Source organism: Enterobacter cloacae complex sp. SHL020 (genome assembly GCF_049236945.1).
Classification (GTDB): Bacteria; Pseudomonadota; Gammaproteobacteria; order Enterobacterales; family Enterobacteriaceae; genus Enterobacter; species Enterobacter dykesii.
The window spans coordinates 114,191-229,533 of record NZ_JBMKJF010000001.1 but is presented as its reverse complement, the minus strand read 5'-3'; the positions used below and the strand labels follow the sequence as shown (position 1 = coordinate 229,533).

The following is a 115,343-nucleotide window of genomic DNA, read 5'->3' as shown; positions in this document are numbered from 1 at the left end:
CGCAACGTAGACGTCCGGCGTCTGCCCCAGTATTGCCGAATAGGCCAGGGACAGCGGCAAAATCCCCTCGCCGATCCCGCCGCCGATAATGGGCACAATGATGAAGAAGAAGGTGTGGTAAGGCGTATAACCAAACAGTGAGCCCACAATGAGGCCGCTCAGCACGGCCATGCATGTTCCGGCCACCAGCGGAACAAACATGCGCATCATCCCCTGGATCAGCAGCACCCGGTTCATCCCCAGAATGCTGCCGACTACCAGGCAGGCGATGACGAAATAGAGCAGATTCGCCTCTTTCATCAGCAGATGGACGGTATCAAGGGTATGTTTCCCGAATACGCCAAAATAGACCAGCACGGAAGGCACCATCAGGCACAGGATCGCCGGGCCGCCGATATCTTTCAGCACCGGGATTTGACGCCCTACTTTGGCAAACGCGAAGCCGAGGGTCATAATGACCGCGAGACCACCAATCATATTTTTTGGCAGCAGCCCTGCCCAGGCGGACGTCGCCACAATCGCGGCAATCCCGACGAACAGCATCAACGGGACCGTGCCCACCTCGGTATTGTTGAGCCCAAAGGCAAAACGCGAGGTCGACAGTTCAGAAGTCGGTACAGGATTATCTTTCATATAATCACCTGAATTTGTGTTCGGATAAACAGAGAAAGGAATAACTGAAACTATTCCTGATACGAATAAATGTTCTTAAATATAAATAAAGACTTAGATGGCCTTTTCTAAAAACAGGCTCACGATGAAATTATCACGGGCCTGCCGGGAGAAATGTGAACAATTCGGCTCTTTGCCTTTAAATAACTTAATTCAGCATTAAGTAACTAAAGTTATTTTTAACAGCTAATGTCGCTTTCTTGCGTCATATCAATATTTGACGAAAGTATTAGTTATCCAACTAATGCAATCTTTTTGAAATTAATAAAACCAGAGAGAGTGTGACCCTTGTCACTCCTGCCCTGCTTTCTAAGCGCTAGATTAGCGCTGCAATAAAACACATAAAATACCCTACAGGAAATACTATGCCTTCATTACTATTACAGTCACTGTTTCCGCTCGTCTTTATAATGTTACTTGGATGGCTAAGTGGAAAGCTGGGATATTCCCGACGTGAAGATGCAAACGTTATGGCAACCGTGGTGATTCGTTTCGCCCTTCCTTTCCATCTTTTTATCGGTGCATTGCATACCGATCCCAATAAAATTAAGAACCTGACCTTTATGGCCGTTTTAGTTGTCGGTTTAATGGGGTCGTATTTACTGACGCTATTTATTTCACGCTACGTTTTTCGCCACGATATCAAAACCAGCGCCATTCAGTCTCTGGTTTGCGCCTTTCCCGATATGGCTTACTTTGGCGCACCGGTCCTGGCGGTATTGATTGGGCCGGAAGGATTTATCGGCGTGCTGATTGGCAATATTATTACCAGCGTTATCATGATCCCCCTGACTATCGTCCTGATTCGTATGGGTGATAAAAACGGTCAAGATGGTCTGGAGGCGCTGCACCCGGGCGCGATGATCGTGCAAAACCTCATCAAAGCGGCACGCAATCCTATCGTCTGGATCCCGGTCTCCGGCGTATTGCTCAGCCTGGCCGGCGTGCAAATCCCTGCCATTCTCAGCATGCCTATTGAGATGGTTGGCAAGGTTTCAGGCGGACTGTCCCTGTTTGCCCTCGGCCTGCTGTTTTACGGTGAACGTCCAAAACTGAACGTGCAGACGTTTACCAATATCAGTATTAAAAACCTTATTCAGCCGGCAATGATGGCCGCCGCGGGGATCGCCTTTGGCCTGAGCCACACCTTACTGCAGCAGGTCGTCATTATTGGCGCAACACCTTCCGCGATTGCCGCGGGGATGTTTGCGTTGCGCAGCGATACCTATATTGATACCGCATCCTCTTCCATATTAATTGGTACTGCCGTCGGGGTCGTGACCGAAGGCATTATGATCTATTTCATCTCTTAATCTTTTTTATTTAAAAAATTCAGGAGTTAACCATGTCCCGGAAAGAAGTTCTGTACACCCCCTATAACGGGGCCGTATTGCTGGAAAATCCGCTGCTAAATAAAGGGCTCGCATTTATTAAAGAGGAGCGTGACAATTTTAATCTGCATGGGTTATTGCCGCACAACGTTGAAACCATTGAGGAACAAACCGAGCGTGCCTGGGTGCAGTTCTGTCATTTTAAAAGCGATATTTCGCGTCACGTTTACCTGCGAAATATCCAGGACACCAATGAAACTCTTTTTTATAACCTCTTGCGTTCTCATCTCAAAGAGACGTTACCGATTATCTATACCCCGACGGTCGGTGAAGCCTGCGAGCATTTCTCCACGATTTATCGACGCGCGCGCGGCCTGTTTATTTCATGGCCGAATCGCCATCGTATTGATGAGATGCTGCAAAGCTTTTCGCGCAACGACGTTCGCGTGATTGTGGTGACGGACGGGGAACGTATTTTAGGGCTTGGCGATCAGGGTATCGGCGGAATGGGTATCCCAATTGGCAAGCTGTCGCTCTATACCGCCTGCGGCGGGATCCATCCGGCCTCTACCCTCCCGATTATGCTGGATGTTGGCACCAATAATCAGCAACACCTCGACGACCCGATGTACATGGGCTGGCGCCACCCGCGCATCAGCGACGACCAGTACGCTGAATTTATGGATATGTTTGTCAGCACCGTTAAAGCGCGCTGGCCCAATGTGCTCCTGCAATTTGAGGACTTCGCGCAGAAAAATGCCACCAGGCTGCTCCAGCGCTACCGCGACCAGCTGTGCTGCTTCAATGATGATATCCAGGGTACGGCCGCCGTGACCGCCGGTACGCTGATGGCGGCGGCCCATGCGGCAGGCACGCGCATTCGCGACCAGCGCGTGGTCTTCCTGGGCAGCGGCTCTGCCGGATGCGGGATAGCTGAAAAAATAGTGGCGCTGATGGTGGATGACGGCCTGACCGAGCCGGAAGCGCGCAGCCGGATCTTTATGGTCGATCGCTTCGGCCTGCTGACTGACGACATGACGAACCTGCTCGATTTCCAGAAAAACCTGCTTACCGCGCGCGACGCCGTTTGCAGCTGGCAGGTTGACGCGAAGAACATTTCCCTGCTGGACGTTGTGAAGAACGCGCATCCCACGGTGATGATCGGCGTTTCGGGCCAGCCGGGGCTGTTCAGCGAAGAGATTGTCAAAGAGATGCATCGCCACTGCCCGCGCCCCATCATCATGCCGCTCTCGAACCCGACCTCGCGGGCGGAAGCCCAGCCGCAGGATCTTATCGCCTGGACCCAGGGTGCCGCACTGGTGGCTACCGGCAGCCCGTTCGCCCCGGTATTCTGGGAGAATGAACACTACGAGATCGCCCAGTGTAACAACGCCTATATCTTCCCGGGTCTGGGGCTGGGCGTACTGGCCTGCAACGCGCGCCGGGTGACGGAAGAGATGCTGATGGCAGCAAGCCGCAGCCTGGCCGCGCAATCTCCGCTGGTCACCACGGAAAAAGGCGGATTGCTGCCGCCGGTAGATCAGATTGAAACGGTCTCACGCCAGATTGCCGTCGCCGTCGCCCGGGCCGCGATTGAACAGGGCGTGGCTCCGACGATAGATGATGAGACGCTGATGGCGCGTATTGAGAAGACCTGGTGGCAGGCGGACTATGCGCCGTACCGCAGGTCTGCGCTGTAAGCCTCGATCCTGCCCTCACTGCACGGTGAGGGCAGGATTACCGCCTTAGTGCTGGACGCCTGACCGGTCGGAAAGATCGGCGGCGGACAGGATATCAGCCCGTGGTGCCACGCTCTTGCGGCGAGCATACCGGTCAGGCTGACCTTCAGGTCGCGTTTTGAAGCGACGGTGCAGCCACATATATTGTTCAGGCGCCATGCGTACGGCCTGCTCAATTGCCTTGTTCATCTGCGTCGCCACGGCTTCTTTATCGCCGCCCTGCAACGCCTCACTGATATCTTCCAGAATGATCAGCTCGTAACCGGTGCCATCCGCCCTGCGCCGCGGCACAAAGGGAATGACGGCAGGCTTAGCGCTTTTGACCAGCATGTAGCTTCCAGCGGTCGTGGCGGCATTCGGAACTGCAAAGAACGGCACAAAGACGCTATTGGTTTTGCCGTAGTCATGATCCGGGGCATACCACAAAATCTCATTCTGCTTCAGCGAGCGGATCATGCCCTTTAAATCATGACGATCGAGCATGGTTTTATTGGAGCGCAGGCGTCCGCGCGTCTGAAGCCAGTCCAGCAGCGCGTTATTATTCGGACGATACACCCCAATGCCGGGATTAAGCATGCCAAAGATCCGCGCGCCCAGCTCAAGGGTGAGAAAATGCATGCCAACGAGCACCACGCCATTACCCTTTGCCCGCGCCTTTTCCATGTGCTCATACCCCTGCACGGTAAAGCATTTCTTCATCCGCCACGCGGGCCAGAACCATGCCATCCCGGTTTCGATTACTCCCATTCCTACCGATTCAAAATTACGCTGCAGCAGTGACTCGCGTTCATCCTTTTTCATCTCCGGAAAACAGAGCTCCAGGTTTCGGCGGGCAATCTCAACGCGACGAGGAAGCAGGCGCATCGCCAGCCGACCAAGGCCATGACCGATTCTGAACAGCAGCGGATAAGGGAGCAGCATGATGAGCCACAGTGCGGCAATGCCGACCCAGCTTAGCCAGTAACGGGGATGAAGAAAGGCGAGTGAAAAGCGGGGTAATTTTGTCATGGGAAAATTATCCTTTAACGTGTCTGTCCTTAATTGATTCTGTTGAAGATCTTTCCTAAGGATTAATAATGTGTCAGTCAGAAACGTAAAGTGTAACGGATAAGATAAAACGCATTTTTATCGATTTTTGCGAAAAAGCGGGAAGACGAGACGGGAAAACCGGGGAGGAGAGTTCCCCCCGGCAAGTGCGCTTACATTGAATAGCCGGGCTTTTTAATTAACTCGTCCAGCTTCGGGCCTATTTCCGTATCCCAGACCTGCGCTTTCCAGTCCTCCTGGTTCACCTGATTCAACGCAACGGAGACAGAGCTGTCTTTGCTGTTGAAATGGCGAATAATGACCTCAGCAATATCCTCGGCCAGTGCGGCTTTTTGTTCGTCGTTCAAATCGCGGGGAAAACATTTGATATCTACGTGTGGCATATGCAGGCTTCCAGTTGTGAGTCAGGGCTCCACGTTATCAGATAATATCGTTGGCCTTTAACACCTTGTGCAGTTCCGGCAGCTGGCATACGGTGTCCGCAATAGCCGTAAACCTCGGCGTATTGGTCGCAAACCAGTCATGGCGTGGCCCCCAGGTTCGCGCCACCGCGATATACACATCCAGCAGCGTCAGCCGTTTTCCCAACGCAAACGGGGCGGCCTTGAGCTGAGTTTCGAACCACAAATAGAGGGACTTCCGGTATTCGATGCAGTTTTTCTGCAGCTGTTCAGGCGCATCCGGCGCCCAGCGTTCGGGATAGTCTGCATACGTAAACGTGGGATAGACGTTAGCCACAAACCAGATCAGCAAGCGCTGAAACTGCTGGCGTTCGGCCTGCCCCACGGGCGGCGCGAGATCGGGGCATCTGTCGAGCACCATCAGGGCAATCGCCGCCGTTTCGGTCATAATGGCGCCATTTTCCAGCTCCAGCGTGGGCACCTGACACAGCGGGTTGAGCTTTTGCAGCAGCTCGCGCTGCGGACCGGGCTGGTCAAACCCGTCCACGTCGATAAATTGATAGGGGATATCGGCCAGGGTTAGCATCACTTCACCGATCGCCGAGCCCCAGCCGGGTACGCCATAGAGTTTAATCATGTTGCCTCCTCAGGGATGAAAACCCTAAGTGTATACCCGTCATACTTCAAGTTGCAGGTGCGTTGGCTGCACTCACTCACCCCAGTCACGTACTAGTGTACGCTCCCGGGAATTCGTTCCCTTGCCGCCTTCCTGCAACTCGAATTATTTTGGGTATAGAGCACCATTAGTAGGTTATCCCAGGCGGGTTGACCTCCGACTGCGCCACCGATTCGCCCTGCTCCCCCCAGCGCGCCAGCACCTTCTGGTAATCACCCCGCTTAATCGCGCCGTCCAGCGCGGCCTGCAGCGCGTACACCAGCTCATTGCCTTTTTTGGTGGTGGTCGCAACATAGGCTTTTTTCGGCCCTAAACCGACCACGCGGGTTTTGCCCGAGAGCGCAGCCTTATAGGCCGATACCGACTGCGGACCAAAGAACACGTCCGCCCTGCCGGACTGAATATAGAGATTGCCCGAGGCATCATCGTGGAGATAGACCGGCAGCGCAGGCGCCCTTCCCGCCTTTTTGTTCTCTTCGTTCCAGCCCAGCAGAATGCGCTCCTGATTCGTACCGGAGCCGACAATCACCTTTTTCCCGGCCAGATCTTCCGCGCTTTTGATTGACTGAATGTCGCTGGAGGATTTCACCGAAAACGCCAGCGAATCGACGCGGTAGGTCGCAAAATCAAACTTCTCTTTACGCTGTTCGGTCACCGCAATGTTCACCAGCGCCACGTCATAGCGCCCGGAGGCGATCCCCAGCGGCCAGTCCTCCCATGCCGTCGGCACCAGCTTCAGCTTTAATCCCAGGCTGCCCGCCAGCAGGCGGGCGATATCCGGGTCGCTGCCGATGCGCGTGCGGTTATCGCTGGCGAGCAGCGCCAGCGGCGGAGAATTTAGCGCCGAAACGGCGACCGTCAGCGTACCCGGCTCAACGAATTTGTAATTGGCGGGGATCTTCGCCACGGCCAGCCGATCCACCGTCACCGGCAGCGGCTGCTCGTTGGCTTTCAAATCAATGCTGGCGTGGCTCACCGTCGTGACGACCAGCCCCGCCAGAAGTCCATATTTCATTGGCACTCCTTACAAGACTTTGGAGAGAAACTGGCGCGTTCGCGCATGTGACGGACGGTTTAATACCTCGTCACTGCTTCCCTGCTCGACAATTTTCCCGTCGACCATAAACACCACCTGATCCGCCACTTCCCGGGCAAAGCCGATCTCGTGGGTCACCACCACCAGCGTGGTGCCGGACCGCGCCAGCTTTTTGATCACGTCCAGCACTTCGCCCACCAGCTCCGGATCCAGCGCCGAGGTGGGCTCATCAAACAGCATCACGCGGGGACGCAGCGCCAGCGCGCGGGCAATGGCAATGCGCTGCTGCTGACCGCCGGAGAGATGGCGCGACCAGGCATCGGCTTTATCCCGCAGCCCGACCACGTCCAGCAGGCTGTACGCCCTTTCCACCGCCTCTTTTTTGCTGAGCTTTTTATGCGCGATGGGCGCCTCAATCAGGTTTTCCAGCACCGTGAGGTGCGGAAAGAGATTGAAGTTCTGGAACACGTAGCCCACGTTGACGCGCTGCTTGAGGATCTCCTTCTCCTTCAGTTCATACAGCCTGTCGCCCTGACGGCGATAGCCAATGTAGTCCCCGTCGATCTGAATAAAACCTTCATCGACGCGCTCCAGGTGGTTAATGGTGCGCAGCAGCGTCGATTTGCCGGAGCCGGACGGCCCGAGGATCACCGTCACAGACCCGGGCGGGATCTCAAGCGAAACGTTGTCGAGCGCTTTATGACGACCGAAATACTTGCTGACGCCGGTAATCGAAATGTGTCCTTCAGGAGAGGCTTGCATGGACGGGCTCCTGTGCTGGCGTGGTGGTGACAGAACGGGTGCGACGGGCGGCACGGTTCTGATTAACGGCAGAGCGGCGTTCGCTGCGGGCAAGCGCGCGTTCAACACCGTACTGGATAGCGGAGAGGACGGTGGTGATCGCCAGGTACCAGGCGGCACCGACCATCAGCAGCGGGATCACCTCCTGCGTGCGGTTGTAGATCATCTGGATGGTATAGAACAGTTCCGGCATCGCCAGGACGTACACCATCGCCGTGCCCTTGGCGAGGCTGATGATTTCATTGAACCCCGACGGCAGGATGGTGCGCAGCGCCTGAGGCAAAATGATGCGCACCGTGCGTCTCCAGGCCGGCAGGCCGAGCGCGGCGGCGGCCTCATACTGCCCGTGATCGACCCCGAGGAATCCGCCGCGAACGATCTCGGCGGTATAGGCGCTCTGCACCAGGGTGAGCCCCACCACGGCGGTAGAAAACTGACCCAGCACGTTGATGGTTTCAAAGCTGCCCCAGGTGATGCCGGTGAACGGCACGCCGAGCGACAGCGTGTCGTAGAGATAGGAAAAGTTGTAGAGAATGATCAGCACCACGATCAGCGGCAGCGACCGAAACAGCCAGATATAGGCCCACGCCAGGCTGCTCAGCAGCCAGGAGGAAGAGAGTCTCGCCAGCGCCAGCATGCCGCCAAGCACCACGCTCAGCGCGGTGCCGATCAGCGTCAGCAGCAGGGTCTGCCCGACACCTTCGAGGATCACCGGGTCAAAGAACCAGCGGGCAAACACCGCCCACTCCCAGCGCGGGTTAAAGGCCACGGACTGAATCACGACCGCCAGGACAAACAGCGCCACCGCGGCGCCGACGGCCCGCAGCGGATAACGCGCCGGGACCACCTTAATGGTTTCAACGTTGCTCATCGTCGTTCCTCATGCGGTTTTACTGAACGCTTCGCGTACCAGCGTTTTGGTGAAGCGCAGCCGACCGTCAAACGGCGGCTGGCTGTACTCTTCCGGATCGCGGTTCAGATCGAACTGCGCCTGATAGCCCTGGCTGAGATAGAGCCGCACCGCTTCCGGCTGGCGAAAGCCGGTTGTCAGGTAGATTTGGCTGTACCCTGCCAGCACCGCCCTGCGCTCAAGCTCCTGCACCACGCGCCCGGCAAGCCCCTGCTGACGCAGGTTTTTGTCCGTCCAGATGCGTTTGATTTCCGCGGTGCGTTCGTCGAAAGGTTTGTACGCGCCGGTGGCGATAATCTTCCCGTCGCGCTCCAGGACGATAAACAGCCCCTGCGGCGCTAAATACCACTCGGTGAGCTCAACCTCCGCGTCTTTGGAGAAGTAGTCCCCGTAGCGGGCGGCATATTCACCGAACAGCCCCTCGATAATGGGCTGAAGCTCGGCGTCTTCCGGTGAAACATCACGAAATCGTTCGCTCATCACGCCTCCTTAATCGCCCAGGCCAGCCGGGTTCACTTCTGACTGAGGAATACGCTCAACGCCTTCCCCCCAGCGGTTCAACACTTTGTCGTAGTCGCCGTTTTTGATGACGCCGTTCAGCGCGGTTTGCACCGGCTCAACCAGCCCGCTGCCTTTCTTCAGCGTGACCGCGATGTGCGCCGCCTTCGGCCAGCCGCCGTCGACGCTCCCCACCAGTTTGGTTTTCCCGTTCAGCGCCGCTTTCCAGGCGCCAATCACGTTCGGACCAAAGTAGGCATCCGCGCGCCCGGACTGCAGCGCCAGCGTTTGCGCCGCATCGTCTTTGGTGTAGATCGGGGTAAAGGGCTTCAGCCCCTTCTTGAGGTTTTCGGCATTCCAGGCCAGCAGGATGGCCTCCTGGTTGGTGCCGGAGCCGACGATAATCCGCAGCCCGGCGATGTCTTCCGCCTTCTGCAGCGACTTGATCGGGCTGGTGGATTTCACGTAGAACCCGAGGGAATCTTTGCGGTAGGTGGCAAAGTCAAACTTCTCTTTACGCTCTTTGGTGACGGTGATGTTGCTGATAGCGGCATCATATTTCCCGGAAGCCACGCCCAGCGGCCAGTCTTCCCATGAGGTTGGCACCACGTTCAGCTCCAGCCCGAGGCTGTCTGCGACCAGACGGGCGACGTCAACCTCGCTTCCCAGCAGCGTTTTGTTGTCATCGGAAAACACCGTCAGCGGCGGTTGATTGAGGCCCGCCACCGCCACGGTAAATTTGCCCGGCACGGCGAAGCGATAGTCTTTCGGCAGCTGTGCCACCGCATCATTGTTTTTAGCGGTATTAACCGGCGTTTTATTGGCCTCGATGCTCACGCCGGTGCCGTTAATATTCACATTCTCTGCCCAGACGGCAGGGGTAAAGGCCAGCGCGAGCGCCAGAATAAGCGTTGTCTTCTGCATAGCGGAGTTCTCTTTTATTGTTGTGTGAACTGGTTTTTAGGTTCGTCTAAACCCAGGCTTTCGCGCAGCGTGGTGCCAGGGTAGTCGGTACGGAACAGGCCGCGCGCCTGTAAAACAGGCACCACCTGGTCAACAAAGTGCGGGAAGGTGTCCGGCGTACCGCCCTGAATGATGAAGCCGTCTGCGGCATAGCCTTCAAACCAGGCCTGCAGGCCGTCGGCCACCTCTTCCGGCGTACCGGAAAAGCGCGGGCGCGGCGAAGCGGCTTCCAGCGCCACCTGACGCAGGGTTAAGCTGCGCTCGCGGGCGTTACGCTTGATTTCATCGGTGGTGCTACGGAAGCTGTTTTTGCCTAAGTCGCCGATATCCGGGAACGGCTCGTCGAGCGGGTACTGGCTGAAATCGTGATGCTCGAAATAGCGTCCGAGGTAGTTGAGGGCATCGTTAATCGACACCAGCGCCGCCGTGGTTTGATACTGGTTCTCCACGTCATCGGCGTCTTTACCCACAATCACGCTGACGCCCTGGAAGATATGTAAATCAGACGCGCGGCGTCCGTTACTTTCCAGCTGCTGCTTCACGTCCCGGTAAAAGGCTTTTGCCTCATCAAGGGTTTCGTGATGGGTAAAAATGGCGTCGGCATGTTTCGCCGCCAGCTTTTTCCCGTCGTCCGACGCGCCCGCCTGAAAGACGATCGGCCGCCCCTGTGGCGTTCGCCCAATATTCAGCGGCCCGGCGACCTGGAAGAAATCACCGTGGTGGTCCAGGGCATGCAATTTGGCCGGGTCAAAAAACTGACCGCTCTCTTTGTTGCGGATAAACGCGTCGCCTTCCCAGGAATCCCACAGCCCTTTCACCACGTCGAGATACTCATCCGCAATCCGGTAGCGCAGCGCGTGCTCGGGGTGCTTTTCGCGGGAAAAGTTCTTCGCTGACCCTTCCAGCGGGGACGTCACCACGTTCCAACCCGCGCGTCCGTTGCTCAGGTGGTCGAGGCTGGCGAACTGCCGCGCCGTGGTAAAGGGCTCGCTGTAGGAGGTGGATAAGGTTCCCACCAGCCCCAGGCGCGAGGTGATGCTGGCGAGAGCGGATAACATCGTCAGCGGTTCAAAGCGATTTAAAAAATGCGGGATCGATTTCTCGTTGATATAGAGACCGTCGGCAACGAATAAAAAATCGAGTTTGCCCTCCTCCGCCTTTAACGCCGTCGCTTTGACGAAATCAAAATTGATGCTGGCATCGGCGACGGCCTCAGGGTGACGCCAGGCGGACATATTTCCGGATGCACCATGCAAAATGGTCCCCAGCCGCAGTTGACGATGTGCAGACATATTCACCTCTTAAGAATTAAACGTGTTGCAGGGCTTTTTCCGCAAGCTGTGCAAAATAGCGGGCAGCGGGCTCAATTAAGGCTTCATCCGGATTGAATGCCGGATGGTGTAAACCGTACGGGCTGTTGCTGCCGATGCTGACAAACGCCCCCGGGATCTGCTGCAGATAGACCGCGAAATCTTCCCCGCCCATATGCAGCTCGGCGTGCCGGGTTTCGTAGCCTGCTTCTCTGGCGACCGAGGTGGCGAAATCGGCCCAGCGTTCGTCGTTCACCAGCGCGGTGGGCCCGGCATACCAGGTGATGTCAATCTGCGCGCTAAAGGCGCTGGCAAACCCGGCGGCGATTTCGCCCACGCGGGCCTTCACATTCTGCTGCACTTCCGTGCGGTGGGTGCGCAGCGTGCCTTCCAGCTCGACGCTTTCCGGCAGCACGTTCCAGGTGTTACCGCCTGCAATGCGCGTCACGCTCAGCACCACCGAGTCCAGCGTGTTGACGTTGCGGCTGGCGACGCTTTGCAGCGCCGTTACCAGCTGGCTCGCCAGCACGATGGCGTCGTTGCCTTCGTGCGGACGTGCGGCGTGCGCGCCCTTACCGGTAATGCGGATCACGAAGCGATCGACGTTGGCATAAAACGGCCCGCCGCGGGTAGCGAACTCACCGACCGGCAGGCCGGGCTCGTTATGCATGCCGAAGATGGCGCTGACGTCACGCAGGGCACCGGCCCGCACCATGCTCTTCGCACCGCCAAAGTTCTCTTCGGCAGGCTGAAACAGGATCCGCACCCGGCCGTTAAGCGACGCTTCCCGCTCTTTCAGCTTTAACGCGGCGCCGAGGATCACGCTGGTGTGGATATCGTGTCCGCAGGCATGCATTACGCCTGCACGCTGGGAGCTAAACGGCACGCCGCTGCGCTCTTCAATCGGCAGGGCATCAATATCTGCGCGCAGCGCAATCAGTTTGTTGCCCGAGCCGATTTCCGCCACCAGCCCGGTCGACAGGTCGTAAGGCTGCGGAATAATCCCGGCATTCGTCAGCCACTGGCGCAGGCGCGTCGTGGTCTCCACTTCCTGGCCGGAGAGCTCTGGGTTCTGGTGCAGCTCGCGACGCCAGGCAATCAGCTGTTCGCCAAAGCTCATACGGTGACCTCCTTGTTAAGACGCGCCTCGGCAAGCAGGCGCAGCGACGCGACGCGCGTTGCCCCCTCCGCTACCGGCGTGTCGATGATAAATTCGTCAATACCCCACTTTTCATGCAGGGCGTTAAGCTGTTCGAGCACCGACTCAGCCGTACCCGCCAGCAGCGACTGCGCCCGACGTGCAATGCGCACCGGCTCGCTGCCCGCCTGGCGCGCAAAGGCGTAGGCCTGCTCTTCGCTGGCCACGGTGACACGCTGGCCGTTTGCCAGCTCAACGCCCCACACTTCGACCTTCTGCGCCAGGGCTTCCGCCTCTGCCTGCGTCGGCGCGACAATCGCCTGTACCGCCACAATCACGTCCCGCGTGCTGTTCTTACGCCAGGTCGAGACCACCTCGCGCAGCAGCTCAGGGTCACCGTTCAGATGCGCGGCAAACACAAAGTGCCAGCCGAGCCCGGCGGCCAGCAGCGCGCTATCGATACTCGCGCCCAGCAGGAAACCCTCTGCAGGCAGCAGCGGCAGCGGCGTGGCGCGAACGGCCTCATCATTAGACTGATGCTCAGGACGGATCCAGCGATCGAGCTGGGCCAGCTGTTCGGCGAAGCTGCCCTTTTCCAGTTGATTCAGACCCTGCTGAAGCGCGCGGGTTGAGAGCGGCAGCCCGCCGGGGGCTTTTCCGACGCCGAGATCCACGCGGCCGGGCGCCAGCGCGGCCAGCACGTTAAAATTCTCGGCGACTTTATAAGGGCTGTAGTGCTGGAGCATCACGCCGCCGGATCCGACGCGGATGCGCGTTGTCTGCCCGAGGATCCAGGCAATCAGCAGCTCCGGCGAGGGGCTGGCAAGATGGGGAGTGTTGTGGTGTTCGGCAATCCAGAAGCGGTGATAGCCCAGATTTTCTGCCTGCTGCGCCAGCGCCAGCGTACGCGCCAGTGCATCGGCAGCCGTTTCGTTTTCAGCGATGGGGCTTTTATCCAGAATGCTGATTCGCCATGACATGTTGCGTTCTCGTTTGACTTAACATGTCGACATTATTAAAGGCGCATTTCACCGCTGAGAAACAATTAATTTACATTTAGTTTGCCGGAAATCAGATATATAAAACCATGCTAAGAATAAGACTTTAAGTCGGCAATCAGCGTTTTCACCTGCCCGCGCCGGGTAATACGGACGAAGCGAATATGCCCATACTGCGGGTTTTGCAGATCGGCTTCATAACGCGTGCGGTTGTTACGCCAGGTTTTCATCGTCCAGATGAGGATGGACTCTCTGCTGAAAAACGCGCGCCGGAAACTCTCTTTGTTCCCCGTTCCGGGCCAGAGCTCGCGCTTATGCCAGGCCCGTTTGATTGCCCTGGTGACGGCCTGCCAGAGGGTGCGGGCAAAGCCATAATCGACCCACACCACAACGTCGACATTGCGCCATTTCACCGGCCGCGTGCGGTTATAGTTACCGTCGAGCACCCAGTCTGGCGAAGCCTGTAGCGCCTGCTCCAGCTTTGACTGAAACTCATCGTCCGGCGTCCCCTGCCAGTCAGGTCGCCAGTAGAGTCTGTCCATCTCGATATAGGGAATAGCCAGTTCGGTCGCAATCTGCTTCGCCAGCGTGCTTTTTCCGCTCCCGCTGGTTCCGATGACGTTAATTTTCACCTCAGCCTCACTGTGTTAACGAAAACTGACCAAATCATAGCGTTTTCATTCTGTTAACGAAACGCTATTTCAGCATGGTAATTTTTCCTGAGAGACGATCTCTCTCTTTCAGTTTTGGTTATGTCGTTTATTTGCAGCAACTCAAAAAAACGCCCCTGAAAATATTTTCATTTTTATTACATTCGAGAACATTAACATATTAAAAATAATGGAGAATGGGTATTTCAGGTAGCCATAATTTCAGAGAGAATATGCAGCAGGCCGTTACATAAAAATAATCAAACTCATCTTGCCGGAGCATTTTCCGGGCATTTTTTATTCTTGCACAACATCATGGAGTTACTCATGAGGCGTAACACTCCCGTTACACAAAACGAGTATTTACTTAACGATGGTTCGACGTTAATGTCGACCACCGATACCAAAAGCCATATTACCTATGCTAATTCCGCTTTTATTGAAGCCAGCGGATATAAAGAAGAACATCTTCTGGGTGAGCCGCATAACCTCATCCGCCATCCCGACATGCCTGCCGAAGCGTTTGGCGACATGTGGTATACCCTGCAGCAGGGTGAGACCTGGACGGGGCTGGTGAAGAACCGTCGTCATAATGGCGACCACTACTGGGTGCGGGCAAACGTTACGCCGGTCTGGCAGGGTGGATCCCTGACGGGCTATATTTCCGTACGAAATATACCCGCACGGGAAGAGATTGCGGCCAGTGAAAAACTGTATGCAAAAGTGCGTAATAACGAATTAAAACATTACCGCTTTTATAAAGGGTTACTGGTTCGGCGCGGTTTATTTTCGTTTATGTCGCTCTTTAAATGTCTCAGCACCAGTAAACGCATCCATCTGGGTATTGCGACGACGGCGTTACTCTCCTGCCTCACGGTGTATTTATTCCCTGATAAACTTATGCAGTCGGGAAGTCTGGCGCTGCTGTTTATTGCCCTGACCTATTATCTTCATGCGCAGATCGCCCGTCCGGTAAAATCTATTGTGCAACAGATGCAGCGCGTGGTTTCAGGACGTAAAACGGACTATTACCATTTTGACAGGATCGACGACATCGGGCTGATGATGCGCCTGGTGAATCAATCAGGCTTGAACCTGAATTCGCTGGTTGACGATGTCGGGGCGCAAATCAGCGGGATTGGCACCATCAGCCAGCAGGTCGCGAAAGAAGGTGCGGCGCTGCAAACGCGTTCAGAAGAGACCGCAGACTTTCTGCAGCAAACCGCGTCAGCGGTGGAAGAGATCGCCAGCGCGGTGGAGCAGACGGCAGAAACGGCTAAAGAAGCCACGGAGATGGCGGATCGCACCCGCGACAGCGCCCACCGCGGTGAAGCGATGATGAAAGAGACCATCGGTATGATGCAATCCGTGTCGCAGGATAACAGCCAGATCGTCGATATTATCAGCGTTATCGATCGTATCGCCTTCCAGACCAACATTCTTGCGCTGAATGCGGCCGTGGAAGCAGCGCGCGCAGGTGAAGCCGGGCGCGGTTTTGCCGTGGTGGCGGCTGAGGTGCGCAATCTTGCGCAGCACTCCGCGACGGCGGCGAAAGAGATCAAAGCGCTGATTGAGAAAAACGTCGCCAGCGTCAACGCAGGCGTAGAGAAGGTAGAACAGACCGAAACGCAGCTGACGGTCATGATCGACAACGTGCTGCGGGTCTCCTCCCTGATTAAGGAGATCGGCCACGCCACGCAGGAGCAAACCCAGGCGCTGACGCTCATCAACGCATCCATCTCCCGTATCGGCGCAATGACCCACAACAATACGGGGATGGTGGATAACGTCACTCACGCCGCGAATCACCTGACGCAGCGCACCACGCGCCTGCAGCAGGCGATTGCCGTTTTTGGCGGTTAGCCGCGGAGTTTTGAAGCCTGGGGCCATTTTTATGCTCTGCCACCGTTAAAATCTTTACCACCTGGTAATAATTAAGAGATTCTGATGATTAAATAATCAAGCTACCGACCGTTTTGTCTAAAAACTCATCACGATTCAGCGTGTTGTGATCGCCGTCTGCTCTGACCACACGATTTCCTTCGACGTGCATCACTTTCGGCACGGTTATATTTTGCGTCGCTTATGAATTGCAGGTAGGATGCCTCGCCATGTTTCGCCTTATCCATACGCAGAATGACTGGGAAGGCGACATGTGTTTGCGCAGAAGCAATCGTTTGTATTGTGCTCTGCCAGGCAGGACTATCACGATAATGGTTCAGACAGGCAAACAGGTAACTCAATGAAAACAAGCAATAAAAGCGCAGCCGATCATCATGCTGCTAAACGTCGCTGGTTGAACTCCCACGAAGAGGGCTACCACAAAGCGATGGGCAACCGTCAGGTTCAAATGATCGCCATCGGCGGCGCTATCGGAACGGGGCTGTTTTTAGGTGCGGGTGCGCGTCTGCAAATGGCTGGCCCGGCTCTCGCCCTGGTCTATCTGGTGTGCGGGATCTTCTCTTTCTTCATTCTACGCGCGCTGGGCGAACTGGTACTGCATCGCCCTTCCAGCGGAAGCTTCGTCTCTTACGCCCGTGAATTCCTCGGCGAAAAAGCGGCCTACGTTGCAGGCTGGATGTACTTCGTCAACTGGGCGATGACCGGTATTGTCGATATCACCGCCGTTGCGCTGTATATGCACTACTGGGGCGCGTTCGGCGATGTGCCGCAGTGGGTCTTTGCGCTTGGCGCGCTGGCGATTGTCGGTACCATGAACATGATCGGCGTGAAGTGGTTCGCGGAGATGGAGTTCTGGTTTGCGCTGGTAAAAGTGCTGGCCATCGTGATTTTCCTGGTCGTGGGTACCGTCTTCCTTGGCAGCGGCAAGCCGCTGGACGGCAATGCCACCGGCTTCCATCTGATAACCGATAACGGCGGATTCTTCCCGCACGGTCTGCTGCCTGCGCTGGTCCTGGTTCAGGGCGTCGTGTTCGCCTTCGCCTCCATCGAACTGGTGGGCACCGCAGCAGGTGAATGTAAAGATCCGCAGACCATGGTGCCAAAAGCCATTAACAGCGTGATCTGGCGTATCGGTCTGTTCTACGTCGGTTCCGTGGTGCTGCTGGTTCTGCTGCTGCCGTGGACTGCCTATCAGGCAGGTCAGAGTCCGTTTGTGACCTTCTTCTCTAAGCTCGGCGTGCCTTACGTTGGCAGCATCATGAACATCGTGGTCCTGACCGCGGCGCTCTCCAGCCTGAACTCCGGTCTTTACTCTACCGGTCGTATCCTGCGCTCCATGTCGATGGGCGGTTCTGCGCCGAAGTTCATGTCGAAGATGAGCAAGCAGCAGGTTCCCTATGCGGGGATTCTGGCAACGCTGGTGGTTTACGTTTTTGGCGTGTTCCTGAACTATCTGGTGCCGTCCCGCGTATTTGAGATCGTTCTGAACGTCGCTGCACTGGGGATTATCGCCTCCTGGGCCTTTATTGTGGTCTGCCAGATGCGTCTGCGCAAAGCGATCAAAGAAGGCAAAGCGGCTGATGTGAGCTTCAAGATGCCGGGCGCACCGGTGACCTCCTGGCTCACCCTGCTGTTCCTGTTCAGCGTGCTGGTGCTGATGGCGTTCGACTACCCGAACGGTACCTACACCATTGCGACGATTCCGCTGCTGGCGGTACTACTGATTGCCGGCTGGTTCGGCGTGCGTAAGCGCGTTCACGAGATCCACAGCACTGCGCCGGTTCATCACGACGATGAGAAACACGACGCACCGCTGGTGGAAGAAACCTCGCGTTAAGCATCCGGTAAGCATTAAAAAAGGAAGGCAAATGCCTTCCTTTTTTTTATCTTACAGCGCGATACGAATCACGTCGTCAGGCTGGGTGGCTTCCTGCTGGCGAGTGGATTTTTGTTTCACCGTCACGTACAGGGTTTTGCCATCCGCGGAGAGCGCCAGGCTGTTCGGGTAGACCGGCGTGTCGAAGGTTTTTGTGACCTTATACGTTTTCGCGTCAATTACGCTCAACTTACCGGCTTCACGGTGCGTCACATAGGCTTCATTGCGGGCCGGGTTAAACAGGACCGCCAGCGATTCCGGCGCAGCGATTTTCTCGATCACACTGCCGTCTTTCAGGCTCACCACCAGCACTTCCGGCTGTTTTGAATCGGTCAGGAACGCGCGCTGGCCGGCGGTATCGAGGCTGAGGTTCAGGTAGAAATGCTCTTTACCGTCATCCTGCACTTTTTTACGGCTCAGGATTTTGTTGGTGGCCGTATCAATGGTTACCAGCTCACCGTCCGCATTCGTGGTGTACAGACGTTTCGCCTGCGCATCCAGCGCCAGGCCGGTGCTGTACGTACCGGTATTGGCAATGGTCTCTTTCAGCTTCAGCGTGGCGCCATCCACCACCCAAATCACGCTCTCTTTGCCGACACCGGTGATGTAAATCGTGTTGCTCGCGTCATCCGCCACCAGCTGGCGCGGCTGCAGCGGTTTGACGGTTTCGCTGCGTTGACGCCCGTCCAGCACCAGACGCCCTTTCACGTCGCCCGTTTTCGCATCAATGGCCGTCACCGCACCGTTGATGGTATTACCGAACCACAACGTTTGGGTCGCATTGTCAAAGGTGGCACCAAAGGGTTTGAGATCGCTATGGATCGCCTGCGTCACGTCCAGGGTGACCGGATCAAGGCGATAGACAACCCCGCCCTTATCGGTTTTGCGGCTTTGCGAGGTCGCCACCCACAGCGCATTCTCCTGCTGGCTGACCGCCATTTCATACGCCCCTTTGCCCACCGCTTTACGCAGCACCTCTTCGGCGGCATGTACCTGGAAAGTCCCGGCAAGCAGTAAAGTGGCAGACAGCAGTGACAGGCTCAGACGCGACGAGCACAGATGACGTAAAGACATAACAATTCCTTTTCTGAAAAGAGGGGGTTCCGCTGACATCACTTCCGGCAGACAACGTCATGGCATTGCCTTTTGATAATGAGAATAGTAATCATTAATGAACTGAATGTGGAGTTTTTCTTTCACGCTTCGCCTTTCATTAACGCAATGTGCGGTTATAGTTTTCAAAACATTTACAAAACCTTTAACATGTATGGACATGTTCCATTTGGTTCGTTTATACACCACAACCGGTTTTATTCATGAAAATCATTTCTGCCCGTAAGGCCTCTCTCCCGCTGCTGCTGGTTCCCGTCATTCTTGCGCCGCTCACCGCGTTGAGCGCGGAGGAACAGACCATGATCGTCAGCGCCACGCCGCAAACCGTATCGGAGCTGGATACCCCGGCCGCGGTCAGCGTCGTCAATGGCGATGACATGCGCCACGCCGCGCCGCGCATCAACCTGTCTGAATCTCTTGGCAGCGTCCCGGGACTGCAAATTCAGAACCGCCAGAACTATGCCCAGGATCTCCAGCTTTCAATTCGCGGGTTTGGTGCCCGCTCAACGTTTGGCGTGCGCGGTATCCGTATGTATGTCGACGGTATCCCTGCCACCATGCCGGATGGACAGGGCCAGACCTCCAACATCGATCTCTCCAGCGTTGAGAGCGTTGAAGTGCTGCGCGGCCCATTCTCTGCCCTGTACGGCAACGCCTCCGGCGGAGTGATTAACATCAACACCCAGACCGGGCAGCAGCCGCCAACCATTGAAGCTAGCAGCTATTACGGCAGCTACGGTACCTGGCGCTACGGCATGAAAGCCACCGGCGCGATGGGTGACGGCACCCACGCGGGCGATGTGGATTACACCGTTTCCACCACCCGTTTCACCACCAAAGGCTACCGCGACCACAGCGGCGCGCGGAAGAATCTGGCCAATGCTAAGCTGGGCGTGCGCATTGACGACGCGAGCAAGCTGACGCTGATTTTCAACAGCGTGGACATGAAGGCCAACGATCCGGGCGGGCTGAGCTATCAGGAGTGGCAGAATAACCCGCGTCAGTCTCCGCGCGGCGATCAGTACAATACCCGCAAAACAATCAAGCAGACCCAGGCCGGCCTGCGCTACGATCGTCAGCTCAGCACCCAGGACGACCTCAGCGTGATGATGTACGCCGGCGAGCGTGAAATGACGCAGTACCAGTCGATTCCGTATCAGCCGCAGCTGAAAGCCTCCCACTCCGGCGGCGTGATTGATATGCAGCGTCATTATCAGGGTATCGATACCCGCTGGACGCACCGTGGCGAGCTGCTGGTGCCGGTGACGTTTACTACCGGCCTGAACTACGAAAACCTGAGCGAAGATCGTCGCGGATACGAGAACTTCGTGATGAACAACGGCGTGCCGGATTACGGCGTGAAAGGTGACAAGCGTCGAAACGAACGTAACCTGATGTGGAACGTTGACCCTTACCTGCAAACCAGCTGGCAGCTGACGCAGAAACTGTCGGTGGATGCGGGAGTGCGCTACAGCTCGGTGTGGTTTGATTCCAACGACCATTACGTTACGCCGGGCAACGGTGACGACAGCGGTGACGCGAGCTATCACAAGTGGCTCCCGGCCGGTTCCGTTAAGTATGCGGTGACGGACGCATGGAACCTCTACGCTGCCGCAGGTCGTGGGTTCGAAACGCCAACCATCAACGAGCTGTCCTATCGCGCCGATAACCAGGGCGGCCTGAACATCGGCCTGCAGCCGTCCACCAACAACACGTATGAAGTGGGCAGCAAAACCCGCATCGGCAATGGCCTCCTGACCGCAGCGCTGTTCCGCACCGATACGGATGATGAGATCGTGGTAGATGCCAGCTCTGGCGGGCGTACCAGCTATAAAAATGCCGGTAAAACACGTCGTCAGGGGGTGGAAGTCTCCCTCGACCAGCAGTTTGCCGAGAACTGGAAGCTGAAGATGGCGTGGACTTACCTGGATGCCACCTACCGGACTAACGTCTGCAGCGACGCAGACTGCAACGGTAACCGGATGCCGGGTATCGCCCGCAACATGGGTTACGCCTCGTTTGGCTGGCAGCCGGAGGAAGGCTGGTACGCGGGTTCTGACGTGCGCTACATGAGCGATATCATGGCCGACGACGAGAATACGGCGAAAGCGCCGTCGTATACTGTGGTCGGGCTCAATACCGGGTATAAGTTTAACTACGGCAACTGGGGCATGGACGTCTTTGGCCGCGTCGATAACCTGTTCGATAAAGAGTACGCGGGCTCGGTTATTGTCAACGAGTCTAACGGTCGTTATTACGAGCCTGCACCAGGCCGTAACTACGGGGTCGGGCTGTCGGTCTCTTATCGCTTCGAGTAAGCGAAAAGAAAAGTTTATCTTATTAATGAAATAACGCTCCTGATGGCAATAAGCCATCAGGAGTTATTCACCAGATAAATAATTAGGGGTGAAATATAGTCGCTCTGCTAAATAATCGCTTAGTTAAAATATTGTCGCTGTAAAAGCGAATTCGCTTCATCAATCAACTTTTCTATTGCCTTCTGGCTGGCGTCGACATCCCGGCGTTCCAGGGCTGAAAGCAGCTCGTCATAGTGATACGTCGCTTCTTTAATGTCATTAAGCTCCTGGTGCAGATAGTTAATGCAGGGCCCGATGCGCACCCACAGCTGCTCTATTAATGCATTAAGCGTAGGCATTTCCGCATACTGATAAAGCGTGAACCGGAAGACGCGATTCGCATGCAGTGCCTGTTGGACGTTCCCGTTGCGCATGGCCTCATGAAAGGCATCCGACAACTTGCGCAACGCCTCCAGTTTGCTATCAGACATATTCTGACAGGCTGCGGCGACCGCCATCGGCTCAAGCTGCTTGCGGATGGCGTTAATCTCGTTATAGCGCTCCAGCGTGACCTCCGGAACCAGAAATGCCTGCGCCGGCGTGGCGTGTAACGCCCCTGATGACACCAGGCGCAAAAGCGCCTCGCGAACAGGGGTAATACTGGTGCCTAATTTATCGGCGATCTCTTTTGTAATCAGTCGTGCTCCTGGTTTGAGGGAGCCTGTTATTAACGCCCCTTTCAAACTGTGTTCAACCTGCATAGTAAGGCTAACCCTTTGGGCTTTTTCTAAGTGATCCAAATCAAGCATGTGGAATTCCTGTAGCTAAAACTTAATGCTATTTTTAAACGCCAGTTTTAATAAAACGGCGCCGGTCCGATATATCCTGTATCGTCATGCCTGGTGGTGGGAAGTACGTAAAAACATCAAAAAAGCAAAGTTTGTTTTTTTTATTGGTTCCGGGCCCATCCGGGAAGCGGGCGCGAAATGCCATGTCCATTAATTAAAGACAATATATCGTATCTTCACAAATAAATATGGCGGGAAACCCCGCCATAGTGCCGTTTATTTATTGTCACTCGCGACGCGAATCACGACTTTGCCGAAGTTACGCCCTTCGAGCAGGCCAATCAGCGCCTCGGGCGCGTTCTCCAGCCCGTCCGTTATCTGTTCGCGATAGTGAATTTTGCCCTCCTGCACCCAGCGTCCCATCGCCTCCTGGAACTCCTTAATGCGTTGACCGTAATCCTGGCCGATGATAAAGCCCTGCATACGAATGCGTTTCTTCAGGATGGTTGCCATCAGGAGCGGCAGGCGATCCGGCCCTTCTGGCAGGCCCGTCGCATTGTAGCCGCTCACCAGGCCGCACACCGGCACGCGCGCGGAGGTATTCAGTAACGGCAGTACGGCGTCAAATACCTTCCCGCCGACGTTTTCATAATAGATATCAATTCCTTTCGGGCAGGCGCGTTTCAGCTGTTCGGCAAAGTCCTCCGCGTGGTGATCCAGACACAGGTCAAACCCGAGGACCTCAACGGCATGGCGGCATTTTTCAGCCCCACCGGCGACGCCAACCACCCGGCAACCTTTAATTTTGCCGATCTGCCCGACGGTCGCGCCCACCGGGCCTGTTGCCGCGGCGACCACCAGCGTTTCACCCGCTTTGGGTTGCCCGATATCCAGCAATCCCATATAGGCGGTGAAGCCCGGCATACCCAGAATACCCAGCGCCCAGGAAGGATGAGAGGGATTTTCGCCCAGCGTCACCAGGCCGCTGCCGTCCGAGAGTTCATATTCCTGCCAGCCGCTGTAGCCCAGCACCCACTCACCCGGTTTGAAATCGGGATGATTCGACTGCTCAACGCGGCTGACCGTTCCCCCCACCATCACCGCGCCAATCTCAACCGGAGGAGAATAGGATGGCGCATCGCTCATGCGGCCCCGCATGTACGGGTCCAGCGACAGCCAGACGGTACGCAGCAAAAGCTGACCCTCACCAGGGGCGGGAACAGGCTGCGTTTCCAGACGAAAATTTTCCGCCACCGGCGCACCCTGAGGACGGGAGGCCAGTACCCAGCGGCGATTTTGTGAAACAGGTTGATTCATCGGGATCTCCTTCTGGTACAAATGTCATTACAGCCTGGCTCACGATCGGCGTTATCGCATTAGCATTACGAGGCAGACTGGTTAAGCCGTACGACCAGATAGATGCAAGTTTCATTCGTTTCGTTGATGAACCGGCAGTCATTTGGCGGCCCCAGCTCGAGACAGTCTCCGGCGCGCATCTCGTGGCGCGTATCGCCCTCCTGAAACACCAGCTCGCCGGACTGAAGCCAGATAAGCTGACGTGCCAGCGCGTAAGAAGATGCAGGCATCGGAACATCGCTGCCCGCAGGCAGTTCAACCTGAACAAGGTCGATGGGCAGATCGGTGCGGGGAGAAACATGGCGGCGGAGGTAGTGCGTCTGAGGGTCGCGCCAGACGGGCTGGTTTGCCAGGCGCAGCAGCTTGCCTTCCTGCATTTCGGCCCGGGCAATCAGCGTGGACATGCTGATGCCAAACGCGCCGGACAGGCGGGCGAGCAAGGTGGCTGTCGGGCTGCTGTCTCCACGTTCAATCTTGTGGATCATCGCGCGCGAGACCCCTGCCCGGTCAGCAAGCTCGCTCAGGGACCATCCGCGAGACTCGCGTTCAAGGCGAATTCTTGCGCTAATCCGTTGATTCATTGTGTCTGCTATGGTGTTCATGACGTCATACTATAGTGTATGAACGGCATTTCAATGGGCTTTTGATAACAAAAAAATATGGCTTATGCCGTAGCGATCGGGCAGTACGGTTGTGTAATATCGTAGCTACCGCGTAATACTATAGTGAACAACACACAGAGGGTTAATCATGATCGTTCGTCATGCCTGCAAGGAAGACTGCGCTGCGATAGGCGAAATCTACAACCACGCGGTGCTGCATACTGCCGCGATCTGGAACGATAAAACCGTCGATACCGATAACCGAATCGCCTGGTTTGAGGCGCGCACGCTCGCGGGTTACCCGGTTCTGGTGAGTGAGGAAGACGGCGTTATCACCGGTTACGCCTCTTTCGGCGACTGGCGCGCCTTCGACGGTTTCCGTCATACGGTTGAGCATTCTGTCTACGTCCACCCGGACCATCAGGGCAAAGGCATTGGCCGCACGCTGATGATCGCGCTGATAAACGAGGCCCGCGCCATCGGTAAACACGTGATGGTGGCCGGTATTGAAGCGCAAAACCATGCCTCGATTCATCTCCATGAAACGCTTGGTTTTGTCACCACGGGGCAGATGCCGCAGGTGGGAACCAAGTTTGGCCGCTGGCTGGACTTAACCTTTATGCAGCTGCAGCTGGACGAGCGCAGCGATCCGGACGCCATCCCATGAATCAATCCCTGACCCTGGCGTTTCTGGTGGCGGCGGGAATTGGTCTGGTGGTGCAAAATACCTTAATGGTGCGTATCACCCAGTCCTCTTCCACCATTCTTATCGCGATGCTGCTGAATTCGCTGGTCGGCATTGTGCTGTTTGTCAGCATTCTGCTGCTGAAACAGGGCGTCGCCGGGTTTAGCGAGCTGGCCGCAACGGTACGCTGGTGGACGCTCATCCCGGGGCTGCTGGGGTCGTTTTTCGTGTTTGCCAGCATCAGCGGATATCAGAACGTTGGCGCGGCGACGACCATCGCCGTGCTGGTGGCAAGCCAGCTCATCGGCGGGCTGGTGATGGACGTGCTGAGGAGCAACGGCATTCCGCTCCGCGCCCTGATTGGCCCGGTATGCGGCGCGGTGATGCTGGTGGTCGGAGCCTGGCTGGTGGCGCGACGCCAGTTTTGAACGTTACAGTATCGTGCCGCCTTTGGTCAGCTGTTCCTGACGCGCGTCTATCTCTTCTTTATGCTGCTTGCCGTGATGCGAAATCGCGGTACGCAGGCGCTGCTGCTGTGTATAGCGTTCTTCCCGGCTCAGCTCTGCATCATCGCTTAATTCAATCAGCAGTTCATTCATGTGGGTAATGACGCTCTCTTCGATGGCGGCATCGACGCGGACGATAACATCGTTTAAATGTGACATTGTCACTCCTTGTTATGAGCCCGGTGGCGCTACGCCGTACCGGGCAATAAAACGCTTAGTTCAGCTTCGCCTTAGAGAAATCGCTGCCCATCAGGCTTACGCTGTATCCCGTCACGTTGCTGCGGGTCGCATAGAACGTTTTCCCGTTTGCCAGTGCGATCCAGGGCGCCTGCTGGTAGAAAATCTCCTGCGCCTGGCCGTAGAGTTTCGCACGCTCGGCCGGGCTGCTGGTCAGCTTCGCTTTTTGAACCAGTGCATCATAACCCTTATCGCACCAGCGCGCGGCGTTTGATCCGGTTTTAATGCTGTTGCAGCCCAGCAGCACGTCGGCAAAGTTGTCCGGGTCGCCGTTATCGGACATCCAGCCAAACAGCGCGGAGTCATGTTCGCCTTTACGCATCCCGGAGAGATATTCGCCCCACTCGTAAGAGACAATTTTGGCCTTCACGCCGACTTTCGCCCAGTCGCTCTGGATCATCTCCGCGATACGACGCGAGTTCGGGTTATACGGACGCTGAACCGGCATTGACCACAGCGTGACTTCCGCCCCCTTCTCCAGCCCCGCCTGCTTCAGCAGCGCTTTCGCTTTTTCTGGATCGTAGCTGTAGTCTTTCAGGTTTTTATTAAAGCCCAGCATATTTGGCGGGATCGGCGATTTTGCCACCGTACCGGAACCCATAAAGACCGCATTGACGATAGCCTTCTTGTCGGTCGCGTAGTTAAGCGCCTGGCGCACCAGCACGTTATCAAACGGTTTTTTCTCGGTGTTAAACGCCAGATAGCCGACGTTCAGCGCATCGACAGAGTGCAGCGTCAAATCTTTGTTCTTTTTAATCACGTCAAACTGAACCGGGGACGGTGCAGGAATGATTTGACACTCGTTGGTCTGCAGCTTCGCCAGACGGGTCTCCACGTTAGGGGTAATGGAGAAGATCAGGTGTTTAGTCGGCACCGCGCCATCCCAGTAGTTCGGGTTAGCAACATAGCGAATCAACGAATCAACTTTGTACTGCTGCAGGACATAAGGCCCGGTACCAATCGGCCAGGTGTCTACGTTTTCAGGCGTGCCTTTTTTCAGCATCGCGTCGGCGTATTCGGCGGAGAGAATGGAGGCGAAATCCATCCCCCAGTCGGCCAGAAACGCGGCGTTGGGCTCGCTGAGGGTGAACTGAACGTGATAATCATCGACCTTTTTCACGTCCTGAATCAGCTTATCGAGCCCGACATCGTTAAAGTATTCGTAGTTGCCCTGCGACACATTATGGTACGGGTGTTTAGGGTCTTTCTGACGCATAACCGAGAAAATAACGTCATCGGCGTTAAAGTCGCGCGTCGGTTTGAAGTATTTATTGCTGTTGAACTTCACCCCTTTGCGCAGGGCAAAGGTATACGTCTTACCGTCCGGCGAAATCGTCCAGGACTCCGCCAGCGACGGGACCGGGGTGTTTTTTACCGGGTCGAAATTGATCAGGCGGTTGTACAGTACCTGAGAGCTGGCTACAAAAGACGGGCCAGAGCTGGCGATTTGCGGGTTGAAGGACTCGGGGGACGCTTCAGAACAGTAAATAAGGGTGTCGTTGTTCGCCGCCCATGCGGCACCGGCTGGTAAAAGAGTGCTCAGCGCGAGGGCGAGCAGTGTTTTCCCTGTAGACATGGTTATAACCCTGACAGTTTTATTATATAAGACAGTAATAACAGCACAGGCGATATGACCTGGCAAATAACGAAACACTATCAGGTTATTCTAAAGCCGCGTTTTTTGCTGTTTAAACAGCCAGCGCCCGAAAAGGTGATTTGCCTTAAGGGCCGTTATTCGTCAAGCACAACCGTCAGTTTCTATGCCGCAAGAAATCGGCCCTTTTAGCGTCTCTTCCCCCGTTTGGTTGCTTCCTCGTTTCGTTAAAGTAATGGTGTGAAGAAGTATATGGGATCAAATCGTGGCAAAAACTCTTTTACGCAGCGGTAACCTGGATGACTTTCAGGCCGTTGGCGGCGGCGGACAAGCCGTTTTTGAATCAGCGTTACAAATCCGGGAAGCGCTCCGGTTGCGCAAACAACAGGCCATCGTCGACTGTCTGGCTATTCCTCAGGTCAACGACAGCGGTGACCGCGTGGACTGGTATTCCCCCGTTGAAGGGAGCGTAACCAGCTGGAAAGCGGCCGATGAGGATGACCGTTATCGCGCCCTGCGTTACCTGGAAAATACGCTCGCCAGCGTCGAGTCATTAAGCAAGAAATGCCTCCAGTCGCCCAAAACCGCGCAGCAGCTTTTTGGCTCTCTGCTGTCAAAGGCGTTTCAGTTCCCGGGTGAAAACTTCCTCTTCCTGGTGGACGGAAAGCCGGTCATCAGCTTCTGGGGGTTTGTAAACCTGAACGAAAATGCGCGCGACGATGTCCTCGGCTGCCTGCGTGAATCGCTGGTCCCTGAGCCCGCCCCCGTTGTGATTGAAGATCCTGAACCCGAGCCTGAGCCAGAACCGGTGGTGGCCTTTGAACACGCCGACGAGCCGCTGATCGCCCCTTCCACGGTGGTGCGCATCACGCCGGAAGATTTGTATGAGCCTGAGCCGGCACAGGCCGTTGCGCAACCCGTTCAGGAACCGGCTGTGCCGATCGTCGCGAAAAAGCGCCGCGTTCCCCTGTGGACGCTTCCGGTTGCCGCGGTGATCGTTGCCGCCGTTGCCGCGCCGCTGATGTGGCCAAAACAGTCCCCTTCCGCTGAGCCCGCCCCGGCGCCCGCACCTCAGCCCGTAGAGATTGCACCAAAGCCGATCAAAGCGGTTGAGCCGCTGGCCATGAAATTACCGCTGCATCAGGCAGAGGTCCTGGCAAGCAAAGAAAAAGAGCCTGCGCCTGCGCCACAGCCTGCCCCGGTGGTGATTGTCGCCATCCCGAAAGACGCCATGGTGATGGAAGCGAATCAGGTAAAAGCGGGATCGACGCGATTCCTGAACGGTACCTGGCGTGCGGTTCTCGACGTGAAAGATCCGGTCACCGGCAAGCCGCCGTCAATGCGCTATCAGATCCAGAACAATAAAGGCTTCGCCCGGGTTGTCCATGGCGACAATGTTGTCTGCCGCGCGGAGGTCTTCTCCGGCCTGCACAGCAACGGCGAGCTGATGATTAAAAGTCGCGGTACTGCCCGCTGCACCGACGGCTCCCGCTACCCGATGCCGGAGGTTGCCTGTAAAGCAGGCGCCAGCGATATCGCAGAATGTCGCGCCCGTTATGATGCCAATACCGTCGTTCCCCTGACGTTCAAGAAAGCAGGTGCCTGATCTTATGCTGGTAAATCTTTGCGACTATAAACAAAGCGTCACGCTTATTGCCAACAGCGGCGTGCAGTTCCTTGATTTCGGTCTGACACCGCAGGACACCGCCAGCAACGGGCGCTTCGTACGTAAAACCGCGAACGGTCCGCTTTTGCGGCTCGATTTCGACCTGGTTAACGGGCGCTATACCGTGCCGGGCACGAACGGCGGGCAGCCTGAAGTGGTCAAACCGGAAACCACCATCCCGCTGCATCAGTCCCTGGCGGTGCTGGACGGCGTCTGGCTCCCGGTTCCGTTTCTGCGCTTCAACCCACCGCGAACCTTTGTTGAGGGGCCGGATAACTGGGCCCGCGTTCAGGTGCGCAGGCTGGATACACCCGACACGGCGGGCAATACGCACCGCGTCACGCTCGCCCTTGACAGCCAGATTGCAGAACACGCCACGTCCGCCCTGTCCCCGGTTGAAAACGATATTCTCAACGGGACCCGATTCGCGCTGGCCTGGCGAGACAACGAAGTTGAAAGTTTCCTCGACCAGACCTGGATTGACGGCTGGCTGCGCGAGGCGTTTACCCAGTATGCCGACGGCGTTGAAAACCGTTCAGAACGCGATCTCCAGCAGGCGATGCGCGGGTTTGAATATCAGGCCCACTGGCTTAACCTGCTGACCATGCTCGGTGAACAGCTCACCGTGCCGGAAGTGAAATTTGTTACCCATACGCTCAGCACGCCAGCCATTCCGGTAGACCTGATCCTCGACGTGGGCAATACCCACACCTGCGGCGTCATTATTGAAGACCACGGCGACGCCAACGATGGGCTGCGCCAGACCGCCGAGCTGCAGGTCCGCTCGCTCAGCGAGCCGCAGTTCCTGAATGCGCCCCTGTTCACCAGCCGTCTCGAGTTTTCGGAAGCGCGCTTCGGCAAGCAGCACTTCTCGGTTGAAAGCGGTCGCGAAGATGCCTTTGTCTGGCCGTCGATTGTTCGCGTGGGCGATGAAGCCCGCAAGCTGGCGATGCAGCGTCTGGGAACAGAAGGCAACAGCGGCATCTCCAGCCCGCGTCGCTACCTGTGGGATGAAACGCCGGTCGTGCAGGACTGGCGCTTTAGCCAGATGAACAGCAAAACCCAGCGTGAGCCGCTTGCCACCGCGTTTCCGCTGATGAACCTGATGAACGATGACGGCGAGCCGCTCTTCACTCTGCCGCAGGACGAGCGGTTGCCGGTCTTCTCGCCGCAGTACAGCCGCAGTACGCTGATGACGCACATGCTGTGCGAGCTGCTGGCGCAGGCGCTGGGGCAGATCAACAGCGTCGCCACGCGCCTGCGTCTGGGCTTCCCGGCATCGCCGCGCCAGCTGCGCACCCTGATCCTGACCCTGCCCTCGGCCATGCCAAAGCAGGAGCGCGAAATTTTCCGTCGCCGCATGTTTGAAGCCATCGCCATCGTGTGGAAAGCGATGGGATGGCACCCGCAGGATGAGGATTTTGTCACCCGCAAACAGCAGGATAAAAGCGTGGTGCCGGTTCCTGAAATCCAGATGGAGTGGGATGAAGCCAGCTGCGGTCAGCTGGTCTGGCTGTATAACGAAGCGATCTCCCGCTTTGGCGGTCAGACCGAAGCCTTCTTCGCCTCCCTGGCCCGCCCGGACCGTGAGCCTGAGCCGGGTAGCCAGCCGGGCCGCGCGCTGCGCGTCGCGTCCATCGACATCGGCGGCGGCACAACGGATATGGCGATCACCCATTATCAGCTGGATGACGGTTCTGGCAATAACGTCAAAATCACCCCGCAGCTGCTGTTCCGTGAAGGCTTCAAAGTCGCGGGCGACGATACGCTTCTGGACGTGATTCAGCGCTACGTGTTGCCCGCGCTGCAAACGCAGCTGCAGAAATCCGGTATCGCGGACGCCTCGCTGCTGATGGCGTCGCTGTTCGGCGATTCCGGGCGTATTGATACCCAGGCGGTACTCCGTCAGCAAACGGCGCTTCAGCTGTTTATGCCGATTGGCCATGCCATTCTTGCCGCGTGGGAATCAAGCGACGTTGACGATCCGCTGGCCGGTCTGCATGCCACCTTTGGCGATCTCCTGCCGCAGAAACCGACGCGCAACGTCATGAACTATCTGCAGCAGGCGATCGACCATGCCCTGCCTGCGGGTTCAGACGCGTTTGATCTGTTCGCGGTGCCGCTGCACGTGAATTTCCGCGAAATGCAGGATGCGATGCTGGCCGGGCAGTTTACGCTGGCCTCGCCGCTCCACGCGGTGTGCGAGGCGATATCCCATTACAGCTGCGATGTTCTGCTGATCACCGGACGCCCCGGCTGCCTGCCTGGCGTTCAGGCGCTGATTCGTCATCTGCAGCCGGTGCCGGTCAACCGCATCGTCTGGCTGGATAAATACCAGGTGCACGAGTGGTATCCGTTCAGCCAGCAGGGGCGCATTGGCAACCCGAAATCGACAGCCGCCGTGGGGGCAATGCTCTGCAGCCTGGCGCTCGACCTGCGTCTGCCGCGCTTCAACTTTAAAGCCGCGGACATTGGCGCGTATTCCACCGTGCGGTATCTCGGCGTGCTGGATAACACCGTTAATACCCTGCGCGAGGAAAACGTCTGGTATCAGGATATCGACCTCGATAAGCCAGGCGCGAAGCTCGACGCGCGTCTGCACTTCCCGCTGCGCGGTAACGTTACCCTCGGATTCCGCCAGCTGGCGAACGCGCGCTGGCCCGCCACGCCGCTCTACACGCTCAGCATCAACTCGGCTGAACTGGCGAAAGCCATTGCCGGTGACGGCGTGCTGAACGTGCGGCTGAAGCTCTGCGGCGGCAGCAAGCAGGAAGGCCCTGAGGCCTTCGAGCTGAGCGATGCCTGGCTGCAGGACGGCACGCCGGTTGCCCCTGACTCATTAACCTTCAAACTGAATACCCTGGCCGATCGCCGACACAGCGGCAGCCACTACTGGATCGACAGCGGGAGCGTATACCTGAAATGACAGCGACGACGACCACCACTCAGGCCTTAATCGGGTGGATTAATGAGACGCGCCTGAACGCCCCTGTGCTGGATAACGATGCTGACGCCCTGCTCGCTCGCATCAACGCGGCGCAGGCGCGGGAACAGGCCATTGAACGCGCCATGACCCGCCCGAGCAGCATTGGGCTTTACGGCCATTCCCAGAGCGCGAAAGCCCATCTGCTGTTGTCCCTGTGCGGCAGCGGTAATGGACGCCTGAACGTAACGCCGGGCCAGCGCACCTTTGACTATTTTTCGCACATCAATCCGGGACATGCCCTGACCAACATGGCCGTCCGCTTCACGCCGGAAAGCCCGGAGGTGGCGGATGAGGCGTTCCCGCTGCGTCTTAGCCTGGTCACCGAGGCCGAGCTGGTACAGCTGTTTATTGCCCGCACAACGCTGCATTCGCAGATGCGCGCGGTGGATAAGGCGGTCATTGAGACACGTCTGGACAAATGGCGCGGGCTGCGCCAGCCGCAGGGCGTGCCCGGCATCACGGCTCAGGAAGTGGGGGCGATAGCCCGCTTCTGGCAAAGCACCGTACCCGCCGCGAAACAGCAAATTGATGATGCCCTGTGGCATGAGTTCGCCCGGCTGGTGCCTTCACTCGATCTCAGCACGCGGGCCAGCGTCTGGTCGCTGCTCTGGGGCGAGCAGCAGGAGTTGACCCAGCAGTGGTTAAAACTGGCCCATGTGCTGCACCAGACCAGCCATGCCGGGGAGCTTGCTGCCCCGCTTAGCCTGCTGGTGGACAGCTTTGGCCTGCCGGGTGAGGGTTTCCTGACGCACGACGGCACGTTAGATCTCCAGGACGCGCAGGAGACGCTGCTTCATCCGTTAAATAGCGGTGAAATGCTAAACGCCATCAGCATCCCCGTCGACGTGCTGGCCTTCCTGACCCGCGAGCTGGTGCTGCCGGTTGAGAACGGCGCGCTGGATAACGTCGATATTATTGATATTCCGGTCTTTGAAGATAACCGTGCCGACCCGCTACGCCAGGCGAAGTCCCAGTGGCTGCTCGAGCATTACCGTCAACAGCTTCAGCCGGATGTGCTGGTGATTTGCAATGCGACGGCGCAGCACGAGCAGACGGCCAAAAAAGCAAAAGTGTTAATGAACTGGGTCAAGGAGACGCAGCCTGCTGAAGAATCTGCCCTGCCGGGGCTGGTATGGGCGATTACCCCTCACGACGCCCGCTTTACCACCCGGCAGAATCTCGATGAAGCCGTACAGCATCTGCTCGGAAAGCCGGGTTTACGCTGGGGCACGCTGCAGGCGCTGGACAGCCACAGCATGCAGCGCGTCATCGAATGGCTGTCTCAGGCCACGCTGCCCGCGCAGCGACAGAAGCGTCTCGGCACGCTGAAAGACTTGCTGCGACAGGAGCTCTCATCGCTGATGCAAAGCTATCTGGCGCCGCTGGTAGAAGAGCCGGGGACAAGACGCGCTCAAGCCGAAAGCATGGTGCGCACGCTGCAAAGCAGCGCCGCCCGCCACGGCGAACTGCTTGAAGGCCTGTTGCCGCCGCTGAAAGCCTTTGAAACGCTGCTCGCCGTTCAGCAGCCGCGCGAGGAGCAGGTGAACGGACTGTTTACGGACACGATTGACCTGTTTGCCGAGAATACGCAGGAAAGCACCGGCCTGTTCCAGACAAAAGACAAAGCGCGTCTGGCGCACAGAGTCTGGATAAATCACCTGCGTCAGTGGAGCCGCAACGAGGCAACGGCCGCGCGTCTTGGGCTGGAGCCTGCGGTATTACAGCAAATCGCGGATGTGCTGGTGGTCACCAGCTACCGGCTTAATCTGCCTCAACAGCTTCAGCGCATTGTCGAAGCGGATAAAAGCAGCGCTGCACAGCTGCATGCCGTGATGGGCAATTTCATTGGCTGGCTGGGTTACGACCAGACGCCCGTGGCTACACGTCCGGCAAGCCGTATCCGCAAGGGGCAGGCCATCTTCGTCACGCCGGTGGTCAGCAGCGCGGAGCCCCGCCTGACGCGCCTGGGGGAACAGCCCGTGCATGCGGCCACCGCGTACGTTTACGACTGGCTGGTTGCACTCTATAGCCGCGCGATAGAGAATATTGATTACCAGCATCCGCATGATGTTCAGCCGGGCGCCAGGAAGGCTCTGCAGTCTTTATTACGCTGATACTTTGGCCTGCAGCAGTGCGGGCCATCCTCACTCCGCCATACTTTCGGCTAACGTCTTTCCCAGCGCAGACGGGTTTTCCCACGACATCGAATGCCCCGCCGCTGGGATAATTTTTACCACAACGCCCTTTTGCTTCAGATTGTCCACATCGTCATCCGGCAGAGACAGCTCCCCGAAAATCAACGTTACCGGACAAGGGAGTGACAAGAACTGCGCTTCCCAGTCCGGCTCAACGCCCGCCACCAGGCTCGATGCGCCCCGCCAGACGGCATACGGCGCATTGCTCTTCAGACACCCTGCCCACGCCGTTTTTTCCGCGCTGAGCATGGCGTCATAGCCCTGCGTCAGAAACTGCTGCTCGGTTTGCGCCGCAATAGACCGGCTGAACATGCCCCCGCCCGCGTGAAAATTAGGCTCCGACACCATCAGGCCCTTCACGCGCGACGCCAGCAGCTCTGCCGTTTCGATAGCAATGCTGCCGCCCATGCTGTGGCCGTATAACCAGAAGGAATCCAGCTCAAGATGGTCAATCAGTTCCGCCACAACGTGCGCCTGGTCGGTGGTTTTATAGCTGTAGTGTTCAGGCTTTTCGCTGTAGCCGCTGCCGGGCAAATCGATGAGGATCGCTCTGCGCGCGCCAAACAGCGGGTCGTGAACGACGCGGGGATATTCATAGGAAGAGGCACAGCCCAGCCCGTGAATAAACACCACGGGATCGCCGGTGCCGGGCAAATCGTGCCAGCGCACGGTGCAGCCGGCCTGCTGCGAGTAAAAACTGTTCATAAGCACTCCTTTTACGATGCACTGTGTATTTATACAGTTACCGTATCTGGAATGCCATATTCATCTTTTAAAAATGGAAGCGTGCTTCAGAAAAGCGAGACCAGCAGCGCAACGGGAAAGCTCATTGGCCAGGTTGACCCCACCAGAAAAGCGCTGAGCAGGCGGATACGTTTGCGGTCTTTAGAGAGGAACCAGGTAATTAATGCGCAAATGGAAGCCATGATTGCGTAAAAAACCAACATCTTTTGATACAACGTCATTCTGTATACCAGAGCCGAAAAAATAACCGCACGCAATATGCGTCATATGTTGATACAGATCAAGTTTTTTCGTTACAGAATAACCACTTAAAAATAATGGATAATAACAATTGAGTATCTTGCGTAACACTCATGGCGGGCGCGGGAAACGCCTGGCCGCGCATGCGACCAGGCATGGCGGGCTTAGTGTTTGATCATGACATGCCGCACGACCGTATAATCCTCAAGCCCGTAGACCGACATATCTTTGCCGTAGCCGGATAATTTCATGCCGCCGTGCGGCATTTCGCTCACCAACATAAAATGGGTATTCACCCAGGTGCAGCCGTACTGCAGCCGCGCACTCAGGCGATGGGCGCGGCCCACGTCTTTGGTCCAGACCGATGACGCCAGACCATACTGCGAATCGTTCGCCCAGGCCAGCACCTGCGCTTCGTCGTCAAACTCGGTAACGCTCACCACCGGGCCAAACACCTCGCGCTGCACAATGGCATCGTCCTGTTTTGCCCCCGCCAGCAGGGTTGGCTGGAAGTAGTAGCCTGCCCCCTCTTTTTTGCTCCCGCCGGTGACAACGCGGATATGACCGAGCGTTTTCGCCTCATCGACCGCCTGACAAACGCGTGAAAGATGGGCGGCGGAGCTGAGCGGCCCCAGTTCGGTAGAGGCATCCTCCGGCGCACCCATTTTGAGGCTGGCGACCGCTGCGCCGAGCTTTTCCACCAGCGCGGCATAAATGCCCTTCTGGGCATAAATCCGGCAGGCCGCCGTACAGTCCTGCCCGGCGTTGTAGAAACCAAACGTCCGCACCCCTTCGACAACCGCATCCAGGTCAGCATCATCAAAGACGATAACCGGCGCTTTACCGCCCAGCTCCATGTGGGTGCGTTTAATGGAGGACGCGGTGTGGCCGATGATATGTTCCCCGGTAGCAATCGAACCGGTCAGCGAGACCATACGGACTTTTTCATGCCCGGTCAGCGGATCGCCGACCGTTTTCCCCCGGCCAAACAGGACGTTCAGAACGCCTGCCGGTAAGATATCTTTTGCCAGCTCTCCCAGCTTCAGCGCGGTCAGGGGCGTGATCTCTGAGGGCTTAATCACCACGCAGTTCCCTGCCGCCAGCGCGGGGGCCAGCTTCCAGGCCGCCATCATCAGCGGATAGTTCCAAGGGGCAATAGAGGCAACCACGCCTACCGGATCGCGGCGGATCATCGACGTGTGGCCGTCAAGGTACTCCCCGGCGGCCAGCCCGTTCAGACAGCGGGCGGCCCCGGCAAAGAAACGGAAAACGTCGACCACCGCCGGAATTTCATCACCCAGAGCACAGTGCAGCGGCTTCCCGCAGTTGAGAGATTCGAGCCGGGCAAACTCCTCCCCATGCGCTTCAATCGCATCCGCGAGCTTCAGCAGGCATTCGGCGCGCGTCTTCGGCGTGGTTTGTCCCCACTCCGCAAAAGCACGGTCGGCCGCCTGAACCGCCGCGTCGACCTGAGCCGCTGACGCCTCGGCAATCTCCAGCAGGAGTTCTCCAGTGGCCGGGTTATAGACCGGCTGTTTTTCTCCCTCTCCGGTTACCAGTTTTCCCTCTATCAGCAGTTGTGTTTGCATAGCATTTTCCTGTTGAATTCACTGTTATTTCCCGCTGCCGGCGATGTTCTCGCCGTCGCGGGTTAGCCACCAGGCTCCCAGAATGGGGATAGTTGTCACCAGCATCACCAGCAGTGCTACGACGTTGGTGACCGGCACGTCGCGCGGACGACCGAGCTGATTGAGCAACCACAGCGGTAACGTGCGCTCGTGTCCCGCCGTAAACGTTGTGACGATTATCTCGTCAAACGACAGGGCAAACGCCAGCATTCCCCCGGCCAGCAGCGCGGAACCCAAATTGGGCAGCATCACATAGCGGAAGGTTTGCCATCCGTCGGCCCCGAGATCCATCGACGCTTCCACCAGGCTCCAGGAGGTGCGTCTGAACCGGGCAATCACGTTGTTAAACACCACCACCACGCAAAAGGTGGCGTGTCCAACCACGATGGTGAAAAACCCCGGCTCCAGATCGATCGTTTTGAAGGCCGTGAGCAGCGCCAGACCGGTGATGATCCCCGGCAATGCAATCGGCAACAGCAGCAGCAGCGAGATCGCATTCTTGCCAAAAAACTCGCTTCGCCACAGCGCCGCTGCAGCAAGCGTGCCAAGCACGAGGGCAATCGCGGTGGAGAGCGCGGCAATCTGAAGTGACAACGTCACGGATTCAATAATATCGCCGCGCCCCGCCGCCACGCTAAACCACTTAAGCGTCAGCCCCTGCGGCGGAAAGCTGAAGGCCGCGTCTTCGGTGTTAAAGGCATAGGTCGCGATAATCAGCAGCGGGAAGTGCAGGAAGATGACGCCTCCCCAGGCTGCCACTTTCAGGAACAGCGGTGCGCGTTCAGAGTGCATCGAATGCTCCCAGACGTTTCACGAACGCCAGATAAAGAGAAATCAGCACGATAGGCACCAGCGTGAACGCGGCGGCCATGGGCATATTGCCAATGGCACCCTGCTGCGAGTAGACCATATTACCGATGAAGTAGCCCGGCGGCCCCACCAGCTGCGGAACGATGAAATCCCCCAGCGTCAGGGAAAAGGTGAATATTGAGCCCGCGGCAATACCAGGGATCGCCAGCGGCAGAACGACGTAGCGAAAGGTCTGGCGCGGACGCGCGCCGAGGTCGGCTGAGGCCTGCAGTAGCGAGGCAGGCAGGCGTTCCAGCGCCGCCTGGACCGGCAGGATCATAAACGGCAGCCAGATATAGACGAAGACCAGAAACCGCCCCAGCCCGGAGGTGGACAAGGTGTTGCCGCCAATCGCCGGGAGCGTAAGGAGTGAGGTCAGGATCGGCTCCAGCCCCATATGGTTGAGAAACCACTGCGCCACCCCATCCTTCGCCAGCAGCAGCGTCCAGGCGTAGGCTTTGACGATGTAGCTCGCCCACATTGGCAGCATCACAGCGATATAGAAAAACGCTTTCCACTTGCCGCGGGTGTATCGCGCCATGTACCAGGCCATCGGGAAGGCCAGGATGGCGCTGGCAATTGTCACCGCAATCGCCATGGTTAACGTGCGCAGTATGATGTCGTAGTTTGCCGGGTTGAAAAGCGCCTGAATGTTCGCCAGGGTCAGATCCGGCGTGACGGCCATGGTGAAATCGTCAAAGGTGTAAAAACCTTGCCACAGCAGGGTCAGAAGCGACCCTAAATAGACGATGCCAAACCACATGAGCGGCGCGAGCAGAAGCAGGAACAGGCCGAGCGACGGTTTACGCCAGAACAGCGCCGTCATGCGGCTTAAGCGCCCGTGCGAGGCGGGAGGATGCGCGACACTCATAGACATTTCACCTCTCCTCGTGCAGGCGAATCATCGCCTCGCGTGACCACGACGCCATCACCGCCTGCCCCGGCGCAATGCCGCTCAGCGACGAGGTTTCACTGAGATTGGCCTGGCTCACCAGCAGTTTGGCACCATCTGCGAGCTTCAGCTCCAGCCGCGTGGCCGCTCCCTGATACTGAACGGCCTGCACGATGCCCTGAACCTGAACGTCTCCGCCCTCATTTAGGCGAATATGTTCCGGGCGCAGGGAATAGCTGCCTTCCATGCCGCATATTTTCTGCGCAAGGCCCGCATCAAAGACGTTGGACGTGCCGACAAAACCGGCGACAAACGGCGTGCGCGGACGCATGTAGAGATCGCGCGGGGTATCTACCTGCTCGATGCGCCCGTTATTGAACACCGCCACCCGGTCTGACATGGAAAGGGCCTCGCCCTGATCGTGGGTGACAAAAATAAAGGTGATGCCGAGTTCCTGCTGAAGCTTCTTCAGCTCGAACTGCATCTGTTCACGCAGTTTGAGATCGAGCGCACCTAAGGGTTCATCCAGCAGCAGGACGCGCGGCTCATTGACCAGCGCCCGGGCGATGGCGACACGCTGCCGCTGGCCGCCGGAAAGTTGTGAAGGTTTGCGGGCAACGGCAAAGCTCAGACCCACTTTTTCCAGGGCATCACGAGCCTGCGCATGGCGTTTTTTCTTGTCGATGCCTTTGACCATCAGCCCGTAGGCAACATTGTCGAGGATCGACATATGCGGGAACAGCGCGTAGTCCTGAAAGACGGTGTTCACATCCCGCTCCCAGGGAGGCAGTTCGCTCGCCTCTTTGCCGAAGATAGAAATCGTGCCGCCTGACAGCTGTTCAAAACCCGCTATCAGACGCAGGCAGGTAGTTTTGCCGGAGCCCGAAGGCCCCAGCATGGAGAAAAATTCTCCGTCACGAATAGCAATGGTGACCCCATCCACCGCCCGTACGTCGCCGTACAGACGGGAAACGTTGTTAAACTCTACCGCGTACGTCATGTTCTGCTCCCGGGAAATTAACGACCGCCCATGATGGCGATGTAATCCTGCGTCCAGCGGCTGTAAGGCACAAATTTGCCGCCTTCGGCGATGGGGGTTTTCCAGAACATGATTTTGTCGAACTCGTTATAACCGTTTGTTTCGCAGCCTTTATCACCCAGCAGCGTGCTGGCCTTACACCCTTCTGCAACCACGGGCAGGGAGCCAAACCAGGCCGCCAGATCGCCCTGCACTTTCGGCGTCAGCGACCAGTTCATCCATTTGTAGGCGCACATCGGGTGTTTTGCCTGCGCGTGCAGCATGGTGGTGTCCGCCCAGCCGGTCACCCCCTCTTTCGGGAAGACGGTGGCAACGGGATGGTTCTCAGCCTTCAGCGCATTCGCCTGATACGGCCAGGCGCTGGAGGCCACGACGCCTTCATTTTTGAAGTCGCTCATCTGAACGGTGGTGTCATGCCAGTAGCGGTGGATCAGCGCGTGCTGGTCGCGAAGCACCTTGAGCACGGCGGCATACTGTTTTTCGGTGAGCTGATACGGGTCTTTGATACCCAGCTGCGGCTGCGTGGCTTTGACGAACAGCGCGGCATCGGCGATGTAAATCGGGCCGTCATACGCCTGCACGCGTCCCTGGTTGGTTTTACCGTCCGGCAGATCCTGTTTGGTAAAGACAACGCTCCAGCTGTCAGGCGGCGTCGGGAAGGTTTTGGTGTTGTACATCAGCAGGTTTGGCCCCCACTGATACGGCGTGCCGTAGACTTTCCCGCCGACGTTAAACCATTCCCCTTTCACAATCCGTCCGTCGAGGGTTTTCCAGTTGGGGATAAGATCGGGGTTAATGGGCTGGACGCGTTTGCCCATGATCAGGCGCAGGGAGGCGTCACCCGAGGCGGTGACCAGGTCATAGCCCCCTTTCGCCATCAGGCTGACCATTTCATCCGACGTGGCCGCCGTCTTGACGTTGACCGCACACCCGGTCTCTTTTTCAAACTGGGTGACCCAGTCATAATTTTTATCCGTCTGTCCGCGTTCGATGTATCCCGGCCAGGCGATAATATCCAGCCGACCTTCCCCGTCGCCGATGGCCTTTGGTGGTTCTGCGGCTTGCGCTGTCATGATAGTCATGCCGAGCGCGCACAGGCTGCTGCGTGCAAAATGTTTGCTCATAAGAGTTACTCCTGTCGCAATGAAATTTAGCGGCAGCCGTGCCGTAAAAATATCTCCCTTATTAAACGTAGACCGCGCAAATGCGCCGCACCGTACGGCTTCAGGAAATTTCATCAAGGTGTGACAGAGGGCGCATTCCCCGTTAACTGGATTATAGACAAGGAGTTAGCCGCGAAAGACGGTATGCAGATTTCCTATGACAGGGCACCGCGAAATATTCGCAGCGCCGTCATCAGGATAAGAATTGATTATTTAATTAACGGAGAAAAGTTTATTCCAGCATCGTGCTAATTAATTTTCCTAACTGAATGACCGCCTGCTCTTCTCGCTCTCCCCAGGCCCAGGAGGTATTAAACCGGAAGAACGGTGTCCACGCGTCGGAGGTGGAAAACATCTTTCCGGGGGCAATGCTGATGTGGTGCGTTAAGGCTTTTTCGCTGAGCAGCCCCGCATCCAGCTGCGCCGGAAGCTCCAGCCATAAAAAGTAGCCGCTGTCGTTATGGTGGATTTTGACGCCGGCAGGCATATGGCGCAGAAGAGACTGCCAGGCCTGCTGCTTTCGCTCGGCGAGCGTACGCCGCAGGCGGCGCAGGTGGGCGTCGTAGCGTTTGGTCGCCAGGTAATCCACCAGCGCCAGCTGCACGGGCGAGCTGGTGGAGAGCGTGCTCATCAGCTGCAGCTGCTGAATGCGTCGCGCGTGTTTTCCTGCCGCAACCCAGCCGATGCGAAAACCGGCCACCAGGCATTTTGAAAAGGACGAGCAGTGCAGCGTCATATCCTGACGATCCCAGGCTTTCGCCGGGAGCGGCTTTTCGCGGCCAAAATAGAGCTCGCTGTAGACATCGTCTTCAATCAGGGGGACGTTGTGCTGCGTTAACAGCGCGACAAGCTGCGCTTTTTTCGCCGCGCTCAGCGTAAAGCCAAGCGGGTTCTGACTGTTGGTCATGATCCAGCAGGCTTTAACCGGGTACTCCTTCAGCGCCTGTTCAAGGGCATTCAGGTCAATCCCCTCGCGGACGTCCGTCGCAATCGACAACGCTTTGAGCTTCAGGCGTTCCAGCGCCTGCAGCGCGCCGTAGAAACACGGGTTTTCGACGATCACCCAGTCGCCCGGCTCGGTCACCGCCTGCAGGCTGAGATTGAGCGCTTCAAGCGCGCCAGCGGTGATCATAATCTCTTCCGGGGAGATGTTCATTCCCTGCTGCGCATAGCGACGGGCAATGGCATGGCGGAGATCGACGTTACCCGGCGGCAGGTTTTCAATCACGCTCATCGCCGTCGCGGTTTTGCTGACGTTCGCCAGCGAGCGGTTGAGCTGCTGCAGCGGGAAAAGTCGGGGATCGGGAAACGCGGAGGCAAAAGGAACAACGGACGGGTCGCGGCTGGCCTGTAAGACGTCGAAGATGTAGGTATTAATATCCACCACTTCGTCACGCATCACCTGGGCAGGTGGAGCAGGCTGATGTGCGGTCGGGCGCGAGGCAACGTAATAGCCCGACTGCGGTCTGGCGACAATACGCCCCTGACTTTCCAGCATCTGATACGCGTGGCCAACGGTCATAAAACTCATGCCGCTGCTCGCCACCTGCTCTCGCAGCGAAGGCAGCTTATCGCCCGGCAGCCATACGCCAAGCTCAATCTGCGAGATAATTTGTTGCGCCAGACGCTGGTATTTTTTCATCAAATTCTCCTTGTGACCGACAGTGTATATCAGCAGGAGAAAAAGAGAAGATTTAGCTAACTGTTATGGTTCGGGAAACGAATTACTTACGGTACTCGGTAACGTGGCTTTGCGCCTGACGCGCGGCGGCCAGGTGATCGAGCGTAATCATCGACGATTTGCAAAAGATGCATTTCGCGCCGAGTGGGTTTTTCTCAGACATATCAAAGACTGAGGTACGGTACTGCGAGCCATGACAGCATGGGCAGCGGAAATGAATATAAGAAGTCATAGGATTCTCCTGTGAACGTAAAAACGTAAATTACTAATGGGCCGATTGGGCAATAATGGTTTTAAACAAAACGAATCGGAAAGTAGATAAAGACCCAAGAGAGGCTGCGGAGAGGCACAACGTGATGAGAACTGCTTTATAAAACTACGTCAGATATTTATTTGGACTCAAAACCAGAAAGCCATTAACGCACGGCGCAGACGACAAGGCAAGCAGTTTTATGCGTAAAATTCATAAAAATACGGTTTTTATTCCTCACTCGAGGTATATCAGATGGCTAAAGCATGAGTTTTAAGCCAACTGTTATGGTTAAAAATCACTTTTCTGCGTCTGATAGTCCGAACTTTGCCCCTATACCATAACAGCACACCGTTTGACATTGAGGCTGTGCATGTTTGGTTTAGATGCTTTTCACCTTGCACGGATACAGTTTGCCTTTACCGTATCCTTTCACATTATTTTCCCGGCGATCACCATCGGCCTGGCAAGCTATCTTGCCGTGCTCGAAGGGCTGTGGCTGAAAACAAAAAATCCGGTCTGGCGCTCGCTGTACCATTTCTGGTCGAAGATTTTTGCCGTCAACTTTGGCATGGGCGTGGTCTCCGGGCTGGTGATGGCCTACCAGTTTGGCACCAACTGGAGCGGCTTTTCACAGTTTGCGGGCAGCATTACCGGCCCGCTGCTGACCTATGAAGTGCTGACCGCCTTCTTCCTCGAGGCCGGGTTCCTCGGCGTGATGCTGTTCGGCTGGAACAAAGTTGGGCCGGGTCTGCACTTCTTCGCCACCTGCATGGTGGCGTTGGGCACCATTATCTCCACCTTCTGGATCCTCTCGTCGAACAGCTGGATGCAGACCCCGCAGGGCTATGAGATCGTCAACGGCCAGGTGGTACCGGTGGACTGGTTCGCCGTGGTGTTTAACCCCTCCTTCCCTTACCGCCTGCTGCATATGTCGATAGCCGCATTCCTGAGCAGCGCCCTGTTTGTGGGCGCATCCGCGGCATGGCACCTGCTGCGCGGGAATAATACTCCTGCCATCCGGGCGATGTTTTCTATGGCGCTGTGGATGACGCTGATAGTCGCCCCCATTCAGGCCATGGTTGGCGATATGCACGGGTTAAACACCTTAAAGCATCAGCCCGCCAAGATTGCCGCCATTGAAGGCCACTGGGAAAACCCGCCGGGTGAGCCTACCCCGCTACTGCTGTTTGGCTGGCCGGATATGGAACAGGAGCGCACCCGATTTGGGCTGGAGATCCCGGCGCTGGGGAGTCTTATCCTGACGCACAGTCTGGATAAACAGGTTCCGGCACTCAAAGAGTTTCCGAAGGAAAATCGCCCGAATTCCACCATCGTCTTCTGGTCGTTCCGCATCATGGCGGGCCTGGGCATGCTGATGCTGCTGCTCGGGGTGACGGCACTCTGGCTGCGCTACAAAAAACGCGTTTATTCGTCGCGCCCTTTCCTGTGGTTTGCGCTGCTGATGGGGCCATCCGGGCTGATTGCCATCCTGGCCGGGTGGATCACCACCGAAGTAGGCCGCCAGCCGTGGGTGGTCTACGGACTCCAGCGAACGAAGGATGCGGTGTCTGCCCACGGTGACCTGCATATGAGCGTGAGCCTGCTGGCCTTCTTCGTCGTCTATACCTCGGTATTCGGCGTGGGTTACAGCTATATGGTACGCCTCATCCGAAAAGGCCCGCAGCCGCATGAAACTTTCGCTACCGAGTCCGACGGACGTCCGGCGCGCCCGCTTTCTGCCGTCACAACTGAACATAAGGAGCAGCCATAATGGGTATCGATCTTTCCATTATCTGGTTTGTGATCATCGTCTTCGCCACGCTGATGTATATCGTGATGGACGGTTTTGATCTGGGGATTGGCATTCTGTTCCCTGCCACGCAGAACGCCGACGATCGCGACGTAATGGTCAACAGCGTCGCGCCGGTCTGGGACGGAAATGAAACCTGGCTGGTGCTTGGCGGTGCCGCTCTGTTCGGCGCATTTCCGCTGGCGTATGCAGTAATCGTTGATGCCCTGACCATTCCGCTAACATTAATGCTGATCGGACTTATTTTCCGCGGGGTGGCTTTTGAGTTTCGCTTTAAAGCCACGCCAGCCCACCGCCCTTTCTGGGATAAGGCGTTTATAGGCGGTTCCATTCTGGCAACGTTCACCCAGGGCGTGACGGTAGGCGCCGTCATTAACGGCTTTACCGTCACCGGCCGGGCCTATACCGGTGGCCCCTTTGACTGGTTTACCGCGTTTAATCTGTTTTGCGGCGCGGGGCTGGTGGTGGCCTATGCGCTGTTAGGCTCCACCTGGCTGGTGATGAAAAGCGAAAACGCGCTGCAGCAGCGGATGCGTGAGGTGTCGAAAACGCTGTTAATCGTGCTGCTGGCGTTTATTGCGGCGATCAGCCTTTGGACGCCGCTGGCGCAACCGGCCATCGCTGCGCGCTGGTTTACGCTGCCGAATCTGTTTTATCTGCTGCCGGTCCCTGCTCTGGTGGTGATTTTTAGCCTCTACCAGTGGCGCTGCCTGAATAATCCCGCCAGCCATAGCCGTCCGTTTATTCTGACGCTGGGGCTGATATTCCTCGGTTTTAGCGGGCTTGGGATCAGCATCTGGCCGCATATTATTCCACCGTCGATCACCCTGTGGCAGGCCGCCGCACCGACGCAAAGCCAGGGCTTTATGCTGGTGGGCGCGCTGTTGATCATTCCCGTTATTCTGGTCTACACCTTCTGGAGCTACTACGTGTTTCGCGGCAAAGTTCAGCATGGGGAGGGTTATCACTGATGCAACAACCTGTCTGGAAAAGATTACTGTGGCTGGCCATTATCTGGGGCGGCAGCGTACTGGCGCTGGCTGCTGTCAGTATGCTCTTCCGCATGCTGATGACGGCGGCAGGATTTAAATCGCATTAACGTCATTCCGGGCAACCGCTGCGTTGCCCGGTACTTCTCCCCGCACTTTCAGATAAACCCCATTAACGCACGGCAGAGTATCGTTACACTGGAAAAAGATTCACGGTACTTATAGTTTGAGAAGAAAAATGAAAAAGCTCATTGCGTTAAGCGTTATTAGTCTTGTCCTTACCGGCTGCGTTAATCCGGGTAAAGCCTCCGTACAGCCGGAGCAACTTAAAAACCACCGCTTTGTGCTGGAAAACGTAAACGGTAAGGCCGTGAAGACCGCGACAACGCAACCTGAGATCGGTTTTAGCGCGCTGCCAGATATCAGCCTGGTGAATAACATCAGCGTTTCCGGCCAGATGTGTAACCGTTTCAACGGGCAGGGGAAATTGTCCGAAGGCGAGCTTAAGGTTAAAACGCTGGCCATGACGCGTAAGCTCTGTACCGAGCAGCAGCTGAATGAGCTGGATCAGACCATCGGCGACATGCTGCGCAAAGGGGCGCAGGTCGACCTGACTGAGGACCAGTTAACGCTGGCGACAGCCGATACAACGCTGATGTTTAAGCGTGTAGAATAATCAGTAGTTACCGCAGCTTCCAACGGCAAGCGACTGTTCGCTACAGCGTTTGCCGTTTGGCAAGGCGCACATCCCAATAGCAGAACCATCAAGCTGGCGGGCGACAGACAGCGAACCGCCAATCATCGCGCAGTTGGCCTGACCTGAACTGGACATTGCCGCTTTCATTCCCGGCGCCACGTGGGCTGCCGTTGCCTGCTGGACTGGTTCACTGCTACATGCCGACAACAATAACGCGGCACACCCTACCCAAAATGCTGAGCGCATGCTCTCTCCCCCATGAATAATACGAAACCTATGCATAATAGGCATCACATCCCGTGTCGTCGAGAGCGGAAGTGCGTATTTATGCGCTACAGAAACAAATTCTCGCAATTTTTTCGCCAAAAGTTTGATCTACTCATTGATGGCAAGAATACCAAGGACACAAAAGCGAAAATCGTAAAATCCCCCGTTTGCTAGAATACACAGATAATATTCAGGGTTTGTTGCCGTAATACAGACCCCTATTTTTTGCGCAATGTAAGGGTGTCGTCCTATGCAAACTATTGACGGTAATGGTGCAGTTGCCTCAGTCGCGTTTCGCACCAGTGAAGTTATCGCCATCTACCCGATTACGCCAAGTTCTACCATGGCCGAGCAGGCGGATGCCTGGGCGGGTAACGGGTTAAAAAACGTCTGGGGCGATGTCCCGAGAGTGGTTGAGATGCAGTCTGAAGCCGGCGCGATTGCCACGGTACACGGTGCGCTTCAGACCGGCGCGCTTTCCACGTCGTTTACCTCCTCACAGGGATTACTGTTAATGATCCCTACGCTTTACAAACTCGCCGGCCAGCTGACGCCCTTCGTACTGCACGTTGCCGCGCGTACCGTTGCCACCCACGCGCTCTCTATCTTTGGCGATCACTCTGACGTGATGGCCGTGCGCCAGACCGGCTGCGCGATGCTATGCGCCAGCAGCGTTCAGGAAGCGCAGGACTTTGCCTTAATTTCGCATATCGCCACGCTCAAAAGCCGCGTGCCGTTTATTCACTTCTTTGATGGTTTCCGCACCTCTCACGAAATCAACAAAATCGTCCCGCTGGCCGACGATACTATCCTGAGTCTGCTGCCGCAGGCGGAAATCGACGCGCATCGCGCCCGTGCTCTTAATCCTGAACACCCGGTTATTCGCGGGACATCGGCGAACCCGGATACCTATTTCCAGTCCCGCGAGGCCACAAACCCCTGGTACAACGTGGTTTACGACCATGTTGAACAGGCAATGAATGATTTTGCCGCCGCAACCGGCCGGGAGTACAAACCGTTTGAGTACTACGGCCATCCGCAGGCGGAACGGGTGATCGTGCTGATGGGGTCAGCCATTGGGACCTGTGAAGAGGTGGTTGACGAGCTGCTGACGCGCGGCGAAAAAGTTGGCGTGCTTAAGGTACGTCTCTATCGCCCGTTCTCGGCTAAACATCTGCTTTCGGCGCTGCCTGAAAGCGCGCGCGCTGTGGCGGTGCTCGATCGTACCAAAGAGCCTGGCGCGCAGGCGGAACCCCTCTATCTGGATGTGATGACGGCCCTGGCAGAAGCCTTTAATCAGGGCGAGCGTGAAACGCTGCCGCGCGTTATCGGGGGGCGCTATGGTTTGTCCTCCAAGGAGTTTGGGCCGGACTGCGTGCTGGCGGTATTCAACGAGTTAAGCGAAGCGAAACCCAAGCCGCGCTTTACCGTCGGCATTTATGATGATGTGACAAACCTGTCCCTGTCGCTGCCGGAAAACACCCTGCCCTCGACCGCCAAACTTGAGGCGCTGTTCTATGGTCTGGGCAGCGACGGCAGCGTCTCCGCGACCAAAAACAACATCAAAATCATCGGCAACTCAACGCCGTGGTACGCCCAGGGTTACTTCGTCTATGACTCCAAAAAAGCAGGCGGCCTGACCGTTTCCCACCTGCGCGTGAGCGAACAGCCCATCCGCTCTGCGTATCTTATTTCTCAGGCCGATTTTGTTGGCTGCCACCAGCTGCAGTTCATCGATAAATACCAGATGGCCGAGCGCCTGAAGCCCGGCGGCATTTTCCTCCTCAATACGCCGTACAGCGCAGACGAAGTCTGGGGTCGACTGCCGCAGGAAGTTCAGGCGGTGCTGAACCAGAAAAAAGCCCGTTTCTACGTGGTCAACGCCGCAAAAATTGCCCGCGAATGTGGCCTTGCTGCGCGTATTAATACCGTAATGCAGATGGCCTTCTTCCATCTGACCAATATCCTGCCGGGCGACAGCGCGCTGGTGGAGCTGCAGGGGGCGATTGCCAGGAGCTACAGCAGCAAGGGCCAGGAGCTGGTCGAGCGAAACTGGCAGGCGCTGGCGCTGGCGCGCGAATCGCTGTATGAGGTACCGCTGCAGCCGGTGGATGCCGCAAGCCCGAACCGCCCTCCGGTGGTGTCCGACGCGGCGCCCGATTTCGTGAAGACCGTGACGGCGGCGATGCTGGCCGGCCTGGGCGATGCCCTGCCCGTCTCTGCGCTACCGCCGGATGGCACCTGGCCGATGGGTACGACCCGCTGGGAAAAACGCAACATCGCCGAAGCGATCCCCATCTGGAAAGAAGAGCTGTGTACCCAGTGCAACCACTGCGTTGCGGCCTGCCCGCACTCTGCCATTCGTGCCAAAGTGGTTTCACCGGAAGAGATGGAAACTGCACCAGCCAGCCTGCATTCGCTGGATGTGAAGTCTCGCGATATGCGCGGACAGAAATACGTTCTGCAGGTCGCGCCGGAAGATTGCACCGGCTGTAACCTGTGTGTCGAGGTCTGTCCGGCGAAAGACAGGCAGGATCCGGAGATCAAAGCCATCAATATGATGTCGCGTCTGGAGCACGTTGAAGAGGAGAAGGTCAATTATGACTTCTTCCTGAATCTGCCGGAAATCGATCGCAGCAAACTGGAACGTATTGATATTCGTACGTCACAGCTGATTACGCCGCTGTTTGAGTACTCTGGCGCCTGCTCCGGCTGCGGTGAAACGCCGTATATCAAGCTGCTTACCCAGCTGTACGGTGACCGGATGCTGATTGCCAACGCTACCGGCTGTTCATCCATCTACGGGGGCAATTTGCCTTCTACGCCGTACACCACCGACGCGAATGGGCGCGGTCCGGCGTGGGCAAACTCGCTATTCGAGGACAACGCCGAATTCGGCCTGGGCTTCCGCCTGACCGTCGATCAGCACCGGACGCGCGTAATGCGCCTGCTGGAACAGTTTGCCGGGCAGATCCCCGCTGAGCTCAATGACGCGCTTCACGCGGACGCGACGCCAGAAGAACGCCGTGAGCAGGTTGCTGAGCTGCGCCGCACGCTGCAGGGCGTGACGGGGGCTGAACAGCTGCTGACCGACGCTGACGCCCTGGTCGAAAAATCAATCTGGCTGATTGGCGGTGACGGCTGGGCTTACGATATCGGCTTTGGCGGGCTGGATCACGTGTTGAGCCTGACCGAAAACGTCAACATCCTGGTTCTGGATACGCAGTGTTATTCCAATACCGGCGGCCAGGCGTCGAAAGCGACGCCGTTAGGCGCAGTAACGAAATTCGGCGAACACGGTAAACGCAAGGCGCGCAAAGATCTCGGCGTGAGCATGATGATGTACGGTCACGTTTACGTCGCGCAAATCTCGCTGGGTGCCCAGCTTAACCAGACGGTGAAAGCGATTCAGGAAGCGGAAGCGTATCCTGGCCCGTCGCTGATCATCGCCTACAGCCCTTGCGAAGAGCATGGCTACGATCTGGCTCTCAGCCACGACCAGATGCGCCAGCTGACCGCAACCGGCTTCTGGCCGCTGTACCGGTTCGACCCGCGTCGTGCAGACGAGGGTAAATTACCGCTGGCGCTGGATTCGCGTCCGCCGTCGGACGCACTGGCCGAGACGTTAATGCAGGAACAGCGCTTCCGTCGCCTTAACGCCCAGCAGCCGGAAGTGGCCGGGCAGCTCTGGAAAGATGCCGCTGCTGACCTGCAAAAACGCTATGACTTCCTTGCGCAGATGGCGGGTAAAGCCGAAAAACCGACCAGCGACTAGTTCCTCTGCCCGGCTTGTCCGGGCATTTTTTTGCCATAAAAAAAGCCCGGCGTATTCACACCGGGCGAATCCAGCTAATTATTGAATATCTATTTAGTTCTCTTAATAGCATTCACGTTAATTATGGATTAATCATCTTACAGGCATATAACGCCTTCAACATTACCTTAATTAAACCCTGTTTAATAATTTTAATTTAATATATAAACTTTTAAATCATTCATCAAATCAATGACCATTACCGCCGATTTATTCGGTTTAGATTTTACTTAGTTCGTAACAATTATATTTTATTACTCCTTCACGGGAGTGATTTAGCATGAGACAACTTTCTCATTCTGAAAGTTCAACAGGTAATTAAATAAAAACAACTGCAAAGGAATATCACAATGCAAAGAAAAGTACTGGCCCTGATGATTCCGGCTCTGTTAATGGCTGGCGCAACTCATGCAGCAGAGATTTATAATAAAGATGGCAACAAATTAGATCTGTACGGAAAAGTAGATGGTCTGCATTACTTTTCCGATAACAAAGGTGCTGACGGCGATCAAACCTATATGCGTCTGGGTTTCAAGGGTGAAACCCAGATCAACGACATGATGACCGGTTACGCACAGTGGGAATACAACATCCAGGCGAATAACACGGAAGGGTCTGATAATCAGTCCTGGACGCGTCTGGCCTTCGCCGGTGTGAAGGTGGGCGACTACGGCTCCTTCGATTACGGCCGTAACTATGGCGTGCTGTACGACGTGGAAGGCTGGACCGATATGCTGCCTGAATTTGGTGGCGACTCCTACACCAAAGCCGACAACTTCATGACCGGCCGCGCCAACGGTGTGGCAACCTACCGTAACACCGACTTCTACGGTCTGGTGCAGGGCCTGAACTTTGCGCTGCAGTACCAGGGCAAAAATGAAGACGCCAGCAACAACCAGGAAGGCACCAACAACGGTCGCGACACGCGTCACGAGAACGGTGATGGCTTTGGTATCTCCACAACCTATGACTTTGGCATGGGGATTACTGCAGGGGCCGCGTATACCTCTTCTGACCGTACCAACGAGCAGGTCATGAATACCACTGCGGGTGGTGACAAAGCGGATGCATGGACGGCGGGCCTGAAGTATGACGCCAATAACATCTATCTGGCGGCCATGTATTCTGAAACCCGCAATATGACGCCGTATGGTGATAATACCGACGCCGTGGCGAACAAAACCCAGAACTTCGAAGTGACCGCGCAGTACCAGTTCGACTTCGGCCTGCGCCCGTCCCTTTCCTACCTGCAGTCGAAAGGTAAGGGCCTGGGCAACGGCCAGGGCGACCAGGATCTGGTTAAATATGCTGACGTAGGGGTCACCTATTACTTCAACAAAAACATGTCCACCTACGTTGATTACAAAATCAACCTGCTGGATGAAGATGACAGCTTCTACAAAGACAACGGCATCAGCACCGATGACGTTGTAGCGTTAGGCCTGGTTTACCAGTTCTGATGGTCAGAGCCCGCATAATTATGCGGGCTCGCTTTTTTATGACATTTGTCACAAAAGACAGTTTAAGAAAGAGATTGGTTGAGGGAAAGTTGAAAACAAGCGGGTTAAACTCCGGTGATAGCCCTTTCGTCACTAAGGATAACAGCGTTGTTTGGTCGTATATCCCTTGTCGTACTTACCCTTTTAGCATTGTTGTGGATGGCGTTAATTTTTGATTTTGGTGATATTGTCGGGCATCTCGGCGCGCTGTTAAACCATCTGGATGGCAGTTGACCGTGTTCCAGAAAATAAAAAGCCACCAGCAGTGCCGGTGGCGGGTAAACGCGTATGTCGCGTTATTTTTTCACAGGTTGAGGCTTTTTATCCCCTGACTCAGGGGCCTCACGCGGATCGTCTTTTTCAACACAGAGCATAGTTTCTCCTGTATCAGATAACCATTTTCCACTATAGCCAGGCTGATTAAAGAGTGGCCAGGCGGCAATCATGCCTGCTCTTCCCCTTTCTCGCGAAAAGAGAGATAACCAAATACCCCACTTTCCCCATCCATGGGATGGTTAACACCGTCCATCACCTTCACCTCTGAAAAATCAAAAGGTGAAACGTTTTCAAAACAGGCGACATTCACGCCATATTCGTTTGGGTTAGAACGCCGCTGATGGAACGTGTAGATCCCGCACACCGAACAGAAGAAATGCCGTGCCGTTCCCGTGTTAAAGCGGTACTCGGTGAGCTTATCCTCACCTTTGGTCACCTTAATCCCTGACAACGGCGCAGAGACGACGACCGCGCCCCGCATGCGACAAAAGGAACAGCTGCAGCGCCGCGCGGTGTTCAGGCCATCTGTAAGCTCAACGGTGAACGCCACCGCCCCGCAATGGCACTTCGCATTACGTCTTTCAGCCATGGGCTATACCCCTTTTCTCACCAGCTCGGCAGCCTTAACGAAAACCTCATCTTCTACACCGTCGCCTTTTTGCCTGCCGAGCCTGACCAGTTCATCCACAATACTGTTGCGATGGATCGGTTTCTGGGCGGAAACCAGCCCAATTACGGCGGCCCCAATCGCCAGCCCCACTAATCCGGTTTGTTCATCTTTGTTTTTCATATTCATGCTCCTGGTACAACAAACAAGGTTAGCAGGAATATGGTAAAACGGAATGACGGACAAGTTCAGACAGGTATGACCTCTAAAATCGACAGATAGGAACGGGTATCTATTATTTTGTTCAGCTTCAGATTGGTCTGTTCAAACAAGACCTGATACTCAGGCTCTGTTCTTGCCCGCCCGCCATCAAAGCTTGTTAACAGAAGAAGGTCAATTTCAAATCGTCCCTGCTCATTATTTTCTTTTTTAATAAGCGGTTCAAAAATTAATAAGCGGGAGTTCTCTTTCATTGCATTTCTGCAGCACTGAAGTATCTGTACCGCCTTCTCATCAGGCCAGTCCATGAGGATATACTTAAGCAGATAAATGTCCGCTGCAGGACAGGCTTCAAAAAAGCTACCCTCTACCGTCTGCCATCGGCGATTATCATTCAATAGTGACAGTCGATTGCGCGCAAGCACGTCTTTTTGATCAAACAGGATCCCTGTTAAGGTCGGATTTCGACGTAAAACGGCCAGTAATAAATTACCCAGCCCACCGGCGATATCGGCAACGACAGCGTTTTCAGGGAACAAATAGCTATCAGTAATCGCTTCATTCTCTACGGATGACATAGAGGCCATACCGGCGTGAAAAATATTGCTGCCCGTCGCCGTGTCGTCATGCTGCCAGTAATCGTAAAAAGGCTTGCCAAACAATTCGTTAAAAACGGGTTTACCTTGCAATATTTCATCCATTCTGGCCGCTGGCTGCCAGAATGTTTGGTCTGTCAGCATGAGCACCGCCGCACGCAAGGAAAATTCATGATCGGAACGCAGGAATTGTGCTGAATGGCTAAGACCGTATTCCGCTTCGGATACTTCGTTGAACACCCCACGCGAAGACAATAAACGCATGATTCGATGAAGATAATCGCCATCGACATTAAGCTCCTTCGCCAGCTGCTTAACGGATTTCTTTTCTTCAGCCAGTAGATCTGCAACGCCTAATACCGCGACAGCCCGAAGTGCTGCCTGCCAGACAAAACCCATGCTTTGCTCTAACAAACACATTCCTTCTTTACGGCTTAGCAAATCCAGATTATTACGTTGTGACATTTTCTGCTCCTTACCAATAAAGATGTGTTGGACAACCAAAATCCGTTAGCAAGCGTAAGTCTGGAGTTAAGCTTTAGCCATATTAAAAATAACATTCAGCAAAGTTATTTGGTGATATTCCGTATCATTTAGCGTACAGAAATGTTAATGCGTAAATAAATAAAACCACTTGTCATTTTTTTTGAATAAAAAAATACGGGAATTATTATTAAGGCAATGATTTTTTCACCTAAAAAAACCGTCGCAAGACGGGATTTTAGCATTTAAAATCTCGGCGTCAGCCCATATATGGGTTTCTTAATGTTTGCCGCCCAAACCTTGATATCATTTTGAAGCAGCACGGTAAAATCGGATTTCAAATGTGTCACCATACTATTAACGCTGTCAGCGTCCAGTACTGAAAAATGCTCAATTCTGTACCCTCCCACCTGAACACAGTGATATTGTGCAGGAAGCACCTTGCCATTGACGTTAAGCTCTTGCCGGTTCGCACCACATTGTCCAGGGGATATGTAGGACACCAGCAGATTGGCCGAACGCCGGGCCGGTTGAGAAATACTCACCATGACGGGGAAACCTTCTGAGGTCTGCGTCATATCATAAAGAACGGCATTTTTTATATACCATGTATTGTATTCGCGCTCCTGAAAAGCGGACCAGGAAGGCGCAGAAATAAACGCCAGCGCCGCCAGTGTAATAGTTTGAATTCTCATGGGATGTTGTCTTCCTTGTTGGTGCATTTATTATTCAGATTGTGCAAAAAACAGCAAGCCATTGAGAATAGACCTACTACTATTAGCAGTGCTGGCGTCTGATGGTGACGAGGCGTTAAGGCTGGAGATACTCCTCTCTCAGCAATGCATAAAGATATTCATCCCCCCACTCTCCCTTAAAAAAGACATTCTGCCGATAATGAGCTTCTCGTCGAAAGTGGAGTTTTTCCAGCAGATTTACAGCAGGCGTATTTCGTATATCCACAACGGAGATGAGCCGATGCTTTGCGTAATGCGTAAATAGCAGCGTGATAACGGCATTGAGTGCTTCCCGGGCATAACCCTGCTTTTGATATTTCATATCAAAGGTCATACCCAGTTCAGCCTGCCTGCCCTCATCAAAAAAATGAACACCAATATCACCCGCCACTGCCCCGTCCGTTTGCCGTTCAACAATAATCTGATACCACGTATCATCGCTGTTAAACTCAAGAAGGATCTGCTGAGCATGTAATTTCTCTGCATCCCGCGTCGTAAACCGCTCCCAGCTCTGAAAACGGGCAACTTCAGGCTGGTTACGGTAGCTTACAAGCTGCGATAAATCGGCAGATGCCAGAGGACGTAGTCGTAACCGGGGGGTTTGAAACGGCAACCTGTCTTCCATCTTTTTTCTCATATCACCCGTTATCTTCATTTTTCCGTATGAGCCGTCCGGATTGCCTCAAGCCCAACCCGCTGCCCGAATGACAGTTCTAATGTGTTGCCGTCAGGGTCGGCAAAAAATACATAGTAACCGACGGGATCGCCCAACTCCTCCGGTGCTTTTCTTAACACCCCTTCAGCGATTGCCATCTCCGTTTTCCTGTCGAGTTCTTCACGCGTGGCGCAGGCAATCCCCAGATGACCAAAGTTGCCCAGCGGCGTATCAGTCACATGGTCGGCCTGCACCAGCACAAGAGCGAAAGGACGGGTATGGTCGCTTAACCATGCCACCTTTCGGGCATCGGGAATACCGGGTTCACGCAGGTGGATGACGTCCATATTGGCGTAGCGACGGTAGAAAGCGATACTCCTTTCCAGATCCCTGACCATAAACGCAACGTGGGTAAAACCAACATCGATATCTTTCATTTTAAGATGTTACTCCTTTATCAGCGCGTGGAGGCATCTTAAAAGCTCAAGTTAACTTGATGTCAACAAGCACTTCATCTGTTTCTCCCTGCGCTCGTCAGGAAGCAAAAGAAGAGAAATGGTAAGCCGTCGCCATTACGACGATGCTGACGAAAATGCTGATAACAAAGTAGGTTTTGAAGGGCTGCTTTTGAGTTTTATGACGAAAGAGCTGTTGGCCCACAATGGCACCAGGCCAGCCGCCTGTCGCGCCAAACACCAGCAGCGTGACTTCCGGCACCCTGCGCAAACCTTTACGCGCCGCCATTTTATCGGCGCCATACATGCCTGTCGTCAGGGCGTTAATCAGCAGAAACCAGATGATCAGCGGATGCGAGGTAACAAGGCTAGCTATTGCAGCGAAAATCAGAAGTGAATAACAAAAGCGATTGAGGGTCATAGTACGGGTTACTGGGTTGTGAAGCGGTTGCCGAGGGCGCAGTATACCCTCTCTTACGCCTGTCTCTTAAATGAAAGATTGTCTCTGTTATTTAAACACAAGATGTTGCCCCCCTTTTATACGATGTGATAAACCTCACTCTACTTTCACCTTAACTTTTGGCTTCGACAAAAGAACTTTCACCAGTTCCTTAAACGGTGTGGGTTTGAAGAAGTAAAAACCTTGTAAAAAATTGATGTGGTTACGCGTGAGATAATTCAGCTGCTCTGGTGTTTCAACGCCTTCTGCCACAATACTGATTGACAATTTTTTTGCCAGCTCCAGTACCGAATCCAGTATAACGGTTGAGTCCGCACTGGCATTAACCCTGGCAACAAAGCTTTGGTCGATTTTGATGTAATCAATGTGCAAATCCTGCAGGTAAGACAGACCAGAATAGCCGGTTCCAAAATCATCCAGTGCAATAGCAAAACCAATCTCGTGGAGCGCATTCAGGGTCTTAACGAGATGTTCATCGACATGGAGGGGTTCTCGCTCGGTCACTTCAATGACAAGGTTAAGATCCTGTTGAATAAAGCTACGTTTGTAGTGGAGACACTCTTCAACAAAAGTGGAGGCAACAATATGAGACGCGCTGAAGTTAATACCGACATGGAACCCTTCGGGTAACAAGGTAGAAATCGAATTCATATGCGATGCAACCTGACGCATTAAGCTCTGGGTTAAGGGAATGATTAAACCCGATTTCTCAGCGAGAGGAATAAATGACGCGGGAGAGATAAACCCTGACTTCGGGTGTTTCCATCTGGCCAGCACTTCTACCCCACGCAACGTTCCCTCTTTACCGCTTACTACGGGTTGGTAGTAGGGAATAATTTCATTTCTGTAGATGGCAATACGCAGCGATTCCTCAGGCGAAATATCCTTAGAGAAATATCGCTGCAGAAGATAAGCAGGAAGAGAGGAAATGAGCAGCAGAAATAACAGCACTCCACCGGCCTGGTCGAATAATCTCGTCAGGCTAAAAAAAGGCGGAGTGTTAAATTGAATCGCGAAAGGATAATCAGCGTCTTTTACCCTGAGTACATCTTTGTTTGCATGGGCTGGCGTCATCACATCGCCGGATTGGCCTAAGCTACGATTGCCGACCTGCAGTGAATACGCCACGCCACGTAATGGCATATTCAGCGCATCCCGGATATGGCTGTCACTGATGCTCACCATGATTCGGCTTCCGGCATGCTGTGTCTGGTATAAAAGAACCGGCAGGCCGTTGACCGTACTTTTCGCTGGAACGAGCAGCAATGTTGTTTCAGGCAGCGCTGAGCCGTTAACCAACAATACGCGGTTTCCCGGCAGCGAAGAGCACCAGACCGCATCTTTTTTCAGAATAACGATCGTTCTCAGGTGTGGCTGTAACGCAGCTTCGGTGCCGAGCCGATATTGTCCTTCAGCATCGCATTCATTTTCAGCAAGTTGCATCGCTATCCGGGCTGCATCGCGGGCTTCCTTAAGAATAACATTCATATTCCTGACGACGTAGCGCGCCCCTGCCAGACTGTCTGCCCGTGCAGAATACCAGACCTGTAAATTGATAATAAAAACGCCCAGCATAAAAATTGTCGTGGCTACAGCTAAATAAATCGATATACGGCGCATTGAGGATTCTCGACCAGAGTGAAGTTGCCGCTTCGATGATGCTGAAGTGATTGAATTGTCATCGTCTTAAGCATGGTTGATAAAGAAAGAAATACCATGTCAGGCGTCAGAAATATAAAAGTTACAGAAAAAGCGTGGTATCGGTTCTGTTCCGCTGACTTTTCTTCGTTATACAACGTCACGCGCCTGGCTGCAGACAACAGATTCACCACACAAATAACCCCATAAGGTTATATTTACTCAGCCAATATGCGTAACGCTTTGTTTTCATGCCCACCCGTGAACAAAGGTGTTGGAAAAGCCGACTACACTTCCTGTAACGACAGAGTTTATACTAAAACTGTTTTAATCAAGGGTTAAGAAAGGATTGGTATGGTAAAGGTTGAGGAATTACAAATGAAATACCCAGGCGCAGTGGCCTGGCAAATAGGTGATGGCCCGGAACTGGCCAGCGTGCTTGCGGACCTGATTAAAAAAGGAATCAAAACGGCCACCTGCGGATCTTTTGCCTCGTACGCGCAGGATATGTCTGCTCCGCGGATGGGGAGCTACAACATAATCCTTGATGGCCAGAATGTCCCAGTCTGTGTGATCCGGCTGGTTTCAATGCGGCTGGTGCGTTTTTGCGATGTTAATGAGGAGTTCGCTCGCAAAGAGGGTGAAGGTGATTTAAGCCTTGAATACTGGCAGAAAGAGCATCAGCGATTTTTCTTCCGCGAAGGCCATTTTTCTGAAGATATGGAACTGATCGCGGAAGAGTTTGAATTGGTTGAGGTGCTGTAAGCTGAGATAAAAGTGATACTTATCCCAGCGAGCCTGCACCCTTCTGATGCCCCCCCAGGTTTTTCAGGCTTTTTAAAGCTTCCCTTGTCGATATAACGCATCACCCCGGCATCACTAGCCCTCACCCTTAAGCCTGCATGATGTGAATCGTTATAGGGTTCCATATTTAACCCCGCTGTAAAACGTGCTGGTATTCGTCGCCGGAATCCGTACCATACGCGGCATACAATGTTTGCCCCTGCTGGCTCCGAAGGTAGTACTTAATGCAACAGAATCAAGAAATTAACAAAAAAGAACAATACAACCTGAATAAACTGCAAAAGCGACTGCGCCGTAACGTGGGCGAAGCCATTGCAGACTTCAACATGATTGAAGAAGGCGACCGCATCATGGTCTGCCTGTCAGGGGGTAAAGACAGCTATACCATGCTGGAGATCCTGCGTAATCTTCAGCAAAGCGCACCGGTGAAATTTTCCCTGGTGGCGGTCAACCTTGACCAGAAACAGCCGGGCTTCCCGGAGCACATTCTGCCGGAATACCTCGAGAAGCTGGGCGTTGAGTATAAAATCGTCGAAGAAAATACCTACGGCATTGTGAAAGAGAAAATCCCGGAAGGGAAAACCACCTGCTCACTCTGTTCTCGTCTGCGCCGCGGCATTCTGTATCGTACCGCGACGGAGCTGGGCGCGACCAAAATTGCGCTGGGCCATCACCGCGACGATATCCTGCAAACGCTGTTCCTCAATATGTTCTACGGCGGCAAGATGAAAGGCATGCCGCCTAAACTGATGAGCGATGACGGCAAGCACATTGTGATCCGCCCTCTCGCCTACTGCCGCGAAAAAGACATTGAGCGTTTTTCTCAGGCTAAAGGTTTCCCGATCATTCCATGTAACCTGTGCGGCTCTCAGCCGAACCTGCAGCGTCAGGTGATTGGCGACATGCTGCGCGACTGGGATAAGCGTTATCCGGGTCGTATCGAAACCATGTTCAGCGCGATGCAGAACGTTGTCCCTTCCCATCTCGCGGATGTAGAGCTGTTCGACTTTAAGGGCATCAACCACGAGTCAGAAGTTGTGAACGGCGGGGACCTGGCGTTTGATCGGGAAGATATTCCCATGCAGCCAGCGGGCTGGCAGCCGGAAGAAGATGACAATCAGTTTGAAGAGCTGCGTCTGAACGTGCTTGAAGTGAAGTAAGCGATTAGCGTCTCAGAAGGACCTTCTGAGACGCTCCATTCGTTATTTCAGCAGACGTACGCGACAGGTTTTACCCTTAATTTTCCCGTTTTGCAGCTGCTTCCATGCCTTATGGGCAACCGCCTGGCGAACCGCTACGTAGACATGCGCCGGATGGACCGCAATCTTGCCGATATCCGCCCCGTCCAGACCCACGTCCCCGGTCAGCGCCCCTAATACGTCACCTGGACGCATCTTGGCTTTTTTACCACCATCAATGCACAGCGTCGCCATTTCAGCCTCCAGCGGCACAAGGCTGACGCTGGCCGGTGCATTCATCCAGTTCAGCTTAATCTGCAGCATCTCAGAGAGAATATTGGCGCGCTGCGCCTCTTCCGGTGCGCAGAAGCTGATCGCCAGACCGCTGTTTCCCGCGCGCGCGGTACGACCAATACGGTGCACGTGCACTTCAGGGTCCCACGCCAGCTCATAGTTCACCACCAGCTCAAGGGATTTAATGTCCAGACCGCGCGCAGCGACGTCGGTTGCAACAAGAACGCGGGCGCTGCCGTTAGCGAAACGGACCAGCGTTTGATCGCGATCGCGCTGTTCCAGATCGCCATGCAGCGACAATGCGCTCTGGCCGGCGGCATTCAGGGCATCACAGACCGACTGACAGTCTTTTTTGGTATTACAGAACACCACGCAGGACGCAGGCTGATGCTGGCTCAGCAGTTTCTGCAGGAGAGGGATCTTCCCCTGCTGAGAGGTTTCAAAGAACTGCTGTTCGATAGCGGGCAACGCATCTACGCTGTCGATTTCAATAGTGAGCGGATTTTTCTGCACGCGCCCGCTGATGGCAGCGATGGCCTCCGGCCAGGTTGCGGAAAACAGCAGCGTCTGACGATCGGCCGGGGCGAAACGGATCACCTCGTCAATCGCATCGCTGAAGCCCATATCCAGCATCCTGTCTGCCTCATCCATCACCAGCGTTTGTAACGCATCCAGCGAGACGGTGCCTTTTTGCAGGTGATCCAGCAGGCGGCCGGGCGTTGCGACAATGATGTGCGGCGCATGCTGGAGTGAATCACGCTGCGCGCCGAACGGCTGTCCGCCGCAGAGGGTTAAAATCTTGGTGTTGGGCAGGAAACGCGCCAGGCGACGCAGTTCACCCGCGACCTGGTCTGCCAGTTCGCGGGTCGGGCACAGTACCAGAGACTGGGTCTGAAATAGCGCCACATCGATATGCTGCAACAGGCCAAGGCCAAATGCCGCCGTTTTCCCGCTGCCCGTTTTCGCCTGCACGCGCACGTCACGGCCCTCAAGGATGGCGGGCAACGCGGCCGCCTGAACAGGCGTCATCGTGAGGTAACCCAACTCGTTGAGGTTATCGAGTTGGGCGGCGGGCAGAACATTCAGGGTAGAAAAAGCGGTCACAGTAGTCTCTCGTGGTCATCTTTGCGGTCAGATGGCGCGTATCCTCGCAGATCTCGCGGTTCGATGCGACAATTTAATCGGTTCTTGATCTGGCGGCGGGTCGGGCATCGGCTGCGGACGCGGGATGGGATCGGGCATTGGCACCGGATCGGTGGGGACGGGATCGGATTGACGCGATTGTTGCAGTAGCAGAGCGTTCAGGATGCTCATCATTCCCTCCAGAATTTGCTGTCGTCCCTTTTAGGGTAGACGCTGAGAATCAGGAGGCAAAAAAAAGCCGACTATGAAGTCGGCGTCGTACGAATCAATTGTGCTATGCAGTAATTCAAAAAAGGAAGTAAGACAATATGGAGCGCAACGCCCATCGCTTGACGTTGCATTCACCTGCGGGAGTCATATTGCACCTTACGGGGTAGATGTTTATTGACTTCGCTCAATTAAAAGAGCGTTTTGATCCCGTTGAAAGCTGAAAAAAGCGTAAATTTACAGCCATTTACTACGATGCAACCACCATGCAACACCACCAATCAAAACAACTAACATCACGCAAAAGGCGGTAAAGCCGTAGCGATAAGCACCACCCGGAATTCCCCCCAGGTTCACGCCAAACAGCCCGGTAAGAAACGTGCTGGGTAAAAACACCATCGCCATCAGGGACATCGTATAGGTTCTTCTCGCCAGCGACTCCTGCATCACCTGCGCGATTTCGTCCGCCATCACCGCCGTTCTGGCAATACAGGAATCAATCTCGTCCAGCCCGCGCCCCAACCTGTCGGCAATATCCTGCATTCTGCGTCGCTGATCGTCATTCATCCACGTGAGCCTTTCGCTGGCAAGACGCGCGTAAACGTCGCGCTGCGGCGTCATGTAGCGGCGCATCACAATCAACTGCTTACGCAATAAGGCCAGAAAACCGCGGGGCGGGATCTGCTGATCGAGCAGGTTATCTTCCAGGTCGATGATTTTGTCGTGCAGTTCTTCAATAAATTCACTCGCATGATCGGTCAGCGCGTCACAGACGTCCACCAGCCAGCTGCCGCAGTCGACAGGCCCGGTGCCCTCTTTCAGATCGTTGACGATGTCATCCAGCGCCAGAACCTTTCGCTGGCGGGTCGACACAATGAGCCCGTCGTCCATGTATACCCGCATCGCAACCAGCTGATCCGGGCGTTCATCCGTGCTGCCGTTAATGCAGCGCAGGGTGATCAGCGTCCCGTCACCCATTCGACTCACGCGGGGCCGCAGGCTTTCACCCGCCAGCGCATCGCGCACGTTATTGGGCAAGAGCGGAGTCGAAGCAAGCCAGTCAGCGCTGTCCGGGTGGGTGTAGTTCAGATGTAGCCAGCAGGGATGCGCACTATCGATCACATCATTATCTTCCAGCGGTCGCGCACCGCCGCGACCATCCAGCACCCACGCAAAAACTGCGTCTGGAACGTTAAGTTCAGATCCTTTAATGCTTTCCACAGCGCCTCCACCTTTTTAGCTCTTTCGGTGTCAGTCTAGCTTTCATCAGGGGTTAAGCAACAACTATGTATCCCATCGCGCTGAAATCGCTCAGGAATTGTACATACCAGGCGGAGGCGTAAAAAAAGCCTGGCATGCCAGGCTTTGAGGTGCTGTCAGAGCGAGTGCTCTGGCCGCTGGAGGAAGGATGGCGAGCCGCCAGGTGATGAGGACAAGGATGACCGATCGAGCCTGAAATTACGCGTTCGGGTCTGCAGCTCAATCACCTGATTACGCAGTACATCAGACGAACCGTTGAGTTCCTCTGCCATTGCCACGTTACTTTGCGTGACCCGCTCCAGCTCCGATAGCGCCAGGGTAATCTGAGAAATGCCTTTCTCCTGCTCTGACGTAGATGCGGAAATTTCGTCCATTAAGCGGCTGACATTCCCCGACCCCGTCACGATTTCATGCATGTTTTTCTCTGCCTGCGACACAACGCTGGCTCCCTGCGTGACGTTACTGCTGGTAACTTCAATCAGCGTTTTGATATTCTTCGCGGCCTCCGCGCTGCGGTGCGCCAGGTTTCTTACCTCTTCCGCGACGACAGAAAACCCCTTGCCATGATCGCCCGCCCTTGCCGCCTCAACGGCCGCGTTGAGCGCCAGAATATTCGTCTGGAACGCAATGCCGTCAATGAGCGAAATAATCTCCGTCATCTGCTGCGCGCATTCGGTAATGGACTGCATATTGCTGGCGACCTGCCCCATCAGCTCGCCACCCTTGCGCGCCTGTAACGTCGCCACATTTGCCTGCTCGCTCGCCAGGCGGGTGTTATCGGCATTGTTTTTGGTGCTCGCGGCCATTTGCTCCATGCTGGCTGCGGTTTGCACCAAAGACGCTGACTGCTGCTCGGTTTTCACCGATAGCTGAGCGCTACGTGCCGAGAGTTGATCCGATAAGGTCATGGCGGTTTGTGATGATGCCCTGATCTCACGCACCAGCGTCGCAATATTGCCGGAAAGGCTGTTTATTCCGGGAATGAGTCTGCCCGCGCAGTTATTGCCAAATTCAGGGATAGAGACGCCAAGGTTGCCTGCGGTTACCTCTTCAATACTTTTCTTCACCGTATTGATCGGCGTCACAAGATACTTCGTCATATAGACCCAGAGCAAAAATAGCGCAACGAAATTGATGACATTAAGCGAAATAAAGAGAGACGTATTGCTGGAAAATAGAACAACGACACCTGCACTTACCAAAAAAAGAGAGAAAAGGAACCCGATAATAAAGGTCCTTACACTAATATTTTTTAGCATGATAATACCCACGTTTTATATTTTGGTCGGCACTTAGACTTATAGCATTGGCCCGGAAGTTTTTCATCGCAAACAACGCTTGTTTTTTGTTTCGCCGTTAGCATCCTGAGATTTGTCTTAAGTCAGATAAAAAGAGCGTATTAGTGAAAATGTTCTGCTCAGCATGCTGTGATACTGGTCTCCCGCCATCTTAAGCGATAGTATCGACCGCGGTGAGGCGACACGATCGCCTTCATATTTAAGGAGCTTTGCTACTGTTATTCGTTCTTGTTTAGCAATGCTTAATATATTAACAAGAGAATATATTTTATATTCTTAATAAGTTTTAGAGTATTAATATGACTGGTCATTTTTCACGATAAATAACTAATATGGTTTGAATGTGCATGTTCGTTGCCCGATAAAGATGTACCCGGCAGGCGAAATCGGTAACCCTCTCAGGCGTGGGATTGCATAATGCTCAATATATCGTGGGACCCTGTGTTAATCGCTATCTCTTATCTGGTGGCGTTTATCGCCTCCTTTGTGGCGCTGGATAGCGCCGGCAAGATCCCCCTCTCCAGCCGAAAGGCTGCCCTGTTCTGGCGCATTGCCGGTGGGGTCACGCTGGGCATTGGCATTTGGTCGATGCACTTTATCGGCATGCTGTCGATGCAAATGCCCATGATGATGAGCTACGACCTCTGGTTAACCCTTGCGTCACTGGGCGTCGCGGTGGTTGCATCGGCCACGGCACTTAATATTGCCGTCGCGGGCAAAAAACTTTCTCCCTTTCGACTGATCTTTGCCACGGCGATCCTGAGCGCTGGCGTGGTGTCGATGCACTACATCGGTATGGCGGCCCTGATGCTGGATGGCAGCATCATCTGGGATAGCCGCCTCTTGGGGTTGTCCGTGGTTATTGCCGTTGTTGCCTCCGGCACGGCGCTGTGGCTGGCTTTTCGTCTGCGGGATAAACGCAAAGGCGTTTTTATCGATCGCATTATCGCGGCTTTCGTCATGGCTGCCGCGATTTGTGCGATGCACTATACCGGCATGAGTGCCGCGCAGTTTCAGGAAATGGCGCATACCCTCCCGGGCGGGATCGGCGAGCTGGGGTTATCCATCTGGGTTTCGGTCACCACGCTCTGCCTGCTCGGGGTGATGTTAATCATCTCACTTATCGATTCCCACCGGCGCACCAGCCGGCTGACGGATAATCTGCATCAGCTCAACCGCCAGCTTGAGCTACAGGCGCGGTTTGACGCGCTCACCGGGCTCGCAAATCGCCACCAGATGGATCTCCGCATGCAGGATTGTCTGCGCAGCGCGCTGCTGAGCAAGAAACCATTTGCGGTGATTTTCCTGAACGTCGATCTCTTCAAACGCGTTAACGATACGTGGGGTCACAGCGTCGGTGATGAGCTATTGATCACGGTCGCGCAGCGCATCACGGCCCGGCTCACGCGTGAGATGACCCTGGCAAGGCTGGGTGGCGACGCCTTTATCCTGCTGGTGCCGGAATGTGACGACGACAGGCTCAACGCCCTGCTCACCGCGTTGCTCGAGGATGTGCGACGCCCTCTGTCTGTCTGCGGGCATACGTTAAGCACGACGATCAGCGCAGGCGTCAGCCTCTATCCGCAGGATGGCGAAACGCTGCATGAGCTGAAGCTCAAGGCGGATGCAGCCTTACATCGCGTCAAGGAAGATGGCCGCAACGGCTGGGCGATTTACCGTGCCGAGATGTCAACGGCGATCCCGGCGAAACCCGGTTTCCTGCAGGAGCTCTCTCAGGCGCTTGAACGCGATCAGTTTGAACTGTGGTACCAGCCAACCTGGCATGCGGGAGAAAAAACCATTCACGGTTTTGAAGCCCTTCTGCGCTGGCGGCATCCTGAGCAAGGCGTTGTGCTACCTAATCTGTTTATCCCCACGCTGGAACAGACGGGCTTAATTATTCCGGTAGGTAACTGGGCCATTGAAGCGGCATGCCGACAGCTTCATTTCTGGACTGAACAAGGTTTCAGCCAGTGGACGCTGTCGCTCAACCTATCCCCCATCCAGTTTGAACAGCCGGACATTTTCCAGATCATCTCGTCGATGCTGGAAAAATATAGCCTGTCTCCGTCCCGGCTGATCCTGGAGGTAACGGAAAGCACCGCGCTTAAAAATCTCGACCGCAGCATTGAGTTGCTCAACGCGTTTAATCACGCGGGGATCGTTGTCTCGATTGATGATTTTGGAACGGGCTATTCCAACCTTCTGATGCTGAGCGTGCTTCCGGCAAAAGAACTCAAGATCGACAGAAGCTTTGTCACGTCGATGCTGGAAAATGAAAAAAGCTACAAGCTGGTTGAAACTATTATCAGTATCGCCCGGACCATGGAGATGAATGTGGTGGCAGAAGGGATAGAAACGGAAGAACAGCAGGTGGTTCTCACCCGTCTCGGCTGCGATTACCTGCAGGGATATCTTTTCTCCCGGCCCTTACCTGCCGAACAGGTACCGTGGCTACTGCTGCAGATAAACTCAGACAAACAGATTATACCCATTAATAAAATTCAAACGGATCCCGCATTTATTTCTCAAAAAAATCATGCCTGACGGGGTTAAGTGGAGTATGTTTCAAAGGAGTGCACGCGAGTCAATTCTGTCATGATTGTCAGGCACATGTTGTCGATGAACAGGAAACGCCTATGTCGCAACCTTGTTTTGATGCGTTGAATGTAATTAAAACACCCGTGTGGCTCGTTTCACCCGTGTCGGAAAAGATCGTTTTTGCGAATGTGGCAGCAAAGCAGATCATGGGTGATAAAACGCTCAATGACCTGCGAAAAGGGATTTATTCAGCCAGTGCGCAAACCGTCCTGTCGATGTATGTATCTGAACTGAAAACAGAGCAGGAGATCGTCGAAATCTGGACAACGAACCGGGATGGACAGGATACGCCGTTAAGCTGTCGCCTCTCGCTTGCCCACTACGCGCCCTGGGGAGATGTGATTGTTTTCGAGGGCATCTCCCAACCAATACTCTCAGGATTGAAGGCCAGCCGTTCCGCCACCTACCGGCGGAAAAAACAGGGTTTTTATGCGCGCTTTTTTCTGACCAACAGCGCCCCGATGCTGCTAATCGATCCGGCCCGCGACGGTCAAATCGTCGATGCGAATCTGGCCGCGCTCAATTTTTATGGTTATTCACATGATGATATGTGCAGTAAGCATACCTGGGAAATCAATACGCTAGGGCGAGATGTGATGCCCATTATGACTGCAATTGCCGCGCTGCCCGGCGGTCATAAGCCGCTCAATTTTGTTCACCGCCTTGCCGATGGAACCACCCGCCACGTTCAGACGTATGCCGGGCCCATTGAGATTTACGGCGACAAGCTGATGCTGTGCATCATCCACGATATCACCGAGCAAAAAAGGCTGGAGCAGGAGCTGGAACATGCGGCGTTGCGTGACTCCATGACGGGACTACTCAACCGGCGCCAGTTCTACGCAATTACCGATCAAAGCAACCTGAATAAACTTCCTGCGCAGCAGCAATTTAGCCTGCTGCTGGTGGATACCGACCATTTCAAAAACATTAATGACCTGTTCGGCCATCTGAAAGGTGATGAGGTGCTTATCGCCCTTTCCCGGACGCTGGAAGCCTGTAGTCGGGAGGGCGACATGGTGTTCCGCTGGGGTGGCGAAGAGTTCGTTATCCTGCTGCCGCGCACCTCTCTCGACACCGCGTTGCAGATTGCCGAGTCAGTCCGCGCGGCCGTTGCCCGCATTACGATTACAGGCTTGCCGCGGTTCACCGTCAGCATCGGCGTAGCGCGGCACAATCAGGGTGAAAGTATTGACGAGCTGTTTAAGCGTGTGGACGATGCGCTGTATCGCGCTAAAAATGACGGACGCAATAAAGTCCTTGCTGCATGAAACTGGAGTATCCGGAAAAGCCCCGCTACAATGCCCACCTCGAATGAATTAGCGTCAGGTGGGTAAAAGCCGCAATGGGAAAAACAGAAATAATACTCACCTTAATTATTTTACTCCTTATTATATTTGGCTTCTGGTTTATTTTTAGCGGTGAGATCTGGTATCTCGTCGAGTTTCTTGAAAATAGCCTTTACCCGACCTTCGACGCACCGTAACGCACGTTTAATCGCTTGTTTCACCTACCGAATATGTCAGGTATCTGCTTCCCTTACAGCCGCGTAAAATACGCGGCGTTATCCTCCAACAACGTTGATAACGAATCACTTATTCATTTGCTTATGTTGCCCGTGCTCTGACGGGCTTTTTTATTTCCGGCAATTCAGCCACGCCAGGCTATATCTTAATCATCTTTATTGATAGAGGTGAGGAAAGATGAGCAAGAAGATCCTGATGCTGGTTGGCGATTACGCCGAAGATTACGAAACCATGGTGCCTTTTCAGGCTTTGCAGATGATTGGCCATCAGGTGGATGCGGTCTGCCCCGACAAACCGAAGGGCGATTACATCATGACGGCAATCCATGACTTTGACGGTGCCCAGACCTATAGCGAAAAGCCCGGTCACCGCTTTACCCTCAACGCCGATTTTTCCGCCGTTAAGGAGCAGGACTACGACGCGCTGCTCATCCCCGGTGGGAGAGCGCCCGAGTATCTGCGGCTAAATGAGGACGTGTTAAAGCTGGTGCAGGCATTTGACGCCGCGCGTAAGCCGATTGCTGCGGTGTGCCACGGACCACAGCTGCTTGCTGCCGCGGGCATCCTGAGAGGACGAACCTGTAGCGCCTACCCGGCCTGCGCGCCTGAAGTACGTCTCAGCGGGGGACACTACGCCGCTATCGGCATCGATCAGGCCCATGTTGACGGCAACCTGGTGACGGCTCCCGCCTGGCCCGCGCATCCGCAGTGGCTGGCGAAGTTTAATGCGCTATTAGAATAACAGAGACCCGGCATTGGGCCACGCATAGCGGATGAAACCGTACCGCGTATTGCAGACCTGGCGCATTCCCGCGCCGGGTCTCATAAAACATCAGTGCTTCTCGATATACATCGTCCGGCTATACGCCACGTCTTCCGGGTTATTAATAGGGTAGCCTTTCACCCAGGGCTTAATCAGACGACCATTGGTGTACTGGTAAATGGGCGCGATAGGCGCTTTCTCCATGAGGATTTTCTCCGCCATGTTGTAGTCCGTATTACGCGCTTTCGCCGTGGTTTCCAGCGTTGCCTGGTGGATAATTTTATCGTAGGCCGGGTCGTTGAAACGCGAGATATTACCGCTGTGGGTTGAGGTCAGCAGAGACAGGAAGGTCGACGGCTCGTTGTAATCGCCTACCCATGACGCGCGGATCACATCAAAATTGCCGGTATTACGGCTGTCGATATAGGTTTTCCACTCCTGGTTTTGCAGTTTGACGTCCACACCGAGATTTTTCTTCCACATGGACGCCACCGCAATGGCGATTTTCTGGTGGTTTTCCGAGGTGTTGTACAGCAGGGTCAACTTCAGCGGACGCTGAGGACCGTAACCTGCGGCCTGGAGCAACGTTTTCGCCTGAGCGTTCAGCTCCTGCTGGGACATCTGCTCGAACGGAGAAGGTTCAGGGGTGAAACCCGCCGTCACGTCAGGGGTGAAATGCCAGGCCGGCTTCTCGCCTGTACCTAATACCTTTTCTGCCATAATGCGGCGATCGATAGTCATGCTCAGCGCAAGACGCACCCGGGCATCGGCCGTCGGGCCCTTTTGCGTGTTAAACGCATAGTAATAGGTTCCGAGCTGAGGCGGCGTATACACCTGTCCCGGAATGTCCTTCAGGAGCTTCTGATACATGTTTTTCGGAAACGATTCGGTGATATCAATATCCCCCGCCAGATAGCGCTTAGTGGCGGACGATTCCTGATTAATCGGAATGAAAGTCACTTTTTGCAGGACAGTTTTCGCGTTGTCCCAGTAGTGCGTATTCGGCACGACAACCAGTTTTTCATTCACCACGCGGTCGTTCAGAACGTACGCGCCGTTACCCACCAGAGCGCCCGGACGCGTCCACTCTTTCCCGCTTTCAACGTTCGCTTTTTGCACCGGATAGAAGGCAAAGTTCGCCGTCAGGTTGCTAAACCACGGGAGCGGTTTGTCCAGCTGGACGCGTAAGGTTCTGGCATCCACCGCCGTCACGCCCAGGGTATCTGGCGCCGCTTTGCCATCAATAATGGCCTGCGCGTTGTTGATGCCTGCCAGCGCCGCAAACCAGGCAAACGGAGAGGTGGTTTTCGGGTCAACCAGACGCTGCCAGCTGTAGACAAAATCCTGCGCGGTGACGGGCGTACCGTCAGACCATTTCGCGTTATCGCGCAGGGTGAACGTCCAGATACGGTTATCGTTGCTCTGCCAGCGCGTCGCTACGCCCGGGGTCAGCTCCCCTTTCTCGTTCTGATTCACCAGCCCTTCGAAAAGATCGCGAATCACCTGAATCTCGGGTAATCCCACCGCTTTTGCCGGATCGAGCGAAGCCGGCTCGTCTTTAATATGCCTGACCAGCTCCTGTTTTTGCGCCAGTACCGTGCCCTGGGGCACATCAGCAGCGTACGAGAGTGTAGAGAGTCCGCACAGGTACAGTGCAGCGCAAAGACGCGAAACAGGATGCTTCATAAGATCCCCTTTGATGAATTCAGGTAACAAGCAGATGCGTAATTATTTGTTTCGAAAAAGAGAAATGCAAATACCTTACGCCTGAATAGTGATTTAAGGCAATTCTCAAGCGTTACGGAAACTATTTGATTAACAGCGAGTTTTGCACAACACTGCCAGTAGAGACTTCTTTATCAGGATTTCGTATGGCAACCACCCGACCACGCGCGGAGCGCGGCGCCTTCCCGCCGGGCGCTGAACAATATGGCCGCTCATTTTTAGGCGCATCGCTGATCTGGTTCCCGGCGCCCGATGCCGATCGCAGCAGCGGTTTGATCATTGCCGGCACGCACGGAGATGAAAACTCGTCCATCGTCACGCTTTCCTGCGCGCTGCGGACGCTGACGCCGTCATTGCGACGTCACCACGTCATTCTTGCCGTCAATCCGGACGGCTGTCAGCTTGGATTACGGGCGAATGCGAGGGGCGTTGACCTGAACCGTAATTTCCCGGCGGCAAACTGGCGCGCAGGCGAAACGGTTTATCGCTGGAACAGCTCCGCCGAGGAGCGGGACGTGGTGCTGCTGACGGGAGACAAGCCCGGCTCGGAGCCGGAAACGCAGGCGCTGTGCCAGCTTATCCATAAGATCCACCCCGCCTGGGTTGTCTCCTTCCACGATCCGCTGGCCTGTATTGAAGATCCGCGTCACTCCGACCTGGGCGCGTGGCTGGCGCAGGCTTTTGCCCTGCCGCTCGTCACCAGCGTGGGCTATGAAACACCCGGATCGTTCGGTAGCTGGTGCGCCGATTTGAGCCTGCCCTGCATCACCGCTGAATTCCCGCCAATTTCCTCCGACGAAGCCAGCGAAAAATACTTAAAAGCGATGGTGGAGCTACTGCGCTGGCAGCCTCAAAGATGAAGCACGCCGCTGGTAAAATTAAGCGCCGGTGAAACGTCAACCGCCAGCCACGTCGGGCCATCCAGATCGGCGAAACGGACCTGATTGACCAGCGGCAGCGCCGCGCCGATCGCCCGGGATGTGCAGAGCATGCATCCCAGCATCAGGGAAAAGCCCTGCGCCTGCGCTTCCGCCGCCAGGGCCAGCGCTTCTGTCAGCCCGCCGGTCTTGTCGAGCTTGATATTGACCATCTCATAGCTGCCCTTAAGCGCGCTCAAATTCTCGCGGGTATGACAGCTTTCATCCGCACAGACGGGCAGCGGATGGATAAAATTCTTCAGCGCCGCATCATCCTTCGCTGGCAGAGGCTGTTCCAGCATCGCCACGCCCAGGTCGGCCAACAGCTGGCATCGGGCGGCAAGCCCCTCGGGATGCCACGACTCGTTGGCGTCAACAATCAGCGTGGCCGAGGGAACCGCCGAGCGAATGGCGACCATCCGCTCGCTGATCAGGCGATCGTCGAGCTTCACTTTTAACAGCGTGGCCCCGGCGTCATAGAGCGCTTTTGCGCTGGCAGCCATCTGCTCCGGCTCACCAATCACGACCGTTTGCGCCGTCACGACGGACTCCGGCAGCGCCGCTCCCAGCAAGGACGTCAGCGATTGCTGGTGCCTGGCGGCCTCAAGGCTCCAGAGCGCACAGTCGATGGCATTACGCGCTGCCCCGGCGGGTAAACGCTGCTGTAACGCCTCGCGCGTGAGCCCTTTTTGCAGGTCAGGCACCAGGGTCATGATATGCGCCATCACCGACGCGACACTTTCTCCATAGCGCGGGTAAGGCGTACATTCCCCGACGCCTTTAACCCCCTCCTCTTCGATTTCAACCACGACCACGCTGGCTTCACTTCGACTGCCGCGGGAGATCACAAACGGGGTATGCAATGGCCAGGCTTCTTCATAGACCTTAACGCTTCTCATCACTGACTCCTTGCGGCCCGGAAAGGCGAAAAATTTGGTTTGCCGTGTTATCCGCTGATGGCATACACTAGCCCCGACGTTAACTATATGTAAACAGGAAGATATCTATGTCACAACTCGTTCATTTCCAGGGCAACCCGGTTGCTGTTGCAGGTTCCATTCCGCAGGCTGGCAGCAAAGCGCAGGCTTTTACTCTGGTGGCTAAAGATCTGTCTGACGTCACACTGGCTCAGTTTGCGGGTAAACGCAAAGTACTGAACATTTTCCCAAGCATTGATACCGGCGTTTGTGCCGCGTCCGTGCGTAAATTCAACCAGCTGGCGACTGAAATGGACAACACCGTTGTGCTGTGCATTTCCGCTGACCTGCCGTTTGCCCAGTCCCGTTTCTGCGGTGCCGAAGGCCTGAGCAACGTTATTACCCTCTCCACCCTGCGCAGCGCAGATTTCCTCGAGAAATACGGCGTCAGCATCGCGGAAGGCCCACTGAAAGGTCTGGCAGCACGTGCCGTACTGGTTCTGGATGAAAACGATACCGTTGTCTTCAGCGAACTGGTTAACGAAATCACCACCGAGCCGGACTACACTGCCGCGCTGGACGTGCTGAAAGCATAATAAGTACTTAGCATTCTATACAACTTAATCTCAACCTCGCCGCGGCGGGGTTTTTTATTATATTTAAGCTGAATCGTTAAAGCATAAGTGCTCACAAATCACATTAATCATGCAATAACTTAGACAATATGTGACATGAGCGTGATCAATAACGCATAATAATCGTTAAATTCCCCTATTTTCATCCCCAGTGAAGCACATCACATTTCCCTTTTTGTCTAAACATTAGATTTGCTTACGAAAGAAAATAATCGTTTCAGCAAAAAGGATAATATATGAAAATTAAATTCGCTTTTACGCTCCTTGCGGTACTGATTTCTGGTCATGCAGCGGCTAAAACCTGGGTGCTGACAAGCGCTGAAAGCAGCGTAGAGAAGGGAAACTGGAATATTTCCAGTGATGAGCTGAAAGTTAAAGATCAAACGTTCAGCATTGAGCAAAAAGTCTTACACGGTGGTAAACAGGAAGGCAGCAAAGTCATCATAATTAGCAGCAAAGATGGCCTGACGATTACCCTGAGCCCGACTCGCGGGATGAATCTTCTGCACGTAGAAGGCTTTGGCACCCGACTGGGGTGGAATTCGCCCGTTAAAGAGGTCGTTAATCCGGCATATATCAATCTTGAGAGCCGCAACGGTCTCGGCTGGCTGGATGGTTTCAACGAGATGATGGTGCGCTGTGGCTATGAGTGGACCGGGCACCCGGTCACTGCGGACGGGCAAATTTACACCCTGCACGGCAGGGCCGGAAATACGCCGGTATCGCAGGTCGAGGTTGAAATCGCCGATGCCGCCCCGCATGAGATCCGCGTTCGGGGTTTGATCAAAGAGAGCACGTTTAAAAAATCGGATCTGCAAACCATGACCGAACTGCGTTACGTTCCCGGAACCAACCAGTTCAGCCTGCATGATGTTCTGACCAACCATGCGGATTACCCTCATGATTACCAAATCATTTATCACAGCAACTTCGGCACGCCGATCCTCGAAGAAGGCGCGCGTTTCCTTGCGCCGGCGGCGAGCGTGAGCCCGTTCAATGACTACGCCAAAGCGGGCGTTAACGACTGGCAAACCTATGCCGGGCCGACAAAAGGCTTTGATGAGATGGTCTTTAACATTAAACCGCTCGCGGACAATAACCACGAAACGCTTGCAGCGGTGGTCAATAAAGCCGGAGATAAAGGCGCGTCAATCCAGTTTGATACCCGCCAGCTGCCCGTGCTGACCTTATGGAAGAACACCGACACGCTGAAGCAGGGCTACGTCACGGGCATTGAGCCAGGCACCAGCTACGCCTACCCCGTTACGATTGAGCGCGAGCAGAAGCGGGTTAAGCAGCTGCAGCCCGGTGCCAGCGCGCAGTTTGACTTGACCTATACCCTGCTGCACAGTCCGCAGCAGGTGAAAGAGGTCGAAAACAGGATTGCGTCGATTCAGGGAGAGACAAAAACAGAAATCGTTAACACGCCGATGGCGAAGGAATAACCATAAAGCAAAAAGCCTCTTTACAGAGGCTTTTTGTTATTCGTCACCTTTCTTATGATTCAATCCATACTCACGCAGCTTGTTCGCGATCGCGGTATGCGAGACGCCAAGACGTTTTGCCAGCTTGCGGGTGCTGGGATAGCTGCGGTACAGCTGCGTCAGCACGGAGCGCTCAAAACGGCTGGTGATATCATCCAGCGAACCCTCCATCGCCTCTTCGCCGACCGATACCGTCCCCGCGTCGTAATCAGGCAACAAAATATCCTGCGGACGCAGTTCATAGCCTTCCAGCTGGGTCAGCGCACGATAAACGGCGTTTTTAAGCTGGCGAATGTTGCCCGGCCAGCCGTAGCGCATGAGCACCGTGCCGAGATCGGCAGACAGCTTCGGACGCGGCACCCCCTGCTCGTCGGCAAAGCGGGCGACGAACAGTTCCGTTAGCGGCATGATGTCCTGCGGACAATCGCGCAGCGGGGGAATATTCAGCGTCAGGACGTTGAGGCGGTAATAGAGATCCTCGCGGAAGATCCCCTTTTGCACCAGCTCCACCAGATTCTTCTGGGTGGCGCAAATGACGCGCACGTCCACATGCACTTCGTGATCCTCACCGACGCGGCGGAAGGTTCCGTCGTTCAGGAAACGCAGCAGCTTAGCCTGCATACGTGGCGACATTTCGCCGATTTCGTCCAGCAGCACCGAGCCGCCGTTAGCCTGCTCGAAGAACCCTTTCTTGCCTTCCGGCGCGTGGCCAAACAGCTCGCTTTCAACGGCATCTTCCGGAATAGAGGCGCAGTTAAGTGCCAGATAAGGCTTAGTCGCACGCGGGCTCGCCAGGTGCACCGCGTGAGCCAGCAGGTCTTTCCCGGTGCCGGTGTCCCCGGTAATCAGCAGCGGCGCGGTCAGGCTTGCGAGCTTGCGCGCCTGATCAACCACATGGCGCATTTTCGGGCTGACGGCAATAATCTGGCTGAACGCGCCAACATCCTGGCTGGAAATGTTTTGCAGCTGGCGACCCATGCGTAACGTCGAGCGCAGCATGATCACCGCCCCGGTCAATACTCGGGTATTCCCTTCCCCTTTCAGATAGACCGGCGTGATCTCCATCAGGAAGTTCTGCCCGTTAATCACCACGTGCTCGCTAAGCGTGTTCTGCGGATTGCTGTCCAGCCAGCGCTGGAAGTTAAAACCGGGGATCAGCTGCGCGGCATTATGATTGCTGAGCTTCTCCTGGCTCTGCGCGAAAAGCTGGCAGCTCGCGTGGTTAACGCGCTCAACTTTGCTTTTCAAATCCAGGGAGAGGAACGGCTCAGGCATGGCTTCCAGCAGCGCGCTCAGCGCCAGGTGCTCACGCTCAGAGGGCATCCAGGGAATGGTGCGTACATCCGTAACGCCAGCGATACGGCGGATTTCCGCCATCAGGCTGCTGAAGGTATTAAATTCAATTTCGGCAAAATTGAGGTAAATTCGCCCGACAGGATCGATCTCAATGCCACGTAAATCAATGCTACGTAAAACAAGAAGATCGAGTAACTCGCGGGTCAGACCGAGACGGTCTTCACAGAAGACTTCAAGACGCATGGGAAATTCACCGTTTTAAGCCAATAACAGTAAAATGATATGTCAGAACACGGTGATCGGGAAGATGGCTGTCAACAAATATTGACAGCCAGCACGATAAGTGAACAAAACCTCACGGAGCCGGTTTTTTATTGAGCGTCTCTTTGAGCTGGCCGATCAGCTCGCGCCTGAAATCCCCCAGCCGGGGCTTATCGCCGTCAATCCACGGCAGCGGACGGCAAACTTCCATCGCTTTAATCCCCAAACGCGCCGTCAACAATCCCGCGCCGATACCCTGGGCGGCTCGAGCAGAAAGACGCGCCGCCAGATCCTGCGACATCCAGTCCATGCCCACTTCGCGCACCAGCTCACTCGCCCCGGCAAACGCGATATTGAGCAGGACCAGCTTGAACAGCCTGAGCCGACTGTAATAACCCAGCTCTATGCCGTACAGGTTCGCGATACGGTTGATCAGGCGCAGGTTACGCCAGGCGATAAAGGCCATATCGACCAGCGCCAGCGGGCTGACGGCAATCATCAGGGTGGATTCCGCCGCAGAGCGGCTAATCTCGCGCCGCGCCTGGGCATCCAGCACCGGCTGAACCATATGGGAATAAAGCGTCACTACTTCCCGGTCATTCTGGGTTTCATGGATGGCGGCATACCAGCGCTGAAGCGCCGGATGCGACTGATCGATTCCGGCCTGGCTGGCCAGCTTTTCACAGAACGCGCGGCCTTTGCCGGTGCCGTGACTATGGAGCAGATCCCGCGCTTCATCACGCTCGTGCGCGCGCTGGCGCAAACGCCAGAGCCGCCGCCACTCGGTGGCAACCGACCCGATACCCGCCCCCACAATCAGCGCGCCTGCGGCACATCCGCCCAGCGCGACCCAGTCCTGAGTTTGCCAGGCATTCATCGTCCACTGCACGCCTTGACCAACCACGCTTACGCCAAACAGCGCCAGCCCGGCGGTGACCATCCTGCGCCACAGGCTGCGCTTTGGACGCAGGGCGGCTTCCACAACCGCCTCTGCCGGACCTTCCTCAACGCCGGGCTCCTCGATCAGGGCCGGGGAAAAGTTATCAGCCTGCGTGCCGCTGAAGGTCTGCGCGGTTTTAAACGCCTCCTGAGGATCCTGCTCAAGCGTTCCGGTAAAGTCTATGCGCGGTTTTAACGGTTCCGTCATCGCAATTTATCTCCAATCAAAAACTCCAGCGCCGCATCCAGACGGATGTGTGGTAATGGCCGATCGACGCTCATTGCCTGCGGGCGGAAGGCTTCAAACTGGAAGCCCTGGTTCTGCCAGAAGGCCTGACCCGGCAGCCGCGCAGGCACTTCCCCCGGATAGACGGTAAGCGGTTCACCGTCGCTGAGCCGGTTCCCGCGTAATGCCGGTATTTTCTCGCCGTTAAGATCGATCAGCCCGCTTTGCGTTGCCTGCACGGACGCAAGCCCAAGGCAATCCATGCCGATCCCTTCGAAGGCGGCGTTTTGCCAGGCGTCCTGCACCAGCTGCTGCAGCAGCGATACCATATTGGCATGCTGGTCGACCGTGACGTGATCGGCCTTTGTGGCCGCAAAAAGCAGTTTGTCGATCACCGGAGAGAACAGACGGCGAAACAGCGTCCGCTGGCCGTAGTGAAAACTTTGCATCAGCTGCGTCAGCGCCAGGCGCATATCGTTGAAGGCCTGCGGCCCGCTGTTGAGCGGCTGCAGACAATCCACCAGCACAATCTGACGGTCAAATCGCAAGAAGTGGTTTTTATAGAATCCCTTGACCACTTTTTCACAGTAGTAATTGTAACGCTCGCGCAGCATCCCGGCGTTTGTGTGCCTGTCAGCCTGCGCCAGCTTCGACTCGCCCCCCCCATCCACATCCGGCCAGGGGAAGAACTGAAGCGCAGGCGCGCCCGCTAAATCACCCGGCAGGACAAAGCGACCCGGCTGAATGAAGTGCAACCCTTCCTGCTTGCACTGGTGCAGATACGCCGTCCAGGCTTCGGCAATGGCCGCCAGACGGTTTTCATCGGCAGGCGCAAGCGGGTCCAGGCCTTCGCACAGCTGCCGCCATTTGGCCGACCACCCGGCGCGCTGCCCCTGCAACAACCCCGTCATCTGGCGGGACCAGCTGAGGTAGTCCTGCGCCAGCATCGGCAGGTCGAGCAGCCATTCACCGGGGTAATCGACGATTTCAAGGTACAGCGTAGAAGTATCCTTGAAGTGGCGCATCAGGGATTCATTCGAGCGAAAGCGCAGCGCGAGGCGAATCTCACTCACCCCTCGCGTCGGCGTCGGCCACGTGGGCGGATCGCCGTAGAGCTGCGCCAGCCCTTCGTCATAGGTAAAGCGTGGAATACCAAAATCACGCTGAGGGACGCGCTTCACGCCCAGCAGGCGTTCTTCCCGCACCGCGCTGAGCAGCGGCAGACGCGCGCCGGCGTGCAGGTTCAGGAGCTGGTTTACCATCGCGGTGATAAACGCCGTCTTACCGCTGCGGCTAAGCCCCGTCACGGCCAGACGCAGATGGCGGTCAACGCCACGGTTCACCAGTGAATTGATTTCGTTTTTAAGTCGCTTCATCGCCGTCCTTCGTTGCCTGGAAGCCTTGAATGCATGGCTTCAGAATACAATAAATGGGGGCAGATCGTTGATTATCAATTCTTATTTATTGCTATTGCCGTTTTCTCTCCAGTAAGATGAACGGCATTGCTGTCAGTCCGGAGTGAGTAAGGTGTATGTCACCCACCATCTATGATATCGCACGGGTTGCGGGCGTATCGAAATCAACCGTTTCCCGCGTTCTGAATAAACAAACGAATATTTCTCCCGAAGCGCGTGAAAAAGTGCTGAAGGCGATTGACGAATTAAATTATCAGCCCAACAAACTGGCCCGCGCCCTGACCTCTTCAGGCTTCGATGCCATTATGGTTATTTCGACCCGTTCAACCAAAACCACTGCCGGAAATCCTTTTTTCTCCGATGTCCTGCATGCCATTACGGCAAAAGCGGAAGAAGAAGGATTTGACGTTATTTTACAAACGTCAAAAAGCAGCGAAGACGATCTGCTGAAATGCGTGAATAAAATAAAACAGAAGATGATCAAAGGGATCATTATGCTGAGTTCACCGGCAAATGAATCCTTTTTCACCACGCTGGATGCGTATGGCGTACCGGTAGTAGTTATCGGCAAAGTCGAAGGTGAGTTTCAGAATATTTATTCCGTCGACACGGATAATTTCCATGACAGCGCCACGCTGACCGAAACCTTTATTCAAAACGGACGCCGTAAAATTGCCTGTCTGCATGCCCCGCTTGATTATCATGTTTCGATCGATCGTCTTGCGGGCTATAAAGCCAGTCTGGAAAAGCACCATGTTGCCCTCAACCCGGACTGGATCAGGGATGGCGGTTATACCCATGAGAGTGCGCTTACGGCGGCGCTGGAATTGTTGTCTTCACCCACGCCGCCTGACGCAGTATTCGCTACCGACAGCATGAAGTTACTTAGCCTCTATCGCGCGGCGGATGAGTTGAATCTGATGATCCCGGAGCAGGTGGTCATCGCCGGATACAGTGACCCGATGCTGTCTCTCATTTTAACGCCCGCACCTGGCGGCTTCGATATCCCGACCCGAAAACTGGGCGAAGAGAGCTGCGATCTTCTTTTCAGGCGTATTGCGGGTCAGCCCGCACCGCAAAAAGTTCTCGTTGATACCCACTTTTTACTGGCGGCCTCGCTGCGCTAAAACCAGGGGCTTAGCGCCCCTGGCGTGCCCTCGGTTAGAACGCGTAATTTACCCCAACGCCCGCATAGTGGAAGCGGTCGTTTTTACCCTCGTCATGGTTTTCCCATTCATAGGCGTATTCAAGCGTCATGGATAAACCGTTGTTGAAGTCATAGGCATACTGCATACCCAGGCGGTTGAAATCATGTCCTTCACGCTCAGGATCGTCCTGCCAGTCCCAGTTCGACCAGCGATCGAGCCCCAGCCGGGTATAAGGCGTTAAGGTCGTCTGGCCCAATGAAATAGGCAGGTAGGCGCGAATTTCCTGGGTGGAGAATTCGCCGTTATTACGCGAACCGTTCATATTGAAACCGCGCTCTAAATAGTAATTCACTTTAGCCGCAAAGGTTTCGTTAATGGTCCAGGTAAAGCCCGTTTCGGTTTCAACGCGGCTATCAGAATAACCGGTTTTCTCCAGATCGTTGGCAAACTGATACAGGGCAAACCAGCCGCCAAAGCGCCAGTCATCGGTTAATTTAATATCCCAGTCAGGTTGAACTTTGTAGCGCTGCATATTCGCGCTGCCGTCTCTGGCGCCGTGTTCATCTTTAAAGTGGTAGCCATAATTACGGAAACCACCGGTCAGACCGAAAGTAAAATCATCGGTTCCAATAAAGCGATAGCGTAATTCAAATTCAGGACGGTCGAAATAGGTTCCACGGGTCATACTGCTGTAATCAACCGGCCCCTCCTGATACATCGCCAGCGAAATAGTCCACGCATCCCAGGTTGCATTAAACCACACGGAAGGTTCATATAATCCATCTTTATCGTCGCCCTGCCCCTCAACGTTTTCGATTTCATACATCGCGCCGATATTAAATTCCCACTGTTTCGCTGTTTCTGATGCTTGTGCACAGCTAACCCCTGCGCACAGCACGAGCGCAGCACTTCTTAGTAGAGTACTCATTTAATTTTCCCTTTATAAGTAACAAACAAAAAAACCGGAAATTTGCATTTCCGGCGAACACCTTTCTTATCTAATAGCCGCTTCGGTTTCAGCGTCGAAGAAATGGCACTTGTTCATATCGAACTGGATGTCGATATTATCCCCAGAGGCATAATCATTCGCCGCGCCAGCGCGCACAACCAGCTCATGGCCGCCAACGGTGGCGTAAAGCATGAACTCCGCGCCGGTCAGTTCGGCTACACTGACTTTCGCCGCGATATTCTCACCTCGACTCTGCAGCGTGAGAATATCTTCCGGGCGGATCCCAAAGACCACGGCTTTGCGCTGATACTCTGCGGCATTCAGTGAAGCGAGCTTGTCCTCCGGGATCGCCAGACGCAGCGTTTCCGTAACAAAATAGCGATCGTCGATAGCGCCGCGAATAAAGTTCATAGCTGGCGATCCAATAAATCCTGCAACAAACATGTTTGCCGGTTCGTTGTACACCTGCTTCGGTGCACCGACCTGCTGAATAATGCCGTCTTTTAAGATCACGATGCGGGTCGCCATGGTCATGGCTTCCGTCTGATCGTGGGTCACGTAAATCATGGTGGTGTTAAGTTTCTGGTGCAGCTTGCTGATTTCAGCCCGCATCTGCACGCGAAGCTTGGCATCGAGGTTAGAGAGCGGTTCATCCATCAGGAACACGCCCGCCTCGCGCACGATCGCCCTGCCCAACGCCACGCGCTGACGCTGGCCGCCGGACAGCGCGCCGGGTTTGCGCTTGAGATACTCGCGTAATCCGAGGATCTGTGCCGCCCAGTTAACGCGTTCGTCGATAACAGCAGGCGCAATTTTTTGCATCTTCAGGCCAAACGCCATGTTGTCGTAGACCGTCATATGCGGATAAAGCGCATAGTTCTGGAAGACCATCGCAATATCGCGAGACTTGGCGGGCACGTCATTCATGCATACCCCGTCAATAATCAGTTCACCGGCGCTGATCTCCTCCAGACCGGCAATCATTCGCAGCGTGGTGGATTTACCGCAGCCCGAAGGCCCGACGAAGACGATGAACTCCTTGTCTTCGATTTCGAGATTGAAATCCTTAACCACGTGGACCTGGTTATCATAGATTTTCTGAATGTGTTTCAGAGACAGTTGAGCCATTGTTAATTCCTTAGCAATACGTCCGGGATGCCCAAAACTCGGTCAGGCATTTCCAGGTCAGTTCCCGCGTTGAATGAAGTTGTAAACCCGCATGGTTCAGGCCACATCCAATCCCAACCGATAGCATTCCCGCCGCGTTGATCGCCTCAACGCCCGCAGGTGCATCTTCGATACCTATAGCCGCGTCAGGACGCACATTCAGGCCTGCACAGGCGGCAAGGAAGATCTCCGGGTCTGGCTTTGAGCGACAAATACGGGAAGCATCGGCGCAAAAATCGAAGGCCTGATGAATGCCCAGCGCGTGCAGGATCCCCGGGGCATTCAGGGAAACGGAGGCGAGCCCAATTTTGACCTTCGCCGCACGGATATCCGCCAGCACGTCGCGAATACCGGGAAGCAGTGAATCCTCCGTCAGCGACGCCAGAGACTGGACATAGAGCGCGTTTTTCTTGGTCGCCAGCGCGAGGCGCTGCTCATCGCTAAACGTCCCCTCTTTCCCGCCATGCTTCAGGATGCGCTGAAGGGAATCCATGCGGCTAATGCCCTTCAGCTGTTCGTTAAACGCTTCGTCGAAGGTGATGCCGATTTCATCCGCCACTGCACGCCAGGCCAGAAAATGGAGGTGTGCGGTATCGGTGATCACACCGTCCAGATCGAATACAACAGCCTTAAGCGTCATGGCGCCCCTCCGTGGTAGCGGTCCCATTAACAGGTGCAACAAAATCCTTATAAGCGCAAACTGTCCGCCCCGAAACGTGTAGCGTCTTGCCCCACAGCGTCAGCGCGGCAGGTGCCGAAGCTTCAATGGTTAACACTTCGTTTTCATAGTTGAAGTGCAGCGTTGCGTTCCGCCAGCGCAGCGGGAAGGCAAGTTTTTGCCAGTGGGCCGGCAACGTGGGCGAAAGATGCAACTCCCCATCCACTATCTGCATACCGGCAAAGCCCTGAATAACGCCGGACCAGATGGCCCCCGTGGCCGCGGCATGAATCCCGTCATCACAGCTGTGCGGGTCGTCCCCAAGGTCAATGGCAACGCCATCACGCCAGAAGGCGTAGGCACCTTCGGTGTCACCACAGCGGGCAGTCACAATGCCGTGAATGGCCTTGCTCAGCGAAGAGTCATGGATCGTGCGGGGCTCGTAGAACGCCAGATTGGCGGCACACTGCTGCGGGGTAAACCGCTCCGGCAACAGGTAGGTAAGCATCACCACATCAGCCTGCTTAAGGATCTGCATATCGTTGACTTCCGCGCGGGAATAATCGAGCAGAATGGTCTGCTTCCCTGCTTTTGCTTTATAGCGGCTGAGATCAATGGCGGGTTTGGCCATGAAGGTATCATCCTGCGGGATCACACCGTCTGAATTGGCCTCCGGCAGCCATAAGCGCGTCAGGAACCGTGTCGCTTTCTGCGTAAAACCTTTATCCTCGCGCCCAAACATCGTCATAAACTGGCGAGCGCAGGCAACGTTGTGCCAGGCCAGATAGTTGGTATAAGCGTTGTTGTTCACATGCTCGGTATATTCGTCCGGTCCGATGACGTCATGGATTTCGAGGCGACCATTGATTTCCGTTGCGCGGCCCATCCAGAACGCGGCGGTTTCCACCAGCAGCGTCAGACCTTCATTTCGCATAAAGGTCTCATCGTGCGTCGCCTGCCAGTAAGCGACGACTGCCCAGGCAATGTCCGCCACGATGTGGTGTTCCGCCAGCGCGGAGGCCACCTTCTGGCGCGTGCCGGTTCGGATGTTGATAGCCGCGAACTCCGGCGTCTCTTCCAGGCCGCTGGCGGCGCTTTCCCATGGGAACAACGCGCCGGGCCAGCCGTTGCGACGGGCTTTTTCCCGCGCCCCGGCCAGGTTGAGCCAACGATAGCGCAGCAGGCAACGGGCGATTTGGGGCCGCGTGAAGAGATGGAAAGGCAGCAGGAAAATTTCGGTATCCCAGAAGACGTGGCCTTTATACCCCTCTCCCGTCAGCCCTTTGGCGGCGATACTGCTTCGCTCATCATGGGCTGGCGTCATGGTCGTCAAATGCCAGACGGCGTAATCCAGCGCCATCTGATCCTGATGTTCCGTAGAGTCCACCTCCACCCGAGCGTTACGCCAGACCTCTTGCCAGGCACACGCCGAACTCTCCAGCAAGGCGTCGTAGCCTCTTGCCGCACAGACCTTAAGATCGGACAGCGCGTTGCGGGCGAAAGACGCCTGCGACAGTGCTTTATCACTGCGATGTGCCACCCAGACGATCTTCTCCAGCGTGACAGTGTCACCCTTCGCAACATTCAGCGAATGATGTACGCTGAGACGACGATTTTTGGCGGTGAAACAGCTGTCGCTCTCCGCTGAGAGCTGACAATACGCTGAAACAATAATCTCAGACGCGCGGTCCTGCGTTTCATACACGCCCTGCATATATTGCTGGTCGAACACTCTGACCGACATTTCATCCAGATGCTGTCTGCCGCTGTTCGTTTGCGTTGCATCTATGCCGGTTTTCAGCACGGCCTGCGTGGCGGCATCGAGCGGTGTAATCGAAAGCTGCATGGCCACTAAGGACAACTGATCCAGCGACACAAAACGACGGCTCTCCAGACGATAGCGTTTCCCGTCAGGCGAGCGCCAGACGACGCTGCGACGAAGCTCTCCATTAGCAAACGCCAGCTCGCGCTGCCACTCGAGGATTTTACCTGACAGGAGCGTGAAATTGACGCCATCCAGCTCAACATCAATACCGATGATATCCGGCAGATTGATCAGCTCAGTGGTCTCGTTGCGACCGGCACGATGATAGAGACCCGCAAGATACATGCCTCTGATTTGCTGGGTGTAATCTTCTTCGTGCGCAGCGCGGATCCCCATGTAGCCATTACCGCAGGCCATGATGGAGGCGTATTTATTCAGGCTGTGTGGACTAAAGCCCGGGTCGGTTAATACAGACACGTTTAGCATAACGTCACGCTTTCCCCGGTTTCTGCTGATTCATACAGCGCGGCGACAAGCTGCTGGATAACCAGCCCCTGCTCCGCATCAGCGATCATGACGGGCTCTCCCCGCACGTGCCGCACAAAGGCATCCATACTGCGCATATGACGCCGATCGTCAGCTTCCTCACGCTGCGTGAGGGTAACTAAAGTACCGGCTTCGTCGTTGTAGATGTGCGCCGGGAACAGCATGGCGCCTGCCTTTTCACCGCAAAATGCGACGTTCATGATGGATTGTTCGCGGATATTGAGCGCAAACGACGTGTCCAGACGCAGAATGCCGCCGTTGCAAAATTCAATGGTGCCAAACAGGGCATCTTCAACGGTAAACTGCGTAGGATCCCACTCGCCAAACTGGCCGCTGCATTTACGGTTCCCCAGCCTCTGGAAGCTGTGTGCCGTCACCCGTTTTACCGCCGGGAACCCCAGCACGTACATCGCGGCATCGAGCATATGGATGCCGATATCAATCAGCGGCCCACCGCCCTGAAGCGTTTTGTTGGTAAAGACGCCCCAGCCGGGAACCCCGCAGCGGCGTAGCGCCTGCGCCGTGGTGTAATAAATTTCGCCCAGTTCCCCCTTTATCACAGCTTCACGCAGCAGTTGCGTATCAAGAGCAAAACGATGATGAAAATCATACGCCAACACTTTTCCTGCCTTGCGCGCGGCCATGCGCATCCGGTCGGCCTCCTGCGGCGTCATGGCAGGCGGTTTTTCACACATCACGTGGCAGCCTGCTTCCAGCGCTGCCGTGACGTGCCCGAAATGGAACCGGTTAGGCGAACAGACGCTCACCACATCCGGCTTAACCGCCTCGAGCATCTCTCGCGCATCCTGCCATGCCGAGGAAATACCATGAAGTTCCGCAAACGCCCGAGCCTGTTCAGGATGGCTGTCCATGACAGCCACCATCTGAACATCACTGCGCGTGGCGTAATACGAGGCATGCACTTTATCCGCGACCTGCCCGGCGCCAATGATGGCGACGCGCAGAGGCGAAGGTGTAGAAGCACTCATCACGCTCGTCATCCTTAGCATTTACGCAAGTAAGTGAGCGAGTCCCGGTATGCCTTAGCCGGATCCTCGGCGCGAACACGGCACTCATACACCACGTAACCCCGGTAGTTATCCGCACGCAGCCGATCGAAAAGGCTGGCAAAATCGAGGCTGCCGCTGCCCGGCTGGTAGCGGTGGTTATCTGCGATGTGCACATGGCCAAGCAGATCGCGGTGCTGATGCAGCGCATCCGTCAGCGAATCTTCTTCAATGTTCATATGATAGAAATCGCCGATGATCTGCACGTGCTTCAGGCCGTTCTCTTCGATATAGCGACGCGCGTCAGCCAGGGTGTTGATCATGTGATCCTGATAGCGGTTCAGCGGCTCCAGGTAGACGGTTGTTCCGGTGCGCGCCGCCACCTCATCCAGCCAGCGCAGGGAGGCGCTTACGGCTTTGCGGTCACCGTCCAGGCTGCGTGGGGAGGTCATTGGCGGCAGACGGAAGGTAAACATTCCCCAGGCAGCAGGCACGATAATGCCCTTGCCGTCCACTTCAGCCAGCGCTTCCAGGATACGTTCAATCTGCTTTAACCCGTTCAGACGACGTTCTTCGATGAAGTCGCCGATCCAGCCATCGTATCCGCCGCAAGCGGTCGTAACCGGCAGACCGGTGGCCTTAATCGCCGCTTTTACCTCGGCGAGGTTTTCCACCAGCAGCTTGCCGTCAATTTCATAACCATCAAAACCCATCGCTTTGATGTACTGGAATTTCTCCATGATATTGACCGGAAAAAAGGCCTGATTTTGTGTTGCGATTTTCATGTTTTGCTTTCCTTAGCTTAAAAAGTGACGCCCATTTTGATGCTCAGTTCCGGATGCTGATCGACATACTTCATGTAGCTTTCCGGGCTGGTGGTAAAGGTGACGACCGGGTCGATGAGATCTTCACAATTCAGATAGCCGTTCATCAGCAGTTCCCAGCATGTCTCTTCAATACGTTTGCGGTTCCAGCGCGGGTAATCCGGGTTGGGTTCGCTGCAGGCACGGGAGAAGACAATCTTCGCGTTATTGAAATGCGCCTCGCGGCCAAGGTTAAAACCTTCCGCGAACGGTTTCGCGAAGGCTACGTAGGAGATGGTGCCGCCATAGGCCAGCCCGCGCAGCGCGGACTGCAGCGCATCTGCAAAGCCGCTGGTTTCGATGATCACATCCGCGCCCTGCTTCCCGGTCAGCTTTTTGATTTCCAGACCGACATCGGTGCCGATTGGGTTCAGACAGTGGTCTGCCCCATGACGACGGGCGATGTCACAGCGGTGTTCGATAGGGTCGACGCCGATGACAATTGACGCACCGGCTTTTTTGGCCAGCTGGATCGCAATCTGCCCAATCGCACCCAGCCCCACCACAACCACAAAATCGCCGACCCGCACGTTGGCATCACGCACGCCGCTCATGGCGAACTGCGCCGGATCGTAGCAAACGGCGTTTTTCCAGGAGGCACCCTGCGGCATTTTGCGCAGCTTGTAGTTGTTCACCGCGTTAACGATCACCGTTTCCTGCAGCGGTGCGTAGCAGCAGACGCTGTCGCCGATCTGGTATTCAGTGACGTCTGCACCACATTCAATAACGTCGCCAACCACCATATTGCCCAGCTGGAACTTACCGAATTCGATCCCGCGGGCCGTCCCCTCTTCACGCGGGGTAAACATCTGCCACTCCGCGTTGAACTCCTCATCGATAAACGGACTGGCGGCGCGGAAGTCCACCACTTCGGTGCCGTGCTTCGGCGCGCCAAAGCGGGCGCGAATTTTCACTTCATGGACGGCAACCGGACGATCTTCATATTCCACAAGCGCCGCTACACGAGGCGCTGTCGCAACTAATTTTTTCATGACTGACTCCTTGTTAAAATTGGCCGCCTCAGCCCTTCACGCCGCCGGCGGTCAAACCACTTTTAATAAAACGTTCAGACAGGGCGTACATGATGACCACCGGAAGCGCCGTCACCAGCGATGCCGCCATCATGCGACCCCAGATATAATCTGGCGTGCTAAAGAGCGTGTTCAGCCCGACCGGCAAGGTGAAATGGCTGGCGCTGGACAGGAAAATGGACGCAAACAGGTAGTCGTTCCACGCCACCATGAAGCAGTAGACAAACACCGATACGAGCCCGGAAATCGCCAGCGGCACGGTGATGCGGAAGATGATTTGCAGGCAGTTAAGGCCGTCCATCATCGCGGCTTCTTCGATTTCGTCCGGGATGGTGTCGAAATAGCTGCGCAGCATGAACACCGCAGTCGGTAACGTCTGCGTCACCATGGTGATAATTAGCGCCAGCTCGGTGTCGTAGATCCCAAGGGCAGTGATGATTTTGAACAGCGGCACCACCAGCAATATTCCGGAGAACATGTAGACGGTGTAAAAACTCGCATTGATCGTCGTGCGGCCCTTAAAACGCAGTTTGGACAGGGCGTAAGCCCCCAGCGTGCCGAGAAATACGGCAATCACCGAGGAGGTCAGCGACACCACCATGCTGTTTTTGAAATAGTCCACGAACGGGAAAATCAGCGGGTTAAAGATGTCGACGTAATGCTGCAGCGTCCACGCCTGCGGCAAAATGGTCGGATTCAGCGATATGGCCTCTTTCGCGCTCTTAAACGACGTCATTAGCATCACGAAGAACGGGAACAGCGTGATGACCAGGAATACCGCCAGACCGAGATAAAAACCAATACGGCTCAGTACGCGTTTATTTGTTGCCATTGAGGTTTACCCTTTTTCTGGTCAGCAGAATCACCGCGAAGATGATCACGAACAGCACAACGGATATCGCCGCAGCCTTACCCAAATCGTTGAAAGCGAATGCCGTTTTGTAGAGGTAGACGCCCAAAATATCGACCTTGGTCGTCAACAGGTAGACATCCGCAAACATGTAGAACATCCAGATAGTGCGGAGCGTCACCACCGTTGCCAGCACTGGCATAATCGCGGGCAGCGTAACGATTCGAAAACGCTGCCAGGCATTCGCGCCGTCCATTTCCGCCGCTTCATACAGCGACTTATCAATGGTCTGCAAAATCGCGAGGAACGAAATGAACGCGTACGGGAAGTAGCGCCAGATGGCGAACAACACCACCAGCACAAAGCTGCTGCCAGGATTGTCGAACCACAGGGGTGCCTGGTCATACAGATGCAGCAGGTCAACGCCCAGATAGTTCACAATGCCGTAGCCGTTGTTGAACATGTATTTCCATGCAAACACCAGCGAAATGGACGGGGTGACGTAGGACAAAATCACCAGTGAACGTGCCGTTTTCCGCAGACGGAATTCACGGTTAAAGAAGATCGCAACCGCCAGCCCCAACCCCGTGCTGCCGATCACCACCAGCGCGGTGTACCAGAACGTCATCCACAGCGAGTGCCAGAACGCAGCATCCCCCAGGATGCGGATGTAGTTATCCAGCCCGACGAACACCGCATCAATACGCGGGTTGAGCGGCAGACGTAAGAAACTGATTTCAATATTGGAAATCATTGGCCAGGCCACCAGGCCCCCCAGCAAGATCAGGCTGGGGGCCAACAGCAGCATGGCGAAAGGCATATCTGAACGACCAGAAAACAACGTCTTCATAATTTCCTTCCGCAGAGCGCTCCTATCGTTGTGAAATCAGATCGGTCAGACGCTTCTGGCTGTTACTAAGCGTGTTGCTGAGATCTTTTTTCCCCACCGTGACGTTATGCACCATGGAACTGATGATGCCGGACCCGGTAACATCGCCCATGCGCGTGAAGTTTTTGTCCCCCACCGCACCAAACACCTGCACATTCGGGAACTGCGCAATCAGTTCGTAAGGCAGTTGTCCAAACGCTTTAATCACATCGTTGTTTTTCCAGGTATCGGTACCCACCACCAGCTTGTTCACCGGCAGTGCCGCGCCGGGCGACATCATGACCCAGTCGGTTGCGTTTTGAGCCTGCTCCATCCAGGTCACAAACTTTTCAGCCGCCTGCGTCTCATCTTCGGTTTGACCGGTGGTAATCGTCAGCGACGTGACCATGCCGTAAACAGCAGATGAGGTTTCTGTTGGGACGACGAAGCCCAGGTTGGCAGGGTTTCCGTCCTGGAATACCGCCGGCAGGATGTAGGTGGAGTAAACCGCCATCGGCGCAGAACCGTTCATGAAGGCATCTTTGATCTCCATGACGTCGTTTGAACCCGGCATGGTGGTCGCGGCCAGATCTTTATAAAACGCCAGGGCTTTTGCCATTTCAGGGGTATCGATGTCGACGTTCCCTTTGGCATCAAAAACGTTCGCGCCGCCGGAAAGCGCAAACTGGGAGAATGCCTGCTCCGTCATCACGCTTTCGGCGGTGGGCAGCGCAATGCCGTAATGTTTTTTAGCCGGGTCGTTGAGCCTCTGGCTGGCTTTCAGCAGCTGTTCCCAGTTATGCGGCTCCTGGATACCCGCCGCAGCCAGCGCATCTTTGTGATACCAGACGCCGGATAGCCAGGCGCTGACTGGCACTCCCGTCCAGGCAGAACCATCTTCCGTACGAACAACACGCAAAATGCCGTCATAGAAGGTGTCCTCGCCTACCGCTTTAATGGCTTCGCCGATAGCTTTGCGATCCAGCAGTTGTTCCTTGTCCATAACTTTCGCGTAGTCATGGCTGACCTCAATCACCTCTGGCAGCGCGCCCGTTCTGGCGAGCGTAATGACCTTGGTGTTGTAGGCATCCTCTTCGACCGGCACCTGTTTCACCGTGATGCCGGGGTTCTCTTTCTCGAACTTTTCGATAAGCTTCGTTATAACCGCCTGGCGCTCCTGCTCGACTGACGAGTGCATAAACTCAATAGTGACAGCAGTCTTTTTGTCGTCCTTGCACCCTGATAACAAGGCGCACGAAACCAGTGCTGATATCAGCACAATTCTGGGCATTTTCATTTTTAAGGTCCTTTTTAGTTTTCTTTAATCCACAACACCTGCCATGGATATAGGATCAGCGTTTTATCCGTAATATCTTTCCCGGAAATCAACTCCGTTCCGGAATGAATATCGGATTCCACCGTTTGAATGCCGCCACTGAAATTAAACAGCGCCGTTACTTTCTCACCACAATCCGCCACGCGAACGATTTTTAAAACATGTTCACCTGACGCACTGAAATAAGCCTCGCTGTCAGGATGGAAAGCCTTTTCCGCCCGACGCAGCGCAATTAACTGGCTTAACGAGCGATAGACCTGAGAGCGCAGGCTATTTTTATCTTCAAGCAGGCTATCAATTTTCCCTGCCGTATATTTCTCACGATTAATCGCACGGTTGTATCCCTGACGTTCAACACCTGCATAATCATTACGCGAGCCGAGAATGCTCTGGATATAAACCGCGGGCACGCCGGGGAAGCTTAAAAGGACGGCATGCGCCAGAATAAACCGGGCAATCCGTTGGCTATCAAGACTGTCACGCGGACTTAAAGCATCCAGATAGGTCACATTAATTTCATAAGGGCTGCGTGTGCCATCCGGGTTATTTTTCCAGTTAACCAACGCGCCTTCAGCCTGAAGTTTTTCCACAAGCGAGAGGATTTCCGACTCGGGTAAAATTCCGCGTAACGGATTCAGACCAATCCCGTCATGCGAGGCCAGGAAGTTAAACCAGGTGGTTTTCGTGGAAGGCAACGTCAGCGACGCTGCCCACTGACTCAGCGTCCGGACGTCCTGAGAATGTACCGCATGCAGCACCAGCGGAGGCAATGAGAACTGATACACCATCTGCGCTTCATTTTCGCCGTCACCAAAGTAAGCAACGTTATCTTTATGCGGAACGTTCGTCTCGGTAATAATCACCGTTCCCGGGGCGACAGCCTCGGTAATGGCGCGGAAAAGCTGGATGAGCTGATGGGTTTTCTCAAGGTGGATGCAGCTTGTTCCGGGTAGTTTCCACATGAATCCCACCGCATCCAGACGAATGTATCGCGCCCCTTCAATCAGGTAATGCAGCAGCACGTCGACCATCGCGATCAGCACCTGCGGAGAGGCGAAATTGAGATCGACCTGGTCCTCGCTGAAGGTGGTCCACAGGTGTCGCACGCTGCCATCATGCAGCGTGAAAGGCGTAAGAAGCGGTAAGGCACGCGGACGCGTCACCGCGGATAAGTCTGTTTCAGGATCGACAGAAATAAAGAAATCTTCATATCCTGGCATTTGCTTCAGGTAATTAGCGAACCATTTGCTTTTGGCCGACATATGGTTACATACGAAATCAAACATTAAACTGGCTGACTGTTTTAATTCGGCAACGTCTCGCCACGTTCCGGTTTCCGGTGCAACCTCGTGATAATCGATAACAGAAAATCCGTCGTCCGAAGACCATGGATAAAAAGGCAAGAGATGGACATGAGAAAAAGAATGAGAAAGCCACCTGTTATAAAAACGTGTAAAAACCGGTAGCGCCTTCCCCCCTTTCACTGAAAACTGATCGGCATAGGTAATCAGGACAACGTCTTTTTCATCCCAACCCGTTTTACGTTTTTCCGTAATAACAGAAGCGGCATTTCCAATATTTTCCAGCAGCACATTAAGATGGGCGTCAGAAAACGTTTCCCCGTAAACAAGATTAATGAGTTCTTTAATTTTTGGATTCATTTCATTTTCCATGGTAGCGGTCCCACGAAGTTGCAATCTACTCCCATGAAAAATATCTGTCAACGGACCAGAAAGGAGAAAAAGGTGATTGCAAAGCAGCTCAGCGCAATATTGTGAGCTGCCGCAAAGAAAGAACGGGGAAAAGAGGAAATGCGGTTAACCGTCGCCAGTCCCTCCCCCGTCAGGGAAAGGGCTAACGCCAGCAGGAATTATTGGGATAAGTAGCGGCGAGAAAGCCGTTTTGCCACCTTTTGCAACAGCGGTTCGAGCGCCACGGCCAGCACCATTCTGACCGGCTTGCGGGCAACGGATTTAATTGCCCAACCCGCCACACCTGCCGGGCCGAACCGTAACGCGGTCAGCAGGACCAGTTTACCTGCGATTTTCAGGCCGGGTTTTACCTTCTGACCGGCCTGTTGCCAGTGTTGTTTCATCTCATCTCTCTCTTAAAGCTGACGAAAGCGACTTCTCAGCGTAAAGGTATCCGACGTGACATAGCGTTCCATTTCCCGTAGCCGCTTCTCACCGGCGGCGAGTTGCTCATCAACGGCATTGAGAAGATCGCTGCTGGTCGGGGCTCCCTCCGCAGCCAGTTCTCCTTCCGGCATCGGGTCAAGAACAAACGACAGGACGATGTATGCCACCAGGGTAATAAACGCCAGGCCAAAGAAGATCGATAGCACCGCGACCACGCGGACCAGTTTGACCGGGACATCAAGATAGTGAGCCAGCCCGGCGCAAACGCCGCGTACCATGCCCTGCTGTGGAATTCGCCACAACTTTTTGTTCAGATTTAGTCCAGACATTAACGGTCCCTCCAGTTTGGATGCTCAGCATCCAGGATGGCTTCCAGCGCCTGAATGCGTTCGCGCATTTTGTTCGCCTCGTCGGAGAGCTGCACCAGACGCTGTTGTTCACTCTGGGAGAGTTCGCCCCGAGAAGAACGGTTGCTGTAGTGCAGCCATAGCCAAATCGGCAAAACGAACAGCACGAAAATTGTCAGGGGAATGGCCAGAAAAAGCGCGCTCATGTGTACTCCTTGTCTTATGAGGCGGCACGCTCAGGTGCCGCAGGAATTATTATTGGTTGTCTTGCTTCATTTTGGCTTTCAGTGCCGCCAGCTGTTCGCTGATTTCATCATCAGCCTTCAGATCGGCAAACTGTTGATCCAGCGACTTCTGCTTGCCGATGCCGTGGCTTTCAGCTTCCGCTTCCATGTGGTCGATACGACGTTCAAACGATTCAAAACGCGCCATCGCTTCATCAAGCTTACCGCTGTCCAGCTGACGACGCACGTCGCGGGAGGAGCTTGCCGCCTGGTGACGCAGGGTCAGCGCCTGCTGACGCGCGCGGGTTTCGCTCAGTTTGTTTTCAAGCTCACCAATCTCTTTCTTCATACGGGTGAGCGTGTCGTCCACCAGCGTCACTTCATGCTCGAGCGTCGCGACCATATCGGCCAGCTTCTGTTTTTCGATCAGCGCCGCACGGGCCAGATCCTCTTTGTCTTTACGCAGCGCCAGTTCCGCTTTTTCCTGCCATTCGTTCAGCTGTGCGGTTGCCTGTTCAATACGACGCGTAAGCTGTTTTTTCTCCGCCAGCGCGCGGGCGGAGGTTGAACGCACTTCAACCAGCGTGTCTTCCATCTCCTGAATCATCAGACGTACCAGCTTCTGCGGATCTTCCGCTTTCTCAAGCAGTGAGTTGATGTTGGCGTTCACGATGTCGGCAAAACGAGAAAAAATACCCATAATCAAATCCTCATAGTTCTGTTATCGGGCTATGCCCTGCTGTACAGATAATACAAACATCATGCCAGGTTTTTATCTTATTGATTTCACTGAGTCTGATTGATTTTTACGCAGTGAAGAACTATTCTTCCCTGGTGAATATCGCTAAGGAGTGGTTAATTTCATCATGCCCGGATACAAAGACAATTTACTCGGCGAAGCAAACAGCTTTCTCGAAGTGCTGGAACAGGTCTCTCGACTGGCGCCGCTCAATAAACCGGTGCTGATCATCGGTGAACGCGGAACGGGGAAAGAGCTGATAGCCAACCGTCTGCATTACCTCTCCGGGCGCTGGGACGGCCCCTTCATTTCCCTTAACTGCGCGGCGCTGAATGAAAACCTGCTCGACACCGAGCTCTTCGGCCATGAAGCGGGCGCGTTTACCGGTGCCCAGAAACGCCATCCCGGACGCTTTGAGCGCGCCGACGGCGGTACGCTTTTTCTGGATGAACTGGCCACCGCGCCCATGCTGGTGCAGGAAAAACTGCTGCGCGTGATTGAGTACGGCGAGCTGGAGCGCGTCGGCGGTAGCCAGCCGCTGCAGGTTAACGTGCGCCTGGTGTGCGCCACTAACGCCAACCTGCCGGAGATGGTGGCGGAGGAGAAATTCCGTGCCGACCTGCTTGACCGCCTGGCCTTTGACGTCGTTCAGCTTCCTCCCCTGCGCGAGCGCAGAAGCGACATCATGCTGCTGGCAGACCAGTTTGCGATTCAGATGTGCCGCGAGCTCGGCCTGCCGCTGTTCCCCGGCTTCAGCGATTATGCGCAGGAGACGCTGCTGGCTTACCACTGGCCGGGAAATATCCGCGAACTGAAAAACGTCGTGGAGCGTTCCGTCTATCGCCACGGCAGCAGCGAGACGGAGCTGGACAATATCATTATCGATCCATTTCAGCGCAGCGCAGCTCCACTGTCCGCACCAGCGTCTTCAGGCGATGTTCCTACTCTCCCCCTTGATTTACGCCAGTTTCAAAACGATCAGGAGAAACAGCTGCTGGAGCAAAGCCTGAAGACGGCGAAATATAATCAGAAACGGGCGGCTGAACTGCTTGGTCTGACCTACCATCAATTGAGGGCATTGCTCAAAAAGCATCAAATGCGCTGACAATATCAGCACTTACCTGCAGACATTTTTACGAAGCAGGCGTAAGTGCGATACACTTTGCAGATCGAACCTAAAAACCTTAAAAATTATGCGTCTGGTTTTATCGTCCTTTTTTGCACTCGGTCTGTTTAGCAGCCAGGCCTTTGCCGCGCCCGGGCAAACTCTCCAGCCTGACATTCGTGACAGCGGCTTTGTCTATTGCGTAAGCGGCCAGGTGGACACCTTCAACCCGCAAAAAGCGGGCAGCGGCCTGATCGTGGATACCCTGGCCGCACAGCTTTACGACCGTCTGCTTGATGTTGACCCATACACCTACCGTCTGGTGCCTGAGCTTGCGGAAAGCTGGGAAGTGCTGGATAACGGCGCAACCTACCGTTTTCATCTGCGTGATGACGTCGCGTTTCAGCGCACGCCGTGGTTTACCCCCACGCGCAAGCTGAATGCGGATGACGTGGTCTTTACCTTCCAGCGCATCTTTAACCGCAACCACCCGTGGCATAACGTTAACGGCAGCAACTTCCCCTATTTCGACAGCCTGCAGTTTGCCGACACCGTCAAGAGCGTGCGCAAGCTGGATAACCGGACGGTTGAATTTACGCTGACGCGCCCGGATGCCTCCTTCCTCTGGCACCTGGCAACCCACTATGCGTCGGTCATGTCCGCTGAATACGCGGCGAACCTGACGAAAAAAGATCGTCAGGAGTTACTCGATCGTCAGCCGGTCGGCACCGGTCCGTTCCAGCTGGCCGAATACCGCGCCGGGCAGTATATTCGCCTGCAGCGCCATGAGCATTTCTGGCGCGGTACCCCGCTGATGCCGCAGGTGGTAGTGGATCTCGGCTCTGGCGGGACAGGACGGCTGTCAAAACTGCTCACGGGTGAATGCGACGTGCTCGCCTGGCCCGCGGCCAGCCAGCTCACCATTTTGCGCGACGATCCGCGCCTGCGCCTGACGTTACGCCCCGGAATGAATATCGCTTATCTCGCCTTTAACACGGATAAGCCGCCGTTGAATAACCCTGCCGTACGTCACGCTCTGGCGCTGGCGATTAACAACCAGCGTTTAATGCAGTCGATCTACTACGGCACGGCGGAAACCGCCGCCTCAATTTTACCGCGCGCCTCGTGGGCCTATGACGGTGAAGCTAAAATTACGGAATACAATCCGGCAAAAGCACGTGAACAGCTGAAGGCGCTGGGGGCGGAAAACCTCACGCTGCAGCTTTGGGTCCCAACCAGCTCCCAAGCGTGGAACCCGAGCCCGCTCAAAACCGCCGAACTGCTGCAGGCAGATATGGCGCAGGTGGGCGTCAAAGTGATCATCGTACCGGTTGAGGGCCGTTTCCAGGAGGCGCGCCTGATGGACATGAATCATGATTTAACCCTGACCGGCTGGGCGACCGACAGTAACGATCCGGATAGTTTCTTCCGGCCGCTGCTAAGCTGTGCGGCGATAAATTCGCAGACCAACTACGCCCACTGGTGTAACCGGGAGTTTGACGCCGTGCTGCAAAAAGCGCTGGCTTCCCAACAGCTGGCCTCTCGCATCGACGCCTATGATGAAGCGCAGAAGATCCTTGCCCAGGAACTGCCGGTGCTGCCGCTGGCCTCTTCCCTGCGTCTTCAGGCCTATCGTTATGATATTAAAGGTCTGGTGCTGAGTCCGTTCGGCAACGCCTCGTTCGCAGGCGTGTCGCGAGAAAAAGAACAAGAGGTGAAAAAACCATGATTATTTTTACCTTACGTCGGCTCCTTTTGCTGCTGGTGACGCTCTTTTTCCTGAACTTTGTCGGCTTCAGCCTGAGCTATTTCACGCCCCACGCCCCGCTCCAGGGGTCGTCGCTGTGGGATGCCTGGCTGTTCTGGTTTAACGGGCTGCTGCACTGGGATTTCGGCGTGTCCAGCATTAACGGACAGCTGATTTCCGAGCAGCTGAAAGAGGTTTTCCCGGCCACGATGGAGCTGTGCATTCTGGCCTTCGGCTTTGCCCTGATGGTCGGCATCCCGGTGGGTATGCTGGCCGGGATCTATCGCAACAAATGGCAGGATAAGTTTATCAGCGCCCTTGCCCTGTTCGGCTTCTCCATCCCGGTATTCTGGCTGGCGCTGCTGTTGACGCTGTTCTTCTCGCTGACGATGGGCTGGCTGCCGGTTTCGGGTCGCTTTGACCTGCTCTATACGGTTAAAACGGTGACGGGTTTTGCCATCATTGACGCGTGGCTGTCCGATTCGGTGTGGCGCCATGAGATGATCGTCAGCGCCGTGCGCCATATGGTATTGCCGGTACTGACGCTTGCGGTTGCGCCAACAACCGAAGTGATCCGCCTGATGCGCCTGAGCACCATTGAGGTATTTGACCAGAACTACGTCAAAGCCGCCGCCACGCGCGGGTTGTCACGCCTGACCATACTGCGCCGCAACGTCCTGCACAACGCGCTGCCGCCGGTTATCCCGCGTCTGGGGTTACAGTTTTCCACCATGCTGACGCTGGCCATGATCACCGAGATGGTCTTCAGCTGGCCTGGCCTGGGGCGATGGCTGATTAACGCCATCCGCCAGCAGGACTACGCCGCGATTTCTGCGGGCGTGATGGTAATTGGCTCGCTGGTGATTATTGTTAACGTGTTGTCCGATATTCTGGGTGCCATGGCTAACCCATTGAAGCATAAGGAATGGTATGCCTTACGATAGCGTATACAGTGAAAAGCGCACGCCCGGCGTGCTGCGTACCGTGTGGCGTAAATTCTATGGTGACACCACGGCGATGATCGGCCTTTACGGCTGCGCCGGCCTGGTGTTGCTTTGCGTCTTTGGCTCGTGGTTTGCGCCGTACGGCATCGACCAGCAGTTCCTTGGCTATCAGCTGCTGCCTCCTTCCTGGTCGCGATACGGCGAAGTCTCTTTCTTCCTGGGAACGGACGACCTCGGACGTGACGTGTTGAGCCGCCTGCTGAGCGGTGCAGCCCCGACGGTGGGCGGCGCATTTGTGGTGACGCTCGCGGCTACGATCTGCGGGCTGGCGCTCGGTATTTTTGCGGGATCCACCCATGGCCTGCGTTCGGCGGTCCTTAACCACATTCTGGATACGCTGCTGTCGATTCCATCCCTGCTGCTGGCGATCATCGTTGTTGCCTTTGCCGGTCCGCACCTGTCGCATGCCATGTTCGCCGTCTGGCTGGCTATCCTGCCCCGCATCGTGCGCTCGGTTTACAGCATGGTGCATGATGAACTCGAAAAAGAGTACGTCGTTGCCGCGCGTCTGGACGGCGCGACGACCTTCAACATTCTGTGGTTTGCCGTGCTGCCCAACATCGCCGCCGGGCTGGTCACAGAGATCACCCGCGCCCTGTCAATGGCGATCCTGGACATCGCGGCGCTCGGCTTCCTCGATCTCGGTGCACAGCTGCCGTCGCCCGAATGGGGTGCGATGCTCGGCGACGCGCTGGAGTTAATTTACGTGGCGCCGTGGACGGTCATGCTGCCGGGGGCGGCCATTATGGTGAGCGTGCTGCTTATCAACCTGCTGGGCGACGGTATTCGCCGTGCAATTAACGCGGGGGTGCAATAATGCCGCTTCTTGATATTCGCAACCTCACCATCGAATTCAAAACCGGTGAAGGCTGGGTTAAAGCCGTCGATCGCATCAGTATCACCCTCGCGGAGGGTGAAATTCGCGGGCTGGTGGGGGAATCCGGCTCGGGAAAAAGCCTGATTGCCAAAGCTATATGCGGCGTGGCGAAAGACAACTGGCGCGTGACGGCAGACCGTATGCGTTTTGACGATATCGATCTGCTGCGCCTCTCCCCCCGCGAGCGGCGTAAGCTGGTCGGGCATAACGTCTCGATGATTTTCCAGGAGCCGCAGTCCTGTCTCGATCCGTCCGAACGCGTGGGTAAACAGCTCATGCAGAACATTCCCGGCTGGACCTATAAAGGCCGCTGGTGGCAACGCGTTGGCTGGCGCAAGCGCCGCGCCATCGAGCTTTTACACCGCGTCGGGATCAAAGATCACAAAGATGCGATGCGCAGCTTCCCTTATGAGCTGACCGACGGCGAATGTCAGAAAGTGATGATTGCTATCGCGCTGGCAAATCAGCCGCGCTTGCTGATTGCGGATGAGCCCACCAACGCGATGGAACCCACCACGCAGGCGCAAATTTTCCGCCTGCTGTCGCGTCTCAACCAGAATAACAACACCACCATTTTGCTGATCAGCCATGACCTGCATATGCTCAGCAAATGGGCGGATAAAATTGACGTGATGTACTGCGGACAAACGGTCGAAACCGCGCCGAGTGAAGATCTGATCACCGCGCCGCACCACCCGTATACGCAGGCGCTTATTCGCGCCATTCCAGATTTTGGCAGCGCGATGCCGCATAAGAGTCGCCTGAATACCCTGCCGGGGGCGATTCCGCTGCTGGAATCCCTGCCGATAGGCTGTCGTCTGGGGCCACGGTGCCCCTATGCTCAGCGTAAATGTATCGAGACGCCACGCCTGACCGGGGCCAAAAATCATCTATACGCCTGTCATTTCCCGCTGAACATGGAGAGAGAGTGAAATGGTCGAAACCTTACTGGAAGTCCGCAACCTGAGTAAGACCTTTCGCTACCGCACGGGGCTGTTTCATCGTCAAACTGTCGACGCGGTGAAGCCGCTGAGCTTTACGCTGCGTGAAAAACAGACCCTGGCGATCATCGGCGAGAACGGTTCCGGGAAATCCACCCTGGCGAAAATGCTCGCTGGCATGGTTGAACCGACTGCAGGCGAAGTGCTGATTGACGATCATCCTCTGACGTTTGGCGACTACTCTTTCCGCAGCCAGCGCATCCGCATGATCTTCCAGGATCCGTCTACCTCGCTTAACCCGCGCCAGCGCATTTCTCAGATCCTCGATTTTCCGCTGCGTCTGAACACAGACCTGGAGCCGGAGGCGCGCCGTAAGCGCGTATTTGAAACCCTGCGTATGGTTGGGCTGTTACCGGATCACGAAAGCTACTACCCGCATATGCTGGCCCCCGGCCAGAAACAACGCCTGGGACTGGCGCGCGCGTTGATTTTGCGGCCAAAAGTGATCATTGCGGATGAAGCGCTTGCCTCGCTGGATATGTCGATGCGCTCGCAGCTGATTAACCTGATGCTGGAATTGCAGGAAAAACAGGGGATCTCGTATATCTACGTCACCCAACATCTGGGAATGATGAAGCACATCAGCGATCAGGTGATGGTCATGCACCAGGGTGAAGTGGTCGAGCGCGGCAGTACGGCGGATGTGATGGCCTCCCCGCTGCATGAGCTGACAAAACGGCTGATTGCCGGTCATTTCGGTGAAGCATTGACCGCCGATGCGTGGAGAAAGGACCGCTAAGCGCGACGCTCAACACAAATCACCCCACTAAAATAAGGACTAAATAGCCTGCGTGCGCTATTTAGTCCTTTAATTTTTTCATCTCCATCCCAGCTCCATATTTTAAGCAATATCAATCAACAGTTCTTCTTCAGAATATCCGGACATTACGGAGGAGAAGAAATGAACACCGCCACTTACGTTCTAAAATACACAGAGTATCTCATCAGAAAATGCCGTTCATTTTTAATGACGGACCTTCACTTTCATACCGTGAGGCTTAAGAGAACATCCGGTAAAACCCCTGACATTAACTTGCCCACGACGTTGAGTGAAAAAATATGTCATCGCCTGATCTATGACCATAATAACTTCTACACGATGCTTGCCGATAAACTCGCCGTTCGAGCATACGTTTCCTCCAGAACAACGCGCGTGAAAACGGTGCCATTAATTGGTGTTTATTCCCGGCCGTCGCAGATTGATTTTTCAGTACTCCCTGATAAATTCGTCCTTAAGTGCAACCATGACAGCGGCAGCACAATAATATGTACAAACAAAGCGCAATTTAACGAAAAAGAAGCGTGTAAAAAGCTGAGCCTCGCGTTAAAGAAAAATCTTTACTACACCACGCGCGAATGGCAGTACAAAAACATTACGCCGAGTATACTTTGCGAGCCGTTCGTCGATCTCTTCGATGATGTTGACAGAAATACAACGCCCGAAATGCTGAGGATCCATTGCTTTCACGGCGTTGCCCACTATGTAGAAGCGGATTTTACGGATGATAACGGCAACGGTTTTATCAACGTTTATGACAGGCACTGGAACTTACAACCCTTCCAGATGGAATATCCCAATACTTCAGCAGTTCCAGGCGAACCGGTCTTGTTCCGACAGGCATTGCTGGCGTCCCAGGAGCTGGCGGATGGAATTGACTACTGCCGTGTTGACCTGATGCTAAAGAAAGATGAAATCTATTTCAGTGAAATAACCCTAAGCCCGAGACGCGGTAAACTGACGATTACCCCGCAGGAATGGGATGCTAAGTTAGGAAAAATATGGCATTTATCGCCGGCAGGCGCATTTGACCTGCCGCTGAAGCTCACGAGTCGGGCCAGGTGAGCTTAAATATCGAGTGGTTTTGCGTCGATAAGGTATAGGTAACATCGCCACCATGAGCCAGCATGATGGCTTTTACCACTGACAAGCCCAAACCACAGCCTTCCGGGTTAACATGTCTGGCGCCATTATCGCGCTGAAAGGGCTGAAACAGGAAATCATGAAACTCTCTGGGGATGCCCGGTCCCCCGTCCTGAATAAGGATATAATTGCCTTTATCAGAAACGCCATTTTTCACGATGAGCGTCCGCGAGGTTGAATAGTGTAAGGCATTATCAAATAAAACGGTCAGACACTGGTTGATGCGTAATGGATCGAATACGCACTGCTGCTCCCTCAGTTCTGTATTGACGGTAAACGCCTTACGGCTGAACTCGGGCATGAACGTATCGAGTGCGTTCTGTATTGTCCCTTTGAGATCCGTTTGGGACGGATATAACGTATATCCCGCCCCACCGTCCGAGCTGATAACCCGCAGATCTTCAATTAGACGGGTTAACCCTTCCGTCTGTTTGAGAAGATTATTAAACAGCACCGGGTCCGGGATGAAAACGCCGTCAACCAACCCCTGAAGCCGTCCGCGTAGAATCGTGACCGGGGTTCTCAGCTCATGCGCAATAGCGGCATTCCAGGATTTCCTCTGAATATCCAGCGTCTGTAATTTTTCCGCCATTTCATTGAAATCCGTCACCAGGTGATTGATTTCACCCAGCCGGGAACTGGTGCAGAATGCCCGGGCGTCCAGATCGCCCTGAGAAATCTTTTTCAGGCTGGACGCTACCGCGTTTAGCGGGGTGAGTATTCGCGATGAAAGTTTGACCGTGAAAAAGAGAGCGATAATCAGACTGATCGTTGTCGCGGTCCCAATCCATACCCAGTCCCACATCGTCATCTGCTCGTCATCGCCCGCAGCAGCGCCGCCCGGGAGATGATCCAGAATAAAGGAGTAAAAAAACCAGGAGCCGAGTATGGCGATGGCAATGATCGTAAACGTCAGCAACAGCATATACGTTAAGATTTGACGACTCAGGACAGACTCTTTGTTCATTTCTTTTCCCCAAGCCGGTAACCCATGCCTCTGATGCTCTCGGGAACACCGTAAAGGCCTGCAAGCTCCAGTTTTTTACGCAACTTGCTCATATGGCTGTCGACAGTTCTGTCGAGCGTATCCCCTTCCGGCAGACACGCGTTGAGTAGCTCTTCGCGGGAGCAGACCTTTCGCGGGTATCTCACCAGGTATGTGAGCAATTTAAATTCGGTCGTCGTTAATACCGGAGAGACAACCTCTGCTCCCACGGTAACTTCCACGTAGAAGTCATCCGGATAGACCGTAATAAAGGGCGTTCTGAGCGGCTGGGAACCTGCCTGCTGAAGCGCGGGTTTTGTCCTGCGCAGCACCGCCTCAACCCGGGCGACAACTTCAGAAGGGTTGAAAGGTTTGATCACGTAATCATCCGCGCCCAGCCTCAGCCCCATGAGCTTATCGACATCCTGATCGAGAGCGGAAACCATGATGACGGGGACAACGCTTTCCTGACGAAGCGTCGTAAGTACGCTCCAGCCGTCACATACGGGCAGGTGAATGTCCAGCAATATGAGATCCGGTTTATGGAGACGATTGAGCGCTATGGCCTGTTCGCCCTGTCTGGCTCGGAGCGTTTTCATTCCCGAACGCTCTAAGTAGCTCATCAGTATATCGGCGATTTCGTCTTCATCTTCAACAACAAGGATCAGCGTATTTTTGTTCATATTATCTCCGCGGGTGAAATCCCTTTAAGCACGCTATCAGATATCTTTAGCACAATAAGACACAGCCTCCGGGAAAAAGTGCCGTAATCACGAAAATTTCCCGGCTGATTTAAATTCCCGGTTATTTCTCCACACAGCCTACACATTCCGTCAATAAAGACTCGACAATGCACGTTCAAAATCGCTATTGGGGCATAACCCGTTGTGCATTGCGCGCTGCAAATTACCACTGTTTCTTAAAGATTTTATGAAGTTGGCTGAAATAATGAACATGGAACTTTCTAAATATTTCTCTCCTAAAAAGCTGGGCATATATTCCTTGTTCCTGCTGCTGTCGTGGGGATTACTTTATACCTGGCTGGTACTGGTACACAAAATGGATGAAAAAGTTGCCTCAACGCTGCTCTCTTCACCCATTATTTATGGCTGCATCGCATTGTCGGTGGTCTCTCTGATCATCCAAAATAAAGCTGGCGCGTTGACTGAGCTGCTTGTCATCGCCTTTTGGCTAATAGTTATTTTTGTTTATCTCATTATTACGTTCACCGTGCTGTTAAACACAATGCCCGATATTGAGGATCTGCTCTTTTACTACGAGTGTTATTTGATCATTTTTTTTGGCGGAGCGCCGCTGTACCTGATTATGAGAATGATTTGAGCCGTTGCTCCACACAGCCTCCATAAACCGCCCACTTCCGCTAAACAGGTGCGCGGTAGACTTTCTACCTCACTCTTTTGCATAAAAATAACCCAATGCCTCATTTTTTTATTGAACGCCCCGTTTTTGCCTGGGTAGTAGCGCTGTTTATCGTCCTGACGGGTCTCCTGTCTATTCCCCGTTTACCGGTTGCGCAGTATCCGGCGGTTGCACCGCCGGGAATCATTATTTCCGTCAGTTACCCGGGGGCCAGCCCCGATATCATGAATACGTCGGTGGTGTCGTTAATAGAGCGCGAAATCTCTGGAGTCGATAACTTGCTCTATTTCGAATCTTCCAGTGACACAACCGGTTCGGCATCGATTACCGTCACGTTTAAACCGGGTACGGACATCAAGCTGGCGCAGATGGATCTACAGAATCAGATTAAGATCGTCGAGCCTCGTCTACCTCAGGCGGTAAGGCAAAACGGCATTAACGTCGAGGCCGCTAATTCTGGATTTTTAATGATGGTGGGGCTGAAGTCCGCGACGGGTCAATTTGAGGAAGCCGATTTAAGCGACTATTTTGCCAGAAACGTCAGTGACGAGCTTCGTCGCGTGCCCGGCGTAGGGAAGGTTCAGCTGTTTGGCGGCGAAAAAGCGCTGCGCATCTGGTTGGATCCCATGAAGCTCCACGGCTACGGGCTTTCGGTGAGCGATGTTCTTACCGCCGTTGGCCAGCAAAATGCCCTTGTTTCGCCCGGTAAAACGGGAGATGAGCCAGCGTCAGCAGGACAAGGGGTAACGTATCCCATCACCGTAAAGGGACAGCTCTCCTCGGTAGAGGCGTTCAGCAATGTCACCCTGAAATCTGACGCATCCGGCGCCCGCCTGAAATTGTCCGACGTTGCGCGGGTTGAATCTGGCCTGCAAAGCTACGCCTTTGGTATCCGTGAAAATGGCGTACCCGCAACGGCGGCGGCAATCCAGCTCTCGCCTGGCGCCAATGCGATGAGTACGGCTTCCGGCGTACGGGCGCGCATCGACGAGCTTTCCCGGGTGTTACCTGAAGGAATGGCGTTTACGGTTCCCTTCGATACCGCGCCGTTTGTGAAACTTTCTATCATGAAGGTTGTTCAGACATTTGTGGAAGCGATGGTTCTGGTCTTCCTGGTTATGCTGCTGTTTCTGCACAAGATACGCTGCACGCTTATCCCGGCGATTGTTGCTCCCGTCGCACTGCTTGGCACCTTCACGGTGATGTTACTGAGCGGCTACTCCATCAATATTCTGACGATGTTCGGCATGGTGCTGGCGATAGGGATTATCGTTGATGATGCCATTGTGGTCGTGGAGAACGTTGAACGACTGATGGAGGAAAAAAGCCTCTCCCCGCGTGACGCCACGCGGCAAGCCATGCAGGAAATCACCCCGGCGATTATAGGCATCACGCTGGTGCTTACCGCCGTCTTTATCCCCATGGGGTTTGCGGAAGGATCCGTCGGGATTATCTACCGACAATTTTGTATTTCCATGGCGGTCTCCATACTGCTGTCCGCGTTTCTTGCCCTGACGCTGACGCCGGCCCTGTGCGCAACGTTACTCAAGCCGCATAAGGCAGAAAAAAGCGGAGGCGGAAGGTTCGCAGTCGGGTTTAACGCGCGCTTCCGTTCGCTCACCGCCTGTTACGAAGCCGGGCTGGGTGCCGTTCTGAAGCGAACCGGGCGTATGCTGCTCCTGTACGCTGCGCTTTGTGCTGCGCTGTTTCTGGGATTGTCTTCGTTACCGTCGTCTTTTCTGCCGGATGAAGATCAGGGCTATTTTATGTCCTCAATCCAGCTGCCTTCTGATGCCACGATGCAGCGTACCCTCAACGTGGTTAAAAAATTTGAAGAGGAAATTGCGGCCCGGCCGGATATTGAAAGCAACATTATGATCCTGGGGTTTGGATTTTCAGGTTCAGGACCAAATTCGGCTATGGCCTTCACCACGCTGAAAGACTGGAAAGATCGGCAGGGGTCGACGGCCCAGGGTGAAGCCGACCATATACAGGCCAGCATGGCGAACGTCTCTGATGCCGTCACGATGAGCCTGCTCCCGCCAGCCATTTCGGATATGGGCACCTCGTCGGGCTTCACCTGGTACGTGCAGGACAGAGCGGGACAGGGCTACGAGGCGTTAAAGCGCGCGGCCGACGCGCTGGTTCTGCAGGCCAACCAGCGCCCTGAACTGAGTGACGTGTATATAGACGGTCTGCCGGAAGGAACAAGCCTTGCGCTCCAGGTGGACAGAGAAAAGGCTGAAGCGATGGGCGTCTCATTTGATGAAATCAACCAGACGCTCTCCGTCACCCTGGGCTCAAATTACGTCAATGACTATACGAATAACGGCCGCGTTCAACAGGTCATTATTCAGGCCGATGCGCCCTACCGAATGCAGCCTGAGCAGATACTGGCATTATCAGTGAAAAACCGGATGGGTCAGATGGTGCCGGTATCAACGTTTGCCACGCTTTCCTGGAACGTTGCGCCGCAGCAGCTGACGCGTTATCAGGGATATTCGGCTATTCGCATTACCGGAAATGCGGCGCCGGGAGCATCCAGCGGCACCGCAATGAAGGTTATGGAGAGTTTGTCCAGAGATTTACCTCAGGGCATGGCTGGCGAGTGGGCCGGGAGTTCATTGCAGGAGAGAAAATCGGAATCCCAGCTTCCGGGCCTTATCGTCCTGTCGATACTGGTCGTGTTTATGGTGCTCGCCGCCCTGTATGAGAGCTGGTCTATTCCATTTGCGGTCATGCTGGTCGTTCCGCTGGGTCTTATTGGCGCGGTGATCGCGGTGTCCGTCGCCGGCATGACGAATGACGTTTTCTTCAAGGTTGGCCTGATTACGCTTATCGGCCTGTCGGCCAAGAACGCCATTCTGATTGTGGAGTTTGCCAGGCAGCTCCATCGCGAAGGGCAACCTCTGCTGGCGGCAACCGTTCATGCCGCCAGCCAGCGCCTGCGCCCCATTCTGATGACCTCGTTAGCCTTCAGCTTAGGGGTTGTTCCGTTGATGCTGGCCCGTGGGGCTAGCGACAGTACGCAGCATGCCATCGGTACCGGCGTATTTGGCGGCATGATTAGCGGTACGCTTCTCGCCATTTTCTTCGTGCCGGTTTTCTTTATCGTCATCGCGCGCTTCATCGACAACCTCAGGAAAGCATGAATCCCCGTGCGGGATCGCGCTTCCTCGCTGGTTGGATGAGGTGAACCTGTTGCCGGGTGATATACTGGACGAATGCTGAAATTTTGAGCCCCCGCGAGTCCGCGGCGCTTTCTTCGGGGCAGGCGTCTTCGGAGAAGAGCGAGAAATATCGTGACACAAGGGGCTGTGAGTGGGCTATAATTTCGAGCTAATTTCGAATGATTTTGAAATACTGCCTGTAACGCCATGAATTACAAGGCAAAATTAGCAATGAATATAAGGATTAAAGCTATGGGTTTTCTTTCCGGTAAGCGCATTCTGGTGACTGGCGTTGCCAGCAAACTGTCCATCGCATACGGCATCGCACAGGCAATGCATCGCGAAGGCGCTGAGCTGGCGTTCACCTACCAGAACGACAAGCTGAAAGGCCGTGTTGAAGAGTTTGCCGCGCAGCTGGGTTCCAGCATTGTTCTGGAATGTGACGTTGCACAAGACGAAAGCATCGACGGCATGTTTGCTGAACTGGCAAAAGCATGGCCGAAATTCGACGGTTTCGTTCACTCCATTGGCTTCGCTCCTGGCGACCAGCTGGACGGCGACTACGTGAACGCGGTTACCCGTGATGGCTTCAAAATCGCTCACGACATCAGCTCCTACAGCTTCGTTGCGATGGCGAAATCCTGCCGCGCGATGCTGAACCCGGGCGCAGCCCTGCTGACCCTGTCCTACCTGGGCGCTGAGCGTGCTATCCCTAACTACAACGTTATGGGTCTGGCAAAAGCCTCTCTGGAAGCCAACGTACGCTACATGGCGAACGCAATGGGCCCTGAAGGCGTGCGCGTTAACGCCATCTCTGCAGGTCCTATCCGCACCCTGGCAGCTTCCGGTATTAAAGATTTCCGTAAAATGCTGGCACACTGCGAAGCGGTTACCCCGATTCGTCGTACCGTTACCATTGAAGATGTGGGTAACTCTGCAGCATTCCTGTGCTCTGACCTTTCCGCTGGTATCTCCGGCGAAGTGGTTCACGTTGACGGCGGCTTCAACATCGCTGCAATGAACGAGCTGGAAATTAAATAAGCTGTAACTCTCTTCCCGTACGGGAAGAGAGTTTTCCCCATGCACCACCCCTTCGTTATTCCGTTCTGCTATTTGTTATCACCTAACAATATTTTTCCCTTTATCTGCCTTACGCCAGGATATTGATCGCCATTTTGAGATCAAGGAACGCACATGGAACAACGCCGTTTTTCCGGCAAAGGCCACTGGTATCACGAGACCCAGTCGAACCACGCGCAGACAGATGTTCTGCCTCTGGTGCCCGAAGCCGCTAACGTCGACGATCGTTTTTTGCTCGATTTAGCCCTGCCTGATGAGATTGTCGCCGCCTGTTCTGGCTGGCTTACCCCTGCCAGAGCCTTATGCCACAAGCTGTTTCCGCTCTCAATTCCCGTGAACCGTCTGCATACGCTCAGCGCCTACGATCGGCTCAGCACCGCGCTAACGGTCGCCCAGGCCTGTGGCGTTCAGCGGCTCTGTAACCATTACGCCGCCCTCCTCGCCCCGCTTCCCGGCCCGGACTCCTCGCGCGAAAGCAACCGACGTCTGGCGCAAATTACGCAGTATGCCCGCCAGCTCGCCAGCTCTCCTGATATCATTGATGATAAAGCGCAGAACCAGCTTGATGAGGTTGGCCTGTCAATCTATGACATTGTGGTGATTAACCAGATTATCGGGTTTATCGGCTTTCAGGCGCGCGTGGTCGCGGTTTTACAGGCGCTGTTAGGACACCCCGTTCGCTGGTTGCCGGGCCATCATATTCAGCCGCACACGCTGCCTGCGCGCCACGCCGCCTGGGTGCCGCTGTTGCCCGTCGTCGAGCTGCGCTATGCGAGCGCGCATCAGCTTGAGTCGCTGTCCCGCTGGCAGGCAGAACCCGCGCTGGAGGCGCTGACGCCGGTCCTTTGCCACGAGCCGTCGCTGCTCGACCTGACCGGAGAGATCTTGTTAAACACCCGCGACGCGATCCCGCTGACGTCCCCCGCACTTTCGGCGGCGGTCGAACTGCTAACGCGCTCTCCGGACCGCTTCAGCGCCGCGCAGTTTACCCCGCTCACGGATCAGGGGCTCCCCGGCGAACATGCCATCATGCTGCTTACCCGGAGCGCGTTTGACGGCTGGCTCAATCGTTTGAAAGTCGCGTTTGGTAAAGAGGAATAACCATACTCATTACCCAAAGACCGCTTGCTGAGACAGTGAGAATCGCGTAAAACTGTCAGCCGCTCAATGGCTACGAAAATAGAACATTATGTTTCAGGACAACCCGCTGCTAGCGCAGCTTAAACAGCAACTGCATTCCCAGACGCCGCGTGCAGAAGGGGTCGTAAAAGCCACGGAAAAGGGCTTTGGCTTCCTTGAGGTTGACGCGCAGAAAAGCTACTTCATTCCGCCTCCGCAGATGAAGAAAGTGATGCATGGCGATCGCGTCATGGCCGTCATTCATACCGAGAAGGACCGCGAGTCTGCCGAGCCGGAAGAACTGATCGAACCGTTCCTGACCCGTTTTGTGGGTAAGGTGCAAAGAAAAGACGATCGTCTTTCTATCGTGCCGGATCATCCCCTGCTGAAAGATGCCATTCCCTGCCGCGCCGCCCGTGGCGTTGAGCATGATTTTAAAGAAGGTGACTGGGCCGTAGCAGAAATGCGCCGTCATCCTCTGAAAGGCGATCGCGGTTTTTATGCTGAGCTGACCCAGTTCATCACCTTTGGTGCCGACCACTTCGTGCCATGGTGGGTCACGCTGGCACGCCACAATCTTGAAAAAGAAGCGCCGAACGGCGTAGCGACCGAGATGCAGGACGAAGGTCTGACGCGCCGCGATCTCACCGCACTGGAGTTTGTCACCATCGACAGCGCCAGCACGGAAGATATGGATGACGCGCTGTATGCTGAAGAGAGCGCGGATGGCAAACTGCATCTGACCGTTGCAATTGCCGATCCAACCGCCTGGATTGCCGAAGGCAGCAAGCTGGATGACGCGGCGAAAATCCGTGCGTTCACCAACTACCTGCCGGGCTTCAACATTCCGATGCTGCCGCGCGAATTGTCAGACGATCTCTGCTCGCTGCGTCCAAATGAAGTGCGCCCGGTCCTTGCCTGCCGCATGACTATCGCCGCAGATGGCGCGATTGAAGACGATATCGAGTTCTTTGCCGCCACCATCGAATCGAAAGCCAAGCTGGCCTACGATAACGTCTCCGACTGGCTTGAAAATACCGGTAGCTGGAAACCTGATTCCGACGCCATTGCCGCGCAAATCCGTCTGCTGCATCGCATCTGCCTGAACCGCGGCGAGTGGCGTAAAACCCATGCGCTGGTGTTTAAAGATCGTCCGGATTATCGCTTTGTTCTGGGCGAGAAAGGCGAAGTGCTGGACATCGTGGCCGAACCGCGACGCATTGCGAACCGCATCGTTGAAGAGGCGATGATTTCCGCCAACATCTGCGCCGCACGCGTGCTGCGCGACAAGCTGGGCTTTGGCATTTACAACGTCCACACCGGGTTTGATCCGGCGAATACCGAAGCGCTGGCGGCCCTGCTGAAGAATCACGATGTGCACGTTGATCCGGAAGAAGTGCTGACGCTGCCGGGCTTCTGCAAGCTTCGCCGCGAACTGGACGCGCAGCCGTCGGGTTTCCTGGACAGCCGCATTCGTCGCTTCCAGTCCTTCGCTGAAATCAGCACCGAGCCTGGCCCGCACTTTGGTCTTGGCCTCGAAGCTTACGCCACCTGGACATCGCCGATCCGTAAGTATGGCGATATGGTTAACCACCGTCTGCTGAAAGCGATTATCAAAGGTGAAACCATTGCCCGTCCTCAGGAGGACACCACGCTGCAGATGGCCGATCGTCGCCGTCTGAACCGTATGGCCGAGCGTGACGTTGGAGACTGGCTGTACGCACGCTTCCTGCAGGATAAAGCCGGTACGGATACCCGTTTCGCCGCAGAGATCATCGATATTAGCCGCGGGGGTATGCGCGTCCGTCTGGTCGATAACGGTGCTGTCGCGTTTATTCCTGCGCCGTTCATGCATGCGGTTCGTGACGAAATGGTCTGTAGTCAGGAAAACGGTACCGTGCAAATTAAAGGTGAAACAGTTTACAAAGTCACCGACGTGATTGACGTCACTATCGCCGAAGTTCGCATGGAAACCCGCAGTATTATCGCGCGTCCTGTCGCCTGATAACCGGTTCAATTGTCGGTCATTTCCTCTCCGGAAAGGCCGACAATTTTTCTTTTTATCCCCGCCACAAAATCATTATTTTTCCTGACTATTTTCAGTATCCCTTCGCCCAAACCCGCCATAATTATCTACAGTAAAAGAGTGTTGTTATATTCGGTTATGTGAATTTCTATACGCTCCGTACCCTTTTTAACCTGACTCGTTTTATTATAAGAAAGCAGGGAAAAACAACAGGTTCACTTCGGTTTTGCCGCTGTTTCTCAACGGAAAAGTCGACAGCAAATGAATAATTTGTGCGCTGATGAACAGCTGCGGGAGAATACATGATGGACGATCTGGAGCAGAATTTGCTGTTTCGCTACATGGGCACTCACAGCCCGTGGTGGCGCCTGTCAGCTGACAGCAATGCTCTGCACCTTTCCACCAGCGAAAATGCTGATGTCACTCAGGTCGTGGCGCTGGACGATGAACAGGCCGATCTCATCCGTCATTTAACCGTTATTACATCCAGCATTTCCATGACGCTCTCGTTATTCGGGGAAGACCTCCCGGTTCATCTTGTGGGCCGTAAGATTACCCGCAACGAGTGGGCAGGCACCGCTTCCGCCTGGAACGATACGCCCTCCGTGGCGCGCGACTTGGCTCAGGGGCTCTCTTTCGCGGAGCAGGTTGTCTCAGAGGCCAACTCCGTCATTGTTATTCTCGATAAGCACGGCAATATTCAGCGTTTTAACCGGCTTAGCGAAGAGTACACCGGCCTGAAAGAGCAGGAAGTGATTGGTCAGAACGTGTTTAAGCTGTTTATGAGCCGCAGCGAAGCGGCAGCCTCAAAGCGCAATATTACCGGTTTTTTTCGCAACGGCAGCTCCTACGAAGTCGAACGCTGGATCAAAACGCGTAAGGGTCAGCGGCTGTTTCTGTTCAGAAACAAATTCGTCCACAGCGGCAGCGGTAAAAATGAAATTTTCCTTATCTGTTCCGGGACCGATATTACCGAGGAGCGCCGCGCTCAGGAGCGGCTGCGCGTGCTGGCCAATACCGATACCATCACCGGCTTGCCAAACCGCAATGCGATCCACGACCTGATTTCTGACGCCATCGCCAGCCGCGGCGATACGCAGGTTGGCGTCGTGTATCTCGATCTGGATAACTTTAAAAAGATCAACGACGCTTACGGGCATATGTTTGGCGATCAGCTTTTGCAGGCTGTCGCTCTCGCGATTTTGAGCTGTCTGGATGAGGAACAGGTTCTGGCGCGTCTTGGCGGCGATGAGTTTATCGTCATGGCCACCAATACCTCTCAGGGCTCTCTGGAGGCGATGGCGTCGCGTATTTTAACCCGTCTGCGCCAGCCGTTCCGAATCGGTTTGATTGAGATTTATACCGGCTGCTCTTTGGGTATCGCCCTCGCCCCGCAGCATGGGAACGACCGGGAAAGCGTCATTCGAAACGCCGATACCGCCATGTACACCGCCAAAGAGAACGGCCGGGGCAAGTTCTGCGTCTTCTCACCCGAGATGAACCAGCGCGTGTTTGAGTATCTCTGGCTGGATACCAACCTGCGTAAGGCGCTGGATAACGATCAGCTGCTGATCCACTATCAGCCGAAAATAACCTGGCGCGGGGAAGTCAGAAGCCTTGAAGCGCTGGTCCGCTGGCAATCACCAGAACGCGGCCTGATCGCGCCGCTGGAGTTTATCTCTTATGCCGAGGAGTCGGGGTTGATTGTGCCGCTGGGCCGCTGGGTGATGCTCGATGTGGTTCGCCAGGTGGCAAAATGGCGCGATAAGGGAATAAACCTGCGCGTGGCGGTGAACGTCTCTGCACGCCAGCTGGCCGACCAGACCATCTTCAGCGACTTAAAGCAGGCGCTGAAGGATCTGAATTTTGAATACTGCCCTGTCGACGTCGAGTTGACCGAAAGCTGTCTTATCGAGAATGAAGAGCTGGCGCTGTCCGTGATCCAGCAGTTCAGCAAGCTGGGGGCGCAAATTCATCTGGATGATTTTGGCACCGGCTACTCTTCCCTTTCTCAGCTGGCCCGCTTCCCTATCGATGCCATTAAACTCGATCAGGCTTTTGTCAGGGATATTCATAAGCAATCCATTTCACAGTCGCTGGTGCGCGCCATCGTCGCGGTGGCACAGGCGTTAAATCTGCAGGTGATTGCTGAAGGTGTGGAAAATGCAAAAGAAGACGCCTTTCTGACCAAGAACGGCGTCAACGAACGGCAGGGTTTTCTGTTTGCCAAGCCGATGCCTGCTGCCGCATTCGAGCGATGGCTAAAACGATATCAGGCGCGAAATCAACGTTAAAGGCCCGCCGCGTGATAGCGATTTTGCAGGGTCACCAGTCGCTGCCCCCCCGTGAGGCCGCAGCATCATCCAGACCGTGTGACGCTCCGCCTCGCAATAACCTGACATCTGCATGAAGGGGATTAAATTTGTCACTTACGTTTATGTAATTTAGTTATTGTATTTTTTCCCTTCTCTTTTGATCCTAATTTCTGCATCATTGAAAATATTAACTTTTCGCGCCTGGGGTGAGATTATGTCGACTATTGACGCACAAGCTGTAGCACAACGAATTGATACCGTGCTGGATATCCTGGTGGCGGGCGATTATCACTCTGCTATCCGTAATCTCGAGATCCTGAAGTCTGAACTTCTTGCTCAGAATGGTGCTGACAATACGCCAGAAAACAGACAGCCAAAAGCGCCGTGGGAAGTTTAACCCCACCGTCTCCGACCTCGTTTCGCTTTATTAAATGGATGCTATGAATTCCCGACAACAACTCATTTTGCAGATGGTCATCGATCAGGGACGCGTAAGCGTAGTCGATCTCGCTAAAACCACCGGTGTGTCTGAAGTCACCATCCGTCAGGATCTTAATCTGCTGGAAAAGCAGAGCTATCTGCGTCGCGCGCACGGATATGCGGTCCCGCTGGACAGTGACGACGTTGAGACGCGCATGATGAATAACTACGCGCTCAAACGTGAACTGGCGGAATTTGCCGCGTCCCTGGTGAACAACGGCGAGACCGTCTTTATTGAAAACGGCAGCAGTAATGCCCTTCTGGCGCGCACGCTTGCCGATCAAAAAGACGTTACCATCATCACCGTCAGCAGCTATATCGCGCATTTGCTCAAGGAGACGCGCTGTGAGGTGATTCTGCTCGGCGGTATTTACCAGAAAAAAAGTGAAAGCATGGTAGGCCCGCTGACCCGTCAGTATGTTCAGCAGGTTCATTTCAGCAAGGCCTTTATCGGGATTGACGGCTGGCAGCCGGAAACAGGTTTTACCGGCCGGGATATGATGCGCTCTGACGTGGTGAATGCCGTGCTGGAAAAAGAGTGTGAAGCTATTGTGCTCACCGACAGCTCTAAATTTGGCGCCGTTCACCCATACACGATGGGCCCGCTTTCACGCTTTAGCCGCGTGATTACCGATGAACGGTTGAGCGATGCGCACCGTAATAAGCTGGAAGATGACGGGCTGATCGTCAATATTATTAAAACGACCGCCTGAGTCCCCCTCCGCGCCCGAATTTCGGGCGCATACGCCCTTCTTTCTCTGAGATGATTCCTGGTACTTCTTTAAGAGTTTTTACCTGTTTAACCTGCATTAAAGTCGTAAAATTAATGTTAGCGATATAACAGGAAGTGACTATCACCTGCGTGATTACGTAACGCCTGCGCGACCAGCTTTCACGGAGAACAGAATTAAGTATTCGATTCGTCTATACTTAACGTGTACATCTTTC

103 protein-coding genes and 2 pseudogenes (1 of these 105 cut by a window edge) are annotated in these 115,343 nt (G+C 55.0%); 42 read left to right on the top strand and 63 right to left on the bottom strand.

Annotated features, from left to right (window positions below):
• Positions 1-633, bottom strand: partial view of a 2-hydroxycarboxylate transporter family protein gene (locus ACOTZB_RS01090; protein ID WP_033145663.1) — the 5' portion only. It extends 699 nt beyond the left edge of the window; only the first 633 of its 1,332 coding nucleotides appear in the window; it begins with the start codon at positions 631-633; the stop codon falls past the left edge of the window.
• 404 nt (positions 634-1,037) lie between these two features.
• Here ACOTZB_RS01090 and ACOTZB_RS01085 point away from each other — a divergent pair, with 404 nt between their 5' ends.
• Both ACOTZB_RS01085 and ACOTZB_RS01080 read left to right on the top strand, forming a co-directional pair.
• Complete coding sequence (locus tag ACOTZB_RS01085; RefSeq protein WP_193806873.1) at positions 1,038-1,985, top strand: AEC family transporter; 948 nt, start codon at positions 1,038-1,040, stop codon at positions 1,983-1,985.
• Positions 1,986-2,017: 32 nt separating this feature from the next.
• Positions 2,018-3,703, top strand: a complete 1,686-nt coding sequence (locus tag ACOTZB_RS01080) for an NAD-dependent malic enzyme (RefSeq protein ID WP_421626264.1) — start codon at positions 2,018-2,020, stop codon at positions 3,701-3,703.
• 45 nt (positions 3,704-3,748) lie between these two features.
• Here the strand turns inward: ACOTZB_RS01080 and ACOTZB_RS01075 are convergent, their stop codons facing one another.
• The 11 genes and pseudogenes from ACOTZB_RS01075 to ACOTZB_RS01025 form a co-directional block, all read right to left on the bottom strand.
• Entirely contained in the window at positions 3,749-4,750 is a 1,002-nt protein-coding gene (locus ACOTZB_RS01075; RefSeq protein ID WP_421626263.1) for a Kdo(2)-lipid IV(A) acyltransferase, read from the bottom strand.
• A gap of 191 nt (positions 4,751-4,941) precedes the next feature.
• Positions 4,942-5,172 carry a tautomerase PptA gene (pptA, locus tag ACOTZB_RS01070; RefSeq protein ID WP_023311964.1) on the bottom strand — a complete coding sequence of 77 codons (231 nt, stop codon included), beginning with the start codon at positions 5,170-5,172 and terminating at the stop codon, positions 4,942-4,944.
• Between the two features lie 37 nt (positions 5,173-5,209).
• Positions 5,210-5,827: a glutathione S-transferase family protein gene (locus tag ACOTZB_RS01065; RefSeq protein WP_421626262.1), complete on the bottom strand. Its 618-nt coding sequence runs from the start codon at positions 5,825-5,827 to the stop codon at positions 5,210-5,212.
• 166 nt (positions 5,828-5,993) lie between these two features.
• Positions 5,994-6,881, bottom strand: a complete 888-nt coding sequence (locus ACOTZB_RS01060; protein WP_421626261.1) for an ABC transporter substrate-binding protein — start codon at positions 6,879-6,881, stop codon at positions 5,994-5,996.
• A 9-nt stretch (positions 6,882-6,890) separates the two neighbouring features.
• The gene (locus ACOTZB_RS01055) at positions 6,891-7,664 is read right to left on the bottom strand and encodes an amino acid ABC transporter ATP-binding protein (protein ID WP_047060962.1); all 774 of its coding nucleotides are present in this window, start codon (positions 7,662-7,664) and stop codon (positions 6,891-6,893) included.
• On the bottom strand, positions 7,648-8,574 hold the full coding sequence (locus tag ACOTZB_RS01050; RefSeq protein ID WP_029740269.1) for an amino acid ABC transporter permease: 927 nt from the start codon (positions 8,572-8,574) through the stop codon (positions 7,648-7,650). The genes ACOTZB_RS01055 and ACOTZB_RS01050 overlap by 17 nt, the downstream gene beginning before the upstream one ends.
• A gap of 9 nt (positions 8,575-8,583) precedes the next feature.
• On the bottom strand, positions 8,584-9,093 hold the full coding sequence (locus ACOTZB_RS01045) for a GNAT family N-acetyltransferase (RefSeq protein WP_421626260.1): 510 nt from the start codon (positions 9,091-9,093) through the stop codon (positions 8,584-8,586).
• Positions 9,094-9,102: 9 nt separating this feature from the next.
• A pseudogene (locus ACOTZB_RS01040) lies at positions 9,103-11,366 on the bottom strand (NtaA/DmoA family FMN-dependent monooxygenase).
• 16 nt (positions 11,367-11,382) lie between these two features.
• Positions 11,383-12,504, bottom strand: coding sequence for an amidohydrolase (locus tag ACOTZB_RS01035; protein WP_023311972.1), 1,122 nt, complete (start codon positions 12,502-12,504; stop codon positions 11,383-11,385).
• Positions 12,501-13,502, bottom strand: coding sequence for an LLM class flavin-dependent oxidoreductase (locus ACOTZB_RS01030; protein WP_421626259.1), 1,002 nt, complete (start codon positions 13,500-13,502; stop codon positions 12,501-12,503). Before ACOTZB_RS01030 ends, ACOTZB_RS01035 begins: the two co-directional genes overlap by 4 nt.
• Positions 13,503-13,612: 110 nt before the next feature.
• Positions 13,613-14,152: an AAA family ATPase gene (locus ACOTZB_RS01025; RefSeq protein ID WP_126328624.1), complete on the bottom strand. Its 540-nt coding sequence runs from the start codon at positions 14,150-14,152 to the stop codon at positions 13,613-13,615.
• A gap of 345 nt (positions 14,153-14,497) precedes the next feature.
• On the opposite strand from ACOTZB_RS01025, the gene ACOTZB_RS01020 reads away from it, so the two are divergent.
• Together ACOTZB_RS01020 and ansP are read left to right on the top strand one after the other, a co-directional pair.
• Positions 14,498-16,033, top strand: a complete 1,536-nt coding sequence (locus tag ACOTZB_RS01020; protein ID WP_421626258.1) for a methyl-accepting chemotaxis protein — start codon at positions 14,498-14,500, stop codon at positions 16,031-16,033.
• A gap of 379 nt (positions 16,034-16,412) precedes the next feature.
• Positions 16,413-17,909 carry an L-asparagine permease gene (gene ansP, locus ACOTZB_RS01015; RefSeq protein WP_047651051.1) on the top strand — a complete coding sequence of 499 codons (1,497 nt, stop codon included), beginning with the start codon at positions 16,413-16,415 and terminating at the stop codon, positions 17,907-17,909.
• 51 nt (positions 17,910-17,960) lie between these two features.
• Here the strand turns inward: ansP and ACOTZB_RS01010 are convergent, their stop codons facing one another.
• Complete coding sequence (locus ACOTZB_RS01010) at positions 17,961-19,022, bottom strand: YncE family protein (RefSeq protein WP_421626257.1); 1,062 nt, start codon at positions 19,020-19,022, stop codon at positions 17,961-17,963.
• Positions 19,023-19,264: 242 nt separating this feature from the next.
• On the opposite strand from ACOTZB_RS01010, the gene pqqU reads away from it, so the two are divergent.
• Positions 19,265-21,379, top strand: a complete 2,115-nt coding sequence (gene pqqU / locus ACOTZB_RS01005; protein WP_421626256.1) for a TonB-dependent receptor PqqU — start codon at positions 19,265-19,267, stop codon at positions 21,377-21,379.
• A 119-nt stretch (positions 21,380-21,498) separates the two neighbouring features.
• On the opposite strand, the gene ACOTZB_RS01000 is transcribed toward pqqU, so the two are convergent.
• The 3 genes from ACOTZB_RS01000 to ACOTZB_RS00990 all read right to left on the bottom strand — a co-directional run bounded on the left by ACOTZB_RS01000 (position 21,499) and on the right by ACOTZB_RS00990 (position 24,104).
• Complete coding sequence (locus tag ACOTZB_RS01000; protein WP_337279992.1) at positions 21,499-22,167, bottom strand: GntR family transcriptional regulator; 669 nt, start codon at positions 22,165-22,167, stop codon at positions 21,499-21,501.
• Between the two features lie 255 nt (positions 22,168-22,422).
• A complete protein-coding gene (locus tag ACOTZB_RS00995; protein ID WP_421626255.1) occupies positions 22,423-23,463 on the bottom strand; it encodes an NADP-dependent oxidoreductase in 1,041 nt (346 codons plus the stop codon).
• Positions 23,464-23,528: 65 nt separating this feature from the next.
• Entirely contained in the window at positions 23,529-24,104 is a 576-nt protein-coding gene (locus ACOTZB_RS00990) for a helix-turn-helix domain-containing protein (RefSeq protein ID WP_421626254.1), read from the bottom strand.
• A gap of 148 nt (positions 24,105-24,252) precedes the next feature.
• On the opposite strand from ACOTZB_RS00990, the gene ACOTZB_RS00985 reads away from it, so the two are divergent.
• Together ACOTZB_RS00985 and ACOTZB_RS00980 are read left to right on the top strand one after the other, a co-directional pair.
• A complete protein-coding gene (locus tag ACOTZB_RS00985; protein WP_033145680.1) occupies positions 24,253-24,771 on the top strand; it encodes a GNAT family N-acetyltransferase in 519 nt (172 codons plus the stop codon).
• Positions 24,768-25,217: a DMT family transporter gene (locus ACOTZB_RS00980; protein WP_032656841.1), complete on the top strand. Its 450-nt coding sequence runs from the start codon at positions 24,768-24,770 to the stop codon at positions 25,215-25,217. The genes ACOTZB_RS00985 and ACOTZB_RS00980 overlap by 4 nt, the downstream gene beginning before the upstream one ends.
• 3 nt (positions 25,218-25,220) lie before the next feature.
• Here the strand turns inward: ACOTZB_RS00980 and ACOTZB_RS00975 are convergent, their stop codons facing one another.
• Both ACOTZB_RS00975 and ACOTZB_RS00970 read right to left on the bottom strand, forming a co-directional pair.
• Positions 25,221-25,454, bottom strand: coding sequence for a YdcY family protein (locus ACOTZB_RS00975; protein WP_193806844.1), 234 nt, complete (start codon positions 25,452-25,454; stop codon positions 25,221-25,223).
• Positions 25,455-25,509: 55 nt separating this feature from the next.
• Positions 25,510-27,108: an ABC transporter substrate-binding protein gene (locus ACOTZB_RS00970; RefSeq protein ID WP_421626253.1), complete on the bottom strand. Its 1,599-nt coding sequence runs from the start codon at positions 27,106-27,108 to the stop codon at positions 25,510-25,512.
• 283 nt (positions 27,109-27,391) lie between these two features.
• Here ACOTZB_RS00970 and ACOTZB_RS00965 point away from each other — a divergent pair, with 283 nt between their 5' ends.
• The 3 genes from ACOTZB_RS00965 to ACOTZB_RS00955 are packed head-to-tail and all read left to right on the top strand — an operon-like array spanning position 27,392 to position 33,892.
• Positions 27,392-28,732 (top strand): SrfA family protein, encoded by a 1,341-nt coding sequence (locus ACOTZB_RS00965; protein WP_421626252.1) that lies wholly within the window; start codon positions 27,392-27,394, stop codon positions 28,730-28,732.
• A gap of 4 nt (positions 28,733-28,736) precedes the next feature.
• Positions 28,737-31,718: a virulence factor SrfB gene (locus ACOTZB_RS00960; RefSeq protein ID WP_421626251.1), complete on the top strand. Its 2,982-nt coding sequence runs from the start codon at positions 28,737-28,739 to the stop codon at positions 31,716-31,718.
• Positions 31,715-33,892, top strand: coding sequence for a virulence factor SrfC family protein (locus tag ACOTZB_RS00955; protein WP_421626250.1), 2,178 nt, complete (start codon positions 31,715-31,717; stop codon positions 33,890-33,892). The genes ACOTZB_RS00960 and ACOTZB_RS00955 overlap by 4 nt, the downstream gene beginning before the upstream one ends.
• A gap of 30 nt (positions 33,893-33,922) precedes the next feature.
• Here ACOTZB_RS00955 and ACOTZB_RS00950 read toward each other — a convergent pair whose 3' ends face one another.
• The 9 genes from ACOTZB_RS00950 to ACOTZB_RS00910 all read right to left on the bottom strand — a co-directional run bounded on the left by ACOTZB_RS00950 (position 33,923) and on the right by ACOTZB_RS00910 (position 42,441).
• Complete coding sequence (locus ACOTZB_RS00950) at positions 33,923-34,678, bottom strand: alpha/beta fold hydrolase (RefSeq protein WP_421626249.1); 756 nt, start codon at positions 34,676-34,678, stop codon at positions 33,923-33,925.
• Positions 34,679-34,764: 86 nt separating this feature from the next.
• Positions 34,765-34,938, bottom strand: a complete 174-nt coding sequence (locus tag ACOTZB_RS00945) for a GhoT/OrtT family toxin (RefSeq protein WP_013096478.1) — start codon at positions 34,936-34,938, stop codon at positions 34,765-34,767.
• A 183-nt stretch (positions 34,939-35,121) separates the two neighbouring features.
• Positions 35,122-36,546 (bottom strand): aminobutyraldehyde dehydrogenase, encoded by a 1,425-nt coding sequence (gene patD / locus ACOTZB_RS00940; protein WP_348940846.1) that lies wholly within the window; start codon positions 36,544-36,546, stop codon positions 35,122-35,124.
• Positions 36,547-36,570: 24 nt separating this feature from the next.
• Positions 36,571-37,377 (bottom strand): ABC transporter permease, encoded by an 807-nt coding sequence (locus ACOTZB_RS00935; protein WP_421626248.1) that lies wholly within the window; start codon positions 37,375-37,377, stop codon positions 36,571-36,573.
• Positions 37,367-38,311, bottom strand: a complete 945-nt coding sequence (locus tag ACOTZB_RS00930; RefSeq protein ID WP_023311994.1) for an ABC transporter permease — start codon at positions 38,309-38,311, stop codon at positions 37,367-37,369. The genes ACOTZB_RS00935 and ACOTZB_RS00930 overlap by 11 nt, the downstream gene beginning before the upstream one ends.
• 1 nt (position 38,312) lies before the next feature.
• Complete coding sequence (locus ACOTZB_RS00925; RefSeq protein WP_064672621.1) at positions 38,313-39,326, bottom strand: ABC transporter ATP-binding protein; 1,014 nt, start codon at positions 39,324-39,326, stop codon at positions 38,313-38,315.
• Between the two features lie 17 nt (positions 39,327-39,343).
• The gene (gene ydcS / locus ACOTZB_RS00920) at positions 39,344-40,489 is read right to left on the bottom strand and encodes a putative ABC transporter substrate-binding protein YdcS (RefSeq protein ID WP_421626247.1); all 1,146 of its coding nucleotides are present in this window, start codon (positions 40,487-40,489) and stop codon (positions 39,344-39,346) included.
• A gap of 271 nt (positions 40,490-40,760) precedes the next feature.
• Positions 40,761-42,170 carry a PLP-dependent aminotransferase family protein gene (locus ACOTZB_RS00915; RefSeq protein ID WP_421626246.1) on the bottom strand — a complete coding sequence of 470 codons (1,410 nt, stop codon included), beginning with the start codon at positions 42,168-42,170 and terminating at the stop codon, positions 40,761-40,763.
• A gap of 82 nt (positions 42,171-42,252) precedes the next feature.
• Positions 42,253-42,441, bottom strand: coding sequence for a hypothetical protein (locus ACOTZB_RS00910; protein ID WP_023335881.1), 189 nt, complete (start codon positions 42,439-42,441; stop codon positions 42,253-42,255).
• Between the two features lie 391 nt (positions 42,442-42,832).
• Here ACOTZB_RS00910 and ACOTZB_RS00905 point away from each other — a divergent pair, with 391 nt between their 5' ends.
• From ACOTZB_RS00905 to hslJ, 4 genes are all read left to right on the top strand, one after another.
• A complete protein-coding gene (locus ACOTZB_RS00905; RefSeq protein ID WP_421626245.1) occupies positions 42,833-44,233 on the top strand; it encodes a cytochrome ubiquinol oxidase subunit I in 1,401 nt (466 codons plus the stop codon).
• Positions 44,233-45,243 carry a cytochrome d ubiquinol oxidase subunit II gene (gene cydB, locus ACOTZB_RS00900; protein ID WP_048029815.1) on the top strand — a complete coding sequence of 337 codons (1,011 nt, stop codon included), beginning with the start codon at positions 44,233-44,235 and terminating at the stop codon, positions 45,241-45,243. Before ACOTZB_RS00905 ends, cydB begins: the two co-directional genes overlap by 1 nt.
• Positions 45,243-45,371 carry a DUF2474 domain-containing protein gene (locus ACOTZB_RS00895; RefSeq protein ID WP_008501283.1) on the top strand — a complete coding sequence of 43 codons (129 nt, stop codon included), beginning with the start codon at positions 45,243-45,245 and terminating at the stop codon, positions 45,369-45,371. Before cydB ends, ACOTZB_RS00895 begins: the two co-directional genes overlap by 1 nt.
• Before the next feature lie 128 nt (positions 45,372-45,499).
• The gene (hslJ, locus tag ACOTZB_RS00890; RefSeq protein ID WP_126328642.1) at positions 45,500-45,937 is read left to right on the top strand and encodes a heat shock protein HslJ; all 438 of its coding nucleotides are present in this window, start codon (positions 45,500-45,502) and stop codon (positions 45,935-45,937) included.
• On the opposite strand, the gene ACOTZB_RS00885 is transcribed toward hslJ, so the two are convergent.
• Positions 45,938-46,204, bottom strand: a complete 267-nt coding sequence (locus ACOTZB_RS00885; RefSeq protein ID WP_023312003.1) for a DUF333 domain-containing protein — start codon at positions 46,202-46,204, stop codon at positions 45,938-45,940.
• Positions 46,205-46,475: 271 nt separating this feature from the next.
• Between ACOTZB_RS00885 and nifJ the strand changes: the two genes are divergently transcribed.
• A complete protein-coding gene (nifJ, locus tag ACOTZB_RS00880) occupies positions 46,476-50,000 on the top strand; it encodes a pyruvate:ferredoxin (flavodoxin) oxidoreductase (protein ID WP_193806815.1) in 3,525 nt (1,174 codons plus the stop codon).
• A gap of 389 nt (positions 50,001-50,389) precedes the next feature.
• The gene (gene ompC, locus ACOTZB_RS00875; RefSeq protein WP_421626244.1) at positions 50,390-51,499 is read left to right on the top strand and encodes a porin OmpC; all 1,110 of its coding nucleotides are present in this window, start codon (positions 50,390-50,392) and stop codon (positions 51,497-51,499) included.
• Between the two features lie 335 nt (positions 51,500-51,834).
• On the opposite strand, the gene ACOTZB_RS00870 is transcribed toward ompC, so the two are convergent.
• The 9 genes from ACOTZB_RS00870 to ACOTZB_RS00830 all read right to left on the bottom strand — a co-directional run bounded on the left by ACOTZB_RS00870 (position 51,835) and on the right by ACOTZB_RS00830 (position 57,643).
• Positions 51,835-51,912 (bottom strand): hypothetical protein, encoded by a 78-nt coding sequence (locus ACOTZB_RS00870; RefSeq protein ID WP_223239581.1) that lies wholly within the window; start codon positions 51,910-51,912, stop codon positions 51,835-51,837.
• Positions 51,913-51,980: 68 nt separating this feature from the next.
• Complete coding sequence (locus tag ACOTZB_RS00865; protein ID WP_063439759.1) at positions 51,981-52,403, bottom strand: GFA family protein; 423 nt, start codon at positions 52,401-52,403, stop codon at positions 51,981-51,983.
• A gap of 3 nt (positions 52,404-52,406) precedes the next feature.
• Entirely contained in the window at positions 52,407-52,604 is a 198-nt protein-coding gene (locus ACOTZB_RS00860; RefSeq protein WP_023312007.1) for a hypothetical protein, read from the bottom strand.
• 65 nt (positions 52,605-52,669) lie between these two features.
• Positions 52,670-53,701 carry a methyltransferase gene (locus tag ACOTZB_RS00855; protein ID WP_421626243.1) on the bottom strand — a complete coding sequence of 344 codons (1,032 nt, stop codon included), beginning with the start codon at positions 53,699-53,701 and terminating at the stop codon, positions 52,670-52,672.
• Positions 53,702-53,964: 263 nt separating this feature from the next.
• Positions 53,965-54,414: a hypothetical protein gene (locus ACOTZB_RS00850; RefSeq protein WP_421626242.1), complete on the bottom strand. Its 450-nt coding sequence runs from the start codon at positions 54,412-54,414 to the stop codon at positions 53,965-53,967.
• 115 nt (positions 54,415-54,529) lie between these two features.
• Positions 54,530-55,108 (bottom strand): GNAT family N-acetyltransferase, encoded by a 579-nt coding sequence (locus ACOTZB_RS00845; RefSeq protein ID WP_421626241.1) that lies wholly within the window; start codon positions 55,106-55,108, stop codon positions 54,530-54,532.
• Positions 55,105-55,545, bottom strand: coding sequence for a VOC family protein (locus tag ACOTZB_RS00840; protein ID WP_421626240.1), 441 nt, complete (start codon positions 55,543-55,545; stop codon positions 55,105-55,107). The genes ACOTZB_RS00845 and ACOTZB_RS00840 overlap by 4 nt, the downstream gene beginning before the upstream one ends.
• Positions 55,546-55,642: 97 nt before the next feature.
• On the bottom strand, positions 55,643-55,984 hold the full coding sequence (locus ACOTZB_RS00835; protein ID WP_421626239.1) for a DUF1294 domain-containing protein: 342 nt from the start codon (positions 55,982-55,984) through the stop codon (positions 55,643-55,645).
• A gap of 135 nt (positions 55,985-56,119) precedes the next feature.
• On the bottom strand, positions 56,120-57,643 hold the full coding sequence (locus tag ACOTZB_RS00830) for an EAL domain-containing protein (protein ID WP_421626238.1): 1,524 nt from the start codon (positions 57,641-57,643) through the stop codon (positions 56,120-56,122).
• Positions 57,644-58,015: 372 nt separating this feature from the next.
• On the opposite strand from ACOTZB_RS00830, the gene ACOTZB_RS00825 reads away from it, so the two are divergent.
• The 3 genes and pseudogenes from ACOTZB_RS00825 to ttcA all read left to right on the top strand — a co-directional run bounded on the left by ACOTZB_RS00825 (position 58,016) and on the right by ttcA (position 59,625).
• Positions 58,016-58,426 (top strand): ASCH domain-containing protein, encoded by a 411-nt coding sequence (locus tag ACOTZB_RS00825; RefSeq protein WP_421626237.1) that lies wholly within the window; start codon positions 58,016-58,018, stop codon positions 58,424-58,426.
• Positions 58,427-58,582: 156 nt separating this feature from the next.
• Positions 58,583-58,654: pseudogene (locus ACOTZB_RS00820) on the top strand (hypothetical protein); the annotation flags it as partial.
• 35 nt (positions 58,655-58,689) lie between these two features.
• Positions 58,690-59,625: a tRNA 2-thiocytidine(32) synthetase TtcA gene (gene ttcA / locus ACOTZB_RS00815; RefSeq protein WP_033145703.1), complete on the top strand. Its 936-nt coding sequence runs from the start codon at positions 58,690-58,692 to the stop codon at positions 59,623-59,625.
• Between the two features lie 42 nt (positions 59,626-59,667).
• On the opposite strand, the gene dbpA is transcribed toward ttcA, so the two are convergent.
• The 4 genes from dbpA to ACOTZB_RS00795 form a co-directional block, all read right to left on the bottom strand.
• Positions 59,668-61,041: an ATP-dependent RNA helicase DbpA gene (gene dbpA / locus ACOTZB_RS00810; RefSeq protein ID WP_421626236.1), complete on the bottom strand. Its 1,374-nt coding sequence runs from the start codon at positions 61,039-61,041 to the stop codon at positions 59,668-59,670.
• 27 nt (positions 61,042-61,068) lie between these two features.
• Positions 61,069-61,251 carry a hypothetical protein gene (locus ACOTZB_RS00805; protein WP_071786533.1) on the bottom strand — a complete coding sequence of 61 codons (183 nt, stop codon included), beginning with the start codon at positions 61,249-61,251 and terminating at the stop codon, positions 61,069-61,071.
• A gap of 273 nt (positions 61,252-61,524) precedes the next feature.
• Positions 61,525-62,508, bottom strand: a complete 984-nt coding sequence (gene zntB / locus ACOTZB_RS00800) for a zinc transporter ZntB (RefSeq protein WP_421626235.1) — start codon at positions 62,506-62,508, stop codon at positions 61,525-61,527.
• Positions 62,509-62,663: 155 nt separating this feature from the next.
• Positions 62,664-63,806 carry a methyl-accepting chemotaxis protein gene (locus ACOTZB_RS00795; protein ID WP_421626234.1) on the bottom strand — a complete coding sequence of 381 codons (1,143 nt, stop codon included), beginning with the start codon at positions 63,804-63,806 and terminating at the stop codon, positions 62,664-62,666.
• A 456-nt stretch (positions 63,807-64,262) separates the two neighbouring features.
• Between ACOTZB_RS00795 and ACOTZB_RS00790 the strand changes: the two genes are divergently transcribed.
• From ACOTZB_RS00790 to ACOTZB_RS00775, 4 genes are all read left to right on the top strand, one after another.
• Positions 64,263-66,392, top strand: a complete 2,130-nt coding sequence (locus ACOTZB_RS00790) for a putative bifunctional diguanylate cyclase/phosphodiesterase (RefSeq protein ID WP_421626233.1) — start codon at positions 64,263-64,265, stop codon at positions 66,390-66,392.
• A gap of 92 nt (positions 66,393-66,484) precedes the next feature.
• Positions 66,485-67,717, top strand: a complete 1,233-nt coding sequence (locus tag ACOTZB_RS00785; RefSeq protein WP_421626232.1) for a sensor domain-containing diguanylate cyclase — start codon at positions 66,485-66,487, stop codon at positions 67,715-67,717.
• 74 nt (positions 67,718-67,791) lie between these two features.
• Positions 67,792-67,932: an Ecr family regulatory small membrane protein gene (locus ACOTZB_RS00780; RefSeq protein WP_021240268.1), complete on the top strand. Its 141-nt coding sequence runs from the start codon at positions 67,792-67,794 to the stop codon at positions 67,930-67,932.
• A 217-nt stretch (positions 67,933-68,149) separates the two neighbouring features.
• Complete coding sequence (locus ACOTZB_RS00775; RefSeq protein WP_421626231.1) at positions 68,150-68,713, top strand: DJ-1/PfpI family protein; 564 nt, start codon at positions 68,150-68,152, stop codon at positions 68,711-68,713.
• A 90-nt stretch (positions 68,714-68,803) separates the two neighbouring features.
• Here ACOTZB_RS00775 and ACOTZB_RS00770 read toward each other — a convergent pair whose 3' ends face one another.
• Positions 68,804-70,420, bottom strand: a complete 1,617-nt coding sequence (locus ACOTZB_RS00770; protein ID WP_047741805.1) for a peptide ABC transporter substrate-binding protein — start codon at positions 70,418-70,420, stop codon at positions 68,804-68,806.
• Positions 70,421-70,605: 185 nt separating this feature from the next.
• Between ACOTZB_RS00770 and mpaA the strand changes: the two genes are divergently transcribed.
• Entirely contained in the window at positions 70,606-71,319 is a 714-nt protein-coding gene (gene mpaA, locus ACOTZB_RS00765; protein WP_421626230.1) for a murein tripeptide amidase MpaA, read from the top strand.
• Here mpaA and ycjG read toward each other — a convergent pair.
• Positions 71,310-72,275 carry an L-Ala-D/L-Glu epimerase gene (ycjG, locus tag ACOTZB_RS00760; RefSeq protein ID WP_193806789.1) on the bottom strand — a complete coding sequence of 322 codons (966 nt, stop codon included), beginning with the start codon at positions 72,273-72,275 and terminating at the stop codon, positions 71,310-71,312. The genes mpaA and ycjG overlap by 10 nt on opposite strands.
• Positions 72,276-72,382: 107 nt before the next feature.
• On the opposite strand from ycjG, the gene tpx reads away from it, so the two are divergent.
• On the top strand, positions 72,383-72,889 hold the full coding sequence (gene tpx / locus ACOTZB_RS00755; protein WP_023335907.1) for a thiol peroxidase: 507 nt from the start codon (positions 72,383-72,385) through the stop codon (positions 72,887-72,889).
• 275 nt (positions 72,890-73,164) lie between these two features.
• Positions 73,165-74,373, top strand: a complete 1,209-nt coding sequence (locus tag ACOTZB_RS00750) for an aldose 1-epimerase family protein (protein WP_421626229.1) — start codon at positions 73,165-73,167, stop codon at positions 74,371-74,373.
• A gap of 36 nt (positions 74,374-74,409) precedes the next feature.
• On the opposite strand, the gene tyrR is transcribed toward ACOTZB_RS00750, so the two are convergent.
• The 3 genes from tyrR to ACOTZB_RS00735 form a co-directional block, all read right to left on the bottom strand.
• A complete protein-coding gene (tyrR, locus tag ACOTZB_RS00745) occupies positions 74,410-75,951 on the bottom strand; it encodes a transcriptional regulator TyrR (protein ID WP_348940865.1) in 1,542 nt (513 codons plus the stop codon).
• A gap of 112 nt (positions 75,952-76,063) precedes the next feature.
• The gene (locus ACOTZB_RS00740) at positions 76,064-77,116 is read right to left on the bottom strand and encodes a YcjF family protein (protein WP_045355871.1); all 1,053 of its coding nucleotides are present in this window, start codon (positions 77,114-77,116) and stop codon (positions 76,064-76,066) included.
• Entirely contained in the window at positions 77,113-78,510 is a 1,398-nt protein-coding gene (locus ACOTZB_RS00735) for a YcjX family protein (RefSeq protein WP_421626228.1), read from the bottom strand. The genes ACOTZB_RS00740 and ACOTZB_RS00735 overlap by 4 nt, the downstream gene beginning before the upstream one ends.
• 155 nt (positions 78,511-78,665) lie before the next feature.
• On the opposite strand from ACOTZB_RS00735, the gene ACOTZB_RS00730 reads away from it, so the two are divergent.
• A complete protein-coding gene (locus ACOTZB_RS00730) occupies positions 78,666-79,676 on the top strand; it encodes a LacI family DNA-binding transcriptional regulator (RefSeq protein WP_421626227.1) in 1,011 nt (336 codons plus the stop codon).
• A 34-nt stretch (positions 79,677-79,710) separates the two neighbouring features.
• On the opposite strand, the gene ACOTZB_RS00725 is transcribed toward ACOTZB_RS00730, so the two are convergent.
• The 15 genes from ACOTZB_RS00725 to pspA form a co-directional block, all read right to left on the bottom strand.
• The gene (locus tag ACOTZB_RS00725) at positions 79,711-80,625 is read right to left on the bottom strand and encodes an OmpG family monomeric porin (RefSeq protein WP_421626226.1); all 915 of its coding nucleotides are present in this window, start codon (positions 80,623-80,625) and stop codon (positions 79,711-79,713) included.
• Positions 80,626-80,691: 66 nt separating this feature from the next.
• Entirely contained in the window at positions 80,692-81,774 is a 1,083-nt protein-coding gene (locus tag ACOTZB_RS00720) for an ABC transporter ATP-binding protein (protein ID WP_421626225.1), read from the bottom strand.
• Between the two features lie 10 nt (positions 81,775-81,784).
• Positions 81,785-82,453 carry a beta-phosphoglucomutase gene (gene pgmB / locus ACOTZB_RS00715; RefSeq protein WP_214575922.1) on the bottom strand — a complete coding sequence of 223 codons (669 nt, stop codon included), beginning with the start codon at positions 82,451-82,453 and terminating at the stop codon, positions 81,785-81,787.
• Positions 82,443-84,722, bottom strand: a complete 2,280-nt coding sequence (locus ACOTZB_RS00710) for a glycoside hydrolase family 65 protein (protein WP_421626224.1) — start codon at positions 84,720-84,722, stop codon at positions 82,443-82,445. The genes pgmB and ACOTZB_RS00710 overlap by 11 nt, the downstream gene beginning before the upstream one ends.
• Positions 84,716-85,774 (bottom strand): Gfo/Idh/MocA family protein, encoded by a 1,059-nt coding sequence (locus tag ACOTZB_RS00705; protein WP_421626223.1) that lies wholly within the window; start codon positions 85,772-85,774, stop codon positions 84,716-84,718. The genes ACOTZB_RS00710 and ACOTZB_RS00705 overlap by 7 nt, the downstream gene beginning before the upstream one ends.
• A gap of 11 nt (positions 85,775-85,785) precedes the next feature.
• The gene (locus ACOTZB_RS00700) at positions 85,786-86,574 is read right to left on the bottom strand and encodes a sugar phosphate isomerase/epimerase family protein (protein ID WP_421626222.1); all 789 of its coding nucleotides are present in this window, start codon (positions 86,572-86,574) and stop codon (positions 85,786-85,788) included.
• A 17-nt stretch (positions 86,575-86,591) separates the two neighbouring features.
• Positions 86,592-87,644, bottom strand: coding sequence for a zinc-dependent alcohol dehydrogenase (locus tag ACOTZB_RS00695; protein WP_193806770.1), 1,053 nt, complete (start codon positions 87,642-87,644; stop codon positions 86,592-86,594).
• Between the two features lie 28 nt (positions 87,645-87,672).
• Positions 87,673-88,515: a carbohydrate ABC transporter permease gene (locus tag ACOTZB_RS00690; RefSeq protein ID WP_421626221.1), complete on the bottom strand. Its 843-nt coding sequence runs from the start codon at positions 88,513-88,515 to the stop codon at positions 87,673-87,675.
• Complete coding sequence (locus tag ACOTZB_RS00685; protein ID WP_029740504.1) at positions 88,502-89,383, bottom strand: carbohydrate ABC transporter permease; 882 nt, start codon at positions 89,381-89,383, stop codon at positions 88,502-88,504. Before ACOTZB_RS00685 ends, ACOTZB_RS00690 begins: the two co-directional genes overlap by 14 nt.
• Before the next feature lie 22 nt (positions 89,384-89,405).
• Complete coding sequence (locus ACOTZB_RS00680) at positions 89,406-90,698, bottom strand: ABC transporter substrate-binding protein (RefSeq protein ID WP_421626220.1); 1,293 nt, start codon at positions 90,696-90,698, stop codon at positions 89,406-89,408.
• Positions 90,699-90,712: 14 nt separating this feature from the next.
• Positions 90,713-92,410: a sugar phosphorylase gene (locus ACOTZB_RS00675; RefSeq protein ID WP_421626219.1), complete on the bottom strand. Its 1,698-nt coding sequence runs from the start codon at positions 92,408-92,410 to the stop codon at positions 90,713-90,715.
• Between the two features lie 197 nt (positions 92,411-92,607).
• Complete coding sequence (pspD, locus tag ACOTZB_RS00670) at positions 92,608-92,832, bottom strand: phage shock protein PspD (RefSeq protein ID WP_023312043.1); 225 nt, start codon at positions 92,830-92,832, stop codon at positions 92,608-92,610.
• Positions 92,833-92,844: 12 nt separating this feature from the next.
• Positions 92,845-93,204, bottom strand: coding sequence for an envelope stress response membrane protein PspC (gene pspC, locus ACOTZB_RS00665; RefSeq protein WP_023312044.1), 360 nt, complete (start codon positions 93,202-93,204; stop codon positions 92,845-92,847).
• Positions 93,204-93,428, bottom strand: coding sequence for an envelope stress response membrane protein PspB (pspB, locus tag ACOTZB_RS00660; protein ID WP_023312045.1), 225 nt, complete (start codon positions 93,426-93,428; stop codon positions 93,204-93,206). Before pspB ends, pspC begins: the two co-directional genes overlap by 1 nt.
• Before the next feature lie 49 nt (positions 93,429-93,477).
• Complete coding sequence (gene pspA / locus ACOTZB_RS00655) at positions 93,478-94,146, bottom strand: phage shock protein PspA (protein WP_029740507.1); 669 nt, start codon at positions 94,144-94,146, stop codon at positions 93,478-93,480.
• Positions 94,147-94,312: 166 nt separating this feature from the next.
• Here pspA and pspF point away from each other — a divergent pair, with 166 nt between their 5' ends.
• The 7 genes from pspF (at position 94,313) to ACOTZB_RS00620 (ending at position 101,762) form a co-directional block, all read left to right on the top strand.
• The gene (pspF, locus tag ACOTZB_RS00650) at positions 94,313-95,290 is read left to right on the top strand and encodes a phage shock protein operon transcriptional activator (protein ID WP_047651101.1); all 978 of its coding nucleotides are present in this window, start codon (positions 94,313-94,315) and stop codon (positions 95,288-95,290) included.
• An 88-nt stretch (positions 95,291-95,378) separates the two neighbouring features.
• The gene (sapA, locus tag ACOTZB_RS00645; protein ID WP_047651102.1) at positions 95,379-97,019 is read left to right on the top strand and encodes an ABC transporter substrate-binding protein SapA; all 1,641 of its coding nucleotides are present in this window, start codon (positions 95,379-95,381) and stop codon (positions 97,017-97,019) included.
• On the top strand, positions 97,016-97,981 hold the full coding sequence (gene sapB / locus ACOTZB_RS00640; RefSeq protein ID WP_193806758.1) for a putrescine export ABC transporter permease SapB: 966 nt from the start codon (positions 97,016-97,018) through the stop codon (positions 97,979-97,981). Before sapA ends, sapB begins: the two co-directional genes overlap by 4 nt.
• Entirely contained in the window at positions 97,968-98,858 is an 891-nt protein-coding gene (gene sapC, locus ACOTZB_RS00635) for a putrescine export ABC transporter permease SapC (RefSeq protein WP_032656751.1), read from the top strand. Before sapB ends, sapC begins: the two co-directional genes overlap by 14 nt.
• On the top strand, positions 98,858-99,850 hold the full coding sequence (sapD, locus tag ACOTZB_RS00630) for a putrescine export ABC transporter ATP-binding protein SapD (RefSeq protein ID WP_421626218.1): 993 nt from the start codon (positions 98,858-98,860) through the stop codon (positions 99,848-99,850). Before sapC ends, sapD begins: the two co-directional genes overlap by 1 nt.
• 1 nt (position 99,851) lies before the next feature.
• Positions 99,852-100,658, top strand: coding sequence for a putrescine export ABC transporter ATP-binding protein SapF (gene sapF, locus ACOTZB_RS00625; protein WP_023312051.1), 807 nt, complete (start codon positions 99,852-99,854; stop codon positions 100,656-100,658).
• A gap of 162 nt (positions 100,659-100,820) precedes the next feature.
• On the top strand, positions 100,821-101,762 hold the full coding sequence (locus ACOTZB_RS00620) for an ATP-grasp fold amidoligase family protein (protein WP_193806756.1): 942 nt from the start codon (positions 100,821-100,823) through the stop codon (positions 101,760-101,762).
• On the opposite strand, the gene ACOTZB_RS00615 is transcribed toward ACOTZB_RS00620, so the two are convergent.
• Together ACOTZB_RS00615 and ACOTZB_RS00610 are read right to left on the bottom strand one after the other, a co-directional pair.
• Entirely contained in the window at positions 101,743-102,807 is a 1,065-nt protein-coding gene (locus tag ACOTZB_RS00615) for an ATP-binding protein (RefSeq protein WP_421626217.1), read from the bottom strand. The genes ACOTZB_RS00620 and ACOTZB_RS00615 overlap by 20 nt on opposite strands.
• Positions 102,804-103,508: a response regulator gene (locus ACOTZB_RS00610; protein ID WP_047651105.1), complete on the bottom strand. Its 705-nt coding sequence runs from the start codon at positions 103,506-103,508 to the stop codon at positions 102,804-102,806. The genes ACOTZB_RS00615 and ACOTZB_RS00610 overlap by 4 nt, the downstream gene beginning before the upstream one ends.
• Positions 103,509-103,779: 271 nt before the next feature.
• On the opposite strand from ACOTZB_RS00610, the gene ACOTZB_RS00605 reads away from it, so the two are divergent.
• The 8 genes from ACOTZB_RS00605 to ACOTZB_RS00570 all read left to right on the top strand — a co-directional run bounded on the left by ACOTZB_RS00605 (position 103,780) and on the right by ACOTZB_RS00570 (position 115,108).
• On the top strand, positions 103,780-104,166 hold the full coding sequence (locus tag ACOTZB_RS00605) for a transporter (protein ID WP_193806753.1): 387 nt from the start codon (positions 103,780-103,782) through the stop codon (positions 104,164-104,166).
• Positions 104,167-104,261: 95 nt separating this feature from the next.
• Positions 104,262-107,357 carry a multidrug efflux RND transporter permease subunit gene (locus ACOTZB_RS00600; protein WP_421626216.1) on the top strand — a complete coding sequence of 1,032 codons (3,096 nt, stop codon included), beginning with the start codon at positions 104,262-104,264 and terminating at the stop codon, positions 107,355-107,357.
• A gap of 270 nt (positions 107,358-107,627) precedes the next feature.
• On the top strand, positions 107,628-108,416 hold the full coding sequence (fabI, locus tag ACOTZB_RS00595; RefSeq protein ID WP_003856831.1) for an enoyl-ACP reductase FabI: 789 nt from the start codon (positions 107,628-107,630) through the stop codon (positions 108,414-108,416).
• Between the two features lie 153 nt (positions 108,417-108,569).
• The gene (locus tag ACOTZB_RS00590) at positions 108,570-109,556 is read left to right on the top strand and encodes a CMD domain-containing protein (RefSeq protein ID WP_421626215.1); all 987 of its coding nucleotides are present in this window, start codon (positions 108,570-108,572) and stop codon (positions 109,554-109,556) included.
• Between the two features lie 88 nt (positions 109,557-109,644).
• On the top strand, positions 109,645-111,579 hold the full coding sequence (locus ACOTZB_RS00585) for an exoribonuclease II (RefSeq protein ID WP_421626214.1): 1,935 nt from the start codon (positions 109,645-109,647) through the stop codon (positions 111,577-111,579).
• Between the two features lie 323 nt (positions 111,580-111,902).
• Positions 111,903-113,894 (top strand): cyclic di-GMP phosphodiesterase, encoded by a 1,992-nt coding sequence (gene pdeR, locus ACOTZB_RS00580; RefSeq protein ID WP_421626213.1) that lies wholly within the window; start codon positions 111,903-111,905, stop codon positions 113,892-113,894.
• 235 nt (positions 113,895-114,129) lie between these two features.
• On the top strand, positions 114,130-114,312 hold the full coding sequence (locus ACOTZB_RS00575; RefSeq protein WP_182071740.1) for a hypothetical protein: 183 nt from the start codon (positions 114,130-114,132) through the stop codon (positions 114,310-114,312).
• 43 nt (positions 114,313-114,355) lie between these two features.
• Complete coding sequence (locus ACOTZB_RS00570; RefSeq protein WP_421626212.1) at positions 114,356-115,108, top strand: DNA-binding transcriptional regulator YciT; 753 nt, start codon at positions 114,356-114,358, stop codon at positions 115,106-115,108.
• The last annotated feature ends 235 nt before the right edge of the window (positions 115,109-115,343 follow it).

Bases quoted from the DNA above. Each gene is read 5' to 3' on its own strand.
- ACOTZB_RS00735 (WP_421626228.1), bottom strand. From the start codon at position 78,510: ATGAAGCGACTTAAAAACGAAATCAATTCACTGGTGAACCGTGGCGTT.
- pdeR (WP_421626213.1), top strand. From the start codon at position 111,903: ATGATGGACGATCTGGAGCAGAATTTGCTGTTTCGCTACATGGGCACT.
- ACOTZB_RS01050 (WP_029740269.1), bottom strand. From the start codon at position 8,574: ATGAGCAACGTTGAAACCATTAAGGTGGTCCCGGCGCGTTATCCGCTG.
- cydB (WP_048029815.1), top strand. From the start codon at position 44,233: ATGGGTATCGATCTTTCCATTATCTGGTTTGTGATCATCGTCTTCGCC.
- ycjG (WP_193806789.1), bottom strand. From the start codon at position 72,275: ATGAGAAGCGTTAAGGTCTATGAAGAAGCCTGGCCATTGCATACCCCG.
- ACOTZB_RS00860 (WP_023312007.1), bottom strand. From the start codon at position 52,604: ATGAAAAACAAAGATGAACAAACCGGATTAGTGGGGCTGGCGATTGGG.
- ACOTZB_RS00885 (WP_023312003.1), bottom strand. From the start codon at position 46,204: ATGCGCTCAGCATTTTGGGTAGGGTGTGCCGCGTTATTGTTGTCGGCA.
- ACOTZB_RS01035 (WP_023311972.1), bottom strand. From the start codon at position 12,504: ATGAGCTTTGGCGAACAGCTGATTGCCTGGCGTCGCGAGCTGCACCAG.
- ACOTZB_RS00690 (WP_421626221.1), bottom strand. From the start codon at position 88,515: ATGGCAACAAATAAACGCGTACTGAGCCGTATTGGTTTTTATCTCGGT.
- ACOTZB_RS00790 (WP_421626233.1), top strand. From the start codon at position 64,263: ATGCTCAATATATCGTGGGACCCTGTGTTAATCGCTATCTCTTATCTG.
- ACOTZB_RS00730 (WP_421626227.1), top strand. From the start codon at position 78,666: ATGTCACCCACCATCTATGATATCGCACGGGTTGCGGGCGTATCGAAA.
- ACOTZB_RS00870 (WP_223239581.1), bottom strand. From the start codon at position 51,912: ATGCTCTGTGTTGAAAAAGACGATCCGCGTGAGGCCCCTGAGTCAGGG.
- ACOTZB_RS00710 (WP_421626224.1), bottom strand. From the start codon at position 84,722: ATGCTAAACGTGTCTGTATTAACCGACCCGGGCTTTAGTCCACACAGC.
- ACOTZB_RS01030 (WP_421626259.1), bottom strand. From the start codon at position 13,502: ATGTCATGGCGAATCAGCATTCTGGATAAAAGCCCCATCGCTGAAAAC.
- ACOTZB_RS01020 (WP_421626258.1), top strand. From the start codon at position 14,498: ATGAGGCGTAACACTCCCGTTACACAAAACGAGTATTTACTTAACGAT.
- ACOTZB_RS00950 (WP_421626249.1), bottom strand. From the start codon at position 34,678: ATGAACAGTTTTTACTCGCAGCAGGCCGGCTGCACCGTGCGCTGGCAC.
- ACOTZB_RS01010 (WP_421626257.1), bottom strand. From the start codon at position 19,022: ATGTCTTTACGTCATCTGTGCTCGTCGCGTCTGAGCCTGTCACTGCTG.
- ACOTZB_RS00850 (WP_421626242.1), bottom strand. From the start codon at position 54,414: ATGAGAATTCAAACTATTACACTGGCGGCGCTGGCGTTTATTTCTGCG.
- ACOTZB_RS00740 (WP_045355871.1), bottom strand. From the start codon at position 77,116: ATGACGGAACCGTTAAAACCGCGCATAGACTTTACCGGAACGCTTGAG.
- ACOTZB_RS01055 (WP_047060962.1), bottom strand. From the start codon at position 7,664: ATGCAAGCCTCTCCTGAAGGACACATTTCGATTACCGGCGTCAGCAAG.
- ACOTZB_RS00865 (WP_063439759.1), bottom strand. From the start codon at position 52,403: ATGGCTGAAAGACGTAATGCGAAGTGCCATTGCGGGGCGGTGGCGTTC.
- ACOTZB_RS00615 (WP_421626217.1), bottom strand. From the start codon at position 102,807: ATGAACAAAGAGTCTGTCCTGAGTCGTCAAATCTTAACGTATATGCTG.
- patD (WP_348940846.1), bottom strand. From the start codon at position 36,546: ATGCAAACACAACTGCTGATAGAGGGAAAACTGGTAACCGGAGAGGGA.
- ACOTZB_RS00840 (WP_421626240.1), bottom strand. From the start codon at position 55,545: ATGAAAGATATCGATGTTGGTTTTACCCACGTTGCGTTTATGGTCAGG.
- ACOTZB_RS00915 (WP_421626246.1), bottom strand. From the start codon at position 42,170: ATGAAAAAATACCAGCGTCTGGCGCAACAAATTATCTCGCAGATTGAG.
- ACOTZB_RS00960 (WP_421626251.1), top strand. From the start codon at position 28,737: ATGCTGGTAAATCTTTGCGACTATAAACAAAGCGTCACGCTTATTGCC.
- ACOTZB_RS00930 (WP_023311994.1), bottom strand. From the start codon at position 38,311: ATGTCTATGAGTGTCGCGCATCCTCCCGCCTCGCACGGGCGCTTAAGC.
- ACOTZB_RS00970 (WP_421626253.1), bottom strand. From the start codon at position 27,108: ATGTCTACAGGGAAAACACTGCTCGCCCTCGCGCTGAGCACTCTTTTA.
- ttcA (WP_033145703.1), top strand. From the start codon at position 58,690: ATGCAACAGAATCAAGAAATTAACAAAAAAGAACAATACAACCTGAAT.
- pgmB (WP_214575922.1), bottom strand. From the start codon at position 82,453: ATGACGCTTAAGGCTGTTGTATTCGATCTGGACGGTGTGATCACCGAT.
- ACOTZB_RS01045 (WP_421626260.1), bottom strand. From the start codon at position 9,093: ATGAGCGAACGATTTCGTGATGTTTCACCGGAAGACGCCGAGCTTCAG.
- sapC (WP_032656751.1), top strand. From the start codon at position 97,968: ATGCCTTACGATAGCGTATACAGTGAAAAGCGCACGCCCGGCGTGCTG.
- sapF (WP_023312051.1), top strand. From the start codon at position 99,852: ATGGTCGAAACCTTACTGGAAGTCCGCAACCTGAGTAAGACCTTTCGC.
- fabI (WP_003856831.1), top strand. From the start codon at position 107,628: ATGGGTTTTCTTTCCGGTAAGCGCATTCTGGTGACTGGCGTTGCCAGC.
- pspA (WP_029740507.1), bottom strand. From the start codon at position 94,146: ATGGGTATTTTTTCTCGTTTTGCCGACATCGTGAACGCCAACATCAAC.
- ACOTZB_RS00590 (WP_421626215.1), top strand. From the start codon at position 108,570: ATGGAACAACGCCGTTTTTCCGGCAAAGGCCACTGGTATCACGAGACC.
- ACOTZB_RS00725 (WP_421626226.1), bottom strand. From the start codon at position 80,625: ATGAGTACTCTACTAAGAAGTGCTGCGCTCGTGCTGTGCGCAGGGGTT.
- ACOTZB_RS00825 (WP_421626237.1), top strand. From the start codon at position 58,016: ATGGTAAAGGTTGAGGAATTACAAATGAAATACCCAGGCGCAGTGGCC.
- ACOTZB_RS00675 (WP_421626219.1), bottom strand. From the start codon at position 92,410: ATGGAAAATGAAATGAATCCAAAAATTAAAGAACTCATTAATCTTGTT.
- ACOTZB_RS00805 (WP_071786533.1), bottom strand. From the start codon at position 61,251: ATGAGCATCCTGAACGCTCTGCTACTGCAACAATCGCGTCAATCCGAT.
- ACOTZB_RS01065 (WP_421626262.1), bottom strand. From the start codon at position 5,827: ATGATTAAACTCTATGGCGTACCCGGCTGGGGCTCGGCGATCGGTGAA.
- ACOTZB_RS00925 (WP_064672621.1), bottom strand. From the start codon at position 39,326: ATGACGTACGCGGTAGAGTTTAACAACGTTTCCCGTCTGTACGGCGAC.
- ACOTZB_RS00785 (WP_421626232.1), top strand. From the start codon at position 66,485: ATGTCGCAACCTTGTTTTGATGCGTTGAATGTAATTAAAACACCCGTG.
- ACOTZB_RS00995 (WP_421626255.1), bottom strand. From the start codon at position 23,463: ATGAATCAACCTGTTTCACAAAATCGCCGCTGGGTACTGGCCTCCCGT.
- ACOTZB_RS01000 (WP_337279992.1), bottom strand. From the start codon at position 22,167: ATGCTTGATTTGGATCACTTAGAAAAAGCCCAAAGGGTTAGCCTTACT.
- ACOTZB_RS00680 (WP_421626220.1), bottom strand. From the start codon at position 90,698: ATGAAAATGCCCAGAATTGTGCTGATATCAGCACTGGTTTCGTGCGCC.
- ACOTZB_RS00585 (WP_421626214.1), top strand. From the start codon at position 109,645: ATGTTTCAGGACAACCCGCTGCTAGCGCAGCTTAAACAGCAACTGCAT.
- ACOTZB_RS00750 (WP_421626229.1), top strand. From the start codon at position 73,165: ATGAAAATTAAATTCGCTTTTACGCTCCTTGCGGTACTGATTTCTGGT.
- ACOTZB_RS01060 (WP_421626261.1), bottom strand. From the start codon at position 6,881: ATGAAATATGGACTTCTGGCGGGGCTGGTCGTCACGACGGTGAGCCAC.
- sapB (WP_193806758.1), top strand. From the start codon at position 97,016: ATGATTATTTTTACCTTACGTCGGCTCCTTTTGCTGCTGGTGACGCTC.
- ACOTZB_RS00845 (WP_421626241.1), bottom strand. From the start codon at position 55,108: ATGAAGATAACGGGTGATATGAGAAAAAAGATGGAAGACAGGTTGCCG.
- ACOTZB_RS01075 (WP_421626263.1), bottom strand. From the start codon at position 4,750: ATGACAAAATTACCCCGCTTTTCACTCGCCTTTCTTCATCCCCGTTAC.
- ACOTZB_RS00605 (WP_193806753.1), top strand. From the start codon at position 103,780: ATGGAACTTTCTAAATATTTCTCTCCTAAAAAGCTGGGCATATATTCC.
- ACOTZB_RS00945 (WP_013096478.1), bottom strand. From the start codon at position 34,938: ATGACGTTGTATCAAAAGATGTTGGTTTTTTACGCAATCATGGCTTCC.
- ompC (WP_421626244.1), top strand. From the start codon at position 50,390: ATGCAAAGAAAAGTACTGGCCCTGATGATTCCGGCTCTGTTAATGGCT.
- ACOTZB_RS00720 (WP_421626225.1), bottom strand. From the start codon at position 81,774: ATGGCTCAACTGTCTCTGAAACACATTCAGAAAATCTATGATAACCAG.
- pspD (WP_023312043.1), bottom strand. From the start codon at position 92,832: ATGAAACAACACTGGCAACAGGCCGGTCAGAAGGTAAAACCCGGCCTG.
- ansP (WP_047651051.1), top strand. From the start codon at position 16,413: ATGAAAACAAGCAATAAAAGCGCAGCCGATCATCATGCTGCTAAACGT.
- ACOTZB_RS00770 (WP_047741805.1), bottom strand. From the start codon at position 70,420: ATGAAGCATCCTGTTTCGCGTCTTTGCGCTGCACTGTACCTGTGCGGA.
- ACOTZB_RS00990 (WP_421626254.1), bottom strand. From the start codon at position 24,104: ATGAACACCATAGCAGACACAATGAATCAACGGATTAGCGCAAGAATT.
- ACOTZB_RS00570 (WP_421626212.1), top strand. From the start codon at position 114,356: ATGAATTCCCGACAACAACTCATTTTGCAGATGGTCATCGATCAGGGA.
- ACOTZB_RS01080 (WP_421626264.1), top strand. From the start codon at position 2,018: ATGTCCCGGAAAGAAGTTCTGTACACCCCCTATAACGGGGCCGTATTG.
- hslJ (WP_126328642.1), top strand. From the start codon at position 45,500: ATGAAAAAGCTCATTGCGTTAAGCGTTATTAGTCTTGTCCTTACCGGC.
- sapD (WP_421626218.1), top strand. From the start codon at position 98,858: ATGCCGCTTCTTGATATTCGCAACCTCACCATCGAATTCAAAACCGGT.
- pspC (WP_023312044.1), bottom strand. From the start codon at position 93,204: ATGTCTGGACTAAATCTGAACAAAAAGTTGTGGCGAATTCCACAGCAG.
- ACOTZB_RS00610 (WP_047651105.1), bottom strand. From the start codon at position 103,508: ATGAACAAAAATACGCTGATCCTTGTTGTTGAAGATGAAGACGAAATC.
- tpx (WP_023335907.1), top strand. From the start codon at position 72,383: ATGTCACAACTCGTTCATTTCCAGGGCAACCCGGTTGCTGTTGCAGGT.
- ACOTZB_RS00620 (WP_193806756.1), top strand. From the start codon at position 100,821: ATGAACACCGCCACTTACGTTCTAAAATACACAGAGTATCTCATCAGA.
- nifJ (WP_193806815.1), top strand. From the start codon at position 46,476: ATGCAAACTATTGACGGTAATGGTGCAGTTGCCTCAGTCGCGTTTCGC.
- ACOTZB_RS00835 (WP_421626239.1), bottom strand. From the start codon at position 55,984: ATGACCCTCAATCGCTTTTGTTATTCACTTCTGATTTTCGCTGCAATA.
- ACOTZB_RS00780 (WP_021240268.1), top strand. From the start codon at position 67,792: ATGGGAAAAACAGAAATAATACTCACCTTAATTATTTTACTCCTTATT.
- ACOTZB_RS01085 (WP_193806873.1), top strand. From the start codon at position 1,038: ATGCCTTCATTACTATTACAGTCACTGTTTCCGCTCGTCTTTATAATG.
- ACOTZB_RS00985 (WP_033145680.1), top strand. From the start codon at position 24,253: ATGATCGTTCGTCATGCCTGCAAGGAAGACTGCGCTGCGATAGGCGAA.
- ACOTZB_RS00685 (WP_029740504.1), bottom strand. From the start codon at position 89,383: ATGAAGACGTTGTTTTCTGGTCGTTCAGATATGCCTTTCGCCATGCTG.
- pspF (WP_047651101.1), top strand. From the start codon at position 94,313: ATGCCCGGATACAAAGACAATTTACTCGGCGAAGCAAACAGCTTTCTC.
- pqqU (WP_421626256.1), top strand. From the start codon at position 19,265: ATGAAAATCATTTCTGCCCGTAAGGCCTCTCTCCCGCTGCTGCTGGTT.
- ACOTZB_RS00895 (WP_008501283.1), top strand. From the start codon at position 45,243: ATGCAACAACCTGTCTGGAAAAGATTACTGTGGCTGGCCATTATCTGG.
- ACOTZB_RS00775 (WP_421626231.1), top strand. From the start codon at position 68,150: ATGAGCAAGAAGATCCTGATGCTGGTTGGCGATTACGCCGAAGATTAC.
- ACOTZB_RS00695 (WP_193806770.1), bottom strand. From the start codon at position 87,644: ATGAAAAAATTAGTTGCGACAGCGCCTCGTGTAGCGGCGCTTGTGGAA.
- ACOTZB_RS00955 (WP_421626250.1), top strand. From the start codon at position 31,715: ATGACAGCGACGACGACCACCACTCAGGCCTTAATCGGGTGGATTAAT.
- sapA (WP_047651102.1), top strand. From the start codon at position 95,379: ATGCGTCTGGTTTTATCGTCCTTTTTTGCACTCGGTCTGTTTAGCAGC.
- ACOTZB_RS00980 (WP_032656841.1), top strand. From the start codon at position 24,768: ATGAATCAATCCCTGACCCTGGCGTTTCTGGTGGCGGCGGGAATTGGT.
- ACOTZB_RS00700 (WP_421626222.1), bottom strand. From the start codon at position 86,574: ATGAAAATCGCAACACAAAATCAGGCCTTTTTTCCGGTCAATATCATG.
- ACOTZB_RS00795 (WP_421626234.1), bottom strand. From the start codon at position 63,806: ATGCTAAAAAATATTAGTGTAAGGACCTTTATTATCGGGTTCCTTTTC.
- pspB (WP_023312045.1), bottom strand. From the start codon at position 93,428: ATGAGCGCGCTTTTTCTGGCCATTCCCCTGACAATTTTCGTGCTGTTC.
- mpaA (WP_421626230.1), top strand. From the start codon at position 70,606: ATGGCAACCACCCGACCACGCGCGGAGCGCGGCGCCTTCCCGCCGGGC.
- ydcS (WP_421626247.1), bottom strand. From the start codon at position 40,489: ATGAGCAAACATTTTGCACGCAGCAGCCTGTGCGCGCTCGGCATGACT.
- ACOTZB_RS00975 (WP_193806844.1), bottom strand. From the start codon at position 25,454: ATGTCACATTTAAACGATGTTATCGTCCGCGTCGATGCCGCCATCGAA.
- ACOTZB_RS00575 (WP_182071740.1), top strand. From the start codon at position 114,130: ATGTCGACTATTGACGCACAAGCTGTAGCACAACGAATTGATACCGTG.
- ACOTZB_RS00600 (WP_421626216.1), top strand. From the start codon at position 104,262: ATGCCTCATTTTTTTATTGAACGCCCCGTTTTTGCCTGGGTAGTAGCG.
- tyrR (WP_348940865.1), bottom strand. From the start codon at position 75,951: ATGCGTCTTGAAGTCTTCTGTGAAGACCGTCTCGGTCTGACCCGCGAG.
- ACOTZB_RS00855 (WP_421626243.1), bottom strand. From the start codon at position 53,701: ATGTCACAACGTAATAATCTGGATTTGCTAAGCCGTAAAGAAGGAATG.
- ACOTZB_RS00910 (WP_023335881.1), bottom strand. From the start codon at position 42,441: ATGACTTCTTATATTCATTTCCGCTGCCCATGCTGTCATGGCTCGCAG.
- pptA (WP_023311964.1), bottom strand. From the start codon at position 5,172: ATGCCACACGTAGATATCAAATGTTTTCCCCGCGATTTGAACGACGAA.
- ACOTZB_RS00830 (WP_421626238.1), bottom strand. From the start codon at position 57,643: ATGCGCCGTATATCGATTTATTTAGCTGTAGCCACGACAATTTTTATG.
- ACOTZB_RS00935 (WP_421626248.1), bottom strand. From the start codon at position 37,377: ATGCACTCTGAACGCGCACCGCTGTTCCTGAAAGTGGCAGCCTGGGGA.
- ACOTZB_RS00905 (WP_421626245.1), top strand. From the start codon at position 42,833: ATGTTTGGTTTAGATGCTTTTCACCTTGCACGGATACAGTTTGCCTTT.